This window comes from Telmatospirillum sp. J64-1, from assembly GCF_006980715.1.
Lineage (GTDB): Bacteria > Pseudomonadota > Alphaproteobacteria > Rhodospirillales > Magnetospirillaceae > Oleiliquidispirillum > Oleiliquidispirillum nitrogeniifigens.
In genome coordinates, this window is sequence record NZ_SBHN01000001.1 from 112,427 (window position 1) to 224,738 (window position 112,312).

Consider the following 112,312-nt stretch of genomic DNA (forward strand, 5'->3'; position numbering starts at 1 on the left):
CGACGGCGGCCATCCTCGGCCATCCCCTGCGCTCGCTGGTCGCCGCCGCGCGCCTGGTCTCGCGCTGGGGCGAGCGTCTCAATCCCGGCGACATCGTGCTCGCCGGCGGGGCGACGGCCGCCCATGCCCTGGCACCGGGCATGCATGTCCGGGCCGTCTACCAGAATCTGGGCGCGGTGTCGCTCAACGTCACGGAGTAGCGATCATGCCTGTCGTCGACATCACCCTGATCGAGGGGCGGACGCCCGAGAAGAAGCTGGCCCTGATCCGCAAGGTCACCGAGGCCGTGGTCGAAGCCATCGACGCGCCGCGCGACTCGGTCCGCGTCATCCTGCGCGAGGTGCCCGGCGAGCATTTCGCCGCAGGCGGAAACCCCAAGAAAATGCCTCCCGGCCTGGAATAGTGGGAGACGGACAGGGATTTCCGTAAAATCGATACATGGCATAATTATCGATAAAGTCTGTAGACTCCGATCAAGGCCGGATATATCGTTTAAAAATAATAAAAAACGCTACAGGAGGAAAAGGTCATGGCTGGCGGGATCGTCGCAAGTCTGGTTGCCCCTCATACCCCGCGCATCGGCGTCGAGGCCAATGTGCCGGAATTCCAGAAGGGCCTGGTAGCAGGGTTGCGCGAGATGGGGGAGCGGGTCAGGGCATTGCAGCCCGACCTCTTCATCCTGCATTCCTCGCATTGGGTCTGTACCTTCAACTGGTATGTCACGGCCCATGCCCTTCATGAGGGCGTCTGCATCGCCGACGAGGCGGTGGATCTGATCCCCGGCATTCCCTATCGCCGCAACGGCGACCCGATTTTCGCCCAGGCCCTGTGCGCGGCGATGAAGAAGGATGGCATTCCTGCAGCCATCAATGACGTGCAGCCCTTCAAATGGGATTACGCCTCCTTCGTGCCGCTGCAATACATGGACCCGGACAGCACGGTTCCGGTCGTGCTGCTGCCTTCGGTCATTTGCTCCAGCCTCGAGGAGAACCGGCGGGTCGGTGAACTCGCCCATGCGGTGGCCGCAAGCCTGGGGCGGCGGGCGGTCTTCATCTCGAGCTGCGCCCTGTCCCATGCGGTGCTGCGCGGCCCCGATCTATGGCCGACGCCCGAACGCATCGAGCTGGACCGCCGCTTCATCGAGCTGATGGTCCGGGGCGATGTGGCGGAGCTGATCCGCTGGTCCCCCGATTACTGCCGCGCCGCCGTGGCCGAGATGGGCGGGCGCCCGCTGGCCGGAATGTTGGGCGCGGCCGGGGCCATGGCGGCCGCGCACGGGCATTTGCAGGGCCGCCAATACGGCACCTATGCCCAGAGTTCCGGCAGCGGCAATGCCAGTCTTTGCCTGATGCCCCGGGCGGCGGAAGAGCGTTCCGCCCTCTAACATCCACGTTTCTCACGAAAAGGAGGCTGTCTTGGCCACCAAGGAAGAGTATGAAGAAATCTATAACGAACTGATCGGTTTCGTTCCGCCGCGTATCCAGCATCGCATCAACGTGGGTCTCGAATGCGATCCGCAATTGCTCGACATGGTCGAGAAGATCCGCGAACACGCGATGTATCCCACCAGCATGGATACCAAGACCGCCCAGATGATCCTGTTCGGCATTCTGCTTTCGCATGTGGCGCCGGCCTCGGAATATCACGGGCGCGCGGCCATGCGGGCGGGGGCGACGAAGAAGGAACTGCACGACGTCGCCGGCCTGGCCTTCCTATTCCGGGGCCTGCCGGCCTTCAACTTGGCCGCCGAAATCCTGAACAAGATCTTCGACGAGAAGGATCCAAAGAAGGCCACGGAAGCCGCGTAATCTGACATATGATCTGGCCGGGGCGGTGGAGGAATGATCCTGCGCTCCGGCGGGCTCCTTGTTCTTGCAAATGATAACAATGACGAAATCGTCGATCGGGAGGAGACTATGAACAGGAACTGGTTCTCGAAATCCGTTGCCGCCCTGGCGGTGACCGCCGCCCTGTCCGTGGGCGGCACCGCCCAGGCCGCCGAATATACCTTGAAGTTCAGCCATTTCTGGCCAGCCACGTCGCCTCTGCATACCGATATCTTCCAGCGCTGGGCCGATACCATCGAGCAGGAATCGCAGGGGCGCATCAAGGTCCAGGTCTTTCCCGCCCAGACCCTGACCAGGGCGGCGGCCAGCTATGAAGGCGTGACCAAGCGCATCTCCGAAGTCGCCGCCACGGCGCAAGGCTATACCGCCAACCGCTTTCCTTTGTCGCAGGTGGTCGAACTGCCGGGCGTCAGCCAGAATGCCCTGCAGGGATCATGCATTCTCCAGACTCTCTATGACGAGGGCCTGATCCGCTCGGAATATGAAGACACGCATCCCCTGTTCATGTTCACCCATGGTCCGGGGCTGCTGCATACAAAGGGGATGGCCGTCCACAGCCCTGCCGATCTGGCAGGCAAGCGGCTGCGCCGTCCGACGGCGGTGGTCGGGATGCTGCTGGAGGAAGCCGGTGCCCAGCCGGTGGGCATGCCTGCGCCGGAAACCTATCCCTCGATCCAGCGCGGCGTCATCGATGGGCAAGTGATGCCCTGGGAAGGGAATTACGTCTTCCGCATCAACGAGCTGACCGAACATCACACCAAGGTCAATCTCTATACCCTGGCCTTCGTCGCCACCATGAACAAGGGCGTCTATGACGGGATGCCGGAAGACCTGAAGAAGGTGATCGACGACAATTCCGGCCAGAAATGGGCCCGGATCGCCGCCGAGGTCTTCGAGGACCTGGACAAGAAGGGCCTGGAGGACGCCGTCAGCCGCGGCCACCAGATCATCGAACTGACGGAGGACCAGCAGGCCCTTTGGCAGCCGGTGCTGGAACGCACCCGCCAGCGCTATGTCGAGGAACAGGAATCCGCAGGCCGTCCGGCGCGCCAGGTCTTCGAACGCGCCATGGCCCTGTCGTCCGGCGACTGCGCCCTGTAGCGCCATGAAAATAGTGGTGGAGGCCGCTCATCTGGTCGCACGGATCATGCACTGGATCAGCGGCGCCATCCTCATCGCAATGATGGGGACGGTAGTCGCCGACATCCTTGTCCGGTCGCTGTTCGCGGCGACCGGCGGGGCGGTCAAACTCTTCTTTCCCGGTGCCGTCGAGCTGGTCAGCTACGGCCTGTTGCTGATGGTGCTGTTCGCGCTGCCTTATTCCGTGACACGCGGCCAAGTGATCGTGGACATGTTCACCGAAGGCATGTCCCCGCGCCTGAAGAATGTCATCGACGGGGCCTATGTCCTGTGCTTCGGTCTGCTGGGGGCGATGATGTGCAGGCATTATCTGGTGGAATTCTCCAATGCCGGTTCCTTCAGCACCACCCAGGACCTGCATATCCCGATGACCGTCTTCTATGGCCTTGCCGCCCTAGCAACCGGCCTGTTGGCGCTGCGTGGGGTGCTCGGCGGGCTGCAGCAGGTCTTCCATGTGGAGGAAGTGCGATGAGCGGCGAGATCATCGGGCTTGTCTGCATCGCCGGGATGCTCGGCCTGATCGCCCTGCGCTGTCCCGTCGCCCTGGCGATGGCCGCGATGGGTTTCCTCGGCTTCGGCCTGATCGTCTCCTTCGAGCCCGCGATCTCGATCCTGGGCAGCGGTCCTTTCGAAGCCTTGAGCAATTACAGCTTCAGCCCTATTCCGCTGTTCATCCTGATGGGCGTCTTTGCGACTAAGGCGCGGATGTCGAGCGAGATGTTCTCGGCCGCAAGGACGTTATTCGGCGGCTGGCGCGGCGGCTCGGCCCTGGCCGCGGTGACCTCATGCGGTCTGTTCTCGGCCATTTCCGGCTCGTCTTTGGCGACGGCGGCGAGTATGAGCCGGGTTGCCATGCCCGAAATGCTCAAGAACGGCTATTCGCCGCAATTGGCCAGCGGCGCGCTGGCCGCCGGGGGCACATTGGGCATCATCATTCCGCCGAGCATCGCCCTGCTGCTTTACGCCCTGATCACCGAGCAATCGGTGGGCGACATGTTCATGGCCGGGCTAATTCCTGGCATTCTGGGTTTGGCCCTTTATTGCGCCGCGATTGCCGTGCAGGTCTGGCTGAAGCCCGACCTTGCCAGCCCGAGCGAGCCCACGAGCTGGGGACAGAAGATCCGGGGGCTGGCCGGGCTCGGCCCCTTCGCCGGGGTCTTCGCCTTCATCATCGGCGGCATCTATTGGGGCATCTTCACTCCAACCGAGGCGGCGGCGGTCGGGGCGGCGTTGACCATGGTGATCGCTTTTGCCCGCGGCATGAGTCTGCGCGACTTCTTCGCCTCGATCGAAGAGACGATCTTCACCAGCGCCATGATCTTCTTCATGATCATCGGCGCGGAAATCTTCGGCTATTTCCTGTCCGTCTCGATGCTTTCGCAAAGTCTGGCGGGTTTTGTCGTGGATATGGGCCTGCCACCTTTCGCGGTTCTGCTGTCGGTTCTGCTGCTTTACGTGCTGCTGGGCTGCGTCATGGACGGCATGGCGATGATGCTGCTGACCGTGCCGATTGTCTATCCGCTGATCGTCCAGGCCGGCTTCGACCCCGTCTGGTTCGGCGTGGTGACCGTGATTGCCGTCGAAATGGGCCTGATCACGCCGCCGGTCGGGATGAATGTCTTCGTGCTCAAGGCAATGTCGCCGGAGATCAATATCCGCGACATGTTCCGTGGCGTCATGCCTTTCGTGATGTCGGACGTGCTGCGCCTCGGATTGCTGATCGGCTTCCCAAGCCTTGCGCTAGCCTTGATCTGAAGGCACGGAACAGGCAGGCGGATCTCGTCAGCCTGTTCCGCTTTCTATGATGTGCCGATGCGCCGGTATTCGGCCGGGGTGAGGCCGGTATGCTTCTTGAAGAAGCGGGAGAAATAAGCAGGGTCCTCGAAGCCCAGCTCATAAGCCAGCAGCGAGACGGGGGCGGCGATATAGGTCAGCTTCCGCCGTGCCTCCAGCAACAGCCGGTCCTGGATCACTTTGAAGGCGGAGCGTCCGGCAAGGGCCTTGCATAGCCGGTTCAAACGGCTTTCCGTTACCCCCAATTCCCGGGCATAGCGGGCGACAGGCCAGTGATGCTGGTAATGCGCCTCGACGAGGATCTTGAAGCGCGAGAACAGGTCGGCCTGAAGCCGTTCCGGCAGGCTGTGTTCCGTCTGGAGCGCGACCTGCCGGACCAATAGCAGCAGGAAGGCCTGAAGCAGCCATTCCACCATCAGGCTGCGCCCTGTCATCGGCCATTGGAATTCGGTCATGATATGTTCCAGCGTCGAGACGACGCGCCGTGCATTCTGTGGCGTCTTCGACAGGTCGATGACCTGCGGCGCCTGGAACAATGGCTGGAACAGCGCTTGCGTGCGGGCATCGCGGAACAGGATGCTTTCCGCCATGGTGAGGACATACCCTTCCGTCTCCGGCCGGAAGCGGAAAGCGTGGACGGTGCTGGACGGGATGCCCACAAGCGAAAGCGGTCCCAGCGTGATGTTCTGATCGTCCAATCTCGTTTCCGCCTCGCCCTCGACGATCAGCACCGTCTGAAACAGGCCCTTATGGGTGTGCGGGTTGATGGCCCAGTCGTAGAGGCGGCTGCGGCTGCGGACATCCTCGACATGGAAGAAGTCGGCATCATCCTGGGTCGAGGGCTCGCCGTAGAGGGCGAAATGCGGCACTTGCCCCGGGATGGATGCTCCGACTGTCATGCCTTCCTCCGATAAAATGAAGAATTATCGATTTTGTAAGGATCGTACAATTTTTTGCTGCCTTCGTCCATTCAGGCAGGGCCCCGTCGCCCGTAAGCTCGGTACGACAACGAAGAGCAGGCAATGTCGCTGCCGAACAGGAGGAGGCTCCATGCTGGATACCGCTTTCCGCTTCGATCCCTATTCCCCCGAGATCGATGCCGACCCCTTTCCCGCCTACAAGATCCTGCGCGACCACCATCCTTGCTTCTGGAGCGAGGAGGCCAGGATGTGGGTGCTGTCGCGCCATGCCGATATCGTCGAGGCGCTGAACGACTGGCAGACCTATTCCTCGACCAAGGGGAACCTGATGGACGAGGTGCCCAACCGCGCCGGGGCGACTTTGGGTACCACCGACCCGCCGCGCCATGACCGTATGCGGGCGATCATCCAGTCGGCTTTCACCAAGCGCAATGTCGGCGCCCTGGCCGAGCCGCTGCGCCAGACCGCCCGTCATGCCTTGGCCGGGATCGGCGAAGCACGGGAGTTCGACTTCATCACCGGCTTTTCGGCCAAGGTCACGGTCGGGCTTCTGTTCAATATGTTGGGCATGCCGCTGGAGGACGAGGCGGAGATCCGCCGGAATGTCGTGCTGATGGTGCAGACCGACCCGGTGACGCGGGCCAAGGGGCCGGAGAATATCGCCGCCTTCGAATGGATGTCGGCTTATGCCGCCCGGCTGATGGAATTGCGCCGCCGCGATCCGGGCGAGGATCTGGTCAGCAGGCTGGTCCAGGCGGAAATCGACGGCGAGCGCCTGAGCGAGCGCGAGATCCAGATGACGGTGACGACGTTGATCATGGCCGGTGTCGAATCCTTGTCCAGCTTCCTGACCATGTTCGCCCTGAACCTGGCCGACCATCCCCAAGCGCGCGAGATGGTGGTGGCCGATCCGTCGCGCCTGCCCGATGCGGTCGAGGAAAGCCTGCGCTTCAACACCTCGGCCCAGCGCTTCCGCCGTGTGCTGATGCGCGATGTGGACCTGCACGGACAGGTGATGAAGAAGGGTGATTTCGTCTGCCTGGCCTATGGGTCGGGCAATCGCGACGAGCGCCAGTTCCCCAATCCCGACCTCTATGACATCGACCGGCGGCCCAAGAACCATCTGGGCTTCGGCGGCGGGGTCCATGTCTGCCTCGGCTCTTCCATCGCCCGCATGGCGACGGTCACCGTCTTCGAGGAATTTCACAAGGCTGTTCCGGTCTATCGACGCGTCGAGTCCGTGCTGCCCTGGCTGGCCTCGACCACCTTCCGGGCGCCGCGCCGCCTGCTGCTGGCTCGGGATTAAGCTGGATTAGACGGGAAAGGACGCGGACATGGTCAAGGTCATCTATGTGGAACAGGACGGCGCCCGCCACGACATCGACGTTCCCGAAGGCTGGACGGTGATGCAGGGGGCGCAACGTAACGGTTTGGACGGCATCGAGGCGGAATGCGGCGGGTCCTGCTGCTGCGCCACCTGTCATGTCTATGTGGCGGAAGACATGCTGGGCCTGATCCCGCCGCCGGGCGAGATGGAAGACGGGATGCTGGACAATGTGGTGGCGGAACGGCGGCCCAATAGCCGCCTGTCCTGCCAGATCACGCTGACAGCCGCCTTGGACGGGCTGGTGGTGCATCTGCCCGAGGCGCAAAGCTGATGGCCGCGCCCATCGTCATCGTCGGGGCGGGGCAGGCCGGGTTGCAGATCGCCGAAAGCCTGCGCGGCGGGAAATACGAGGGGGAAATCCTGCTGATCGGTGACGAGCCGGTGCCGCCTTATCACCGTCCGCCCTTGTCCAAGGATGTCCTGCTGGGCTTGGCTTTGGGCGAGCAGATCGAGATCCGCAGCCGCGAGACGCTGGCGCGCAAGAACATCACCTTGCTGACGGGGGTTCCGGTCCAGGCCATCAACCGCGAGCGGCGCCAAATAGCGATGGCCGATGGCACGCGCTACGACTATCGGGGCTTGGCCTTGGCCACCGGGGCGCGGCTGCGCCGCCTGACCGTGCCGGGAAGCGAGCTGCAAGGGGTGGTGGGGCTGCGCAGTCTTGCCGACAGCCATGTCATCCTGGCCGCGCTGAAGACTGCCCGTCATGTGGCGGTCGTCGGCGGGGGCTTCATCGGCCTGGAAGTGGCGGCGGCCGCACGCAAGGCCGGGGCGCAGGTGACGGTGTTCGAAGCCGGCGACCGCCTGATGGCGCGAGCTGTTGCCCCTGTTCTTTCCGATTTCTTCCTGGCTTTGCATGAAGCCCAGGGGGTGGAGGTGAGGCTGGGACGGACAGTGATGGAAATCGTTGGGAAAGAGGGCAGGGTAACCGGCCTTTACGGTGATGACGGAGGCTTCCGTCGGGCTGACCTAGTGGTCGTCGGCATCGGCATCGAGGCCAACGACCGCCTTGCCGCCGCTGCCGGACTGGATTGTGATCGGGGAATCGTGGTGGATGCGTGTTCCCGCACTTCCGATCCGCTGATCGTCGCTGCCGGCGATTGCACCGTTCTCCGCGATGCCGTCCACGGTGGAATGCGGCGGCTGGAATCGGTGCAGAATGCCGTCGAACAGGGCAAGAGCGCGGCGGCGGCCCTGCTGGGGCAGGAACGGCCCTTCTCACAGACGCCCTGGTTCTGGTCCACGCAATATGACGTCACGCTTCAGATGGCCGGGCTGAGCACGGGCTATGACAGCCTAGTGCTGCGTGGGAACCCGGCTACGGGTGCTTTCTCGGTTTTCTACTACCGGCAGGATCGACTGATCGCGGTGGAATCCGTCAACCGTCCGCAGGACCATATGTTGGCACGTAAACTGCTTGATGCCGGACAGTCGCCGTCTCCCGAGGTGGTGGCGGATGAGGGAAGCAAACTGGCCCTGGCCTAGAACACGTTTCGTTCTGACGAAACGTAGTGACTAAAGCCAGTTCCGTTTGAATGGAAACGGCTTTAGGAGAGCGTTCGCGCCGCCTGCTCCAGTTGCTCCCGCAGCCAGGAATGGCGGGGATCGTGCTGATTGCGGCCATGCCACACCATGAAGAAGGGAAGTTCGTAATCCTCCATCGGCATGGGGGCCATGGCGAAGCCCTGCATGATTCCCGAGGCCAGCAGTGAAGGCAGCGTGGCAAGGCGGGGGCTGCCGCGCAGGAAGGGCGGCACGCCGGCGAAGTTGGGGACGGTGATCGCCACGTCCCGGCGGATGCCGCGTTCCGTCAGCATCTGGTCGAATTCCAGCCCATGATCATTGTCATGGACAACGGTGACGTGGCGGGCGTGCAAGTAATCGGCGAGTGTTTCCGGCGGCGGGCGCATCTGTGCGTCATAGAAACAGACATAGCGGTCGGTCAGCAGGCGCTTCTGCATGATGTCCAGGCCGGCGGGCGGACGGGGCGTGATGACGAGGTCGCAGCGGTCATGGCGCAGCAGGTCCGCCCCCGGCATTCCCGAGGGAACGACGCGCAAGGATACCTCGGCACCCGCATCTTCCAACTGCCGCAAGAAAGGCGGCAGCATCAGGTCCCGTTGCAGGTCGTTGGCAGCAATCACCAAGCGCAGATGGGAGCCGGTGGGGTGGAAGTCCGCCCCGGTGGTGAAAGTCTTCATGCCGTCCAGGATTTTCCGCGCCCGGTCGGCCAGGGCCAAAGCATGAGCGGTGGCGGCGATGCCCCGGCCGGAGCGGACGAACAGCGCTTCGCCCGTGATCTCGCGCAGCTTCTCCAAGCTGTGACTGACGGCGGATTGGGTCAGGTTCAGGCGTTCGGCGGCGGCCGTCACCGAGCCCTCCTCTATGACCGTCAGAAACAGCCGCAGGGTCCGGCCGTTAAGGTCCAAATAATCGAAATTGCTCATGAATCACATGATAAAACATTACTAAAAATATGGGAATGTTTGTGTCACCATCTCCTTCCCCGCCGCCACGGAAGAGGGCAGGCCGGACAATCATCAAGGGAGACGGACGATGACGGTGAAGGAACCGATCCAGGATATCGCGCATCTGGGGGCGGTCGAGCTTTTCACGCCCAAGCCGGCGGAGAGCCTGTGGTATTTTCGGGATGTATTGGGGATGGAAGTGGTCCATCAGGCGGGCCAGTCCGTCTATCTGCGGGCCTATGGCGATTATGCGCTGAGCACGCTGAAACTGACCGAAGCCTCCCAGCCTGGCGTCGGCTGCATTTCCTGGCGCGCCTACAGCCCGCAGGCCATGGAGCGCCGTGTCGCCGCGCTGGAACAGGCCGGGCTGGGCTTGGGTTGGACCAATGGCGATTTCGGGCGGGGCCGGTCCTTCCGCTTCAATGACCCCGATGGCCATGTGATGGAAATCTATTACGAGGAGCAGGCTTATGAGGCAGGGGATGAGCAACGTTCGACGCTGAAGAACCTGCCGTCGAAATATCCCGGGCGCGGCGTCGGCGTGCGCCGCATCGACCATCTGGCGCTGCTTAGCCAGGATGTGCCGCGGAACCGTAAATTCGCCGAGGATATCCTGGGCTTCCGTCTGCGCGAACAGATCCTGTTCGAGAACGGTACCAAGGAAATCGGCTCATGGCTGAGCAATACCCCGGTGCATCACGAACTGGCCTATGTGGTCGATATCAAGGGCGCCCGGGGACGGCTGCATCATTTTTCGATGTGGGTGGATAATCGTGAGGATGTGCTGCGCGCGGCCGATATCCTGACCGAGAACGGCATCTTCATCGAAGCAGGACCGTCCAAGCACAACAATTCTCAGGCCTTCTATCTCTATTCCTATGAACCGGGCGGCAACCGTATCGAGATCTATTCCGGCAGCTTCCTGATCTTCGCTCCGGACTTCAAGCCCGTCACCTGGAACGAGGAAGAGCGAGCGGGCGGCGTCTATTGGGGTGGGGCCCTGCCGGAGAGCTTCATTCAATATGCGACACCGCCGGTCGAAACCGAAAAGGCCGATACCGTCGTTCCCGCTTTTGATCCCGCGTGATCGCGCAGGCAGCGAAGGGGCAGGGATGATGCGGGGATCCTCGCTGAAACGAGGTCGTCCGCCGCGTCATCTCGCCCCGGATCTTCCGCCCCCTTACTCTTTTGCCTCGATATGGGGAAGGACGGTGCTGACGATTGAGGAATCGAGGGCTTCGTAATCCGCCAGGCCGATCAGGTCGTAGAGTTCGGCCCGGCTTTGCATGCGGTCGAGCAGCGGTTCGGTCGTTCCGGTCTTCGCCAGCACCTCGTAAAGCTCGGCCTGGGCTTTGTTGGCGACGCGGAGGGAGGAAACCGGCCAGATCACCATCTTATAGCCGAACTCCTCGAACTGCTTGGCGGTGAAGAAGGGCGTGCGGCCGAATTCGGTCATGTTGGCGAGCAACGGCACGCCCGGCATGCGCCGCGCGAATTCGCGGAACATCTCTTCATTGGTCAGGGCTTCGGGAAAAATCGCATCGGCCCCGGCTTCCATGTAGAGCTTGGCGCGGGCCACGGCGCCGTCGATGCCTTCGCTGGCCGCCGCGTCGGTCCGGGCGATGATGTAGAGATGGCGGCGGGCCTTGCGGGCGGCCGACACCTTGGCCGCCATGTCCTGCGGCGTCGCCAGCTTCTTGTCGTTGAGATGGCCGCATTTCTTCGGCAGCAGCTGGTCCTCGATATGCACCGCCGCGGCGCCGGCATCCTCGAAGCTGCGCACCATATGCATGACGTTGAGCGCCTCTCCATAGCCGGTATCGCCGTCGACCAGGACCGGCAGACCGCTCGCCCGTGCCACCTGACGGATGTAGAAGGCGACCTCGTCGACCGTGATGATGCCCAGATCGGGAATGCCCATCTGGGCGGTCATCGCCGCCCCGCCGACATAGCAGGCCTTGAAGCCGGCCCGGTTGGCCTGGAGGCCGGCCATGCCGTTATGGGCGCTGGGAATACCCAGGATGCCGGGCTGTTCCAGCAGGGCACGGAAGCGCTCCCCGGCGGGAATGTCGGAGCAGGAGGCGGATTCGAGATATGGCATGATGTTTCTCCTGGGGGTGCCGTTTCTCTTGGGCTTGGTCGGAGACTTGTCCCTTAAAGGAAGAAAACGTTTTTCGGATTGACGCAGAGAATGATGGTCCGTGCGATTTCATCGGCGACCCAGCGAGAGAGGTCGTCGATACATTTCTGATAGCTCATTCCCTCTTCATGGGAGACCCACGGCCAGTCGCTCGCCCAGAGCAATTGCCCCGGCCCGCCTGTTGCCATCAAGGCATCGACATAAGGCTGGGGATCGCGCCCGCCCAGACGGTAGGGGGCCGAGAGCTTCACGAAGGCCTGGCCGAATCCGGCATATTTCAGGACTTGCTGGAAACCCGCGCATTCCACCCCTTGTTCGGGCTCGGGCGAGCCGAAATGGTCGATCACCAGGCGCACGCCGCTTTGGGCGAAAAGGGGCAGGATGCCGGCCATGCGCGCGCCTTCGAGATAGAGTTCCGCATGCAGGCCGGCGTCGCGGATGCGCCCGAGAAAAGCCTGGAAATCGGCAGCGCCGACATCGGGCAGGCTTTTCTTCTTGAACCAGTTGAAGCGGATGCCGGCGATACCGGCCTCCCGCAGCCTGGAAAGTTCTTCGGTGCCGGTTTCCGGCGAAACGATGGCCGTGCCGCGAAGACGCTCGGGATATTTCGCCAGCGCCGCCAGGATCAGCGAATTGTCCGTACCATAGAAGCTCGGCTGGGTCAGGACCCCGTGCGAGAGACCGTGCCGGTCGAGAAGGGCGATGTATTCCTCGGCATGAATGTCGCGCTGCGGCGCAGAATGGCGCTCGGCGGCAAGGGGCGCATCGACCAGCATGACATGCGCATGGCAGTCCACGCCGGTCACCGGCAAGGACTTCGCCTTCCTTTGGGTCGTTTCGTTCCGCGTTTCTGCCGTCATGCCGTGCGTCGCCCCTTCTTCATTGGTGATTTTTATATGAATTGAAATTACAGGCTGGGATGGGATAGGTCTAATGAGGATTCATCAGTGATGGCGATAGGAAAAACTTATGAGGCGTTATTCCCTCGCACAGCTGGAGGCCTTCGTCGCCATTGCCAAGACGGGTTCCTTCCGCTCGGCCGCCGACAAGCTCGGCCTGACCCAGCCGACGGTTTCCCTGCGGATCCGCGAATTGGAAGCGACGATCGGGAAGACCCTTTTCGAACGGCACGGCACCGGCGCCCGGCTCACCTCCGAAGGCCTGGTCGTCCTGACCTATGTCGAGCGCGGGCTCGGGCTTTTCGACGAGATGGAATACCGTCTCAAGACGGGCGACCCCTTGCGCGGCATCCTGCGGCTGGGGTCTTCCAACACCTTCGCCTTGAGCCCCCTGGCTTCCATCCTGGCGACGCTCGAACAATCCTATCCCCAGCTTCAGGTCGAGGTGACGATCGCCGACAGCAACTCGCTCGGCGCCATGCTCAATGACAACCTTCTCGACATCGCCTTCATGATGGCGACCAATGTGAAGCCGAGTGTCAGGGTCGAGCCCCTGGCCAGCTGCGAGATTGCCTGGCTGAGCGCCACGACGGCAAACGGCCGTCCGGCGACCCTTTCTCATGATCTCGCCGGCAAGAGGATCATGACGCTGCCGTCGACCTCGCCCCTTTACGCGATGATCACGGAATGGTTCCAGGCCACCGGGCTGCCCCAGCCGGCCTTCAGCACCTGCAACGACATGGCGACCATCCTGCGTCTGGTCAAAGCCGGTGTGGCGACGAGCGTCCTGCCGGTCTGCGTGGCCGAGATCGAACTGCAAGCCGGCCTGATCGTCGGCAGCAACCCAGGCGGGCTGCTCAAGCCGTTGCCCCTGTGCGCCGCTTATCAGGCCAATGCCCAGGGGCCGGGCATCGACGTGATCTTGCAGGTGGCCCGGCACACCATTTCCCGCATGGGCAGCAGCGTCAGGCTTCTGGAGCGCCCCTGAACGCGCGGGGCGCCCAGGGGCAGGAGCATGGAGAAGACCGGTCACGACAGGATCCTCCGATCCCTAGGCGGTCAGGCCCGTCAGTTGCGTGCCAGGCCGAGAGATCGCAGGACTTCCCCGAAGGCATCGAATTCGGCGCGGATGCGCTGGTCGAGTTCGTCACCTTTCAGGATTCGCGGCGATTCGCCGATCTTGGCGAGGAACTCCTGATGTTCCGGGGCCAGGGCCGCCTGTTCGATGGCATCGGCCAGGAAGGCACGCCGTTCTTCCGGCAGGTCCTTCGGGGCCATGATGAAGCGCCAGAGGACGGTTTCCAACTCGGGGTAGCCAAGCTGGCCGAAGCTGCTGGCATTGGGCAGGACGTCATTGGGCTCGGCCGAGGTGACGATCAGGCATTTGGCCTCGCCGCTTTCCACATAGGGCACGATGGGAGAAATGGTGCCGCCATAGATATCGACATGGCCGCCCAGGAAGTTCTGCAAGGTCTCGCCCGCGCCCCGGAAGGGAATGGGATGCAGGTCGATTCCGGTCGGACCGGCAAGGCGTTCCACGGCCAGCTGCATGACCCCGCCGACGCCGTCATTGCCGTAGGAATAATGGCCGGGCCTCTTCAGCACTTCCTCGATGAAGCCCTGGCCGTCATCGGCGGGGAAATCCGGCTTGACGCAAAGCGTATAGGGCGTCTGCGACGTACTGATGATGGGCGTGAAACTGTCCATGTCGTATTGCACCGGCTGGACATGCGGCACGCTGGTGATGGCGCCGTTCCAGGTCGCGAGCAGGGTATAGCCGTCGGGCTTGCTGCGCAGGAATTGCGTCACCCCGACGCCGCCGCCGCTGCCCGCGACATTGATCACGGCCACGGGCTTGTCGATGACCTGCGAAACTTGGGTCGCCAGCATGCGCGCCGCCGTGTCCGTGCCGCCACCGGCCGGGGCGGGGACGATCATCTCGATCGGGCGGGTGGGAAAGTCCTGTGCCATGGCAGGGGCGATGCCGGCCGCAGTACACAGGCTGGCCGCGAGAAGCGCTTTCTTCATTGTCTGTCCTCCCAGTACAGTACTTTTCAGGGAACCCTCGGACCTTCTCGTGATGGTCTTGAGGTTTCGGAAAAGAGGACGGCCAGTATTTCCTGGGCCTGTCTTGCCTGAAGCAGAGACGTCTCGGCTGAACCGTGCTAACCAGGCAGCCGCCATCAATGAAAAAGAACCGGGGAGGGAACGGGGTGGGACACAAAGCCCGCTTATCTGGCTCCTGGATGCCAGGCCTGCCCGAGACCATGCTGACCGGGCGGCACTTCCCTGCTAGGTCTTCCCACGACCACGATCCATCCCAGCGATAAGTTTTTTCTTAATTACGGAGAGTTTATCCCTGTCCCGTCCAGGCGTCTAATGAGGATTTCTCGCCATAGGCGATAGGATTCTCCTATGTCATAAGGGGGGTGAAGGGGCGTAAAAGAAGCTGCCATGTCCGGAAAACATGGCAGCCGCCTTGATGAACGCTACCTGATAACCCCTTTGTATGGGCGAAGGTGTTATTCCTTCTTCATTAAAGCGAAACGGTCTCTACATTGCCGTTTCTTGTCTGTTTTGGCGGATCTTCTTCATGAAATAGGGCACCACGGGCCAGACGAGGGCGAGGATGGCGAACCCGATCAGGCTGACGCTCAAGGCGCGCTCGAAGAAGATCCCGTGCGAACCCTGCGACATGATCAAGGCGCGGGCGTAGTTGGATTCGACGATGGCGCCCAGGACCATGGCCAGCACCAGCGGGGCCATGGGGAAGCGCAGTTTCTTCAGGAAATAGCCGCCGATGCCGAACCCGATCGCCAGCCAGACGTCGAACATCAGGTTGCGGAAGGAATAGGTGCCGACAAGAGACAGCAGGATGATGCCGACCGCCAGATAGGAATTCGGCAAGGCAAGGACCCGCCGCCACAGCGGCATCGCGGCAATCGCCAGGACGAAGAGCATCGGGAAGGCGACCAGCATGCCGACGAACAGTCCATAGACCACATCCGGATTCTGGCTGAACAGCCTGGGGCCGGGTTGCAGGCCATGGATGATGAGGGCGCCGATCAGGACCGCCGTCGTCGGGCTGCCGGGTAGGCCGAGGGTGAGAAGCGGCATCAGGGAGCCGCCGACTGAGGCGCTGTTCGCGGCTTCCGGCGCGGCTACCCCCCGGATCTGCCCTTGGCCGAAGGTCTCGGGTTCCTTGGACCAGCGGCGTTCCTGGACATAGGCGAGCCAGCCGGCGATATTCGCGCCCGCCCCCGGAATCGCGCCGACCACCGTGCCGATCACCGAACCCCGCAGGAAGGTCGGGAACATGGCAAGCGCGGGGCCGATCCCCAGCGATCCGGAAGACATGCTTTTTTCGGCCTTGTCGGAGGTGTTGTTGCCGCGTTCCGCGAGGGTGAAGGCCTCGGCAAGGGCGAAGACGCCGATCAGCACCACCAGGAACGGAATGCCTTCATAGAGCTCGAAGAACGGTCCCGTGAAGCGCGGCGATCCCGAGACGGGATCGACACCGACGACGGCCAGCAACAGGCCGATGAGGCCCGCGATCAGTCCCTTCAGGATCGTATCGCCGCTCAGGCTGGCGATCAGCGTCAATCCCAGCAGCCCGAGCGCGAAATATTCCGGGGCGCCGAATTTGAGGACGAAGGCGATGAGCGGTTGGGAAAACACGATCAGGGAGATCGCGCCGATGATGCCGCCGATGGTCGATGCCGTCAGCGAGGCCTGCAGGGCCATCGCGCCCTGGCCCTTGCGGTTCATGGGATAGCCGTCGACGACGGTGGCCGTCGCGGCGGCCGTGCCCGGCGTGCCGATGAGAATCGCCGAGATCGAGCCCCCGTATTCCGCCGCGATATAGAGGGAAACGAGAAGGTTGAAGCTGACGGACGGGGGCAGACTGAAGGTCGCCGGAATGAGCAGGGCGACCCCCAGCGAAGGTCCGAGGCCAGGCAGGGCGCCGACGAGAATGCCAAGAGCCGTGCCCACGAAGATTGCCAAGATCCCCTGCCAGGTGAAGACGGTCTCGATGCCAAGGAGAAGTTCTTGCATGGTTACGGGAACCTCTGGTCGTTAGGGGAAGGGGACGTCGAGCAAGAGGTGGAAGAGCCCGTAGACCGCGGCAGGCATGAGGGCGGCGGCGATGAAGGCACCGATCCATCCGGCTCCGAGCAGACGCACGCCGATCAGCGTCGCCGGAATGAACAGGACCAGAAAGTCGAGCATGCTCCACAGATAGACGCAGACGGCCGTGCCTGCCGTCAGCGCCATCGCGCGCCCGGACCCTTTGAGAGAGAGTCCCGGCTCCGGGGCGCCGAAGAGGCTCCGCAGGATCAACGCCCCTGCCAGGACGGCGAGCAGGGTGGCATAGATCGTGGGAAGCCGCGCCGGGCCCGGAGCGCCCAGCGTGCTCGGCGCGGGAAATCCCCCCGCGACGACGATCATGACGATTGCCACGATCCCCATGACCAGCGCGGCCAGGATGGTGCCGTATCGCATGAGCGCCATGGCACGGCGCTCATGCAATGTCGGGGTTGGCGTACTCAATTGAGGTTTCCGCTGTTCTCGAGGAAGGTGCGGCGGGACTCAACCTCCCGGCGGACCAGTTCCTGCATCTCGTCCTTGGTCAGGTCCAGGGAGGACTGCATGTTGTTTCGCATGAATTCCTGCCAGGATTCCGTCTGTTCGACCGCGGCGATCGCCTCGAGCAGCCGGTCGGTCGCTTCGTCGGGCGTGCCGCTACGCACCATGACGCCGCGCCAGATGGATTCCACGACGTCATAGCCCTGTTCCTTGAAGGTCGGGGTGTCGGGGAAGTATTCGTCGCGGCCATCGGTCGAGATGCCGAGCAGCCGGAACTCGCCGCTTTCGATCTGGGCCAGGGCGGAGCTGGGGGTCAGGACGGCCGCGTCGAGATGCCCGCCGAGCAGCGCCATTGCCGCCTCGTTCCCGCCATCGAAGGGAATCCAGGCCGCCTCGAAATCGGCTTCTTCCTGCAGGCGGTAGAAGACGAATTGATGGAAGCCGGCCGAGGCATAGCCGCCAACCCGCAATCCATTGGGGTTCTGCTGCAGGTATTCGACGAAGTCTTCCATGGTCTGGAAGTCGCTGTCCCCGCGCACAGCGACGGCGGAGGGTTCGGCCTGCAGGGCGCGCAGCACGGTGAAGTTGTCGGGGCTGAACGGAACCTGACCCTTGGCCATGGTGAAGGTCATGCTGGCGGTCGTCGAGAGGACGGTATAGCCGTCCGCCGGCTGCGTCATGACATAGGACATGGCGACGGCCCCGGAGCCGCCGGTACGGTTCTCGACCGGAACCTGAACGCCGAGTTCCGCACTGAGCTGGCGTGCAAGCTGGCGCATCATGCTATCGAGCGGAGAACCCGCCGCCGACCAGACCACGAAGCGGATGTCTTTTTCGGGATAGTCCGCCGCCTGTACGGGCGCTGTCAGGGTGAAGGCCAGGAGCGACAGCGATGCCGCAGCGGCCAAGGTCTTCAGAGTTTTCATGTCTTTCCTCCCTGGAGGCCGTTATCGGTCGGCCTCTTCGTCGGTTATCGAGGGATAGGGTTTTCGAGGGATAAGGGGCCTGGACTCAGAAGGAGTGTTTCGGCGCGTCCGAACGGGGGCCTTCGTTTTCCGGCAGCGGCAGGACGCGCTGGGGGAAGGGCTTGCCCGGCATGGAGCGGAGCACGTCTTCATTCACCTCGATCCCCAGGCCCGGCCCTTCCGGCAGTGTGATGTAGCCATCGACCGGCTTGAGGGGATTGCGGCAGAGCTTCGCGCCCAATTCCTCGAAGGGAATGAAGTATTCGGTGATGATGAAGTTCGGCATGCAGGCGGAAGCATGGACGGTCGCCGACAAGGCCAGGGTCGTGGAATTGTAGTTATGCGGCGAGCAGGCGATCATCTCGGCTTCGGCGGCGGCGGCGATATACATCAATTCGAGGATGCCGCCGCAATTCGCCACGTCCGGATTGATGATATCCACGGCGCGTTCACGCAGCACCGGGCGGAAACCGGCCCGGCCATAGAGCGCTTCACCGGTGACGGTCGGAATGGGGGACTTGGCGCGCACATCGGCAAGGGCCTGGACATTTTCCGACTGGCAGGGCTCCTCGAACCAGTAGGGCTCGAATTCGGCGAGGGCATTGGCCAGGTCGATGGCATGCATCGGGGCCAGTCTGCGGTGGATGTCGAGCAGGATGTCGACATCCGGGCCGATGGCGTCGCGGATGGCGCGGACGGTTTTCACTGCCTGGCGGATATGCTGCTTGGGAATATAGGTCCGCCAGGGGCGGGGAAGGGGATCGAGCTTGAGCGCCGTGAAGCCGTTTCGGACCACTTTCTCGGCGGCGCGGGCGTAATCCTCCGCGTCCTGCATCTTGTAGCTCCAGCCATTGGCATAGACGCGGATGCGCTCCCGGGTTTTGCCGCCCAGCAGATTGTAGACCGGCTGGTCCGTCGCCTTGCCCACGATATCCCACAGGGCTTGTTCGATCCCCGAAACGGCGCAGTGGAATTCGAGGGAGGCGCGGCGCTGGGCGTAATCGTCGAAGGCGACCTGGCAGATATGGCGGATCTGGAAGGGGTCGCGGCCGATGACATAGCGCCCCAATTCCTCGACCTGGGCCGCTATGGCGCGGTCGCGGTCATACTGGCTGTAGGCTTCCCCCCAGCCGACGATCCCGGCGTCGGTCTCGATCCTGACGAAGATCAGATTTTTGCGCCATCCCGGATGGACTGTCAGACATTCGAGTTTGGTTATCTTCATCTATCTCAGGCTTTCTTCTTTGTTTTCGATAAGTCGGAATAGAGCGCGTCGGACTGAAGCACGAGCTTGCCGGTCGCCGACATCGCATTGAGGAAGCGTTCCTTGCCGTTGCGGATGTGATTTTCGAGATGGACGCCGGCCATCTCGCAATCGCCACGGCCGATGGCATCGAGGATTTCCCGGTGTTCCTGGTTGGAGACGGCAAGGCCGCCCCCGAAGGCCAGGCCGTGTCGGCGATAGATGCGCAATTCCTTGCCCATCGCGCGGTCCAGTTCGGCTAGGCGTTCGTTGCGGCTGGCCCGGTAGAGCGTGTCGTGGAAATCGAGGTTCAGGGCGACATAGCGTTCCGAGTCGCGCTCGGCGGCCACTTGGTCCATTTCGCGGATGAGCATGCGCAGATGGTCCAGGATTTCCCCGTCGATCAGAAGCGCGGCCTGCCGCCCGGCGAGACGGCCCAGGCTCGCCCGGATATCGAAGAGCTGCGTGATTTCCGGCAAAGAGAGGTTCTTCACGAAGGCGCCCTGGTTGGGAACGATTTCCACCAACCCCACGCGGACCAGCGCATGAAGGGCTTCCCGGATCACCGCCCGGCTCAGGCCGAGACGCGCCGAAAGCGCGCTTTCGTTGATCCGTGATCCCAGCGAGAACTCACCGCTCATGATGAGTTCCTCGATCTTTTCTGCGGCGAGTTCGGATTGAACCGACAAGCTGAACCTCCTTGAATGCCGACAATCTCTGGCGCCGTTTCGCCAAATGTCGTCAGGAAGGCTATCTTGATTGGATAATTGTCGTCAATCTTTTATATTTGCCGAGTAATTGCCGGCAATCTTAGCGCCGAGTCACGCTTCCCCGGCCCGCGCTCACCACCAGCAGCACGCCCAGGCTGACGGGGATCACTCCCAGCATTTCGTTCCAGGCGGGAATTTCGCCGAGCACCAGCCAGGCGAGCAACAGGCCGAAGACGGGATTCAGGAAATGGATGGAACTCGCCTTGCCGGCGCCGACGAAACGGATCAACCAGAACCACAGCAGCATCGCGCCCACCGAGACGGCAAGGACGAGATGGCCGAGCGCCGCCGCCAGGGTCAGGTCCCAGGTCACGGCCGACAGGTCTTCCCATGCCAGTGTCAGGGGAAGCAGCACCAAGCCGCCGGCCAGGGTCGACCAGGCATTGACCCAGAGCAAAGGCAGGCCGGTGGCATAGCGCTTGTAGGCGATCGTGCCGAAGGCAAGCGACAGGGCGCTCAGCCCGACCAGCACGAGTCCCGGGATTTCCGGCGCTCCCCCGTCCCCGAGCCGGGTCTGCACGATCATCCAGACGCCGATGATGCCGAGGGCAAGGCCGGTGATCCTGCGCGCGTTCAGGGTCTCGCCGAGAAGGAAATGAGCGAGGATGGCGGTAAGGATGGGCGCGGTGCTGACGATGACGACGACGAAGCCCGCCGGCAGGCTCTGCAAGGCGGTGAAGCTCATCCCCAGATAGAGCGCGTTGTTGAGCAGGCCGAGAAGAAGAACGATCGCCCAGGCGTTCCTTCCGGCATTGCCCTGGGGTGGGCGTAGGCCCAGGAGGGAAACCGCCAGCACCATTAGCAGCCCCGCGATCAGGAAGCGCGCGGCCAGCAGCAAGAGCGGCGGTGCCGAGGCCAGGCCCGCCTTGCCGGCGATGAAGGCGGAACTCCACAACAGGCAGAAGAGCAAAGCGGGCGCAAGGAAGGCACGGAGAGATGTCGATGGACCGGCGGGAGAGGCCCGGAGGATGTGGTCGCGCTGCATCATTCTGCCTTTCCGGCCAAGGATGGGGGCTTGCCGGGGCTCACTCTAGGCGCGTGCACATCATGTCCAAAATGAGTTATGGTGGCGGCTATCATTGCTTTTGGAAATGATAGCCATGCGGAACCTGGACATCGACCTGCTGCGGGTCTTCGTGGCGATCGTGGAAGAGAACAGCCTGACCGGAGCCGGGCGCCGTCTCTTTCGCACCCAGTCTACGGTCAGCCTCCAGCTCAAGCGGCTGGAAAGCATGGTCAACGAACGCTTGGTGGAACGAAAACAGGGGCGCGTTCTCGGCCTGACGGCGGCGGGCGAGAGGCTGCTCGGCCATGCCCGGCGGATCGTGCGCGCCAATGACGATGCCACCGCCGAATTGGGCGCGCCCAAGCTGGAAGGCATTGTCCGCCTGGGCGTCCCGGATGAAACGGCGCATACGAGGCTGTCTCGGGGGCTGGCCGCGTTCCGGGCGCGTTATCCGAGGGTGCGGCTGGAAGTCATCTGCCGCCTGTCCGGTGAACTCGACGGGCTGCTCGATGCCGGGCAGATCGACCTCGCCCTCATCAACCGGCTGGGCCCCGACCCGAGAACCGAGCCGTTGCGGTCGGAACGCCTGACCTGGGTGGCGAGCACCACTTTGTCCTGGTCACCGGGCGAGCCGGTTCCCCTGGTCGGCTTCCCCCATGGCTGTGCCTTCCGGGCGCGCGCCTTGGAGAGCCTTGAGAAAGCCGGGCTGGAATGGTTCGAAGTCTATTCCAGCACCAGCTATTACGGCGTCTGGTCTGCCGTCTCCGCCGGTCTGGGACTGGCGGCGCTGGGTCCGGCACAGCCTTTCGCGTCTTCCACCGATAGCTTCTATACGCCCGCGCTTCCGGCGCCGGGGCGCATCGAGGTGGGACTCGTCACCGGGCCGAAAGGGGACACGGAGACGGTCGCCAGCCTGCGCGATCACATCCGCACTTGGTTCCAGGAACCGGCGGCCATGGGTCAGGGCATCCTCGCGCACTGAGGCTCTGCCTCTTTGAGGGCTAACGGCCCTTCCTGTCAATCCCGGGACAAGGCGCCGCGCAACCGCTCTGCGCTTTCCTGCAAGGCATCGAGCGCCCGCTTCTCCGCAGCTGAATCGAAGCGGTTGAGGAGGGCGGAGACGGAAAGGGCGCCGCGAAGGCGGCCCCGGTTATCCAGGACGGGAACGGCGGCGGCGGCGATTTCGGGGTCGCGGTCGCCCCGGGTAATGCCAAATCCTTGCCCCCTGATCGTCTGGCTGATCTCGTCCTGCGCGCCGTCGAAGGCGAGCAGCACCCGGCCGGCGGCGCCGGAATGGAGGGGCAGGCGGGCCCCTTCGTCGAGATGGTGGCGGACGGCTCGGGGAGAATTCAGGCGGTAGAGGCAGATGCGCTCCTCGCCTTCCCGGACATAGAAGGAGGCGGTTTCCTGCGTCGCCTCGACAAGGCGCCGAAGTTCGGGGCGGATCTGCTCTCCCAGGTCGAAGCTGCGGCGGTAGAGCGACCCCAGCCGCCATAAGGTCGGGCCCAGCCGGAAGCTGCCATTCTCGCCGCGACGAAGATAGCCGAAGCGTTCGAGCGAGGCGCAAAGACGCAGGATCGTGCTTTTGTAAAGGCCGGTCTTGAGGGCCAGGGTGGACAAGGGAAGCTCTTCTTCGCCTTCCTGGAAGGCCTCCAGAATCAGCAAGGCCCGTTCGACGGCCTCGACCTTTTGCTCAGTCATCCGATTATTCCATCAAAAAATATATGGCTATCCTGGCATCGCCCTATCGTTCTGTCAAGCAGAACGATGTTCTGTTTAATGAAATTCCTATGGACACATTTTGAATGTGCTGTTAAGCAGAATGCCATTCCGTCGGACAGAACAAGAAGCGGCGGCCTATATACCTGGAGGAGTTTCCAATGGGGCATTCAAAGATCGTTGCTGCCGCCTTCGCGGGCATACTTTTCGCGTCGGGCCAGGCGGCCGCCGAGAATCTCGTCTATAGCGGTGTCGCCACCACGTCCGACGATTATGCGCTGGGCGTGCTGTGGTCCAATGCGCTGGCCGAAGCCGGCAGCAAGACCCGCATGACCGTGGTCGAGAACGGCACGGTTTCCGGTATCCGCAAGGTCGCGCAGGGTGAAGTGGACATCGTTGGCATCGGCGCCCCCAATTACCTCGATGCGGTCGAGGGAACGGCGCAGTTCGAGAAGGATCCGCCGCGTTTGAGGGAAGCCTATAAGGACATGCGGGTGATTCTCTCGATTCCCACCGGCATGGCCCAATATGTCGCCCGCGCCGACAGCGGCATCCATACCTTCCGCGACCTGGACGGCAAGAGCGTCGGCATCGGCCGCCCCGGCGGCAATGCCGGCCGCGTTTCGGAAATCCTCTTCGACCTTCACGGCCTGGGCAAGGTGAACGCCCAGCGGCTGGAATATGGCGCCGCGCTCGATCAGATGGCGGCAGGGTCGATGGATGCGACGCTGGTCTGGGGCGGTATTCCCATGCCGGCCATCGACAACGCTTCGCGCGGCACGGCCCTGCGTTTCATTTCTCCCGATCCGAAGACCCAGCAAGCCTTCCGCGAGACGGTGACCAACGGCCAATACTACGTCTATCAGGAAGTCAGTGCGGATGTCCTGAAACAAGCCTATGACGGCCGCATCGCCGTGGATGGGCCGGTCTATTTCTGGACTTTCCCGTTCCAGATCATGGTGCGCGGCGATGTGGACGAGCAGACCGTCTATGACCTGACCAAGGCGCTGTGGACCAATATCGACCGCATCCGCGAACAGAGCATCGCCCTGTCCCTGATCAGCCTGGACACCGCGCTCGAAGGCCTCTCGGGGCAGATCCATCCCGGCGCCGAACGCTATTACCGCGAGATCGGCAAGCTCGACTGACCGTCACGCCCACCGTAATCCATGAATAACAGCGAGGGTCCGGTGCGGTGCATCGGATCCTCGGAGGAAACCCGCCCCATGAACTGGCTGATTGCGACAGCGCTCGGCGCCGATGCCGTTGAGCGCAGGCTGTTCCCGCGCCTGATGCAGGCATTGGGACTCCTGGCCGCCGGTGCCATTCCGCTTTTCATCGTTGCCACGGAATTCTTCGGCCGCTTCCCTTCGCCGGTTCAATACGGGGCCGTGCTGATGTTGGGCCTGGTGGCCGTCTTCGCCCTTCGGCCCGGAGCTCTGGGGCGGAGCCTGCCGGGCGTGCTGCTCGACCTGGCGCTGATCGCGGGCGCGATCTATGCCGGCAGCTATCTCATCCTCGAATACGATGATATCGCCAATTTCCGCGAAGGTCTGCCGTCCACGGCGGATCTGGTGGCCTATGCCATCGGCACCGTCATCGTCATCATGGGCGCCCATCGGGCGGAAGGTTGGCTGCTGACGACCGTGATACTGCTGGCCGTCGTCTACATGTTCTTCGGCCATGCGATGCCCGGCCTGCTGCAGCATCGTCCGATGTCGCTGGAGCGGATTCTGGAAATCTCCTACAGCTATCGCGGCATCTTCGGCGTCGCCTTGGCTTCGGTCATCGACATCGTGCTGGCCTTCGTCATCCTGGGGACCGTCCTGCGGGTCACCGGCGCGGGCGAGCTGTTCAATGACATCGCGGTGATGATGGCGCGCGGCCGGCGCTCCGGCCCGGCGCAATGCGCGATCATCGCCTCGGCCATGTTCGGCTCGATCAACGGCTCGGCACCGGCCAATGTGGCCTCGACCGGCGTTTTGACCATTCCCATGATGCGGCGGGCCGGTTTTTCGGGGCGTTTCGCTGGGGGTGTCGAATCCACGGCATCCTGTGTCGGCCAGATCATGCCGCCGGTGATGGGCGTCGGCGCCTTCATCATGGCCGACATCACCGGCATCCCCTATATCCAGATCATGCTGGCCGCCCTGGTGCCGGCGCTACTCTACCTGTTTTCCCTGTCCGTGACGGTGGCCTTGGAGGCCGGACGCCTGAACCTGGCGCCGCTTGACGAGGAAGCGCCGGCCTGGAACCGCTCGCGCCTGTCCCGGGCGGCCCTCCTGGTCATCGGCTTCGGCCTGCTGCTGACCCTGCTCTTTTCCGGCTATCCCGCCACCTTCTCGGGACTGGTCGCGACGGGCGTCATCCTGGCCTTGGCGATGATCCTGCCCGATACGCGCATCAATCTGGGCCAATGGCTGCGGCTGACGGTCGATAGCGGGCGGGACGGCCTGTCCGTTCTGCTGTCCTGCGCCGCCATCGGCATCGTCATCGCGGCGATCACCGCCACGGGCTTCGGTATCAAGCTGAACCAGGAGATCACCGCCCTGGGCAGCCATCACCTGTTCCTGGCCCTGATGCTGGCGGCGTTGTGCGCCGTCGTGCTCGGCATGGGGCTGCCGACCGCGGCTTCCTATTTGATGGTCATTTTCGTGGCCGGACCGGCGATCATGGAATTGGGCGTCGATCGCCTCAGCGCGCATATGTTCGTCTTCTACTACGCGGTACTGTCGGCCATCACTCCGCCCGTTGCCCTGGCCGTCTTCGCGGCGGCGGCCATCGCCAAGCAGAATCCGCTCGCCTTGGCCCTGACTTCGCTGCGCCTGGCCGTGGTCGGCTTCATCCTTCCGATTGCCTGGATCTACCATCCCGAAATCATGATCGGGACGGACGGCACCGGCATCATGGATGCGCTGGCCTATGGTCCCTTCCTGCTGGCCGGCATCGTCGCCTTCGCGGCCAGCCATGTCGGCTTCTTCCTTGTTCCGCTTTCGGTGGTCCAGCGTCTGGCCATGTTCAGCGGGGCAGCTCTTGTTCTCATGCCCGGCATGATCATGCCGGCCGCCGGCGCGGCCCTCGTGCTTGCTGTCGCCGCGAATTGTTTCTGGAGAAAGCGCAATGTCGCAGTTGCTTGAGGGCGTGCGCGTCCTTGATCTGACGAATGTGCTCGCCGGGCCGTTTTGCTGTTATCAACTCGCGCAGCTTGGCGCCGACGTCATCAAAGTGGAAACCCCCGGCTCGGGCGACCTGGCGCGCCAGTTGGGGGCGGATCGGGAGCTCAACCAGCAGCGCATGGGCGCGTCCTTCCTGGCCCAGAATGCCGGAAAGCGCTCGGTGACGCTGAACCTGAAGCATCCCAGCGGCAAGGAGGCCTTCCGGCGCCTTGTCGCCACTGCCGACGTGGTGGTGGAGAATTTCCGTCCCGGCGTCATGGACCGGCTGGGCCTGGGATACCAGGTCCTGCGCGAAGTGAAGCCCGATCTGATCTATTGCGCCATTTCCGGCTTCGGCCAGGACGGTCCGCTGCGGGGCAATCCCGCCTACGACCAGATCATCCAGGGCCTGTCCGGGGTGATGAGCGTGACCGGGGACCGGGACAGCGCGCCGATGCGGGTCGGCTATCCGATCTGCGATACCTTCGGCGGCATCACCGCTGCCTTCGCCATTTCGGCGGCCATGTTCCGCCGGACCAAGAGCGGCGAAGGCGAGTTCATCGACGTCTCCATGCTCGAGGCCACCCTGGTTTCCATGGGCTGGGCGGTGTCGAACTGGCTGATCGCCGGTGTCCGCCCCAAGCCGATGGGCAACGAGAACATGACGGCGGCCCCGTCCGGCACCTTCAAGACCGGCGACGGACTGCTCAATATCGCCGCCAACAAGCAGGAGCAATTCGAGGCCCTGTGCATGCTGCTGGGCCGCGAAGACCTGATCCAGGATCCGCGCTTCGCCGACCGCGAGGACCGCAAGGCCAACCGCTATGAATTGAAGGGCGAGATCGAGGCGGCGCTTGCTGCCCGCTCGGCGGCGGAATGGGCCCATCTGCTGAACCAGCGGGCCGTCCCGGCCGGCGAGGTGCTGAGCGTGCCCGAGGTCCTGGAACACGAACAGGTGGTCTCGCGCGAGATGATCAAGCATTTCCCCAAGGTCGCGGGCGAACGGGACGTGTCGGTCGTCCGTGCAGGCTTCCGCCTCGGCAAAGGCGATCCGGCCCCGAAGATGCCGCCGCCGCTTCTGGGGGCGGATACGGACGAGATCCTGGCTTCCATCGGATATTCCACCGCTGAAATCGCGGAATTGCGGCAGGAGCAAGCGGTATGAGTTGGTTCCCACCCCCAAAGCCCATCGAAACGAAGGTCTTCACCAGCATGCCCGAACACTTCCGGCGACCCCGCCGGAGTGCCTGGGCCGATGCCAACAAGGGCGGCGCGCCGATCGATTCCTTCCTTGAAGGTCCCGCCTTCGATCGTGACGGCAATCTCTACGTCACCGACATTCCCCATGGCCGCGTCTTCCGCATCGACCAGGGCGGGGAATGGTCTTTGGTTGCGGAATATGACGGCTGGCCCAACGGCCTGAAGATCGGCCGCGACGGGCGCATCCTGATCACCGATTACCGCAAGGGACTGATGGCCCTGGACCCTGCCACCGGCACCGTCACGCCGCATCTCGAAACGGTCGGCAGCGAGGGCTTCCGGGGGGTCAACGACCTGGCCTTTGCCGCCAATGGCGACATCTATTTCACCGATCAGGGCCAGACCGGCATGCAGGACCCCACCGGCCGGGTCTATCGCCTGACGGCGGATGGGCGGCTGGACCGCCTGCTCTCGACCTGCCCCAGCCCCAACGGCCTCGTGCTCAACAAGGCCGGAACCCATCTCTATGTGGCGCTGACCCGGTCCTGCCAGATCTGGCGCATGGCCGTCGGCCGCGACAGCATCGTGGGCAAGGCCAATGTCTTCGCGCAACTGCCTGGCGGCGTGAGCGGGCCGGACGGTCTGGCCATGGATGAAGAGGATGGCTTGGCGATCTGCGATCCCGGCCATGGCTGCGTCTGGATTCTCGACCGCTGGGGCGTGCCGACGCATATCGTTCAAAGCTGTGCGGGGCGGACCTTGACCAATCTCGCCTATGGCGGCCCCGGCCGCAGCCAGTTGTTCATCACAGATTCCGAAACCGGCCAGGTTCTGGTCGCCGAGGCTCCGGTTCCCGGGCGGGCCTTGGTCTCGCATGAGGAGACAGGCGCATGATCCCCAAGGATGCCGGCCGCCAATTGAGCGAGGATTGGTGGTCGACCGAGATCATCGAGATGAAACCCGGCATGATCCGCTATCGCGGCTATGCCATTGAAGATCTGATCGGGCGGATCAGCTTTCCGGCCATGATCTGGCTGATGCTGCGCGGTGAATTGCCCAGCGAGGCCCAGGCGGAATTGCTGGGTACGGCACTGGCCTCGGCGGTTGATCATGGTCCGCAAGCCCCGTCCATCGCCATCGCCCGCATGGCGGTGACCTGTGGCGTCGGCATCAACAATGCCATGGCCTCGGCGATCAATGTCCTGGGGGATGTCCATGGCGGTGCCGGCGAGCAATGCGTCGCCTTTTATAACGCTATTGCGGCCAGAATGGATGAGGGGCTGCCGCTCGAAGACGCGGTCGCCGCGCAGGCAAAGGAACTGGCGGCCAGCGGCGTGCGCTATGTGCCGGGTTTCGGGCATCGTTTCCATCCCATCGATCCGCGCGCCCCGCGCCTGCTCGAGATCGTCGATCAGGCGGCTGCGAAGGGCACCGTATCGGGGCGTTATGCGGCCATCGGGCGGGCGGTGGAGAAGCACATCGCCACGGCCAAGGGCAAAGTCGTGCCGATGAATATCGATGGCGCGACCGCCGTGATCTATGCCGAACTCGGCTTCCCACCGCCCCTATGCCGGGGCTTGTTCGTCTTGTCCCGCTCGGTCGGCGCCCTGGCCCATGCCTGGGAACAGATGGAGCAGGGCGGGCGGAACAAGGGGCCGATCCCGCGTCAATATCTGTGGACCTATACGGGAGAGGCCGCGCGGGCCTATGACGGAGAGGGCGAAGGGGGCTGATCCGAGGCCTCTCTTTTCCCTTCCTGCTGTCCGGCCCCTTCAGGCTATGATCCATTGTCACCATGGATCATAGCCTTTGCTGAAGTCTCGCCCGGGCATGCCCAATCCTCTCCAGCCGCCGGAACTGACGCCGCGCCATTTGCGCTATTTCGTGGCGACAGCGGAATGTGGCAGCACGGCCGCCGCCGGGCGTGCGCTCAATGTGTCGCAGCCTTCCGTCTCGGCGGGCATCCTTGCCCTGGAAGCCGCCTGGGGCCGCCCGCTATTCGCGCGTCATGCGGGGAGGGGGCTGCAATTGACGGCTTTTGGCCGGGATATGCTGGCCGAGGCACGGGCCGCCTTGGCGGCTTTTGCGGCATTGGGCATGCCCGACGGGGGACAATCGGGGGCGGGACGTCTGACGGCGGGCTTCTTCACGACCCTGGCTCCGGCCCATATGCCGGGGGTGCTGCGGCATCTTCGGCTTGCCCATCCCGCGCTGCAGGTGGAGGCCGCGGAGGCCGATCTCGAGGAGCTGGAAACCCGGCTGCTGGACGGCATCCTGGAAATCGCGCTGCTCTACGATGTCGGCCTTCGAGGCGGACTCGTCCTCACACCTGTCGCGGAACTGCGGCCTTATGCCTTGGTCGCCGCAGACAATCCTTTGGCCGATTGTGCCAAGGTCTCTCTCGCCGAGCTGGCGCAATTTCCCCTTGTCACGCTGGACCTGCCTCTCAGCCGCGACACGCTTCTTGGCCCCTTCCTGTCGAGAGGCCTGTCGCCGAGCATCGCCTATGTCAGCCGGTCCCTGGATGTGGTGCGCGGCATGGTGGCCCATGGACATGGGGTGACCCTGCTCTACACGCGCGCGGCTGCCGATTGCAGTTATGACGGCCGTCCCTTGCGTGCCTTGGCCCTTGCGGACGATGTGGCCCCGCAGCGCCTCGTCGTGGCCCATCCGCGCCGCAGCCCCGAGACGCCCCTGATGCAGGCTTTCACCGAAGCGGTGCGGGCCCATTTGAAGGAGGCTGGGCTATAGGTTCATCCTATAGCTTTTATCGGGATGTATTTTTTCTTCCTGTGGCCGGGCCTCTGTAGGCTGGGGATATCTGCAGTGAAGAGGATGCCCCGATGCCTGTCGCCGCGCCGCTTTCCGATATCCGGATTCTCGATTTTTCACGGGTCCTCGCCGGACCGTATTGCACTGCTCTTCTGGCCGATCTGGGGGCGGAAGTCATCAAGGTGGAACCCCCGGGCGGGGACGATTACCGCCATGTCGGCCCCTTCAAGGAGGGGGAAAGTGCGCTCTTCCTGCTGGTCAACCGGGGAAAGCGCAGCATCCGGTTGGACCTGAAGACTCCGGATGGTTTGCGGATCGCGCAGGACCTTGCCGCGAAGGCCGATGTGGTCGTGGAAAATTTCCGGCCCGGCGTCGCGCAACGGCTGGGCATCGATTATCCCACCCTGGCCGCGCGGAACCCTTCCCTCGTCTATGCCAGCATCTCGGGCTTCGGCCAGGACGGCCCCATGAGCCGCGCGCCGGCCTATGACATCATCGCCCAGGCCCTGTCCGGCATCATGTCGGTCACGGGTGACCCGGAGGGACCGCCGACCTTGATCGGCGAGCCGGTGGCGGATCTGGCCGCTGGGCTTTTTGCCAGTTGGGGCATTCTTGCCGCCTTGGTGGAGCGGGGGAAGACCGGGCGCGGCCGTCATCTGGACATCGCCTTGCTGGACAGCCTGTTCAGCCTGCTGCCGACTGCTTTGTGCCAAAGCCTCTACACGGACCGCGCGCCGCAACGTGTCGGAAACCGCCATCCCTTGTCGGCGCCTTTCGGCGTTTTCGCGACGGCGGACGGCCATGTCGCGATCGCCGTGCTGAATGACCGTCTCTTCGCAGCCTTGGCCCATGTGGTAGAGCAGCCGGATCTGGTGACGGATCCGCGTTACGGCAGCGATAGCGACCGCGTCGCTCATGAAGCCGATTTGCGGGCTTCCATTGAGACATGGACGCGCCGGCGCAGCAGTGAAGCGGTGGTGGATGCATTAGGGAAGGCGGGCGTTCCCGTGGCACCCCTTTGGACCGTTCCGCAAGCCTTGGATTCCCAGCATGTCCGGCATCGGGGCCTGATCCATCCTGTCCAGCATCATGGCTTGGGCGAGATACCGGTTCCCCGGCAGCCGGTGCGGTTCGACGATGCCCCGACCGCCTGCGTCACCACCGGTGCTCCGGGCCTGGGAGCCGATACCCGGGACATTCTTCACCGCGATCTCGGCCTGGACGAGAAGACGCTGGACGATCTCGCGGCCCGCGACGTGATCTGATCGAGCTTCAGGAGGATGAGCATGGACTTCAGTTTCAGCGAGGACGACGTCCTTCTTCATGATTCGGTTCGCCGTTTCGCCCAGGCGGAACTCAAGCCCGTGGCGGCGGAGATCGATGCCTCGGGACGGTCGGCGACACGGCATCGTGCGGGTTTGGCGGAACTCGGCATTTTCGGACTGAACATTCCTGAAGAGGAAGGCGGCCCGGGCGTGTCGGCCATCGGCCTGTTCCGCGCCGTCGAGGCCATTGCCGAGGCCTGTGCCTCGACGGCGTCAATGGTGACGGCCCATTACCTTGCGACCGACAGCATTCTGCTCGGTGCCGATCCTGATCTCAGACGGACGATCCTGCCCCGGGCAATCACGGGTGAAGCCCTCGGCGCCTTTGCCCTGACCGAGCCTCGCGCAGGTTCCAATCCCGCCGATATGCGTACACGCGCGATCCGTGAAGGAGACGGATACCGGCTGACCGGGGTGAAGCATTTCATCTCGAATGCCGGAGAAGCCGATTTCATCGTCGTCTATGCCATCACCGATCCGAGCGCCGGTCATCGGGGGATCAGCGCCTTCGTCCTCGACAAGTCGACGCCGGGCATCGAAGTCGGTCCTCCGGAAAACACCATGGGCATTCGGGGCGGCCATGTCTTCGAAGTGGCTTTGGATTGCTTCGTGCCCGCCGCCCGGCGCATCGGTGCAGAAGGGACGGGCTTTCGCACGGCCATGAAGGTGCTCGACAATGGCCGTGTCGAAGTGGCGGCACAATGCATCGGCATTGCACAGGCCGCCCTTGACGCCGCCGTGGACTGGGCCAAACAGCGCGAGGTCGGGGGGCATCCCATCGCTGAATTCCAGGGGCTGCAATGGATGATCGCGGATATGGCGACCGAGCTGGATGCGGCGCGTCTCCTCGGCTACCGCGCCGCCTGGAAGCGCCATAAGGGGGAAAGGTTCAGCCGGGATTCCTCGATGGCCAAGCTGTTCGCTTCCGAGGCGGCCTCGCGTATCGCCGATGCGGCGCTGCAAATCCATGGCGGCTATGGATATACGAGAGACATGCCGCTGGAACGCTATGTCCGCGATGCCCGCATCATGCGCATCTACGAAGGCTCCTCGGAAATCCAGCGGAACATCATTGCGAGAATGGTTCTCGAGGAGAGATAACGCGAGGGGTAAAGAGGCTAAACCTCGGGGATGTTTTCCTTGAAGACCGCCTGGACGCGGATTGAAGCGGCCCGCCAACCCTCGCCCTTCACGCTTCGGATCAGTTGCGCGAGAACCTCCCGGGCCTGGACCCGGGGGTTCTGGTCGATGACCACGTCCATCGTGCCATTCAGCAGATAGGCCTTGGTGTATTCGGTCAGGTCGTGACCGACGAAAACGATCGTTTCCGCTTTTCCGGATTCTTCGAGGGCGCGGGCAATGCCGCGATTGCCCGCGCCGATATTGTAGATGGCGCCGATATCGTCGTGGCGTTCGAGCATCGCCTTGGCCGCCGCATAGGCGCGGCTCTCTTCGTCGCGGACTTCCGTCGATTCGAGGATCCTGATCTCGGGGAATTCTTCCGTCAGCACATGGCGGAAGCCCATTTCCCGTTCTTCGTGGCCGCGATAGGAGAACGACCCCGCGAACATCGCCACGTGATGGCGTCCGGGGCCGAGCAGGCGGCCCACCAGATAGCCCGCCAGCCGTCCGGCCGAACGGTTGTCGATCCCGATATAGCCGACACGGGGGACATGGTGGATATCCGACACCAGGGTCAGAACGGGGCTGCCGCGCTGGCTGAGCGCGCGCACCGCCTCGCGCACCGTCGGATGATCGATGGCGACGATAGCCACGCCTTGATCCGGGGCCCCGAATTCGGCCAGCTTGGCGGCCAGGGAATCGGGATTGAAGCCTTCGATGGAATGCACCCGGACCGTTGCTCCGGAAAGAAGGGCCGCGCTCGTTTCGATATGGTGGCGCAATTCGCGGATGAAGCTGTTGGTTCCGGCAGGCAGGACGATCTCGATCCGCACCTCCGCGCGGACGGGCAGGGCCGGTTCCGTTTCACCGAAATAGCCCAGCCGCGCCGCGGCGGCACGGACCGCGGCCTGGGTCTTGGCACGCACGCCGGGGCGGTTGTTGAGAACCCGGTCCACCGTCGCACTCGAAACGCCTGCTTCCCGCGCGATATCGGTCAGTCGTGCCCGCACCATATGCCTTCTGCCCCTGATGTAAATTGATGTCTTCTTAGCATCCTTTTTGCGATGCGGGAAGGCCGCAATGGCAGAGGCAGCAGGAGGTGGGAAAGGGGTGATGAGAAGGCTATCCGCCTGAATTTTCCGGAAAGATGGGGCGCAAGCCAAGGGTGTAAGCCGATTCTTCTTTCGCTTGTGGCTGTGAAAATCGGAAAGGTCCTGGAATCGGGCGTCCCCGCAGTCTTTCCGGCCGAGCCAGATCTCGGAATGATGTGTTTTGACGTCTTTATGCCCTTTTATCTGCCGATAGTGATGTTGATTGACGTATTTTGATGATGTATAAGGAGGAAAATGATGAGGCCGGGGAATGGAGCCATTGGCATCCGCAAAAACAAAGCCGGCCCTCTCACGGAGGAGGAAACATGGCAACCGGACGTTTTGCGCCCGATGTGGAGATAAGGTGCCGCGATTACGCCATCGGCTGCATCGGCGCGGGCATGATCATGGCCGAGGTTCACCTGGAGGCTTACCGCCAGGCCGGGTTCCCGGTCGCCGCGATCGCCTCGCGGACCCGGTCCAAGGCTGCGGAAGTCGCCCGCCGCTATGATATCGGGACCGTCCACGTGACGCCCGAAGACCTCTTGCAAGACCCCGCCATCGCCATTGTCGATATCGCCTATCCGCCGGATCTGCAGCCGGACCTCATTCGCAAGGCCCTGGCGCAGCCGCATGTCAAGGCGGTCCTGGCCCAGAAGCCCCTGGCCCTGACGCTGGATGAAGCGATCGCCTTGCGGGAGGAGGCGAAACGGGCGGGCAAGCTTCTCTCGGTCAACCAGAACATGCGCTACGACCAATCTATGCGCGTGCTCAAGCAGATCATCGAGGGCGGTGAGTTGGGCGAGATCGTGGTTGCCCAGATCGACATGCATGCCATCCCGCACTGGCAGAGCTTCCTCGAGAAATATGACCGCCTCACGCTCGCCAATATGAGCGTCCATCACCTCGACATCCTGCGCTTCCTGTTCGGCGACCCGACCGAGATCACGACGGTGGCCCGGCCCGATCCGCGCACGAAATTCCCGCATACCGACGGCATCACCGTTTCCACGCTGTCCTTTCCATCCGGCGTGATGGCGCTGTCCTTCGAGGACGTCTGGAGCGGCCCCCGCGAAGAGGGCTACGACGATGACATCCACATCCGCTGGCGCGTCGAAGGCACCAAGGGCGTGGCGAAGGGAACCATCGGCTGGCCCCACGGTGCGCCCTCGACCCTCACCTATGCCTCGACCCTTTCGACCAACGGCAAATGGGTGACGCCGGAATGGCAGACGATGTGGTTTCCCCATGCCTTCGTCGGTGTGATGGAGCAGCTGCAATACGCGCTGAAAACAGGCACCCCGCCGGTGCTGTCGGTCGAGGACAATATCAAGACGATGGCCCTGGTCGAGGCCGGATACAAATCGATGGCCGAGAAAAGAACGGTCACCCTTTCCGAGATATCGATAAATAAAAACTGATATCTCTTCACAATAAAAACGAGGAGGATAACGCGCCATGATGCAGGTCGGCATCTTTTCGGGATACTTTCCCTATGCGCTGGAAGAGACGGCGCAGAAGATCCGGGGGCTGGGATTCAACACGGTGCAGCTGGACCTGCACTTCAAGGACATCGATCTTTCCGCCGGACAAATCACCAAGGAGAAAGCCAAAAGGGTCCGCGAGACATTCCGCGACCACGACCTGCCGATCTCCTGCATCTCGGGCTATACCAACATCATCCATCCCGATCCCGGCGAGCGTGCGCGCCGCGTCGGCTATCTCAAGGAAATCATCCGGAATGCCCGGGATTTCGGCTCGCCTTACGTGATCTCGGAAACCGGAACCTACAACACCGAAAGCGATTGGATGCACGACCATCGCAACAAGACCGAGGAAGGCTTCGAGGAATGCCGCAAGGTCATCGCCGATCTTGCGCAGGAAGCGTATGACCATGGCGCGGTGTTCCTGATCGAGACCTATGTCAACAACGTGGTCGGTTCCGTCGAGGAGACGGTCAAGATGTTTGCCCAGGTCGACCATCCCGGCCTCGGTCTTCTGATGGACCCCACCAATTACTTCGAAGCCCATAACATCGATGCGATGGACAAGGTACTGAACCAGGTCTTCGATACCTTGTCCGACAAGATCAAGATCGCGCACGCCAAGGACGTCAAACGTTCCGGCGAGGACAAGAGCGAGAAGCACGCCGATATCGGCGATGACAGCGCCAGCGAATCCCATACCTTCCGGGGCGTTGGCGAGATCGAATTGCCGGCGCCGGGCCTGGGCGAGCTCAACTACGACCTTTACCTGCGGCGGCTTGCCGAGAAGCACCCGAACATTCCCATCATCATCGAGCATCTCGACGAGAGCGATGTGCCGCGGGCCAAGAAGTTCCTCGACGGCAAGCTGCGCGCGCAGGGCCTGTGATGCGCCCGGGCTGCCGCCGCCTGCGGCAGCCCCTGGAAAGGCAAAGGGATAAAGCATGCCTCAGCTTTATGGAAAGATGATGTCCCGCCGCGCGCTGGCGGAACGGTCGGGGGCGCTCAGCCAATTCGCCGGTGTGAGGCTGATGGAATTGTCGGATGGGGTCGAACGCGGCATCCGCATGCTCGAATTCCGTTCCGGCACCGGCCTGCGCTTTACCCTGCTGGTCGACCGCGCCATGGATATCGCCGATTGCGACTATCGCGGACAGGCCATCGGTTGGCATTCCCCGGCCGGGTTCCGCCATCCCGGATTGCATGAATATGAAGGCGAGGGCGGCCTGGCCTGGGCCCGTTCCTTCTCGGGCCTCATGGTGACCTGCGGACTGGATCACATCCTCTTCATGAATGATGTGCCGGCCGACAATTATGTCTACTCGCCGAAGAAAAGCGTCAGTCATTCCCTGCATGGGCGGATCGGCACCATACCCGCGAAACTGACCGGCTATGGCGAGCGCTGGGACGGCGACCGGTGCTTCCTCTGGGCCGAAGGAATCGTGCAGCAGGCAGCGGTTTTCGGCGAGGATCTGCATCTCATCCGCCGCGTCGAGATCGAGGTCGGGACCAACGACATCCGTCTCAGCGACAGGGTGGTCAATCACGGCTTCTACAGAACCCCCCATATGTTCTGTTACCACATCAACCTGTCCTACCCGGTGCTCGACGAGGGTGCGCGTTATCTTGCGCCCATCCGGGATGTCGTCTGGGCCGCGCATGCGGGTGAGGCCTACACGGCCCAAGGCGTCGGTTATCGCACCATGCCGCCGCCCCGCCTCGATTTCCACGAACAGGTCTGGCAGCACGAACTCGCCGCCACCGACGCGGGCGAGGTGCCCGTGGCCCTGGTCAATGACCGGATCGGCCTGGGTTTCGAGGTCGTGACCCGGAAAGACCAGTTCCCCTGCCAGTTCCAATGGCAGAACTTCCAGGCCGGGCATTACGCCTTCGGCATCGAACCCGCGACCCATCACGTGCTGGGCAATCTTGCCGCACGGGAACGTGGGGAAATGATCTGGCTCGACCATGGGGAAGAGCGCAGATACGACACGGTCCTGCGCGTCCTGCCGGATGCCGGGGCCATCGCCGAGGCCGAGGCGCGCATCCGCGCGGTCTCGGACCAGCCCCGCGAGGATTATCCCGCGCCGTCCGGCAATCATCTGCCGATCAAGGGACGGGGATAGGCCATGCAAGACAGTTTCGCTTCCCTCTCGGGAAAGACCATCCTCTATACCGGCGCTGCGGGCGGGCTTGGGCGGCCGACCGTGCTGAAGATGCTTGCCCAAGGCAGCAAGGTCGTCGTGCTGGATAACGATCCGGACAAGATCGCCGCCCTCACGGCCGCCGCCGAGGAAAGAGGGCTGGAAGGCTTGGTCATCGAGAAGCGGGATCTTTCCGATCTCTCCGGCCTTGTCGAGGCGCTGGGGGAGCTTTCGGGGCGGGTCGGCGGCTTCGATGTCGTCATCAACAATGCCGCTATCTACCCGGCCAAGCCCTTCGAGGATTTCACCCTCGAGGAAATACAGCATGTCCAGCGCGTGAATGTCGATGCCGGTATCCTGTGCGTCAAGGCGGCGCTTCCGCACATGAAGCAGAAGCGCTGGGGACGGATCATCAATATTTCCTCGATCACCTTTTCCGGCGGATGGTCCAACCTGACACCCTATGTGCAGTCGAAGGGTGCGCTGATCGCACTGGCCCGGTCCTGGGCGCGGGAATTCGGCCCCCATGGCATCACGGCCAATGCCGTTTCCCCCGGCGCCTTTCCGACCGATGCCGAAAAGATCCATCCCGATCCCGAGGGCTATACGCGCTTCGTCCTCGAACACCAATCCATCAAGCGCCGTGGCACGCCCGACGATATCGCCGGCGTCCTGATGTTCCTCGCATCCGATGCGGCAGCCTTCGTCACCGGCCAGACGATCAATGTCGATGGCGGCTGGGTGATGACCTGAGCGTGACCTGAATATTTTGTACCGTGCCGACTGGAGGCATTAGAAAAATGGGCATCTTGTCCGGATACCGCGTTCTCGATTGTTCGATCGCCATGGCCGGGCCCTTCGCGGCCCAGCGCCTGGGCGACCTGGGGGCGGACGTCATCAAGGTCGAACCCACCACCGGCGAGTGGCAGCGCCACAACTCCGCCGGTGGGGCGGAAGGAAACAGGATCAACGTCTCCTTCCTTTCCCTCAACCGCAACAAGCGGTCCTTGGCCGTCGACCTCAAAGCCGAAGAGGGCAAGAAGGTCCTGTTCGATCTGGTCAAATCCGCCGACATCTTCCTGCAGAACTACCGGCCCGGCGTGGCGAAGCGCCTGGGCGTCGATTACGAGGCTTTGGCGGCCATCAACCCCAAGCTCATCTATGTTTCGATGTCGGGATATGGCGAGGACGGGCCTTATGCCCTGCGGCCCGGCCAGGATCTTCTGCTCCAGGCGATGTCGGGCGCCATGCTGTCGACCGGCCGGGCAGGGGAGCCGCCCACCGCCGCCGGGCAGTATCTCGTCGATGCCGTGGCCGCCTATACCGCCTTCGAAGGCGCCCTGGCCGCCTTGCTGCATCGCGAGCGGACGGGGGAAGGGCAGTTGGTCAAGGTCAACATGCTGGATGCGATCACGACCCTGCAGATGCAGGAATTGTCGATCTTCACGGTCGGCAAGAAGCCCCAGCAGCGTTCCGCCGAGCCCCATGCGCATGTCTATATCCGCGCGCCCTATGGCGCCTTCGCCACCAGCGACGGCTTCATCGCCATCGCCATGCCCAGCCTGAAGACCTTCGGCGAGGTGATCGGAGAGGAAAGCTTCCTCGGCATGAACGACACCACCGATCCCTGGATCCATCGCGATGCGATCTATGCACGCACGGCCGAACGGCTGAAGACCAGGAGTTCGGCCGAATGGCTCGAACGGCTGGAGGCGGCGGGCATCTGGTGCGGCCCGGTCTACGGCTATGAGGAGTTGGTGGCCGATCCGCAGATCGCCAATAACGGCACCTTCGTAGAATATGAGCACCCGACCGAAGGCAGGATCAAGACCCCCGGCTTTCCCATCTCCTTTTCCAAAAGCCCTGCCCAGATCCGCTTCGGTGCGCCGGTTACCGGCCAGCACAGCCGCGAGGTCCTGAAGGAACTGGGCTATGGCGAAGACCAGATTGCCGCGCTCGAAGCATCGGGCACCGTCGTGGCCGGGGAAGTCTGAGAATGGAGAGGCTCAAGGGACTGACCTGGGATCATCCCCGTGGCCGCAACGCCCTGATGGCCGCCGCCCGCCGCCCCGAATTGGCGGAATCCGGTCTTGAGATCACCTGGGACACGCAGCCGCTCGAAGGTTTCGAATCCCATCCGATCGCCGATCTCTGTGCCCGCTATGATCTGGTGGTCCTGGACCATCCCCATGTCGGCGAGGCGGTGGCCGCAGGCTGCCTTCTTCCGCTGGAAGAGATCTTCGCTGCCGAAACGCTTGCCGCCCTGGGGGATGCGGCGATCGGGCCGTCCATGTCCAGCTATGCCTATGCGGGCCGTCATTGGGCCTTGCCGCTCGATGCCGCGACGCAGGTGCTCGCCTGCCGGGCGGACCTCCTCGGGGCGCCACCGCCGCAAAACTGGAATGACGTGGTCACCCTGTCGCGGGAAACCGGGAGCGTCGCCATGTCGCTGGCGGGGCCCCATGCGGTGCTGAGCTTCTTTTCGATCTGTGCGGCCCTGGGCGAGCCTCCGGCGCAGGAGGACCCTGGAAGGCTGGTCTCCCGTCCGGTTGGCGAGGCGGCCTTTGATCTTCTCGCGCAGCTCGGGCGTCTCAGCCCCGCCTCGGTCGCCGGCAAGAATCCCATCGGCATCCTGGACCATATGTCCATTCAGGACGATGTCCTGCTCTGCCCGCTGGTCTACGGCTATGTCAATTACGCCGCGCCCAAGGACGGCAAGGCCGTGTCCTTCTTCGATGCGCCGCGATGGCGGCCAGAGGGACGGCCGGGATCGACGCTCGGGGGAACCGGCATCGGCGTGTCGAAACGCTGCCCGCTCAGCCCTCAGCTCAAGGCGCATCTCTTGTGGCTCATGGACGCGGAAACGCAGTCGCGCTTCATCCCTGCTCATGACGGACAGCCTTCGCGCCGCGATGCCTGGGCGGATGCCGAGGTCAACCGCGCCTGGGGTAATTTCTACCGCAATACGACGGCGACGCTCGAGGCGGCTTATGTGCGCCCTCGCTTCGACGGCTACATCGCCTTCCAGACGAAAGCCTCGGCGCTTTTGCGCGAAGCCATCGCCGAAAATCGCAGCGCAGCGGCCGCCGTCGAGGACCTGGCCGTACTCTACGCCGCCCATCACGCAACGGGCGCCGCCATTTAGGAGCGGATGATGACTGAAGATATTCTGTTCGAGGTCGAGGGCGCGATTGCCACCATCACGCTCAACCGGCCGCAAAAGCTCAACGCCGTCACGCCGGAGATGGCCGAGGCCATAGAAGCGGCCATCGCTGAATGTAACCGCAGCGACACCATCCGTTGCGTCATCCTGACCGGGGCGGGCGAGCGGGCTTTCTGCGCGGGCTCCGACATCAAGGAACTCGACAGCTACGACACGCCCTGGCAGTTCCGCAATCGCGGGGATTACTGCGACGCCGTGCGCGCCCTGTCCAAGCCCTCGATCGCGGCGGTCAACGGCTACGCTTTCGGCGGCGGGCTGGAAACGGCGATGTCCTGCGACATCCGCATCGCCTCGGAGAACGCGCAATTCGCTGCGCCGGAAATCAAGCTCGGCTGGATCGGCGGCGGCGGGATGGCCGCCCATCTGCAGCATTCCATCGGCGCGTCGAATGCGGCGCTGATGCTGATGACGGGAGACCCGATTTCCGCGCAGCAGGCCGAACGCTGGGGGCTGGTGAGCGAGGTGGTGGAACAGGGGCGGCTATTGGCGCGGGCCCGCGAGATCGCCTCGGCGATTGCCGCGCGTGCGCCGATCGCGGCGGAAACCGCCAAGACCAATCTCAAGGCCGCCGTCTCGATGCCCTTCGAGAAGGCCGTACAATACGAGCGCGATCTGCAAACGATCTGCTTCGCCACGGAAGACGCCGCCGAAGGCCGTGCGGCCTTCAAGGAAAAACGCCAGCCTTGCTTCAAGCGGCGCTGACCCCGGATGCTCAGGGACAAGACGATGACCGACAACTTCTCCTTCCAGCAGGGCCTCTTCCTTGGCCGCGTCCAGTTGCCGGACGTCGGATATCCGCGGGTGGTGACGATCCGCGACGGTGTCCTTTTCGACATCACCTCCCGCCAGGCGCCGACCGTCCGCGACATCTGCGAGATGGCCGATCCCGCCGCCTTCGTCCGTTCGGCGGAGGGGAGGAAAATCGGCGCCCTGGCGGAGGTCATGGACAATAGCCATGCCGGGCGGCGGGACCCGCGAAAGCCCTGGCTGCTTTCGCCCGTGGACCTGCAGGCGGTCAAGGCATCGGGCGTGACCTTCGTCGTCAGCCTGCTCGAACGTGTGATCGAGGAACAGGCCAAGGGCGATCCGTCCATGGCCGATGCGCTGCGCAGCGAGATCCTGGACCTGATCGGAGCGGACCTGTCGCAGTTGGTTCCCGGTTCGGAAGCGGCGATGGCGGTCAAGGCCAAGCTGATCGAGAAAGGGGTCTGGTCGCAATATCTCGAGGTGGGCATCGGGCCCGATGCCGAGATTTTCACGAAATGCCAGCCGATGGGCAGTGTCGGTTATGGTGCGCAGATCGGCCTGCATCCCATCTCGACCTGGAACAATCCGGAACCCGAAGTCGCCCTGATCGTCAGTTCCGAGGGCAGGATCGTCGGCGCGACGCTGGGGAACGACGTCAATCTGCGCGATGTCGAGGGGCGGTCGGCGTTGCTGCTGGGCAAGGCGAAGGACAACAACGCTTCCGCCGCTCTGGGGCCGTTCATCCGTCTGTTCGACGAGACGTTCACCCTGGAGACCGTCAAGACCCTGGACGTGACGCTGACGGTCACGGGCGAGGACGGCTTCCTGCTGGAAGGCAGCAGTTCGATGAGCCAGATTTCCCGAAGCCCGGAAACCTTGGTCGAGGCGGCCATCGGCCCCCATCATCAATATCCCGACGGGCTGGTCCTCTATCTCGGGACGATGTTCGCGCCGGTGCAGGACCGCGACGGGAAAGGCAAGGGCTTCACCCACAAGCTTGGGGATGTGGTGAAGATTTCCACTCCGGCCCTGGGCGTGCTCGAGAATAGTGTGCAGCTTTCGACCCATTGCCCGCCCTGGACCTATGGCGCCAGCCACCTCCTGCGCGATCTGGCAAAGGCCGGCTTGCTCTAGCCGAAGGCCCTGCTTTCGGCAGGGCCAGACTGCTGACGAAACATTTTTCTCGTCACTCCCGCGGAAGCGGGAGTCCAAGGGGCCGCTTCATCCACATCTGGCGGCTCACATCTTCATGAGACCCGCCATGGACCCCCGCTTTCGCGGGGGTGACGATGTGTTGCGGGTGGAACCGGCTGTGTCAGCAGCCCAGCCCTCAATGAAGGATGGAGAGCGGGTAGAGGACGATCTGCGGAAACAGGATCAGCAACAGAAGCAGGAAGAGTTGGGAAAGAAGGAAGGGCCAGATACCGGCGAATGCCGCCGGAATGGAGATCTTCCCGACACTGCTGATGGCGGCCAGGACGGTGCCGACGGGTGGGGTCAGCAGGCCGATGCTCAGGTTGAGGACGAAGACGATTCCGAAATAGACCGGGTCGATGCCCGCTTTCTGGATGACCGGCAGCAAGACCGGGGTGAGGATCAGGATCACCGGCGCCAGGTCCATCACCATCCCGATGACCAGGACCAGCAGGCTGACGATCAGCAGCAGCAGGGTCGGGTTGCTGGTCAGTGTCGACAGCAGGCCGGACACGGCACCCGGAATGTCGGCCATGACGATCATCCAGGCCGTGACGGACGAAGCCGCGACCAGGAACATGATGATGCTGGTCATCTTCGCCGAGGACACCAGCACCTCGTAAAGCGCCGCCAGGGTCAATTCACGATAGACCACCACGCTGACGAACAAGGCATAGAACGCGGCGACGACACCGGCTTCGGTGGCGGTGAAGATGCCGAAGCGCAGGCCGAAGACGATGATCACGGGCAGGAACAAAGCCCAGACGGAGTCGCGCAGGGCCTTCAAGACCGCGTGGCGGTCCTGTTTCGGCAGCAGTTCCACATGCTCGTTGCGCGAAACCAGCCACCATGTGAGGGCGAGAAGCACCCCCATGATGATGCCGGGAACGATCCCGGCCATGAACAGCTTGGAAATCGAGACGCCGCTGGTGACGCCGAAGAGGATCAGGGGAATGCTCGGCGGCAGGATGGGGGCGATGATGCCGCCGGTGGCGATCAGCCCGCTGGAGCGGTTCAGGTCGTATCCCGCCTTGACCATCATCGGGATCATCACCAGCCCCAGCGCCACGGTATCGGCCACCGCCGAACCGGAAAGCGATGCGAAGAGAACGGCGGCGGTGATGGCGACATAGCCCATTCCGCCTTGCTTGTGGCCGAGCAGCGACAGGCCGAGATTGATGATCCGCCGGGTTATCCCGCCCGCATTCATCAATTCCCCCGCCAGGATGAAGAAGGGAATTGCCATCAGCGAGAAGTTGTTGGCGCCGCTGACAAGGTTCTCGGCCACCAGCTGGCTTTCGAACATGTCGAGTTGCAGCATCAAGGCGATGCCGGTGATCAGCAGGGCGAAGGCGATCGGCATGCCCAGCGCGATAGCGCCGAACAGAACCAGCACGAAGAGGAAGAGTTCCATGCCCCTATTCCTCGCGCGCGGGGCGGCTGCGCCATTGACGCAGCAGCTCGGCCAGCAGATAGGCGGTCATCACCCCGGCCATGGCGATGCAGCCCGCATAGAGCGCCCAGAGCGGAAAGCCGGTGGCGGGGCCTTTACTGTTCTGGTTGATCCACATCAGCTGCCACGAGCCGTCGATCATCAGGCCCAGGGCAAGCAGCATCAGCAAGGAACAGAGCGTGACGAAAAGCCTTCGCAGCCAAGGCGGCAGAAGCTCCGACAAAAGGTCCGCCGCCAGATGCTGCTTCTCGATGAAGGCCAGTGCGGCGCCGAAGAAGATCATGAAGACGAAGACGTAGCGCGACATCTCCTCCGACCAGGTGATGCCGGAATCGAAAAGGTAGCGCAGGACGACGTTGAGAAAGACCAGAACGGCCATGACCGACAGGCTCAATGCCATGCACAGGCCCAATACACGTTTGATCGAAGTAGTCACAGCTTCATGCATGGCGATTACCCGGCTGCAAGATGGCAATCATCGCCGGTCCGGCAGGAAACCGGACCGGCGATACCCGTTCAGCGCTCAGCGCTGTTCGGCGCGGATCTGCTCGACGATCTCGCGCGCGCTGGGGCGCTTGCTGTAGAAGCTCTCGTAGGATGCGCTGACGGCGTCCACCAATTGCTGCTTGAAGGCGTCGTCGGGAACGACGATCTCGACTCCGGCATCGGCCAGGACCTTCTTGTCGCGTGCCTCGGACTCGATCAGCAGCTTCCATTCGTGGTCGCTGGCGTTCCGGGCCGCGGTGCGGACGATTTCCTGTTGTTCCGGTGTCAGGCTGTTCCAGAACTTGTCGCTGACGAGATACATGTTGGGCGTGAAGACGTGATTGCTTTCCAGCACATGCTTCACGACTTCGTACCATTTCGACGCGACGATGTTCGGATAGGGATTTTCCACGCCATCGACCACTTTCTGCTCCAATGCGCCGAAGACCTCGGTGATGGGCAAGGGCGTGACATTGGCACCCAGGGACTGGCCGATGGCGACCATGTTCTCGATGCCGGGGAAGCGTAGGCGCAGGCCCTTGAAATCCTCCATCGAGGCGATGGTGCGATTGCTGGCGATGACGCGGAAGCCCTGGACCCCATAAGCAAGCGGCTGCAAACCGGTCTTGGTGCTCATGTCGGCGACCAGCTTTTCCCCGATCGGGCCATTCAGGATCGCCTGGGCATGCGCATAATCCTTGAACAGGAAGGGCAGCTGGATGATGCCGACGTGATCGACCTCATTCTCCATGATATTGCCGAGGATGGCCATCTCGATGGTGCCGCCGCGCACGGCGTTGTACAGCTTCTCCTCGCCGCCCAGCATGCTGTTGGGGAACAGGCGCACCTTGATTTCGCCGTTGGACCGCTCCTCGACTTCCTTCTTGAAGGTGTCGCGAAGGGCGATGTTGACGGGGTGGTTATCGGGAAAGAAGTTGCCGATCTTCATCGTCTTGCTGTTTGCAAGGGCATCGCCATGCGCAGCAAGCGAACAAAGAGCAGCCAGGCCGAGAGCAGCAAACCATTTGGATCCGAACATTTTTTGTCCTCCCAACGGACGTTTATTCTTGGGTTTCATGAAGGTCAAAGAGACAGGGAACAGTGATCGACCATACCGGCGCGCATGACCTCCGGGTCGGGCTGGAAGCCCAGGCCGGACCGGTCCGGCAGGGTCATGCGCGGCTTGAAATCGAGCCAGTCATGCAGCTTGCGCTCGAAATGGATGAAAGGAACCTCCAGCGGGACTTTCCCGGGCAGGGTTGCCGCCAGATGCCCGGCGGCCAGCAGACCCGGGCCGTAATAGAAGCAATGCGGCACGACCTGGACGTCATGATCGCGCGCCATCTCGAAGATTTCGAGCATGCCGCTGATGCCGCCGATCTTGGCGACGCTGGGCTGGGCGACATCGACGGCACCGGCGGCGAGGAGCTGGCGGAAGCCCTCGACCCCCGATGCGTTCTCTCCGGCGGCGAGAGGCACGCCGACCTTGCGCACCGCCGCCAGGCCAGCGAAATCGTCCGGCGGCCAGACCGGTTCTTCCAGCCAGGCCAACCCCAGGTCACGCAGACCCTTGGCAATTCGGACGGCTTCTTCCGCTGACCACGGGCAGTTGGTATCGACCATCAGCTGCGCGCCTTCGGGCAGGGCGTGACGCGCCGCCGCGATCGCCGAGGGAGCGGTTTCATGCAGTTTGATGCGGCGGAAGCCGAGCCCGCCGACGCGGCGGACCTGACACGCGACTTCTTCAGGGTCATTGCCGTAGCTGACGAGGCTGGCATAGACCTCCAGCTCCGGCGAGGGCGCGCCGAGAAAGGCATGGAGCGGCTGGCCCGCTTGCTGGGCGGCGAGATCCCAAAGGGCAATGTCGATGGCCGACAGGGCATAGAGAACGGCGCCGGTCCGGCCGAAGCCGTGGAAGGCGCGCTGGGCACTGGCAAGCGTTTCCTTATGATCCTCAAGGGCGGTACCCAGGAAGAAGGGGCCGACCAGTTCCTTCAGCGCGGTGAAGGTTACGGGATTGAGGCCATGGCCGAAGGCTTCCCCCCAGCCGCAGAGTCCGGTGTCGGTTTCGACGCGCACCAGCAGGCTTTCCATCTGGCTGATATTCGGCGAAGCGGCGTTGAACGCATCCTCGTCCGCAACCTGGGCGGAGGCGCGCTCGCCGGCGCTGAAGGGCAGGCGGACGCGGATCACGTCAATCTTGGCAATTCTCATTGCTTCTTCTCGAACCCTGCTTGACGAAGCCCAATAGGATGAAGGTCAACCGATGTATGCGGTCTTTACGGTCGTGTAGAATTCCTGGGCGTAGCGTCCCTGTTCGCGGGGCCCATAGGACGAGCCTTTGCGGCCGCCAAAGGGAACGTGATAATCGACGCCCGCCGTCGGCAGGTTGACCATCACCATGCCGGCCTGCGCGTGGCGCTTGAAATGATTGGCGTATTTCAGCGACGTTGTGGCGATGCCTGCGGACAAGCCGAAATCCGTGTCATTGGCCACGGCCAGCGCCGCCTCGTAATTCGGCACGCGGATGATCGAGGCCACGGGGCCGAAGATTTCCTCGCGGTTGATGCGCATGTCGGGCGTGCTTTCCGCGAACAATGCCGGGGCCAGGAAATAGCCCTCGGTGTCGCCTTTCACCACATCGCCCCCGGTCACCAGCTGCGCGCCTTCGTTGCGGCCGATCTCGATATATCGCAGGTCCTGCTCCAGCTGCGCCTGCGACACGACCGGACCGATATCGACGCCCTCCCCGAGCGCGGGGCCAACTTTCAGCGACTTCATGCGTTCGGCCAGGGCGGTGACGAAGCGGTCATGGATGCCGTCGGTGACGATCAGGCGCGACGAGGCGGTGCAGCGCTGGCCGGTGGAGAAGAAGGCGCTCTGCGCCGCCAGTTCGACGGCGACCCTGAGGTCCGCGTCGTCGAGGATGACTTGCGGATTCTTTCCGCCCATCTCCAACTGGACCTTGGCGCCCCGGGCGATGCAATCGGCGGCGATACGGCGGCCGACGCCGACCGAGCCGGTGAAGCTGATGCCGTCGACCTGTTCATGCCGGACCATGGCCGCGCCGACGACGCTGCCGCTGCCCATGACGAGGTTGAAGACGCCCGGGGGGAAGCCCGCGCGCGAGATGATCTCGGCCAGGGCCCAGGCGCTGCCCGGAACCAGGTCCGCCGGCTTGAACACCACGCAATTGCCATAGGCCAAAGCCGGGGCGATCTTCCAGGCGGGGATGGCGATGGGGAAATTCCACGGGGTGATCAGGCCGATCACGCCAAGCGGCTCGCGGGTCACTTCGACGGAGATGCCGGGCCGCACGGAGGGAAGGACCTCGCCGGCCAGGCGCAGGCATTCGCCGGCGAAGAACTTGAAGATGTTTCCGGCGCGGGTCACTTCGCCGATGGCTTCGGGCAGGACCTTGCCTTCCTCCCGGGCCAGCAATCGGCCCAGTTCCTGGCGGCGGGCCAGGATTTCGTTGCCGACCTTGTCCAGGGCATCGCTGCGCGCCTGGATGCCCGACACCGACCAGGCCGGAAAAGCGGCGCGGGCCGCCGCGATGGCTTCGGCGACCTGGGCGGGCTCGGCCTGGGCGTATTCGCCCAGGCAGTCGGAGAGATCCGAGGGATTGATGTTGCGCGTATATTGTGCGCCAGCCACCCATTGGCCGTTTATGAAGTTGTCGTAACGCTGCATGGGGCGGCTCTCTTTCTAGGAACGCTGCGCTTCGATCAAGGCGGCGAGCTGATCGTATTCCTCGGGCAGCAGGTCGGTCAGCGGCGTACGGACGGGACCGGCGTCATGTCCGACGATCTTCGCCCCGGCCTTGATGATGCTGACCGCATAGCCGGGACGGCGGTTGCGGATATCGAGGAAGGGCAGGAAGAACTCGTCGATCAGGCGGTTGACGGTGGCGCTGTCATCGGACGAGACGGCGCGATAGAAGGCCATGGCCGTCTGCGGGATGAAGTTGAAGACGGCGGAGGAATAGACGGGCACGCCCAACGCCTTGTAGGCGGCGGCATAGACTTCCGCCGTCGGCAGGCCGCCGAGATAGCTGAACCGGTCGCCGAGGCGGCGGCGGATCGACACCATCAATTCGATATCGCCCAGGCCGTCCTTGTAGCCGATCAGGTTCGGGCAGCGTTCGGCCAGTTGCTCGAGCAGGGGCGCGGTCAGGCGGCAGACGTTGCGGTTATAGACCACCACGCCGATCTTCACCGACTTGCACACGGCCTCGACATGGGCGGCGACGCCGTCCTGGCTGGCTTCCGTGAGGTAATGCGGCAGCAGCAGCAGCCCCTTAGCGCCCAGGCGTTCCGCCTCTTGGGCATATTGGATGGCTAGGCGGGTCGGCCCGCCGACGCCGGCGAGAATCGGCACGCTGCCGGCGCAGGTATCGACGGCGGTCTTGACCACCGCGCTGTAATCATCGGGGGCGAGGGAGAAGAATTCGCCCGTGCCGCCGGCGGCAAACAGCGCCGAGGCGCCATAGGGCGCCAGCCATTCCAGGCGCCGCGCATAGGTGTCGGCGCGGAAATTGCCCTCAGCATCGAAATCCGTCACGGGGAAGGACAGCAGGCCGGAGGAGAGGAGGGACTTCAAGTCTTGAGGAGTCATCGTGCAGGTATCCTGCGGAACAAGTTGCGGTGGGGGTGAGGGGCCGGGCTACAGAGGTACGTTATCGTACAACTTAATGTGCCGCTACCCCCTTTTTTCTTCCGACGACGCTTTTTGTGACGCTCCGGTGACGGAGGCCGGGAGGGAGGGCAATTCCTTGGAGCAAGAGGCGCAGAGCGTCACTTGACAGCCGCAGGGATATGTAACATATGAAGTTACATGAAACGTGATAGCCGCCTTTCCTCCGTCTTGCATGCTCTGCTGCACATGGCCGAGCATGATGGTCCCATGACGTCCGAAGCCTTGAGCAAATGCCTCGGCACCAACCCGGTTGTCGTGCGGCGAACCATGGGGCTTCTCCGGGAAGCGGGGCTCGTTGCCTCGGATCGCGGTCATGCGGGCGGATGGCGCATCGCTGTTGATCTTGCGAACGTGACTCTCCGCCAGCTTCATGACGCGCTTGGCGAACCCGCCGTCTTCGCCATCGGCAATCGCCACGAGACTCCCGATTGCCTGGTCGAGCAAGCCGTGAACGCGGCGCTCGACACCGCTTTCGCCGAGGCCGAGGCATTGCTGCTGGAGCGTTTCGCCGAAATCACCCTCGCCGATCTGGCCGCCGATTTTGCGCGGCGGCACGCAGCACGGCGAGCGCAGAGGGGATAGAGACATGCAGCATGACGTCATCGTCGTCGGGGGCAGTTACGCAGGGATGGCGGCCGCCCTCCAGCTTCTGCGCGCGCGCAAGAAGGTATTGGTGATCGATGCAGGGATGCGGCGCAATCGCTTCGCCAGCCATTCGCACGGTTTTCTAGGGCAGGACGGTGTCGACCCCGCCGAGATCGCGCGGACGGCCCGGAAGCAGCTGGAGGCTTATCCGGCCCTGACCTGGGTTGAGGGAACGGCCTCCACGGCATCCGGCAGGAAGGACGATTTCTCCGTGACCGTGGAGACTGGCGGGACGTATCGCGGGCGCCGTCTGCTGTTTGCGACCGGTGTCTCGGACCAGCTTCCTCCAATCGACGGCTTGGCCGAGCGCTGGGGAAAGTCCGTCTTTCATTGTCCTTATTGCCATGGCTACGAGCTGGATCAGGGCCGCGTCGGAGTGATCGCGACGGGGGCAATGTCGGTCCACCAAGCGCAATTGTTGCCGGAATGGGGTGAGGTGACATTCCTGACGAACGGCGCCGTTGCCCTCGATCCGGAAGCCAGGCAGGACTTGATGCAGCGCGGCGTGTCAATCGAGGAGACGACCATCGAACGGCTTGTGAACAATGCGGATGTGCTGCTGAGCGATGGACGGCAATTGTCCTTTGCCGGTCTGTTTACCGCCTCGCGCTGCATCCCTGCGACGCCACTTGCCGAAGCGATGGGATGCGCGTTGATGGAGACTCCGATGGGCCTGCATATCCGCACGAACGAGGCCAAGGAGACCACTATCCCCGGCGTTTTCGCCTGCGGCGATGCGGCGCGCGTTCCGCATTCCGTCTCTCTCGCCGTCGGTGATGGGGCATGGGCTGGCGCCCAGCTGCACCGCTCGCTCGTCTTTCCCGAGGGCTGAAGCCGCGCACGGGATGGAAAGTTCATCCTGCGACGGCATGCCGTTCACGCCGGATGATCCCTCCGACAGATTTTCGTCGCAGGATGAGGCCGGGATTCCTGCGTCCTCAGCCTTCCAGGGCCTTGGCCTCGGCGGCTTCGCAGGCTTGGCGAAGGCGTTCGCGGCTGTTGGTAAGATGCAGGCGCATCGCGGCACGGGCGGCATCCGCATCCTGGCGGGCGATGGCTTCATAGATCTGTTCGTGTTCCCGTTCCAGCCGCGCCGTGTATTGCTGCTGGTCGTCATGGGCCAGACTGGCCGAATTGAGACGGGTCCGCGGAATGATGCTGGTGCCCAGATGGCTTAGGATATCGGTGAAATAGCGGTTGTTGGTGGCTTCGCCAATCCTCTGATGGAACTGGAAATCCGCCGCCACGCTGTCGCCGGTGCCGCCATTGGCGGTGTCCAGCGCCTCCCGGATGCCTGCCAATTGCGCCGGATTGCGGCGCTGCGCGGCAAGACCGGCGGCTTCCACCTCCAGCGTGATCCGCAATTCGAGAATGGCCAGCACATCCCGCAGGGTGACGATGGTTGCCGGATCGATGCGGAAGCCGCTGGGGCCGGGATTATCCAGCACGAAGGTACCAATGCCGTGGCGGGTTTCCACCAGTCCCGCGGCTTGCAGCCGTGACAAGGCCTCGCGCACGACCGTCCGGCTGACGCCTTGTTCCTCCATGATCGCCGATTCGGTCGGCAGTTTCTCGCCCGGCTTGATTTCCCCGTCGCGGATCTGACGCGAAAGCTCGGTGACCAGTTCCTGCGTAAGGCTGCGATGCCTGCGGCGGGGGCGGGGCTGGGCGTTCTGAATGTCCATGTCGGCGGATGGCCTCGGCTGGCGGCGTATGTGTCACGATAAGAGAGGTGTTGTACGACGACATGACGATTCAGCGCAAGTCTCGTTCGGCATCGCGCCGTACTCCTCTTTCCCGCCCGGAAGAGGAGGATCCGTACACGGACCGTCCCTGCCGTCCTCTGCCGAAAGTCCTGCTCGAAAGATGGACTTGAGATAGACCTTATAATCACACGCATGAGTTTACAAAAATCATATAGTATGATTTTTTCGAAGCCAGGGTTCAAAACCTGCATAAATAAAAACCGGGAGGAAATAGAATGCAGTGCAGCAAGACATGGATCGGGCTGGGAGCGTTGCTCATGGCGGCGCTGGCCGCGCCCGCGGCGATGGCGCAGACGGTCGGCTTCTCGCAGATCGGGTCCGAATCCGGCTGGCGTGCCGCTGAGACGACCCTGACCCGCATGCAGGCGGAAGAGCGGGGAATCACCCTGAAATTCGCCGATGCCCAGCAGAAGCAGGAAAACCAGATCAAGGCTCTCCGCTCCTTCATTGCCCAGGACGTTGATGCGATCCTGCTCGCCCCGGTCGTCGCGACGGGATGGGACAGCGTGCTGAGAGAGGCCAAGGAGGCCGATATTCCGGTCATCCTGCTCGACCGCATGGTCGACGCGCCGGAAGACCTCTACCTGACCGCCGTCGGCTCTGACCTCGTGCATGAAGGTCGGGTGGCCGGACAATGGCTGGTCGAGACCGTGGGCGACAAGCCCTGCAATATCGTCGAGCTTCAGGGCACCACCGGTTCTTCACCCGCCATCGACCGCAAGGCCGGTTTCGAACAGGCCATCGCCGGTCACGAGAACCTGAAGATCATCCGCAGCCAGACCGGCGACTTCACCCGTGCCAAGGGCAAGGAAGTGATGGAAAGCTTCCTCAAGGCCGAGAATGGCGGGCGGAATATCTGCGCCCTCTATGCGCATAACGACGACATGGCCGTGGGGGCCATCCAGGCCATCAAGGAAGCCGGTCTGAAGCCCGGTCAGGACATCCTGATCGTTTCCATCGACGCAGTGCCGGATATCTTCCTGGCGATGGCCGCCGGCGAAGCCAACGCCACGGTGGAACTGACGCCGAACATGGCCGGCCCGGCCTTCGACGCGCTGGAAGCCTATCTCAAGAATGGCACGGTTCCGCCCAAGTTCATCCAGACGGAGTCCAAGCTCTATACTCAGAACGACGACCCGGCGGCCGTCTACGAGCAGAAAAAGAACCTGGGTTATTAAGCCCCTTGCCCGACCCGCTCCGGTTTTTCCCGTCGGGAAGGTCCGGAGCGGGAAGGCGGAGCGCCGAACGCGGCGCTCCCGAAGTCCTTGAATGAAATGCAAGGGAGCTTCCCGTGCTGGAATCCCAACCCCTGCTTTGCGCCCGGGCCGTCACGAAGGTGTTTCCGGGAACCGTCGCCCTTGATGGCGTGGACTTCACCCTGCGCGCAGGAGAGGTCCATGCGCTTCTGGGCGAGAATGGCGCCGGCAAATCGACCTTGATCAAATGCCTCAGCGGCGCCCTGCGCCGGGATGATGGCGACATTCTCCTGGAAGGGAAAGCCATCGATCCCAGAAGCACCCTGGAAGCCCAGGATCTGGGCATCGGGTGCGTCTATCAGGAAGTCAATCTCCTGCCCAACCTGACGGTGGCGGAAAACCTGTTCCTGGGCCACCAGCCAACCCGTTTCGGCATGGTCCGGACGCGCGTCATGAACGAGAAGGCGCGGGCTTGCCTTGCCCAATACGACCTGGACATCGACGTGACGCGCAACCTGGACAGCTATTCGGTGGCCATCCGCCAGGTCATCGCCATCGCCCGGGCCGTTTCCCTGTCCGGCAAGGTTCTGATCCTCGACGAACCGACGGCCAGCCTCGACGCCCATGAAGTGGCGATGCTGTTCAAGGTGGTGCGGTCGCTGCGCGATCGTGGTCTGGGCATCGTCTTCATCTCGCATTTCCTGGACCAGGTCTTCGAAATTTCGGACAGCCTGACGATCCTGCGCAACGGGCAACTGGTCGGAAGCGAGCGGGCGGCGAATATCGACCGCGTCCAGCTCGTCAACATGATGCTGGGGCGCGAACTTCAGCAGGAAACCCGCAGCACGGGCCGCACTGATGTCCGCACGGGTTCCCCTGCCATCCGTTTCCGCTCTTTCGGCCGGGCCAGACGGGTCGCGCCCTTCGATCTCGACATCAGGGAGGGAGAGGTGATCGGCATGGCCGGGTTGCTGGGATCTGGCCGCACGGAAACAGCCGAGCTGCTGTTCGGCATCGCCCCCCATGATTCCGGAAGCGCCGAAGACGGGGAGGGGCGGCTGCGCCTCGATTCTCCCCGTGCGGCCATCGCCCATGGCTTCGGCTTCTGCCCCGAGGACCGCAAGAGCGACGGCATCATCGGCGACCTGTCGGTCAGGGAAAACATCATCCTGGCCTTGCAGGCCCGCCTGGGCTGGATGCGCGCCCTTCCGGCACGGGAGCAGGCGGCCATGGTCAAGGATTTCATCCGCAAGCTCGATATCCGAACCTCGGACATGGAAAAGCCGGTCGGGCAATTGTCGGGTGGCAACCAGCAGAAGGTCATCCTGGCCCGCTGGCTGGCGACGAATCCGCGCTTCCTCATTCTCGACGAGCCGACGCGCGGCATCGATGTCGGGGCGCATGCCGAGATCATCCGTCTGATCGAGGACCTTTGCGAGAAGGGCATGTCGCTTCTGGTCATTTCTTCGGAATTCGACGAGTTGGTGACCTATAGCCACCGGGTGATCGTCGTGCGTGACCGCAGGCATGTCGCCGAACTGACCGGCGCGGAGATCACCACAGAAAGCATGGTCGCGTCGATCGCCGCGACCGGCAGCCAGGGAGACGCGGCATGAACGCCGGTATCCGGGCCCTCGGGCGGATCGCGCCGCAGCTTGCGACCCTGGCCGCCATACTGATCCTCGTCGCCGCCGTCTTTCCCGGCTTCTTCGACATCAGCCTCGCCAACGGCCGTCTCTACGGCAGCCCCATCGACATTCTCAATCGCGGCGCCCCGGTTGCCCTTCTCGCCATCGGCATGACCCTGGTCATCGCGACGCGCGGCATCGACCTGTCGGTCGGTGCGGTCATGGCCATATCCGGGGCGGTCGCGGCCTCGGCCATCGCCCAGGGGCTGGGACTCGCGGCCACGCTGGCCCTCGCGCTCGGGGCCGGTCTTCTCTGCGGCATATGGAATGGCATCCTGGTGGCCGTCCTGGGTATCCAGCCCATCGTCGCCACCCTGATCCTGATGGTGGCGGGGCGGGGAATCGCCCAGCTGATCACCGAAGGGGCGATCCTCACCTTCAGCCATCCGGGCCTGCTTTTCATTGGGGGCGGGACCATCGCCGGCCTGCCCATGCCGGTCTTTATCTGGATCATCACCGGCCTGCTCGTCGGCCTGATCGTGCGGCGCACGGCGCTCGGCTTGCTGATAGAATCCATCGGCGTCAACCTTCGGGCCAGCAGGCTGGCCGGGATCAACACCAAGATATTGCTCGTGGCCGTCTACATGGCCTCGGGCCTCTGCGCCGCCATGGCGGGCGTCATCGCGGCGGCGGACATCCGCGGCGCGGATGCCAACAATGCCGGTCTGTGGCTGGAACTGGACGCCATCCTCGCAGTGGTGATCGGCGGCACGTCCTTGCTCGGCGGGCGCTTCTCCATCCTCGCCTCGCTCATCGGCGCCATGATCATTCAGTCGGTCAATACGGGCATCCTGCTGTCCGGCTTCCCGCCGGAATTCAACCTGCTGATCAAGGCGACGATCATCCTGATCATTCTCGTTCTGCAATCGCCCCGTATGGTCGCCGCCTTCCGTGCCGGGCGGCGCGTCCGGAAGACAGCGGAAGCGAAAGAGGAGTCAGCTTTCTCATGAATGCGCGCTTGCTTCCCCTGCTGGCGACCGTCGCCATCTTCCTTGCCGCCTATGCGATCTGCTATGCGCAATTCCCGGCCATGCTGTCCACGCGGGTGATCGGCAACCTGCTGACCGACAATGCCTTTCTCGGCATCGTCGCGGTCGGCATGACCTTCGTCATCCTGTCGGGCGGCATCGACCTTTCCGTCGGCGCGGTCATCGCCTTTTCAGGCGTCTTCATCGCCGTCGTCCTGCGCGAGACCAACCTACCGCCGCCGCTGGTCTTCCTTCTGCTCCTGGCCATCACCACGTCCTTCGGGGCCTTCATGGGGGCGGTGATCCATTATCTCGAAATGCCGCCCTTCATCGTGACCCTGGCGGGCATGTTCCTGGCGCGTGGCGCGGCCTATCTGCTGACGCTCGATTCCGTGCCCATCACCCATCCCGTCTTCAGCCAGATCCAGGACCTCTACTACCTGATGCCGGGAGGAGGGCGGCTCACGCTGATCGGCGGCCTGATGCTGGCGGTCGTTCTTGGGGGCATGCTGCTGGCGCACCGCACCCGTTTCGGAACCAATGTCTATGCCCTCGGCGGCGGCGTCCAGGCCGCCCGCCTGATGGGGGTGCCCGTTGGCCGCACCACGATAGCCATTTATGCGCTTTCCGGCATGCTGGCGGGATTGTCGGGGATCGTCTTCGCCATTTACACCTCGGCAGGCTATCCTTTGGCGACCGTGGGGGTCGAACTGGACGCCATCGCCGCCGTGGTCATCGGCGGGACGCTGCTCACGGGGGGCAGCGGCTATATCTTCGGCACCTTTATCGGTGTCATGATCATGGGGCTGATCCAGACCTACATCATCTTCGATGGTACCTTGTCGAGCTGGTGGACCAAGATCGTGATCGGCATCCTTCTCTTTTCCTTTATTGTCCTGCAGAAGGGGCTGGTCTGGATTTCCAGCCGCGAAAGGGTCCGACCGGCAGGGGCGAAATAGTCATGGCATTGCTGAAATCCGCGATCTCCGGCCCGGTTACCCGGAACAGCCACGCCTTCGTGGTCAACGAATTGGGAACGGCCATCGTCGGCGGGGAATTTCCCCCCGGCAGCCTGCTGCCCGCCGATGCCGAATTCGAAGAAAGGTTCGGCGTCTCCCGCACGGTCCTGCGCGAGGCGATGAAGACGCTGGCGGCCAAAGGATTGATCTTCCCCCGCGCCCGGATCGGCACGCGGGTCAATGACAGCACCAAGTGGAACCTCTTCGATGCCGATGTGCTGGGCTGGTATTTCGCCGCCGGTATCACGGACGACTTCCTGCGCCATCTCTGCGAAATGCGCCTGTCCTTCGAGCCCTTCGCGGCGCGGCTGGCCGCCGCCAATGCCAAGAGCGAGGAAATCGTCCGCCTCAAGGAGCTTGCCCACCAGATGGGCGAATCCCGCTCCAACGAAGCCTTCGCCCTGGCCGACCTCGATTTTCACCTGACGCTTCTCGCCGCTTCGGGAAATCCTTTCATGTATTCCGTCGGCAATCTGATCGAGGCGGCCCTGGCCCTTGCCTTCAAGCTGAGTTCCCCGGCCGAGGACCCGGACCGCCGGGCCGAAGTGGCGCATTCCCATCACCTGGTGGTCGAGGCGCTCGAGGCGCGGGACGGAGACGCCGCAACCAAGGCCATGGAAGCGGTCATCATGAAGGGCAGCGAGCGCGTGACCGCCAGCATCGATGCCAAGGGAGAGGGGAAGAAGTAAGAGGAATTCTATTCCTTCTCCTGGTCCAGCACGAGGTCGAGCCTTTCGTTGATCATACCGTACAGCGTTTGCGCCGCCGGGGACAAAGGCTGGTCGCGCAGCCGGATCAGGGAATAGGCGGTGACCCGCAGATCGGGGGCCACCGGCAGCGTGACCACCCGGCCGCCGAGACGGGAGGGGTCCGAATAGAAGCGTGCCGCCGCCGTGGAGATGGCGGCGATGGAATTGGTGCTGCCCACCAGCGCCAGGGTTAGCAGCAGTGAGGACGTGCTGAGGACGCGGTCGGGCAGAGGATAGCCCTTCTGCACCAGATAGGATTCCACCGTACTGCGCAGCAAGCCGCCGATGGCCTGCAGGATCCAATCATAGCCGATGCAATCCTCGAGCGTGATCGAGGCGCGGCGGGTCAGGGGATGGTCTTCCCGCACCACCAGGCTCAGCGGTTCCTCGCCCACCACTCGGGCGGTGAAGGAGCGGGGATCGATGGCGGCGGGAATGCGGCCCAGATAGAAATCCAGCTTGCCTGCCAGTAATTCGTCCGTCAGCCGGTCGGTGACATCCACGGTGACGTTGATCTGGATGTCGGGATGGGCGATGCGCGATTGCCGGATCACCGGCAGGACGATTTCCAGGGCCGGGCCGGATACCGAGCCGATGGCCACCGTCCCGCGCTGTCCCGCCCCCATTTCCTCGATTTCCCGTCCGACCTGGTCGAGGTCGCGCAGCATCCGCGCGGCGCGCTCGGCCAGGACGCGGCCATAGGCATTGAGCCGGATACCCCGGGGATGACGGTCGTAGAGCTTGACGCGGATGATCGTCTCCAGCTCGGCCAGCAGGCGGGAGGCTGCGGGCTGGGTCATGTTCAGGCGTGCCGCCGCGGAACTGACGCTTCCCGTCTCCTCCAACGCCACGATCAGGCTGAGGTGGCGCAGCTTTATCCCTCGGCCCAGCAGGCGCCCGAATGCGACCTGGACGGGTGTGTTCTGGCTCATCGGCTTCTCCTGCCCCTCTCCGATATATCAATAATAGCATATCAATCATCAATCTAGTTATTTGACTGACATAACGGCTGGATCTACCAAGGATAGGTCCGGTCATTCGTCAACAGAACGCTTAAGCGAGAACCGGCAGAAACGGTCCGTGCCGGAGAGCGCGGCCGTATTCCAAACGAAAAGCAAGGGTGGCGGGCGGCGGAACAGGCCGCAGGTCACGGGAGGAACACATGAAGGGTTTCATGAAAGCCGCCTTGGCGGCTTCGGTTTCGGCCGTCATCGTCGGGTCTTCGGGCTTTGCCCTGGCCGCGGAAGGTTTCGTCGGAATCTCCATGCCGACCAAGTCCTCGGCCCGCTGGATCTCCGATGGCGAATCCATGGTCCAGCAATTCAATGCCGCCGGCTACAGGACCGACCTGCAATATGCCGAGGACGACATCCCCAACCAGTTGGCCCAGATCGAGAACATGATCACCAAGGGCGTGGACGTGCTGGTCATCGCCGCCATCGACGGCACCACCCTGTCCACCGCGCTGGCCAATGCCGATGCCGCCGGGATCAAGATCATCGCCTATGACCGGCTGATCCGCGATAGCGATGCCGTCGACTATTACGCCACCTTCGACAATTTCCAGGTGGGGGTCCAGCAGGCGAATACCCTGGTCGAGGGCCTGAAGGAGCGTTTTCCCGACACTAAGCCCTGGAATGTCGAATTGTTCGGCGGCTCGCCGGACGACAACAACGCCTATTTCTTCTACAACGGCGCCATGTCGGTGCTGCAGCCCTTGATCGATTCCGGTGATATCCGGATCGTCTCCGGCCAGATGGGCATGGATACCGTCGGCACCCTGCGCTGGGACGGCGCCGTGGCCCAGGCGCGCATGGACAACCTGCTGTCTGCGCATTACACGAACGAGCGCGTCCATGGTGTGCTCGCCCCTTATGACGGCCTGTCCATCGGCATCATCTCGTCGCTGAAGGGCGTGGGCTATGGTTCCGGCGACCTGAAAATGCCGATCATCACCGGCCAGGATGCCGAAATTCCCTCCATCAAGGCCATCCTGCGCGGCGAGCAATATTCGACGATTTTCAAGGATACCCGCGAGCTTGCCCGCGTGACCGTGGGGATGGTCGATGCCGTGCTCGGCGGCGGCGAGCCCGAGATCAACGACACCGAGACCTACGACAACGGCGTCATGGTCGTCCCGGCCTACCTGCTGGAACCCGTCCCGGTTACGGAAGCCAACTGGGAAGAGATCCTCGTCAATTCCGGCTACTACCAGAAGTCGGCGATCCAGTGACGAAGCGGCGCCGGGCGCACGAGGTCGCGCCCGGCCCGACGGGAGGACCATCATGGACAACATCCTCGAGATGCGGGGCATCACGAAGGAGTTCCCCGGCGTCAAGGCGCTCGACAATGTCAACATGACCGTCCGCCGTGGCGAGATCCGCGCGCTGGTGGGCGAGAACGGAGCCGGAAAATCGACCCTGATGAAGGTGCTGAGCGGTGTCTACCCGCACGGTTCCTATGACGGCGAAATCATCTATGAAGGCCGCCCGATGGCCTTCAGGACCATCGCCGACAGCGAGCGGGAAGGCATCATCATCATCCATCAGGAACTCGCCCTGGTGCCCGGTCTTTCCATCGCCGAGAACATCTTTCTCGGCAACGAGATCGCCCGGCGCGGCATCATCGACTGGCGCGAGACTCATCAGCGGACCGCCGCCCTGCTGGAAAAAGTGGGCCTGCGCGAAAATCCGGAAACGCGGGTCGACGAATTGGGCCTGGGCAAGCAGCAGCTTGTGGAGATCGCCAAGGCCCTGTCGAAGGAGGTGAAGCTCCTCATCCTCGACGAGCCGACCTCTTCCCTGAACGAGAAGGACAGCGACGCGCTTCTCGAACTGCTGCACGATTTCCGCGCCCAAGGCATCTCGGCCATCCTGATCTCCCACAAGCTCAATGAAGTCTCGAAGGTCGCCGACAGCATCACCGTCCTGCGCGACGGCGCGACGGTTTCACACAAGGATTGCGCCGGGGGCAGCTATAGCGAGGCCGACATCATCCGCGACATGGTAGGGCGGTCGCTGTCGAACCGCTATCCGCCCCGGCATCCGAAGATCGGCGAGACGGTGATGGAGGTCCGCAACTGGACCGTCCGGCATCCCACCCATTCCGAGCGCCTGGCCGTCGACAATGTGAGCTTCCATGTGCGCAGGGGCGAGGTCCTGGGCATCGCCGGTCTGATGGGCGCGGGGCGCACCGAACTGGCCATGAGCCTGTTCGGCGGCAGCTACGGGACGGTGGTCGGCGGCGAGGTCCTGCTGCACGGCAAGCCGGTGGACGTCTCCTCGATCCCCAAGGCGATCAAGGCCGGGCTGGCCTATGTGACCGAGGACCGCAAGGGCTGCGGCCTGGTTCTCGGTGATACCATCCGCCGCAACGTGCCGCTCGCCAATCTGGAGGCCATCGCCGTCAACACCGTCATTGATTCCAGCCGCGAGGCGGGCGTGGCGGTCGATTACCGCGGCATGCTCAACATCAAATGCGCCTCCATCGAGCAGGAGACGGTGAACCTGTCCGGCGGCAACCAGCAGAAGGTGGTGCTGGCGAAGTGGCTGTTCTCAGACCCCGAGATCCTGATCCTCGACGAACCGACCCGCGGCATCGATGTCGGCGCAAAGTTCGAGATCTACGTCATCATCGACAAGCTGGCGGCGCAGGGGAAATCCGTCATCGTCATCTCGTCGGAAATGCCGGAATTGCTGGGGATCACCGACCGCCTCTACGTGATGAACGAAGGCCGTTTCGTGGGCGAGATGCCGACGCCGGAGGCCACGCAAGAAAAGATCATGTCCATGATCATCAATTCCGGGGAGTGACAAATGGACCAGGCTCAAATCTTGGCTCCGCCGGCGGCCGAACGGCCCAAGGCGTCGAAGGGCTTCATACGGAAGCATCTGCGCGAATATGGCATCCTTTTCGCGCTGATCGTGATCATGGCGTTCTTCCAGATTGCCACCGGCGGCATCCTGCTGCGCCCGGTGAACCTGACCAATCTCGTGCTGCAGAACAGCTATATCGTGATCATGGCCATCGGCATGCTGCTGGTCATCGTCTCGGGCCATATCGATCTCTCGGTGGGATCGGTGCTGGGCTTCATCGGCGCCCTGGCGGCGGTCATGATCGTCCACTGGAACATGCATTATGTCCTCGTCGCCATTCTCTGCCTGGGCATGGGGGCGCTGATCGGGGCGGTGCAGGGCTTCTGGGTGGCCTATTACAAGATCCCGTCCTTCATCGTGACATTGGCCGGCATGCTGGTCTTCAAGGGCCTGACCCTGTGGCTTCTGGCTGGCCAGTCCATCGGCCCGTTCCCGCAGGATTTCCGGCTGATCGCTTCGGGCTTCGTGCCCGACATCTTCGGGATGGAAGGTTTCAATCTCTTGTCGCTGGTCGCCGGGCTGACGGTGTCGGCGGTGCTGCTGGGCTTTGCCGTCCATAACCGGCGGCGCCAGGCGAAAAGCGGGCTGGTGGACGAGCCGCTGGCCTTCTTCATCGGCAAATATGCCCTGATCATCTTCGCCCTGATCGGCGGTTCCTATCTGTTGGCGACCTTCCGGGGCCTGCCCAACGTCCTGATCATCATGGCGCTGTTGATCGCCATCTATTCCTTCATCGCCAACCGCACCACCATCGGCCGCCGCATCTATGCCGTGGGCGGGAACGAGAAGGCGGCCAAGCTTTCGGGCATCCGGTCAGAGCGGCTGGTCTTCCTGACCTTCGCCAATATGGGGATGCTCGCCGCCCTGGCCGGGCTGGTTTTCGCCGCGCGCCTCAACACCGCCACCCCCAAGGCCGGCCTGGCCTTCGAACTGGACGTCATCGCCGCCGTCTTCATCGGCGGGGCCTCGATGTCGGGCGGTGTGGGCACCATCATCGGCGCGGTCGTCGGCGCCTTCATCATGGGGGTGATGAACAACGGCATGTCGATCCTGGGCGTGGGCATCGACTGGCAGCAGGTCATCAAGGGCCTGGTGCTGCTCGCCGCCGTCGTCTTCGACATCTACAACAAGAACAAAGGATGACATCCATGCTGCTCTCTCAGATCAAACGGCCGGACGGATCGGTTGCCGTGGTCGTGCGTGACGGTACCGAGGCCCATGAGCTGGACGGCGTGGAAAGCACCTACGCCCTGGCCATGGAATGCATCGCCACGGGAACCCGTTTCGCCGACCGCCTCGCCCAGGCCACGCCCGGCCGTGCGGTGGACCTGGAACAGGCCTATCAGGAAGGACGGATCCTGCCGCCCCTGACCCATCCCGATCCCGCGCATCTCTATGTCACTGGGACCGGCCTGACGCATCTGGGCTCGGCCGCCACCCGCGACGCCATGCATGTCTCGGCGGAGGTCGAGGCCAAGCAGACGGATTCCATGAAGATGTTCCGCATGGGCCTGGAAGGCGGCAAGCCCGCGAACGGCGCGGCGGGCGTCCAGCCCGAATGGTTCTACAAGGGCAGCGGTGCGGCGCTCACGGCACCCGGCGGCGATCTGGTCTCGCCCGATTTCGCCGAGGATGCGGGCGAGGAACCGGAGATCGCGGGCCTCTACGTGATCGGCCCGGACGGCACGCCCTTCCGCCTCGGCTTCGTGCTCGCGAACGAATTGTCCGACCATGTCACGGAACGCACCAATTATCTGTATCTGGCGCATTCGAAGCTGAGGCCGACTTCTTTCGGTCCCGAACTGCGCGTCGGCGAGCTGCCTGACAGCATTCGCGGAACTTCGCGCATCCTGCGGGACGGCAGGGTCATCTTCGAGGCGTCCTTCCTGTCGGGCGAGGCGAACATGTCGCATTCCATCGCCAATCTCGAACACCACCACTTCAAATACGACATCTTCCGCGTTCCCGGCGACGTTCATGTGCACATGTTCGGCACCGCCACCCTGTCCTTCGCGCAAGGGATCCGGACGCAGCCGGGCGATGTTTTCGAAATCGAGGCCGCGGAATTCGGCCTGCCCCTGCGCAACCGGCTTGCCGTCGCGGCCCGGCCGGAAGGGCAGGCCCTGCGGCGCGTCGCCGCGCTCTGATCCGGAAGGGGAACCGACATGACTTTCAAGAAGGCGGAATGGCCCCGGAAACTGCGCTCGCAGGCGTGGTATGGCGGCGACAGCCGCGACACCATCTATCATCGCGGCTGGATGCGGAACCAGGGGCTTCCGGCCGATCTCTTCGACGGCCGCCCGGTGATCGGCATCTGCAACACCTGGTCGGAACTGACGCCCTGCAACGCCCATCTGCGCGACTTGGCGGAACGGGTGAAGCACGGCATCTACGAGGCGGGCGGCCTGCCGGTCGAATTCCCGGTCTTCTCGGCGGGCGAGAGCAGCCTGCGGCCGACGGCGATGATGTACCGCAACCTCGCCTCCATGGATGTGGAAGAGGCGCTACGCGCCCAGCCCATCGACGGTGTGGTGCTGATGGTCGGCTGCGACAAGACCACGCCGTCGCTTCTGATGGGGGCGTGCAGCGTCGATATTCCGGCCATCGTGGTCAGCGGTGGCCCCATGCTCAACGGCTGGTTCCGGGGCGAGCGTGTCGGCTCGGGCACCGCGCTGTGGCAGATGTCGGAGGATGTGAAGGCGGGCAAACTGACCCGTGAGGATTTCCTGGAGGCGGAACAATCCATGTCCCGCAGCCCCGGATCGTGCAACACCATGGGCACGGCCAGTTCGATGGCCAGCATGGCCGAGGCGCTGGGGATGGCGCTGTCCGGCAATGCGGCGATTCCCGCCGTGGACAGCCGCCGCCGCGTCATGGCGCAGCTGACCGGACGGCGCATCGTCCAGATGGTGAAGGACGACCTCAAGCCGTCGGATGTGCTGACCCGTAAGGCCTTCGAGAACGCCATCCGCGTCAATGGCGCCATCGGCGGCTCGACCAATGCCGTCATCCACCTGCTGGCGATAGCGGGACGGGTCGGCGTCGACCTGACGCTGGACGATTGGGACCGGCTGGGGCGCGAGGTTCCCACCATCGTCAACCTGATGCCGTCGGGCAAATATCTGATGGAGGAATTCTTCTATGCCGGTGGCCTGCCCGTGGTCATCAAGAGCCTGGGCGAGGCCGCCTTGCTCCACAAGGATGCGCTCACGGTTTCCGGGCGGGAGATCTGGGAAGAGGTCAAGAATGTCCGTAACTGGAACAGCGATGTCATCCGCCCGATCAGCGATCCGCTGACGCCCCAGGGCGGCATCGCCGTCCTGCGCGGCAATCTCGCCCCCAAGGGCGCGGTGCTGAAGCCTTCGGCGGCCAGCCCGCATCTGATGCGGCACCGGGGCGGGCGGTGGTCTTCGAGGATATCGACGATTACAAGGCGCGCATCAACGACGAGGCTTTGGATATCGACGAGACCTGCGTGATGGTTCTCAAGAATTGCGGTCCGCGCGGCTATCCCGGCATGTCCGAGGTGGGCAATATGGGCCTGCCGCCCAAGATATTGCGTAAGGGCATCACCGACATGGTCCGCATTTCCGACGCCCGCATGTCGGGGACGGCCTATGGAACCGTGGTCCTGCACACCTCGCCGGAAGCGGCGGTCGGCGGGCCGCTGGCCATCGTCCGCGACGGCGACATGATCGAACTCGACGTCGAGGCGCGCCGTCTCCATCTGGACGTTCCGGAAGACGAGATCGCCCGCCGCCTGGCGGCCTGGACCCCGTCCGTCAAACCGCCCGAGGGTGGATATGCCTGGCTGTTCCACACCCATGTCCAAGGGGCCGATACCGGGGCCGATTTCGATTTCCTGAAGGGTGCGCGCGGCAAGGAGATTCCCCGTGACAGCCACTGATATCCCCATTGCCATCGTCGGCCTGGGCAAGATCGGCCGTGACCAGCATGTGCCCTCCATCGCGGCCCATCCGCGATTCCGCTTGGCCGCCACGGTTAGCCGTCATGCAACGATGGAGGAGGTGCCGGCCTATACCGATCTCTCGGCCATGCAGGCGGCCCATCCGGAAATTACCGCCGTCGCCCTCTGCACGCCGCCCCAGGTCCGTTACGATCTGGCGCGGGAAGCCCTGGAGGCGGGATTGGACGTGCTCCTGGAAAAGCCGCCCGGCGCCACCGTGGCCGAAGTCGAAGCCCTGGCCCGCTTGGCCCGGGAACGGGGGCGGGTGCTGTTCGCCACCTGGCATTCCCGCTTCGCCCAAGGGGTTCCGGCGGCCAGGGACTGGCTTGCGGGCCGGGAAATCCTGAGCGGCAGGATCACCTGGCGCGAGGATGTGCGCCGCTGGCATCCCGGCCAGACCTGGATCTGGCAGCCCGGCGGGCTGGGCGTCTTCGATCCCGGCATCAATGCTTTGTCCATCCTCACCGAAATCCTGCCCTTGCCGGTGCGCCTGACGGGGGCGGAGCTGGAATTCCCTGAAAACCAGCAGGCGCCCATCGCCGCGCGTCTGTCCCTGCGGGCGGGGGCGGCGGCCATCGAGGCGGATTTCGATTTCCGCCAGACCGGGCCGCAGACCTGGGACATCCTGCTGGAGACCGATGAAGGCCGTCTGCACCTGTCCGGCGGCGGCGCGACGGTCACGGCGGCGGGCCGCGACCTGGCGAAAGGGGATGCGCTGGACTCGGAATATGACGGGGTCTATGCGCGCTTTGCGGACCTCCTTGCGCGCCGGGAAAGCGAGGTCGATGTCACGCCCCTTATGCATGTGGCCGATGCCTTCATGCTCGGGCGGCGGCTGACCACCGATCCCTTCGTCGAATAGGACGCGGCCGGGTGCGGCAGGAGACGATCATGACCGTAGAGGTTTTCGACCATCGGGTCTGCATTCTGGGGGAGGGGGCACTTTGGCATCCCCAGCGCAATCAGCTTTTCTGGTTCGACATCCTGGGGCGGCGTCTTCTGACCCGGGACGGGCAGGGCGTGCCTCATGCCTGGGACTTCGCCGAGCATGTCTCGGCGGCGGGCTGGGTCGATCCGGACCGGCTGCTCGTCGCCTCGGAAAGCGCCCTGCTGCTGTTCGACCTGCGCGAGGGATCGTCGGAGATCGTGGCCGCGCTGGAGGCCGACCGTCCGCATACCCGCTCCAACGACGGCAGGGCGGACCCCTGGGGCGGCTTCTGGATCGGCACCATGGGCAAGTCCGCCGAACCGGGGGAGGGGGCCCTCTATCGCTGGTACAAGGGCAGGCTGCGCCGCTTGCGGGCAGGCCTGACCATTCCCAACGCCATTTCCTTCAGTCCCGACGGCCATGTCTATTTCGCCGATACGGCGACGGGCAGTCTCTACCGTCAAGCCCTGAATGCCGAAGGCTGGCCGGAGGGCGAGGCCGCTCTTTTCCTCGATCTCGCCGCCGAAGGCATCAATCCCGACGGTGCGGTGGTCGATGCGGAGGGCTGCCTGTGGAATGCGCAATGGGGGGCCGGGCGCGTTGCCCGTTATGCCCCTGACGGGACCTTCCTGGCGGCTTACGAGGTTCCGGCGGCGCAGACCTCCTGTCCGGCCTTCGGCGGGGCTTCCTGCGACACCCTCTTCGTCACCTCGGCGGCGGAAAACGACGAGACGGAGGGTGCCGGCCGTACCTGGCGGATCGACGGCCTGACTGTGTGCGGGCGGCCCGAGCCACGAGTCGTTCTGGCAGGTGATGCGTGACCGACCTGTTCGGAAGACTGCCGGGCGGCGAAGGCGTGGAAGCCGTGAAGATCGCGGGGCACGGACTGTCGGCGCGCTTTCTCACCTATGGCGCAACGCTCCAGGACTTGCGGTTGGACGGTTTCGACCATTCCCTGGTGCTGGGCTTCGACGATCTGGAGGGCTATCTGGCCCATCCCGATCTTTACTTCGGCGCCATGGTCGGCCGCTACGCCAACCGGATCGGCGAGGGTAGGGCGGCCATCGGCGGGCGGGAGTGCCAGCTCGACCGCAATTTCCTTGAGCGGCATCTGCTTCATGGCGGAAGCGAGGGTAGCTCGCGCCGCAATTGGCGAATCGCCGCGCATTCGGGGGAAGAGGTGACCTTCATCGACACGCTGCCGGACGGACATATGGGATTTCCGGGACGGTTAAATGTGCGTGTGACCTTCGCCGTCCAGCCCGGCCCCGCGCTTTCCATTCGGGTCGAGGCCGAGACGGATGCGGAAACCCTCTGCAATTTCGCCCATCATTCTTATTTCAACCTGGGTGGCGGCCCCACGGTCGAAGGCCACCTGTTGCAGATTGCCGCCGACCATTACCTGCCCGTGACCGATACCCTCATCCCCACGGGGGAAGTCGCCCCGGTGGACGGCATGCCCTTCGACTTCCGCATTCCCGTCCGCTTGACTGCCGATCGGCTGGCAACCGGATACGACCACAATTTCTGCCTTTCCCCCCGGCGTTCGGACCTGCGGGCCGTCGCCTGGCTGGCATCGCCCGACGGCGCTCTCTCCATGACCATCAAGACCTCGGAGCCCGGCCTGCAATTCTATGGTGGCGCGGCCATCTCCACCCGCCATCACGGCCCCCATGCCGGGCTGGCCCTGGAGCCCCAGATCTGGCCGGATGCCCCGAACCATCCCCACTTCCCCTCCGCCCTTCTCCGACCAGGTGAAATCTACGCGCAGCACACGCTTTTCGCCTTCGCGGGTGAAAGGAAACAGGATTGGTGACAGCGCATATCCTCTATGCCTTCTTTTCATGAGGGAAGAGATTGATACCGACAAGGAAAGCAGTTTATAGCCATCTTCCTTGAGACGGCGGCAGAACCGCATGCCGCATCGTGCTCTACCGGAGAAAGTGGATGGCGCAAGATTTGAAACCGGTGACGGCCCCTGTCGGAATAGTGCTTTTTGCTCTGGCGATGGGTGGTTTCGCGATCGGAACTACTGAATTCGCGGCAATGAGTCTTTTACCTTATTTTTCCGAGGGACTTGGCATCGATGCGCCGACCGCCGGTCATGTGATCAGCGCCTATGCCCTGGGCGTCGTCGTTGGGGCCCCGGCCATTGCCGTTCTGGCCGCCAAGCTGCCTCGGCGCGCCTTGCTGATCGGTCTGATGGCCGTTTTCGCCATCGGCAACGCCCTGAGCGCGCTCGCTCCGTCCTATGGCTGGATGCTGGCCTTCCGTTTCCTCAGCGGCTTGCCGCACGGCGCCTATTTCGGCGTTGCCGCACTGGTGGCCGTCTCCATGGTGCCGGCGACGCGCCGCGCCCAGGCCGTGGCCGGGGTGATGACCGGGTTGACCGTCGCCACCATCATCGGTGTTCCGCTGGCCAGCATGATCGGCCAGATGATCGGTTGGCGCTGGGGCTTCGGCCTGGTGGCCGCCCTGGCGGTCCTGACCATGGCGCTGATCTGGATATTCGCGCCCCAGGGCGGCGTCCATCCCGGGGCCAGCCCGTGGCGGGAGCTGGGGGCGCTGAAGCGCCGTCAGGTCTGGCTGACCCTGGGCACCGGGGCCATCGGTTTCGGCGGCATGTTCGCGGTCTACAGCTATCTGACCTCCACCCTGCTTGCCGTGACCAAGGCGCCCGAGCACCTGATCCCCATCGTGCTGGCGGTGTTCGGGATCGGCATGACGCTGGGCAACATCATCGGGGCGAAGGCCGCCGACAAGGCCTTGATGCCGTCGATCGGCGGCATCCTGTTGTGGAGCTGCATCGCCCTGGTGCTATTCGTGTTCAGTGTCGGCAATATCTGGACGATAACCATCGCCGTCTTCCTGATCGGGTGCGGCGGGGGGCTCGGTACCATGCTCCAGACGCGCCTGATGGATGTGGCGGGCGATGCCCAGATGCTGGCGGCCGCCCTCAACCACAGCGCCTTCAACACGGCGAATGCCCTGGGTCCCTTCCTCGGTGGCCTGGCGATCGCCGGGGGCTATGGCTGGGCGTCCACCGGCCTGGTGGGCAGCATGCTGGCCCTGGGCGGCCTCATGTTCTGGGGTTTGTCGGTGATGAGCGACAGAAACAAGCCCCTCTGCGAGGGTCAGGCCTCCTGACCCTGACACTTTTTCCCTGAAAAGGCGGTGACGGCAGGAGCTTGCTGTTGCCGCCTTTTTTGTATCCGCTCCGTTTTCTCTCCCACGCTGGTCATACTGCCGAAGAATTTCGCCCGGGCTGCCAGCCCCATTGACAAAGGCCGACGCCGCAGAAATATTAATCTATCTAGTCTATAGATTAATAGGAGTATGTGATGTCCCAATGGCTTTCCGGCCCCAGAACCCTCGCGGCGGCGGTGGGGGTCGCCTCCGTCCTGATGTCCGGCACGGCTTCGGCGGAAGTCTCGGAAGTGCGTTTGGCGCAGCAATTCGGTCTCAGCTATCTGCCCCTGATCATCGCCAAGCACGAGAACCTGATCGAGAAGCATGCGCGGGAAGCCGGCCTGGGCGAGATCAAGGTCACCTGGGCGCAGCTCAGCGGCGGGGCCGCGACCAATGATGCCTTGCTTTCGGGCGGGATCGACTTCGCGGCTGCGGGCATCGGCCCCGTTCTGACGATCTGGGACAAGACGCGCGGGAATTACGATGTCCGGGGCGTGGTCGCCCTGGATGCGACTCCGCTCTTCCTCAACACCAACAATCCCAATGTCCAGTCCCTGGCCGATTTCACCGACCGGGACCGCATCGCGGTGCCTGCGGTCAAGGTCTCGATCCAGTCGGTGGTCTTGCAGATCGCCGCCGAGCAGGCCTTCGGGGAAGGCAGGCACGAACAGCTCGACAACCTGACCGTCTCGCTGCGCCATCCCGACGCCACGGCGGCCCTGCTGTCGGGCGGCACCGAGATTACGGCGCATTTCGCGACGCCGCCCTTCAGCTTCCAGCAATTGGAGGACCCGAACATCCACCGGGTGCTGTCGAGCTACGACGTCCTGGGCGGCCCGGCGACGCTGAACGTGCTCTACACCACCGCCAAGTTCCGCAACGACAATCCCGGGGTCTACCGGGCGGTCATCGCCGCCATAGAGGAGGCCAACGAGATCATCGCTTCCGACAAGGCGAGGGCGGCGGAAATCTATGTGACGGCGGAACAGTCCAACCTGACGCCCGAATTCGTCCGGCGAATTATCAGCGACGAGGACATCTCCTACCGCACGACGCCGCTCAACACCCAGGTCATCGCCGATTTCCTGTATCGCACGGGCAGCATCAAGACCAAGCCGGAGTCGTGGAAAGACTACTTCTTTCCGGAGGTACACGGCGATGCAGGGAGCTGAACGCATGGCGGCACCCGCCGTCCATCCCGCCGAGACGCTTCTCGACGTGCGCAACGTCACCCTGACCTACCGGACCGGCAGGCAGATCGTGACCGCGGTGCGGGGGCTCGACCTCGGCGTGGCACAAGGCGAGCGCCTGGTGGTGATCGGCCCTTCGGGCTGCGGCAAGTCCAGCCTGCTGAAGGCCGTGGGCGGGTTCATCCGCCCGACGGCGGGGACGATCCTGCTGGAGGACCGCAAGGTGGAGCGGCCCGGCCCGGACCGGATGATGGTCTTCCAGGAATTCGACCAGTTGCTGCCGTGGAAGACGGTGCTGGGCAATGTGGTGTTTCCGCTTGTCGCCAGCCGACGTTTTCCCCGCGCGGCGGCCAAGGAACAGGCTCTGCGGGTCCTCACCCTGGTGGGGCTGGAGAAATTCATGCACGCCTTCCCGCACACGCTGTCGGGCGGCATGAAGCAGCGTGTCGCCATCGCCCGCGCCTTGGCGATGGAGCCGCGCCTTCTGCTGATGGACGAGCCTTTCGCCGCCCTGGACGCGCTGAACCGGCGGCGCATGCAGGACGAGGTGCTGCGCCTGTGGCAGGAACTGCACTTCACCTTGCTGTTCATCACCCATTCCATCGAGGAAGCGATCCTGCTGGGCAGCCGCATCGTGGTGATGTCGCCTCATCCCGGCCGGATCATTGCCGATATCAGCCATGACGGCAGTCCTTCCCCGGCCCTGACGCGCCGGCTGCACCATCTGCTGACGGAAGGAGGCGAGGATGCTCGCGCCACAGCCTCTTGATCCCACGGCCGAGCTTCGTCCTGCCCCGGTGCGGGACGACCCGGATGCCCAGGATTTGCCGCTTTGGCGGCGTGTGCTGGAGGTGCCGCTGGTCCGCCGGCTGGCCATCCTGGCCGTGCTGGCCTCGCTCTGGCAGGCCTATGCGATGTTCAAGGGCAACGCGCTGATCCTGCCCAGTTTCCTGGATGTCGCCGACGCCTTCTTCACGGCCCTGGGCGACGGGCGCATCCCGGCGGCGGTCGCGACCTCCTTGCAGGTCCTGGTGATCGGCTATGCGCTGGGCGTCGCCGCGGCGCTGGTGCTGACGACCCTTGCCATCACCACCCGCCTGGGACGCGACTTGCTGGCGACGCTGACGGCGATGTTCAATCCCCTGCCGGCCGTGGCCCTGCTGCCGCTGGCCTTCCTGTGGTTCGGCCTGGGCCAGCCCAGCCTGATCTTCGTCATCATCCATTCCGTCCTCTGGCCCGTCGCCCTGTCCACCCTGACCGGCTTCACCACGGTCGGCGAGACCATGCGCATGGCGGCGGTCAATGTGGACCTGCGCGGCCCCCGCCTCGTGGTGCTGGTCCTGATCCCGGCGGCTTTCCCGCAGATCCTGAGCGGCCTGCGCATCGGCTGGGCCTTTGCCTGGCGGACCCTGATCGCGGCGGAACTGGTCTTCGGCGTCACCTCCTCATCCGGCGGGTTGGGCTGGTTCATCTTCGAGAACCGCAACCGGCTGGAGACCGATCTGGTCTTCGCCGGGCTGGTGACGGTGATCCTGATCGGCCTCGTGGTGGACGCGATCCTGTTCCGCCTGATCGAACGTGCCACCGTCCAGAAATGGGGAATGCAGCGATGACCTCTTCCTCCTTTGCCTCCCGAGACAATGACAGCAACAGAAGGAATTACGAGATGACCGCGATCGCCAATGCCGTGGCCGAGCAATTCGGCCTGACCACCCGCCAGCTCGGTCCGGGGTTCTTCGCCGAGATCGGCGGGGTGGACCTGTCGCAGCATCTTTCCGCTGCGACCATCAGCGAGATCCGCGAAGCCTTGAACCGGCACGGCGTGCTGCTGTTCCGTGGCCAGCGCCTGTCCGAGGCCGATCAGGTCCGCTTTTCCCGCCAGTTCGGCGAACTGATGGGGCATGTCCTGACGCAATACCTCCATCCCCGGCATCCGGAAATCCTGGTGGTTTCCAACATCCAGGAGAATGGACGGAATATCGGCCTCGCCGATGCCGGTCATCACTGGCATGCCGACCTCACCTATCTGGCGGAGCCGAGCCTGGGCTCGCTGCTCTATGCGCGCGAGGTGCCGGAGACGGGTGGCGATACCCTTTTCGCCGATTTGGCGGGCGCTTACGATGCCTTGCCGCAAGAGGTGAAGGACCGGATCGAATCCTTGCAGGCGGTGCATCTCTATCTCGACACCTACGAGCGCCTGCGCAAGGAAAACAGCCAGCGGCCCGAACTGACCGAGGAGCAATGGGCCAGCCTGCCCGACGTGCTCCATCCGGTGGTCGCCATCCATCCCGAAAGCGGACGCCGGACCCTCTATGTCTCCGAAGGCTTCACCTCCCACATCCCGGGCATCCCGCGGGAGGAAAGCGACGAATTGCTGAGCTATCTTTTCGCCCATTCCACCAGCGACGCCTTCCTCTACCGTCACCGCTGGGAGAAGGGGGACCTGCTGTTCTGGGACAATCGCCGGACCGTGCATAAGGCCGCCGGGGGCTATGCCCTGCCGCAACGGCGCCTGATGCACCGGACCACCATCAAGGGAACGAGGCCCACCGGTCCGTAAAAACCACCTGCCGCGCCGGCTGGTCCCGGCGCGGCAGGCCCCTATCAGGCCGGAGCCTCTTCGCGGCCTTCCGGTATCTCGATATCCAGGATCATCGGCCCCAGGCATTTGCCATGGGCATCCAGGGCCAGGGAACGGGTAACGCCGCCCGCCAGGGCCCCGCGCAGGACGAAGTTCAGCGCGCCCAGCTTGGGTAGCTCGTAGCGCAGGACCTCTCCCTTCGTCAGATCGGCGAAATGTTCGCGCACCCGGTCTGCGGTCAGCCAGCGTTCCAGACAGGGATAATCTGCCATGTCGTAGACGATGACGGAGATATTGGAGGTGTCGCCCTTATCGCCGGCACGGGAATGTGCGATCTCTCTCAGCCGCATCTCAGCTCTCCATCATTTCGACGGAAGTCCGCGCCACGTCTTCCGGGATCAGGGTGGAAACGATGCCGATGATTTCCCGGGCCGACTTGCTCACGCCGCCACCGCCGGCCGGGCCGTTGAGATAGAGGGCATCCACTTCCTGTGCGATCCTTTGCGCGTCTTCCAGGCTTTCCGTCCGTCCGGCGATGCGCGCGCGCACTTCGGCTGGCATCGGGGCGGCGGAGGACAGGTGCCCGCCCAGGATGGAATCCACGCCGATCAACTCGCTGCGCATCTCCTTGCAGCGCAGGCCGGTCAGGCGCAGGCGCTCCTCGATGATCCTCAGGGCCAGCTTGCCCCGTTCGACGGCCCCGGGACCGGCATAGCTGATCTGCCCCTCGCCGACATAGCTGTCCACATATCCCAGAGAGACCTTGAGAAGCTTGGTCTTGGGGGAACCGTCGGCGCCGCTGATCCGCACCCGGTCCGGCCCAATCTCTTCCATGGTCACATTCGAGAAATCGGCCACCACATCGGGCTGGAAATAGCGCCGGGGGTCGTGGATCTCGTAGAGCAGCTGCTCCTTGCAGGTTGCCGCCGAAACCTTGCCGCCCGATCCCGGGGTCTTGGTGATGACCACGGTGCCGTCTTCGGAAACCTCGCCGATGGGCATGCCGAGACGGGCGAGGTCCGGTACGTCCTTGTAGTGAGGATCGGCGAAATAGCCGCCGGTGATCTGGCCCGCGCATTCCAACAGATGCCCGACCAGGATGCCGCGCCCCAGCCGGGTCCAGTCTTCCTTTCCCCAGCCGAATTCATGGATCAGGGGGGCGAGGAACAGCGCGGGGTCTGACGCCCGCCCGGTGATCACCACATCAGCCCCTTCCTGCAAGGCCCGCAGGATCGGTCCTGCTCCCAGATAGGCATTGGCCGAAATCAGCCTGTCGCGGAAAGCCTGGACCGGCTCGTCCGTTTCCATCACCGAATAATCGCCGGCCATGACCTGATCCAGGACATCGTCGCCCATCACGGCGGCGATCTTCAGCCCGGCAAGGCCCAACTGGCGAGCCACCGCGCGCACCTTCTGCGCGGCGGCTAGGGGATTGGCCGCTCCCATATTGGTGATGATGCGGATGCCCTTGCGGCGGCAGTCGGGCAGGACGGCCAGCATGCGTTCCGCCAACAGGGGGTCGTATCCCTGGGAAGGGTCCCGCATTTTCGCCTGCTGGGCCAGGGCGATGGTGCGCTCGGCCAGGCATTCGAAGATCAGGTAATCGATCTCCCCATTCCTCGCCAGATCGACGGCAGGATCGATGCGGTCACCGGAAAAACCGGCACCGGCGCCCAGGCGGATCGTCCTCATGCCTTTTCTCCCTGCTCGTTGCGGAGAGCGGTCAGGCCGGCGGACTGGGAACGGCGCCAGGCCATGCCGCCGCCCAGGACGGCGAAAGCGAGGAACGGTCCCACCCAATGGGGGAAGATCGCCAGGCCGATCGCCAGGCAATAGACGGCGATATCGATGGCCCTGTTGCCGAAGAGCGGCTGACCGCTGAGCAAGGACGGGATCGCGAAGACGAGGACGAGGCCGGACAGGGCCGCTTCCGTCACCGCCCAAACGCCGCCCTGGCCGATCATGCCGGGATAGAGAAGCAGCAGGAAGGGAACCAGATAGGTGATCGCGCCCAGGCGCACGGCCTCGCCGGCCGTCGGCAGCCAATGGGTCTGGGCGATGCCCGCCGCCACGAAGACCGCGATGCAGACGGGTGGGGTGATTACGGAAATCGTGGCGAAGTAGAAGACGAAGAGATGGGCCGCCAGCGGTTCCACCCCGACTGCCGTCATGGCCGGGGCCAGAACGGCGGCGACCAGCACATAAGCTGCCGTGGTGGGCAGGCCCATGCCCATGATCAGGCAGACGAGGCCGACGATCAGGGAGACGAGGAAGAGGGAATCCCCGGCCAGGCCGACGATCATCGATGACAGGACCACGCCGATGCCGGTCAGGTTGATCATCGCGACCAGGATCTGGGCTCCGGCCAGCATCACGCCGATGATCACCAGGCCTTTCCCGGCATCGATCAGGCCGTCGAGGATACGCTTGGCCATGTCCAGGGGCGGCATCCGGCCTGCCTGGGTCACCACGAAGGCGATCAGCAGGCCCACCAGCCCGTAGAAGGCTGCCGTCGCGACGGACCGGCCGAGGAAGATGCCTATCGCCAGCCCGCCCAGCGCGGCAAGGATCGGCAGGATGCGGCCCGGGGACAGAATATCCCGCCACAGCGGAAGCTCGTCCTCCGGTACCGTTCCCAGTCCCCGGCGCAGGGCCACCACATGCACGGTGACCATGACCGAAAGGTAGAAGAGGACCGCCGGAAGGATGGCCGCAACCATGACGGTGACATAGCTGATGCCCAGGATCTCAGCCATCACGAAGGCGGCCGCCCCCATGATCGGCGGGGCGATCTGGCCGCCGGTGGAGGCGACGGCTTCTACCCCTCCGGCAAAGGGGGCGGGATATTTGAGCCGCTTCATCATCGGGATGGTCAGGTTGCCGGTGGTGGCCACATTGGCGACCGCGCTGCCGCTGACCATGCCGAACAGACCCGAGGCGATGGTCGCGATCTTGGCCGCGCCACCGGGGCTTTTGCCCCCCAGGCGCATGGCGAGATCCATGAAGGCCTGGCCGCCTCCGGTATGCAGCAGCATTGCCCCGAACAGGACGAAGGCGGCGATTACGGTAGAGGCCACGCCAAGCAGCATGCCCCAGACGCCCAGGTCGCCCAGGAACAGGGTTTCGGTGACGAAATCCACATCGAAACCCCGATGCCCCAGCGCGCCGGGAAGAAGATGGCCGAACAGGGCATAGGCCAGGCCCAAGGCGACCAGCAGCGGAAAGAAGAAGCCGACCGCACGGCGGCCCAGTTCCAGGATGACCAGGATCAGCCCGGCCGTCAGCGCCATGTCCAGCCCGGTCGCCCAGGGCAGGCTGGTCATGATGGCTTCGTAATTGACGACGATATAGCCGCAGGCGGCGAGCGTCACCGCCGCCGCGGCAAGATCGAGGATGATCCCGAGGGGGCGCCAGCTTTTCCCTTGTCCCAGCGGATAAAGCGTCAGGCCGAGACAGACGACCAGGGCGAGAAAGATGGCCCGCTGGATCAGGCTTTCAAAGGGGCCGGTGGCGGTGGTGTAGAACACGAAGCCGCCGACGACCAGTGCCAAGCAGGTTGACAAGGATTTCAGCATTGGACGGACCTCCCTCGGGGAACGGCTGCGGGCTTACTGGGACGGCGGCAGCAGGCGTTCGGGGATGTCCACACCCTGTTCACGGAAGTAGCGGACGGCACCGGGATGGAGCGGAATGGTGCCATAGGTCATGGTATGCTCGGTCAGGCTGATCTCGCCGATGCTGGCCATGGCGGCGGCCTGGACGCTTTTGTCTTCCATCGCCGCCTTCACGATCTGATAGGCCGTTTCTTCGCTCAGCGCCGAGGTGGTGCCGACGCCGACCCCGAAGCTCCAGGTCGCATAGGCGGGAATGCCCGCGCTCGCCGCCCCTTCGGGAACTTGGACGATGGAGATGTCGGGCATCTCGGCCTTCAGCTTTTCCTGCTGCTCGGGCGTCAGCGACAGCACCTTGATATTGGTGAAGGTGGCGATATCGATGGTCGAGGAATCCAGGCGGGTTTCAGCCCCCGACTTCGCATAGCCGATCACCCGGTTGTCCTTGATCATGTCCACGACATCCGAGGTCGAGCCGCGGACGTAATTAGGCTCGATGCCCAGGACCGAGAAGACGGCTTCCGTGGTGTTTTCCGTGGCCGATCCACGGATGCCGGGATTGAAGCGCTTGCCCTCCAGCTCGGACAGGGCCGAGACATTGGCATCGGCGCGCACGACGACATTCTGCGGCGCGCCGGAATAGACCCAGAGCAGGCGCACATCAATGGGACGGCCGTCGAAGTCGCCGGTGCCGGCATAGGCATGATGGGCGACATTGGTGGTCACGAGGCCGAGATCGATCTGGTCGCGTTGCAGGCGGCGCAGATTGTCGAGCGTGGCGCCGGTCTCGACGACCGAGGCCTCGACGCCGGGGACCGTGTCGTTAATCAGTTTGCCGACGGCGACGAAATAGCCGTAATGGCTGGAAGAGGCTGAGGTCGAGCCGACCAGCAGCTTTTCAGAAGCCGCGGCAGGGGCGGCCAGGGCCATGGCGATGGCGCCGCTCATCAGGACGGTACGGAGAGACATTGGACATTCCTTTCCCTGTTCGTGGACCTTGCGCCGCTTTTACGGCATGGGCCGGGAAGGAATGAGCCATCATTCCGATCATGCTGTTCCTCCCAGGCCGGTCTTGTTTTGTTTTTTCAGGCTTGTCGCCCTTATAGGACATCATGGCGCGCCGTGACTTGTGCATGAAGTGCATTTATTGCATTATTTGATGCATGAAGCGCATCAATCTCGACCTGTTCGAGCTTCAGGTCTTCACCCGTCTCGCCGAACTCCAGAGTTTCAGCGCGGCAGCGAAGGAGGTGGGACTGTCCGGTCCGGCGCTCAGCCGGATGATCGGCAGGGTGGAGACCCGTGTGGGCGCCCGCCTTTTCGACCGCGATACCCGCAATGTCCGGCTGACCCCGCAAGGGGAAGCCCTGCGCGATCTGGCAATCCGCATCCTGGGGGAAACCGAGAATGCCTTGAACGAATTCAACGGCTATCTGGCGGCGCGGCGTGGACGGGTGATCCTGGCGGGACTGCCTTCCGTCACGGCGGGCCTGCTGCCGCCGGTCGTTGCCCGCTTCATGGCCCAGCGTCCGGATGTGGAGATCCGCATCAATGACGCCTTGTCCGACGATGTCATCGCGGCGGTGCTGGACGGCCGTGCCGATATCGGCTTCACCGCCGGCCTGATTGAAAGCACCGACCGGCTGCGCTTCCGCCCATTGCTGGAAGACAGATTCGTCGCCATCGGCACGCCCGGCTATCTGGCCGAGGACCGTGCCTATACATGGGCGGAAATGGTCGAGCAGCCGTTTATCGCCATGGCGCGCGGCACCAGCGTCAGGGCTTTGTCCGAAGCGGCCATCGTACAATCCGGGCTGCTGCTCCGCCCGTGCTTCGAGGTCTCGCACCTTGCCACTTGCGGTGCCCTGGTCGCGGAGGGGCTGGGAGTCAGCGCTCTTCCCAGCCTGACCCTGCCGGTGCTGGGCCGTCACGCGCTGATCGTCCGTCCCCTCGTCGAGCCCAGCATGATCCGCCTGATCGGCCTCGTCACCGCCGCCGATCGCACCTTGTCACCGGCGGCCCAGGCCTTTCACGACCTGATTTGCGACCTGAACCTGCAACAGGCTTCCGGCTGAAGCCGGGAAGTCTGTCAGGCGGGGGTCAGGGCCGCCAGGCGCGATGCCAGGAACTCGCATTGGCGGCGGATATCGGGGACGGCGGTAATTTCCCAGAAACGTCCCTTGGTGACCGGCCCCACCGCATAGAGACGTTCGGCCGCCAGCCCGTCCCGCCCGATCAGGCGCAGGTCCGCCGTCACCTCCAGCCCCAGCCGCGCGGTATCGGCACGGGCCACCCCTTGTTCAAGCAGACCGCGGATCAGCGGCTGGCGGATGCGGTTGAAGTCGCAGGCCGGGCCGGAGCAATTGACGACATGGCCGACCTCCAGCCTGCGGAGCCCCTGTCCGCCCCGGGGCGTGAATTCGATCTGCACAGCGGTTTCCGTCTCGGTCATCGTCCGCAGGCGCCCGGCATGGAGGCAGAGCTTTTCCTCGCGCAGGGCGTTCTCGATGCGGTCGGCGACACGCGGCGCCAGGCGGTGGCGGTGGATGTCCCACCAGGGGCGCAGATGGCGCAGGAATTTCCGCCGTTCGCGCGTATCGAGGCTCTGCCAGATCTGCTGGGTGAAGGGACGCAGGGCATCGATGACCGCCCGCCAGTCCTGGTCCGTCCGCTCCACCGTCTGCCGGATCAGGCGTAGCAGGCCCAGGGCCGAGGGCGGGAAATCCTCGGCCTTGAACGGCGTGATCGCGGGCAGGGGCAGGACATGCCGGTGCGGGCGCAGCCCCCGGCGCGAAATGGCGTGAATCCGTCCGGCATGGCCGCGATCCCACAGCGAGATCGCCGTATCCACCATGGTCAGGCCGGTGCCGATCAGCAGCACCGGATCCAGCGGGTCGATCGTATCGAGCGTGCCGAGGCGCCAGGGATCGCCATGATAGCGCGGCGACGTCTCGATGAAGGTCCTATCCGCCAGGGGCGGCGCCTCGGGCGGGAAATTGCCGATGGCCAAAACGGCGATATCGGTCCGGATCGGGCGGCCGCAGGCCAGGGTGATGGTCAGGCCGTTATCCTCGGACCGGATGTCCGCCGCTTCGTCGGGCACCAGGTAAAGCCGCTGCGGCCCCTCGTGCTGCCACATATGCTGGCCGAGCAGGTCCTGGATGTAAGAGCCGAAGGTGCCCCGGGGAACGAAGTCGCTGGCCCCGGCGGGGCGGCGGCTGGGGCCCTGTGCGTCGCCATGGCTGGCGAGCCAGTCCAAGAAATGATCCGGCTGGTCCTGAAAGGCGCTCATCTTGCCGGCGGGAACGTTCAGGAGATGAGCGGGATTGCCGGTGGAATAGGCGAGCCCCCGGCCGAAGCGCTCGTTGCGCTCGATCAGATAGATGCGCGTCGACGGGTGCGTGCTGTGCAAGAGATGAACGGCCAGCAACGAGCCCGAGAATCCGCCGCCGATGACCGCAATGGCCGAGGTCATGTTTTGCATGGCGTTCCCCCTGCTTTTCATTTTCTGACGTGGGAGGTGCCAGAAAATCGTCAAGTATTACCCTGACGAAGATCGGGCCTCCGTGGTGTTTTTAGTTGAGGAGCGGAGGAGTTTTCATGAAATCCCGCCGATCATGTCCTGCATCGCCTCCGCCGCCTCGCGCAGTCCCTGGCGGGCGCGGGGGACGAGGCGGGAGAATTGCAGGAAGGAATGGGGCAGGGCGGAATAAACGCTCAGCTTCACTTCGACCCCGGCGGCCCGCAGGCGCTTTTCCAGCAGGACGGTGTCGTCGCGCAGGCAGTCGAATTCCGCCGCCAACAGGAAGCAGGGCGGCAGCTTGCGCAGATCGGCGATCAGCGGGGCGGCCAGCGGATTGAAGCGGTCATGCGCATCGGGCAGGAACTGGTCCCAGAACCATTCCATGCGCTTGGTCGTCAGCCCGCAGGCGCCATCCCCGAAGAGCTTGTGGGAAGCCGTCTCGAATTCGGCCCAGTACATGCCATAGAAGAGCAGCAGGCCGGCGGGCATCGGCCCCGGCTGGTCCCGCATCTTGAGGGCCGTGGACAAAGCGATGTTGGCGCCCGCCGAATCGCCCGCAAGCACGAGCTTTCCGGGATGGAGGCCAAGTTCGTCGGCCTGGGACAGCAGCCAGGAAATGGCCAGTTCGGCCTCGATCAACTGCCCCGGAAAGGGCGTTTCCGGGGCCAGGGAATACTCCACCGCGCAGAGTGTCGCACCGGCATAGATGGCCAGGGTCCGGCATAGCCTGTCATGGGTTTCCAGGTCGTTCATGACGAAGCCGCCGCCATGGAAATAGACGATGACCGGGCAGGGCTTTCGCAGATGGTCCGGGCGGTAGAGGCGCAGCCGCAGCGTAACGCCCGGGGTGGAGACGGTTTCGTCGCGGCTGGTGCAGCCCTGCACCACGGGGCCATTGACGGCGGCATAGAAGCGTTGATTGGTCAGCCGGGCGAGATCCAGCGGCATGTCCTCGGGCCGGGCCGGGCGGATGCCTTGCTGACGCAACCGCGCAAGTGCCGCGGCATAATCCCGGTCGAGGATGGGCAGGGGGCGGTCATTCGACATCACGATCACCTGCTATGCTGTCTCAAGGACTGTGGAGCGGAGCGGCTGTCAGCGAAATGGAAAGGACCTCCGCCTGACCGGCCGCGCTTCCGCCATGGGCGAAAGGGGCAACGATGGCGGCGACCAGGCCGACAAGCAGGACGAGGGCGAAGGCGTCGATCTTCATATCCGCCTCTTTCTTCTGTCAGGGGATTCTGGGGGAGAGACCGGCCTTGCGCTCGAGGTAAGCCTTAATTGACCTCGAAGCGCGGGAAACGGCTGGCGATGTCATCGCCGGTGAAGCTGGCAATCCATCCGTCGGGATTGCTGAAGAAACGCAAGGCGGCGAAGAACGGGTCCGGCCCCATGTCGAACCAATGGGGAATGCCTGCCGGAATGCTGATCATGTCGCCGCGTTCGCAGACCAGTTGGAAGACCCGGTCGTCCACATGGACGGAGAAGGCCCCGGCACCGTCGATGATCAGCCGGGCCTCGTCTTCGACATGGGTATGTTCCTCCAGGTATTTGGCCCGCAGGATTTCGGCATTGGGCACGCCCTTGGGGACGCGGGCGACATCGGCGGACTGATAGCCGTAGAGGTCGCACTGCCGGGCGATGAAGCCGTCCATCCGCCGCAGGATGGCCGGAACCGACAGCTCCGCCGTCAGGTCGTAGGGCAAGGGCAGGCGCTCGTAGCGGAGACCCGCCTCAGCCAGATATCGGGCCACCAGCGCAGGCTCGCGGCTTTCCAAGATGGCGGCTGCGGGATTGGCGGCGTCGTAAATGGCAAGCCATGTCATGGCGCCTGATCCTCCCTGTCGTCATCAAATCTATTTATCTATCGTATTTGCAGATTAAATGAATGCAACACAAAAATTTAGTGTAATAAATGGGCGCGCCAAAAGGGAAAGGGCTATCCAAGCGGATTAGATATCGTAGATCAGAAGAGGTTCCACCTGATGACGGCGATGACGCAAGTCATCCACCGAGGTATGGTCCAAGACTGCGGCGATGGCGTCTCGTACTTCCAGCATCACCGCGCGGACTTCGCAGAGATCGACACTGGTGCAATCGTCGCAGGGACGAAAGGCGTTGCGGCTGGCACAGGCGATCGGCGCAAGAGGCCCGTCCAGCGCCCGCACGATCTGACCGATCGTGATTTTTCGGGCGGGCAAGGCCAAGGTGTAACCGCCGCCCTTGCCCTTTTTGCTGCGCAAGATACCGGCATTGCGCAGCTCCAGAAGAATGGCGTCGAGAAACTTCTTCGGCATGTTTTGGGTTTCGGCGATTGCCGCGATTTGGACCGGTTCCCCTTCAAACTGTGCAAGGTAGAGGACTGCCTTGATGCCGTATTTCGCCTTATTGGAGAGCATTACACCACTGCCTAGATCGATTAAGGGGATGTAGGCCGGAAGTCCTTGTAAGTCAAGGATTTCCCTTAGCGGTGAAGGCTCTCTTATGGGGATTGCGCAGCCGATGGCCTGCGGAGGGGGAAATTTTGTCTACCAAATCTATAGATTATATGGTGAAATCTTCCGGATAACCAGTGGGAGGTCCCTTATGAAACGGTATCTGTCGTTGATTTCCGCCGCCCTGGCCGTTGCCCTGACCAACGCGGCCCCTGCCGCCGCCAATCAGACCCTGCTGAACGTTTCCTACGACCCCACGCGGGAGTTCTACCAGGAATTCAACCGCGCCTTCGCCGAACACTGGCAGGCCGAGAACGGGGAGACGGTGTCCTTTCAGATGTCGCATGGCGGGTCGGGGCGCCAGGCCCGTTCCGTTATCGACGGGTTGGAGGCCGATGTGGTGACGCTGGCCCTGGGCTATGACGTGGACGTCATCGCCGAGCGGGCCGGTCTGTTTCCCACCGACTGGCAGGCTCGCCTGCCGCATAATTCCTCGCCCTATACCTCGACCATCGTCTTCCTGGTACGCAAGGGCAATCCCAAGAACATCCAGGACTGGGACGATCTGGTGAAGCCGGGCGTCTCCATCATCACCCCCAATCCCAAGACGTCCGGCGGCGCGCGCTGGAACTATCTGGCGGCCTGGGCCTATGTCACGGCCAATGGTGGCGATCAGGCCGCGGCCGAGGCCTTCGTCGGCGACCTGTTCCGCAATGTGGCGGTCATGGACACGGGCGCGCGCGGTTCCACCACTACCTTCGCCCAGCGCGGCATCGGCGACGTTCTGCTGGCCTGGGAGAACGAGGCCTTCCTGTCCATGGCCGAAATCGGCGATGCCTTCGAGATCGTCGTGCCCTCGATTTCCATCCTGGCCGAACCGCCGGTGACGGTTGTGGACAGGGTGGTCGAGAAGAAAGGCACGCGCGAAGTCGCCGAGGCCTATCTGAACTATCTTTACTCGCCGGTCGGCCAGGAACTGGCGGCCAAGCATTACTACCGTCCCCGTGATCCGGAGATTCTGGCCAAGTATTCCGATCGCTTCCCCGAGCTGAGGCTCGTCACCATCGCCGATTTCGGTGGCTGGCAGCAGGCCCAGAAGGAGCATTTCGACGACGGCGGCATCTTCGACCGCATCTATACCGTGCGCTGAGGACAAGCCCATGGCCGCTTCCGGATTGCTTCTGACCCGTCCCACGGTCTTGCCTGGTTTCGGGCCGGCCTTGGGCTTCACCATCTTCTATCTGTCGCTGATCGTGCTGATCCCGCTTTCGGCGGTCTTCCTGATGACCGCAGGCATGGGATGGGACGCCTTCGTCGCGGCGGCCTTCAGCCCCCGCGTCCTGGCGTCCTATCGCCTCAGTTTCGGCGGGTCGCTGATTGCCGCGCTGATCAATGCGGTCTTCGGCCTGCTGGTGGCCTGGGTGCTGGTGCGCTACCGCTTTCCCGGCCGCAAGATCGTCGATGCCATGGTCGATCTGCCCTTTGCCTTGCCCACCGCCGTTGCAGGCATCGCCCTGACCGCAATCTATGCCCGCAACGGTCTGCTCGGCCAGTATCTGGAACCGATGGGACTCAAGGTCGCCTTCTCGCCCGTCGGCGTCATCGTCGCCATGGTCTTCATCGGCCTGCCCTTCGTCGTGCGCACCGTCCAGCCGGTACTGCAGGACCTGGACAAGGAGGTCGAGGAAGCGGCCACCAGCCTGGGGGCGACGCGGGTGCAGACCTTCCTGCGGGTCATTCTGCCGACCATCCTGCCCGCCTTGCTGACGGGCTTCGCCCTGGCCTTTGCCCGTGCCGTCGGCGAATACGGCTCGATCATCTTCATCGCCGGCAATATCCCGATGGTGAGCGAGATCGCGCCGCTGCTGATTGTCGTGAAGCTCGAGCAATACGATTACGCCGGGGCCACGGCCATCGCCACGGTCATGCTTGCGGTGTCCTTCCTGATGCTGCTCGCCATCAATCTGCTCCAGCGCTGGAACCGCCGGCGCCTGTCGGGCGAGTGACGGAGACAAGCCCATGACGTCTTACGCATCCTCCGCCGCAGTTCCGTTGCAGTCGGCCGTTACCCGGCTTCCCTGGCTGCGCTGGACCCTCATCGCCATCGCCCTGGCTTTCCTGTCCCTGTTCTTGGCCTTGCCGCTTTTCGCGGTCTTCGCGGAAGCCTTGCGCCATGGCTTTACCGCCTATCTTCAGGCCCTGACCGAACCGGACGCGCAGGCGGCCATTCGCTTGACCTTGCTGGTGGCGGCCATCGCCGTGCCCTGCAACCTGGTCTTCGGCGTCATCGCCGCCTGGGCCATCGCCAAGTTCGAATTCCGCGGGCGGTCCCTGCTGGTCACCTTGATCGATTTGCCGTTCTCCGTCTCGCCGGTTATCGCGGGCCTGATCTACATCATGGTCTTCGGGTTGCAGGGCTGGCTCGGCCCCTGGTTGGCGAGCCATGACATCAAGATCATCTTCGCCGTGCCGGGCATCGTGTTGGCGACGATCTTCGTCACCTTTCCCTTCGTCGCCCGCGAATTGATCCCGCTGATGGAGGAACAGGGCACCGAGGAAGAGGAAGCCGCCCTGGTGCTGGGCGCCAACGGTTTCCAGACCTTCTGGCGCGTGACCCTGCCCAATGTCAAATGGGGCCTGCTCTACGGCGTGCTGCTCTGCAATGCCCGGGCGATGGGGGAATTCGGCGCCGTCGCCGTGGTGTCAGGCCATATCCGCGGCATGACCAACACCATGCCCCTGCATGTGGAGATTCTCTACAACGAGTACATGTTCGTCGCGGCCTTCGCCGTCGCCTCGCTGCTGGCCTTGCTGGCCCTTGTCACCCTGGTGGCCAAGAGCCTGCTGGAATGGCATTTCCGTGCCGAACTCGCCGCCACGGGCGGACATTAGGAGCCTGTCATGATCGATATTCGTAACATCACCAAGGCTTATGGCGATTTCGTCGCCCTGCGCGACGTCTCGCTGGATATCCATGACGGCGAACTGGTCGCCCTGCTGGGGCCGTCGGGTTCGGGCAAGACGACGCTGCTGCGCATTATCGCCGGGCTCGATTTCGCCAATGCCGGCACCATCCGGCTGGCGGGCGAGAACGCCGCCGGCCTGTCGGTGGGCGAGCGGCGCGTCGGCTTCGTCTTCCAGCATTTCGCCCTGTTCCGCCACATGACGGTCTTCGACAATGTCGCCTTCGGCCTGACCGTGCGCAGCCGCGATACCCGTCCGCCCAAGGCGGAAATCCGCGAGAAGGTCGAGCATCTGCTGCGCATGGTGCAGCTGGAGGGATTGGCGAAGCGCTATCCCTCGCAGCTTTCCGGCGGCCAGCGCCAGCGCGTCGCCTTGGCCCGGGCGCTCGCCATCGAGCCGCGCGTGCTGCTGCTCGACGAACCCTTCGGGGCACTGGACGCCAAGGTGCGCAAGGAATTGCGCCGTTGGCTGCGCCATCTGCACGACGAGCTGAAGATCACCGGCGTCTTCGTCACCCACGACCAGGAGGAAGCCCTGGAAGTGGCCGATCGTGTGGTGGTGATGGACAAGGGGAAGATCGAACAGGTGGGAACGCCGACGGAAATCTATGACAATCCGGCATCGCCCTTCGTCTACCGCTTCCTCGGCAACGTCAATTCGCTGGCCTGCAACATCGATGCGGGCCATGTCTGGATCGGCGGGCAGAAGCTGTCGCTGCCCCAGGCCGACCGCCATGTCAGTGGTGCGGGGACGGCCTTCGTCCGGCCCCATGAACTGGACGTGGTGCGGCCCGGCCAGGGCCAGGGTCTGAGCGCACTCGTACGGCATATGGTGGTGCTGGGGCCGGTGGTCCGCGTCGAGTTGGAGGTCAATCCCGGCGAGATGATCGAAGCGGAACTGACTCGCCAGCGCCATGCCGAACTGGCCTTGCAGAGCGGCGAGCGCGTGGTCCTGGTTCCCCGCCAGGCGCAGGTCTTCCTGACCGACGACCGCCAGTACCGCGCCATCGACCCCAACCTCAACCGCCCGCATGTCATCCGCGAGACCGGGGCCAACGGGGGATGAGCCGGGTTTCCTGATCACGCTTCGACCTGCGCAATCCGGCGGAGCAGCCGTCCCAGCAGGTCGGAGCCGGTGATGATGCGGCGTTCGTCATCGCTCCAGACCAGCATGACGTCCGAGTCGATCACGTCGTCCTCGTGGCTTTCCGGCCTTACGGTCAGGCGGGTCAGAAGGCGTTCCAGGGGGATGGCGGGATCGCGGACGATCAGCGGATAGTGGCAGAGCGCCCCCGGTGTCCAGTCCGCGCCGCCGAACAGGGCGCCGGACAGGAAGGCCGGGGCGCTGAACACGCAGCGGGGCTGCCCTGCTTGATCGATGACGATGATCCATTTCTTGCCGGATCGGACGACGCGCTGCAGGAACGGGTCCTCTGGTTTCCGCGAGAAATCGGGAAAGATCGGTTCCCCTTTTACAAAGGGAAGCTGCAGGATGCTGTCCGGCGCGATGGGCTCGCCCTCCTGGGCGACGGCGATGTCGTCGAGGGCCAGGAAATTCATCGCTCCCTCGGCTTCCACGGGACCGACCTCACTTTCTCCCTTGGCGTGATGGGCGATCAGCGCGGCCAGTTCCTCTTCGCGGAACCAGGTGATGGCTTCCCGCCCGATCATCCTGTCGAGCAGGACGCCGACCGGCTTGGCCACCGGCCAGAAAAGGATGCGATAGACCTTCAGAAGGGGGGCGAACAAGGCGGCGACGCGTAGCGCGTGCTGCGAGAAATAGGCCTGGGGCAGGATTTCCGCCAGCAGGGTGATCCCGACGGTGGAAAAGAAGAAGGCGCCGATCCCGGCCAGAACGGTTTCCGTCAATAGGGTCAGCAGGACATTGACCGAGACATTGCCCCAAAGGATGGTGGCAAGCGTGTAATTGGCATCCTGCCGCAAGGCCAGGACGGTTCGCGCCTCGGCATGTCCTCTCTCGGCATCGGTTTCCAGTTGCAGGCGGCTCAGCCTGAAGATCGCCAGGTTCAGCCCCGACAGCATCGCCGACTGGCTGAGACAGAAGGCGATCCCTACCCATATCCAGATATCCGCCATGCCCGAACCCGTGTTGCTGCATTTCCTCTTCGAGGAACATCGGCAGGACGGCCCTGTTCACGGGAAAGGGACACCCTCCCGGCCTGCCCACCAACACTTTCGGAGGCACCGATGGCGCAAGAGAATGCTCGGCGCGGCTCATTCTGGGATGTCGGGACGGTTCCGGCAGTCTATCCCCGTCTGGACGGCGACCGGACCGCCGATGTGGTGGTCGTCGGCGGCGGCATCGCCGGCCTGACGGCGGCTTGGCATCTGGCCGAGGCCGGGCAGCGCGTATTGCTGCTCGAGGCGCAGCGGATCGGGCGGCAGGTCACCGGCCATTCCACCGCCAAGGTCACCACGCAGCACGGCTTGATCTATACCGACCTGATCGAGAGATTCGGAACGGAAGGGGCCTATGCCTATGCCGAGGCCAATCGTTGGGCGCTGGAGGAAATCGCCGAGACGGTCGCCCAACTCGGCATCGATTGCGCTTTCGAAAGAAAGGATGCCTATCTCTACACGGACGACGAAAGCCGCCGTCCGGAACTGGAGGCGGAAGTCGTGGCGGCCCAGCGGTTCAGGCTGCCGGCCTGCCTGGTCGAGGACCTGCCGGTTCCGGTGCCGCACAAGCTGGGCATCCGCTTTTCCGACCAAGCGCAGTTCAATCCCGTGGCCTATGCCGACGGCCTGGCGCGGGCGGTTGTCCAGGCAGGCGGGAACATCTTCGAACAGACCCGAGTGACTTCGGTCGAGGAGGGGAATCCATGCGGCGTCGTCACGGAAGGAGGCAGGATCGAGGCCGGGGCAGTGGTGCTTGCCACCAACATTCCCTTCGGTAAGACGGGCGAATTCCACAAGAAGGCGCGGCCGCGCTGCCATGTCGGCCTCGCCGCCCGCATCGCGGAGCCCTTTCCCGAAGGGATGTTCCTCAGCCTGGATTCGCCGACCCATTCCCTGCGCATGGCGCCCACCGACCAGGGGCCGGTGCTGGTCGCCATTGGCGACGGCTTCAAGCCGGGCAGCGCCGATCCTGGCGCGAAGCTACGCGCGCTGGAAACGTTCGTGAGGGAGGCCTTTTCCCTTCAGGACATCACTCATGTCTGGTGGAACGAGGATTTCGACAGCATCGACCGCGTGCCCTTCATCGGCCGCGCCTCTCGCGAGTCGGAGAATCTCTATGTCTGTACCGGCTTCTCGTCCTGGGGCTTCACCAACGGCACAGCGGCCGGCCGGATCATCTGCGACCTGATCCTGGGGCGGGAGAATGCCTGGTCCTTCCTTTTCGACGCCACCCGCGAACCCCATGGCGAGCGCCAGCGCGGCCATGACGAACCGGCGGTCCAGAAGGACCGGGACCCGAATACGCTGGCCAAAGAAGAAGCGGCCCTGATCGAGAAAGGAGAGCAGATTCTGGCCGCCTACCGGGACGAGGCGGGCGAACTGCATATCCGATCTGCTGCTTGCACCCATCTGGGCTGCACATTGGCCTGGAACGGCGTGAACAGGACCTGGAATTGTCCCTGCCACGGTTCGGCCTTTGATTATCGCGGCAAATTGGTTCACGGACCGGCGGTCAAGGACCTGGAACCGGTCGATGCTGGTCAAGGTCGTGGCGGCGCATGATTTTCATCTGGCCGTCGGAAGGCGCCGGAAATCCGGGCCGCCTTAGGAAACACTCACCTTTGACCGGCTTGTCATCTGCCGGAGAGTCATCCGGAGATGACTCCCTTAGGCAGCGATGTCCGTGCGGGTGGACGGCTTGTCGTCATTGGCGGTGGCGTAGCCGGCCTTGTCGTCTTCGCGCTTGCTGCCGTTGAAGTGGCTGTTGACCACCGAACCGATGTCATCGCGGCTCAGGCCCATATCGGCCAGTTCGCGGTCGGACAGGCTCATGAGGCGGTTGGTCATGGCGCGCATTTCGAGGGCTTCGTTGATCACGCCGAAAATGGCGGCGAAGAAAGCCCCGGTCTTGACGACGCCGGTCTTGACCATCTTGGCGAAAAAGGCAGCCCGCATGTGATGGGCTTTCCGCAAGGTGGCTTCGATTTCCTCGTAGGAGGGATGAACGAAAGTCGACATAAGTGGAACTCCATGAATTGTCTTTGCACAGAAGAAATAGTCATTTCGTGCAGAATGAGCAGCTGCATTGCTGCAACGCAGCAATGCATATCCTTCATGCCCCCGCCTCCGGGTGCTTCTGATGCCCGATGACCGGCCCTCCGCGCCCCTGGTCCCGTCTCTTGACCGAACCGCCCCGGGACGGGCAAGCCTTCTGGATCTGCCCGATGCCGCTCTTGCCGTGGTGCTGGCCGATTGGGCGCGGAAATCCTCGAAAGGCCTGTGTTTCGTCACTGCGTCGGAAGAGCGGAGCGAGCAGCTTGCCCGCATGATTAGGGGCCTTGTTCCCTCGCTGAAGACCTTGTTCCTGCCCGGCTGGGATTCCCTGCCTTACGACCGCGTGCGACCGTCGCCCGCAATCATCGGGCAGCGCATGGTCACGCTGGCGGAACTGGCCGAGGCTCCCGCCTCCGGCGGATGGCTGCTGACGACCACCATCGGCGGATTGCTGCGCAGGGTCCCGGCGAGGGCGGTCCTGGCGCAGCAGCAGATAAGGCTGCAGGTGGGGGAGAAGCTGGAGCAGGAGGCATTGCGGGGCGCGTTTGAAGCCTTCGGATATGTCCTGGATGACCGGGTCGATCTTTGCGGCGAGGCGGCCTTTCGCGGGAATGTCATCGACATCTTTCCCGCCGGTTCCGGACAGCCCTTTCGCATCGATGTGGCGGAGGACAGGATTGCCGCCTTACGCCGATATGACGCGCTCAGCCAAAGAACGGAGCGGGAGGTGGCGGAGGTGACCATCCGGCCCGTCAAGGAAAGGCTGGAACAGGACGGAGAGGCCGCCTCGCCCGAGACAGTGTTCGATTACATCCCAGAGGCGGTCTTCGTCTGCGACAGGGATATGGAAGAGCATCTGGCCGTTTTCCGGGGGCTCGTCCAGGACGCCTATCAGACGCGGCTGACGCTGCGCGCGGCGGGGCAGGCGCGTCGGGCACCCAAGAAACCCGAGACGGTTTTCCTGACGGAAGACGAAATCGCGGATGCCTTATCCGGGACGGTCAGGATCGACGTGCTGGAAGAAGGTGAGGCCGAGCATCGCGTCGCGACGGAGCCGCTTCCGTCTTTCCGGTCCCAGCCACGCCCGCTCGCGGCGGCCTTCGAGCATATCCGCCAGGTTCTGGATGCGGGGGACAAGGTCGTGCTGGCGGCGGCAAATCGCCGGGGCCTGGAGCAATTGGCGCGGCAGGCGGAGCGTTCCCTCGATAGGGAGGTGGTCCGTCCGGAAGATATCTTCGCCGTCCTCGAAATGCCGGGGCCGGTCGTGGCGGCCCTGCGGGCCGACATGCCGCAAGGCGTGAAGCTGCCGGGGGTGTGCCTCGTTTCGTCGGTGGACATCGTCCCCCGTACCGGCCGCAGACCCCAACATGTCTTCCATCCCGATGTTCTGGAGACCGGGGATATCGTGGTTCACACCGAACACGGCCTGGGACGGCTGACTGGATTGCAGACCGTCGAGGGAGGAATGGTCGCTGAAGATGCGTTCGAGCTGGAATTCGCCGGGGAGGACAAGCTTCTTGTGCCGATCCAGGAGATCCATAAGCTGTGGCGTTATGGCTCCGCGCTGACGGATGTCCCGCTCGACCGTCTGGGCAGTTCCCGTTGGCAGGAACGGAAAGCGCAGGTGGAGGCGGAACTGGCGCAATCCGCCAAGGCCCTGGCCGAGCTTGTGCGCGAGCGCCAGTCGAAGAAGGTCGCACCCATCGCCGTGCCGCAGCAAGCCTATGCGCGCTTCGCCGGGCGGTTCCGCTATCCCCTGACCGCCGATCAGGCAAACGCCATCGAGGCGGTGCTGGACGACCTGCGTTCCGGCCACCTGATGAACCGCCTGGTCTGCGGCGATGTGGGCTTCGGCAAGACGGAAGTGGCCCTGCGGGCGGCGGCGGCCGTCGCCCTGAGCGGCCAGCAGGTGGCGCTGATTGCCCCCACCACGTTGCTGGCCCGCCAGCATTTCGAGACCTTCCGTCGGCGCTTTTCAGGTCTGGGCATTCGTGTCGGCCTGTTGTCCGGCACGGTTTCCGCAGCGGAGGCGAGCGAGGTGCGGGCGGGGCTGAAGGACGGTACCATCCAGGTGGCGGTGGGGACCCATGCCCTGCTCTCGCGGCAGGTCGCCTTCAAGTCCCTGGGTTTGCTGGTCATCGACGAGGAACAGCGCTTCGGGACGCAGCAGAAGGAAAAGCTGAAGCAGCATGGCCAGAAGCTGCATGTGCTGACCCTGACGGCAACGCCCATCCCCAGAACCTTGCAGGGGGCGCTGTCGGGCCTGCAGGATCTGAGCGTGATCGCGACCCCGCCCGTCCGCCGCCTTCCCGTACGGACGGTGGTGATGCCGTTCGACCCCTTGGTCTTGCGTCAGGCTTTGATGCGCGAACACAGCCGGGGCGGACAGAGCTTCGTCGTCTGTCCGCGCATCGCGGATATCCCGGCGCTCGAAGCGCGGCTACACGAACTGGTCCCGGAACTGGACCTGGGGATCGTCCATGGCAGGATGGCGGCCGTCGCGCTCGAAGAGGTGATGATCGCCTTTGCCGAGGGGGCGCTCGACATCCTGCTCTCGACGAATGTGGTCGAAACGGGACTCGACGTTCCTTGCGCGAATACCATGATCATCTGGCGACCGGACCATTTCGGCCTGGCGCAGTTGCACCAGTTGCGCGGCCGTGTCGGGCGCGGCCACGTCCGGGCATCGGTCTATCTTTTCCATGATCCGGAGCATCCACCCCCCGAGGCCAGCCTCAAGCGGCTGCATATGCTGGAGGAGATGGAGGCTCTCGGTTCCGGTTTCGCCATCAGTGCCCAGGACCTCGACCAGCGGGGAGCGGGCGAGCTTCTGGGCGCCGAGCAGGCGGGGCATGTCTCCGTCCTGGGGACGGAATTGTACCAGCATCTGCTGCGGCAGGCGTTGCGCAGCGTCAAGGGGGAGAGCGGGCACCCACCGGCGGATGCCGTCCTGCATGTCCCGGTCGAGGCGAGGTTGCCGCAGGACTATGTCCCCGACGACGTGGTGCGGCTGCGGCTCTACCGGCGCCTGATGCGCCTTGAGCATGAGGAGGAGGTTGCGGATTTCCTGGAAGAGATGGAGGACCGCTTCGGTCCCGTTCCGCCGCAACTGGAAGCCCTGGGCCGGTTGAAACGCCTGAAGCTGCGCTGCGGCAGGGCAGGGATCGCGCGGGTGGAAATCGGCCCCCAGGCCATCGCCGTGACGCTGGACGAAAACAGTCCGGCGGCCCGCCGCTTCGAAACACGGGCCGCCGGAGAGGATTTCGCGAAGAAGAATGGCCGCCTGATCAAGCCTTTGGAAGGCCGGGACGGCCTGGAGGTGCTGGAAGAAATGGTGGGGCGGCTGCCGGAATAGCGGCCGCCCCTTCTTCCCCTACTCTTCAGGCTGCCCTGTCAGTCATAGGTCAGGTCGCGCGCCTTCCCCCGGAAGACCCAATAGGAGAAGGCGGTGTAACCGGCGATGACCGGGAAGACGATCATGGCGCCGACGAACAGGATCATCAGGCTTTCGGGGGCGCTTGCTGCCTCATAGAGCGTCAGCTGGTTGGGCACGACATAGGGATAGAAGGAATAGGCCAGCCCGATGAATGCCAGGGTGAACAAGCCCATTCCGGCGACAAAGGGAATCCACTGCGGAATCTGCGAATCGTGGGGCATCCGCCGCAGAAGATAGACCAGGGCGCCGAACACCAGCCCGGCGAGCAGGGGCAGCGGTGCCAGCAGGATGATCTGCGGCATGGCGAACCACTTCTCGTAGATGCGCGCGCTGACCAGCGGCGAGGCGATGGAGATGGCGATGAAGCCGATCGCCAGCATGATGACCGCGCCCTTGGCGAGATGCAGGGCCCTTTGCTGCAACGCCCCTTCCGTCTTGATGATCAGCCAGCAGGCGCCGATGAATGCATAGCCGCCGACGACGCAGACGGAAATCAGCGCGGCGAAGGCCATGGTCGCCGGGCTTTGTTCCAGCCCCATGACGTAGAGGCCCAGCATGTAGCCCTGGGTCAGGGCGGTCAGCAGTGAACCGGCGAAGAAGGCCCGGTTCCAGTACTGCTTGTGGGCGCTCTTGACCTTGGCCCGGAATTCGAAGGCGACCCCTCTGAGGATCAGGCCGACCAGCATCAGGGCGACCGGCAGGTAGAGGGCCGAGAGGATCACGCCATGGGCCAGGGGGAAGGCGACGAGCAGCAATCCGGCGGCCATCACCAGCCAGGTTTCGTTGGCATCCCAGAAGGGGCCGATGGAGGCGATCATGCGGTCCTTGTCCTGGTCGGACGCACCGGCGAACAGGATGCCGATCCCCAGGTCGTAGCCGTCAAGGATGACATAGACGAGGATCGACAGGCCCATCAGGATCGCGAAGGCCAAAGGCAGCCATTGGGCGGAATCAGCAAAGATGGTCATGATCAACGCTCCGCCTGCAATGCAACGACACCGGCTGCCGGTTCCGCCGCCTGGGGTGTCTCGGTCCCCGACGAGGTTCCCTTCCTGGCGAGATAGAAGATCACGCTGATATAGGCCAGGAGCAGCAGCGCATAGGTCACGAGATAAAGCGTCAGGGTGGTGGAAATCATCGAGGCCGGGACCGCGCTTGCGGCATCGGCGGTCTTCAGGACACCGCTGACCAGCCAGGGCTGGCGGCCGATCTCGGTGACATACCAGCCTGCCAGGGTGGCGATCCAGCCCGAGAAGGTCATGGCGACGAAGCCGCGCGCCATCCAGGGCGTGATCTCCTTCTTGCGCCACAGCGTCAGCGTCGCCAGCCAGGACAGGCACAACATCGCCATGCCGACGCCCACCATGATGCGGAAGGCGAAGAAGACCGGCGCGACGGGCGGATGGGCACCCTCGAAATCGTTCAGGCCCGGCACCACGCCGTCGGCGCTGTGACGCAGGATCAGGCTGGCGCCATTGGGCACGGCCAGTTCGAAGCGGTTCTCCCGCGCCGTCTCGTCGGGCAGGGCGAACAGGACCAGGGGGACATGGCCGCCCGTCTCCCAATTGGCCTCGATGGCCGCGACCTTCTGCGGCTGGTGTTCCAGGGTGTTCAGCCCGTGCAGGTCTCCGACCACGACTTGGACCGGCGTCAGCACCGCCGCCGTCAGGATGCCGCTCACCAGGGCGGCGCGGACCGCCGGGCTGCGGTCGCCGCGCAGCCAGCGATAGGCCGACACGCCCGCGATCAGGAAAGCCGCGGTCAGGCCCGAGGCGATTAGCATATGGGTGAAGCGGTAGGGGAAGGAGGGGTTGAAGATGATCGCCAGCCAATCCATGGCATGGGCGACGCCGTCGCGCATTTCAAATCCGGCTGGCGTGTGCATCCAGGAACTCAGCACCAGGATCCAGAAGGCGGACATCAAAGTGCCGATGGCGACCAGGAAGGTGGCCAGGGTATGGATCCGGTTCGAGACCCGGCGGAAGCCGAACAGCATGATCCCCAGGAAGGATGCCTCCAGGAAGAAGGCCGTCATGATCTCGTAGCCGAGCAGGGGACCGGCGATGTTGCCGACCGTCTTCATGAAGCCGGGCCAGTTCGTGCCGAACTGGAAGCTCATGACGATCCCCGACACCACCCCCATCGCGAAGGACAGGGCGAAGATCTTCACCCAGAACCGGTAGACATCCATCCATTTCATGTCGCCGGTGCGGTTGTAGAGCAGCTTGAAGCCCAACAACATCCAGCTGAGCGCGATGGTGATGGTGGGGAAAAGGATGTGGAACGAAATATTCGCAGCGAACTGGCTGCGGGCGAGCATGAGAGCGTCCATGACTAGCCATTCTCCTCCGCGTCCTTGCGGGCGCGGCCGCCCGGCAAGGTGAACAGGCGGTCCTTGACCTCGAGGACCTTCTGGACCTTCGACCCCAGGGTCAGCAATTGGATCAGGCGCTCAGTTTCGAGACGGCGCACATCCGCATACCAGTTGTCCAAGGTCTCGATCAGGTCATGCATCTCGCGCATGCGCTCTTGCGCGTGGCGCTCCTCCTCGCTTCCCGGCGATTGCATGAGGAGCTCGCGCAGCATGGACAAGGTGGGGTCGATCTCGCGCTTCTTCCGCTCTTCGGCGAGGATGCGGACGATCGCCCAGACGTCGCCGGGAGTGGTGAAGTGGTCCCGGCGGTCGCCGGGCATGTGTTTCATCAGGGCGAGGTTCCAGGACTGAAGCTCCTTCAGCCCCATGCTGACATTGGAGCGGGAGAAGCCAAGCGTCTCGGAGATTTCTTCCGCATTCAGCGGGCGCGGGGCCACGAAGAGCAGCGCGTAAATCTGCCCCACTGTCCGATTGATACCCCATCGGCTGCCCATTTCACCGAAATGCAGGACAAAAGACTGGATGAGCGGCGGCATATCCATAAGTTTATTCCGGTTATTTCAGTATTTTCTGAAATATACGAACTTGCAGAACAAGGCGCAAGCTCTCCTCCGGACAACTCGTTCCGGAGGAAATGACACCGGCAACTTATGCGTTTCTTTCGGCGACCTTCGGAAACGAGAGGGGGATGGCGCCGCGACGGCATGGGGAGGAGGGAATACTGTCAGACATTGCCGCAGCGCCGCAGGAATTACCTTTGTAAAAGTAGGGCCTTCTGGCTGTTCAGGATCCGCAGGGCGGCGCAGGCGGCTCCATAGCCGTTGTCGATATTCACCACGACGACGCCTGGGGCGCAGCTGGACAAGGCGGCGTCCAGGGCTGCGCGGCCGCCCTCGGCGACGCCATAGCCCACCGATGTCGGCACGGCGATGACGGACCCGGGCACCAATCCCGCCACGACGCTGGGCAGGGCGGCATCCATGCCCGCGAAGACCAGCAGCACCGACATCTTCCGCAGCCCCTCCACTTCCTCCAGCAGGCGCCATAGGCCGGCCACGCCGACATCCGCCACGACCGCCGCCGGAATGCCGGAATAGGCCAATGTCCGCCGGGCCTCGGCGGCGACGCGGGCATCGGAGGTGCCGGCGGTGACGAGCGCGATTTCCGGAGGCGAGTCGGGAAGGCTCAGCTCGCCCAGGATGGCGGTTTGGGACAGCGGATCGTAATCCAGCAGGGCGCGGACATGTTCCGGCTGTTCGGCCATCATCTGCGGCGTCAGCCTTGTAAGCAGAAGGCGCCGTCCCTCCGCCGCCGCGTCCTCGACGATGGCCGCGACGCGCTCGGCGGTCTTGGATTGCGCGAAGACGGCCTCTTCGAGACCGATACGGCCGATGCGTGCCTTGTCGAAGCGTACTCCTTGCTCATCCAGCATGATTGAACGCGCTCCCTTGTTGATAGGCTTCCAGGCGTAGCGATGCGGCATGGGCGCCATGAGTTTCCGCGAGACGGCGGGCTTCCGTTTCCAGCGCCCGCCTCTGTTCGTCCGACATGCGCGCCAGCAGGGTGCTGTCCACTTCCAGCGCGAGGCCCCCAGCGCGGACGCGGCAACGCAGGGTCACGGGGCCGAGGCGGTCCCGCATCCTCCGTTCGACGGCTTCGATCATCCGCAGGATTTGCGGATCGATCCGCAGCCCGGTCTCGACGCGGCTGGCGAGGCAGGGGCTGGAGGGCAGTTCGGCGATATCCGGCAGGCCGAGTTGCCGGGCCAGACTGCGCACGGCGGCCTTGTCCATTCCGGCCTCGACATAGGGATGGACCACGCCATGGTCCTTCGCCGCCGCCAGGCCCGGCCGGAAATCGCCGAGGTCGTCCCGATTGGTTCCGGACATGATGACGGCACCCCTGCCGTCCAGTTGGCGGGCGATCGCACCATAAAGATTGGTCTTGCAGTGAAAGCAGCGGTGCAGGGGATTGCGCAGGTAGTCGGGATCGGAGAATTCTCCGGCATCGATGATGTGCAGCATTATGCCTTCCTTGTCGGCATGGTGCTGCACGCGCTCGGTCGCCTCGCGGGGCACGGCGGGGGAAACGGCGTGGTAGGCCGCCACGCCGCCTTTTCCCGCCCGCAGCCTTTGGGCGGTGACGGCGAGGGTGAGGCTGTCGACGCCGCCGCTGACGGCGATGGCCAGCCGGTCGGGACGGGTGAGGATCGAAGCAAGAGTCTCCATCATTCCGCCCCCTCCCTTTCGGCCTGGGCGCGGACCCGCTGGCGCGTCCGATGGGTGGTCGCCAGGGCGGCCAGATCATCCGCCTCGGCCTTGACGGTTTCGCCCTGGGGGCGCTGCGCCGTCTTGATCCTCACCGTTCCGGCCTCCGTCTCCGCCGATCCGTGACGGCGGGGAAGGGTGGAGCGCAGCACTTCGTGGCAGCGCACCCCCAGAGTCGTCGTCTGGGCGAAGAAAGCCGACAGCAGGTTCTCATAGGCGCCGGGCCGGCTCAGGACCTCGACCCGGATCACGAAGCGCCCCTTCTTGCCCTGGACGGTGGAGGTCGTGACATCGACCACGCCCGGCAGGCCGCGCAGGACATCGACGGCGATGGCGATGTCTTCAGGAGTCTGGTCGTCGAGGTCGACCGCCGCGCATAGCAGCCTTTCCCATTGTGCTTCCGGCGCCGGGGCAGGGGCCTCCAGCACCGTCAGGCGCAGGGCGTTGAGGGTACGGGGCAGGTTCCGCATGCCAAGGCCGGTGCCGGTTCCCTTCAAACGCCCGGCCAGGCCGCCGCCGAAGGTGCAACCGAGATGCCGCAGGATCGCCGCCCCGGTGGGCGTCACCCGCTCGCCGCTCAGGCCGTCGTCATGGACGGGCATCCCGCGCAGGAGGAGGGCGGTCGCCGGGGCTGGAACCGGGACGATGCCATGATCCGTCCGCACGCTGCCGCTTCCCATGGGCAAGGACCCGCAGAACCAGGAGACCTCGCCCAGGCTGTCGATGAGGACGGCCGCCGCCACGACATCGATCAGGGAATCCCAGGCGCCGACCTCATGGAAGACGACATGTTCGGTGCTGGTGCCATGCACCTCCGCCTCGGCCTCGGCCAGCAGGCGGTAGATGTCCAATGCCCGCCGCCGCGCGCCTTCGCCGATGGTAGACTCTTCGATGCGGCCGCAGATCTCGCGATAGGAAGAATGGGAATGATGGCCGTGCCCGGGCGTTTCGACGTGGAAGCGTTTGCCCTGGAAGCCGGACACCACTGTCTGCTCGATGCGCCACGAAACATGCGGCGGCAGGGCGAGGGAGGCGAGGGCGCGAGTCAGTGCTTCCTCGCGTTCGGGGAAGGCGTCGAGCAATGCCGCCACCATCATGTCTCCCGCGACTCCACCCAGCGGGTCGAGTCGAATGGCCAGATTATCCTTCATAAGCGGACTCCTGCAAAGCGATGAACCGCCGGGCAGTGCTGCCTCGGCTACAGCCGGAGAGGAGCGCGGGATGCTGCGGCCTGGACCCTGCCGCATGGACCCGAAGCGACGTTCCCTGTTAGGTCGAGATGGCTTGCTTGTCTGCTTTTGTTGCCATATTGTCAGATTAACATACAAATTCACGCCACGCGCGTTCTTTCTGTCGGAGGTGGCGGAAAATTAATGCAGCGATCAAGCTGCGGGAGGGAACAAGATGGCCATAAGCACGACATTCCCAGTTGTTAATTTTCCTCACCTCTCCGAGGTGCAGCTTCCCCTGGTGGCGCCGGTCAGGCTGTATCACCGGGAAGGACAGCCCATCACCGATATCGCCGGGCGCACCCGGCAGATCGTCCGCTCGGCGGCCCGGCTCCAGGCTCTCGCCCCCGGCGCCAGTGTGGCGATCGGCGTGGGCAGCCGCGGCATTTCCGCCGTTTCCGAGATCGTCGCGGCCGTCGTGGCCGAATTGAAGGCTATGGGGCTTCAGCCTTTCATCGTCCCGGCGATGGGCAGCCATGGGGGCGGAACGGCGGAAGGCCAGGAAGCCGTACTGGCGAAGCTGGGCGTGCGGGAGGAAACCGTCGGGGCGCCGGTGCGGGCCACCATGGAGGTGGTGGATTACGGCAAGACGCGCGACGGCATCGACTGCAAGTTCGACGGCAATGCCGCCGGGGCCGATGGCATCATCGTCATCAACCGCGTGAAATCGCACACTACCTTCGACCGCCCGATCGAAAGCGGCCTGACCAAGATGGTCGCCGTCGGTTTCGGCAAGGCGGAAGGCGCGCGGCGGGTCCACAAGCTGGGGCCGCGCGGCCTGCGCGACGTCCTGCCGGAACTGGCGTCGATCGCCCTGCGCAATGCGCCGATCGCACTCGGCATCGCCCTGGTCGAGGATTCCCACAAGCGCATCGTCTGCCTGGAAGGGGCGGCGCCGGAGGAGTTCCATACCACAGACGAACGCCTTCTCGTCGAGGCCAAATCCTATCTTGCCCGCTTGCCCTTCGAGCAGCTGGATGTCCTGATCGTCGAGCGGATCGGCAAGGAGATCAGCGGAACGGGGATGGATTATGCCGTTTCGGGACGCACCGATATCCGGGGCGTGCCCAATCCGCCCGCACCCTTCATCCACAAGATCGGCGTCCTGAACCTGACAAAGGAGACGGGCGGGAATTCCATCGGCCTGGGCGTGGCGGATTTCACCACGAAGGCCGCCGCCGATGCCGTCGACTTCCGTTCCACCTATATGAACGCCCTGACGGCGGCGCTGGTCGAGAAGTCGCGGATTCCCGTCGTCCTGCCCACCGAGCGCGACGTCATCGCCGCCGCCGTGACGACCTCCTGGGTACTCAACGACAGCGATGCCAGGTTCTGCCTGATCGCCTCGACCATGCATCTGGACGAGATCCTGGTTTCCCCCGCGGTGCTTCGGGACCTGCCGATCGCCGGAAAGGCCGAACAGATCGGGGATCTTCGCCCCCTGGCCTTCGACGATGCGGGCCGGCTGCGCGACTCCTTGTGGGCGAGGTTCACGGGAAAAGAGTGAGGGCTGCCGCTGCAGCCTTGCCGTCCTCTCGCCTCTGTGGGCCGAAGCTGCCATACTCCGGCACGGATGCAGCTTCGGCCCGTTGGAAAGGATGCCGCCATGGAAACGCAGGAAATCTACCGGGGACGCCTGATCGATCACATCCAGCTCGTGGTGCGGGACCTGGCGGCCAGCCGCCGCTTCTACGAGGCGGTCCTGGCCGAACTCGGCATTCCCCTGGGCGGTGCCGCGGAGGATTACTTCTGGGTGGACGAGCTGTTCGTCTCGACCGCCGATAGCCCGGCGGCGCAAGGGGCACTGACCGGCCGCCACCATCTCGCCTTCCAGGCCAAGGACCGCGCGATGGTCGATGCCTTCTACAAGGCCGGTCTCCAGAATGGCGGCCGGGATAACGGCAAGCCGGGCCAGCGCCCCTATCATCCCGGCTATTACGGGGCCTTCCTGCTCGACCCGGATGGTAACAACATCGAGGCCGTCTATCATGGCGAGGCAAATCGCAGCGCCGAGGCGATAAAGGTCACCTTCTGAACCGCCCTTGGGCGGAGGGCGCCCAAGGGCGGCCGAACTTGTCAAACATATTTGGCATCCGGGAGGCCCCACAAGGCGCGCGGATTTTCGAGATGTATTCTCAAATCTCGCGCGCCCCTACCCGATGGCACCCTAGCCTATTGTAATGTTGCCTGACTTATATAAGACGTGTACCCTGCGCTTTCCCACTGGCGGTTGCAGGGAGGGCGTCCATGAAAAAAGAGAGCATTGCCCAAGCCGACCTCACCCGGTCGGTCATTTCAGTACCCCCGCTGGCTCTGAATGCCGATTTCAGCCTGAACGAGGCCGAGAACCGCCGCCTGATCGAATGGATGCATGCGGGCGGTGTCACCACCTATCTCTACGGCGGCAACGCCAATCTCTATAATTACGGCGCGGCGGATTTTCCGGCATTGCTGGACATGCTGGAACGCATCTGCCCCGAGGACGGGTGGATGATCCCATCCGTGGGGGCGGATTACGGCAAGGCCCTGGATCAACTCAGGCTTCTGCGCGACCGGGATTTCCCCACTGCGATGGTCCTGCCGCTGACCTTTCCGTCCACCAGCCAAGGATTGGCGACCGGCCTGCGGCGCTTGGCCGATGCCTATGGGCGCCAGTTGATTGCCTATATCAAGACCGAGGATTTCCTGGCTCCGAAAGACCTGGCCGCCCTTTTCGCGGACGGAGTGCTGTGCTCCGTCAAATATGCGGTCGTCCGCGAGCAGCCCTCCCATGACCCTTATCTCGCCGCCCTGGTCGATGCCGCCGGCAGCGACCGCATCGTCAGCGGCATCGGCGAACGCCCGGTGATCGACCATGTGCAGGGCTTCGGCCTGACCGGCTTCACCTCCGGTTCGGTCTGCCTGGCGCCGCGCCTGTCCACCGCAATCCTGCATGCCCTGCGGGACGGAGAGGTGGAGAAAGCTGCGCAGCTGCGCGAGATGTTCCTGCCGCTGGAAGACCTGCGCGACGCCCATTCGCCGATCCGCGTCCTGCATGCGGCGGTGCGTCTGGGCGGTGTCGCCGATACCGGGCCGATGATGCCCTTCCTGTCGGAATTGGACGATCCGGCGGTGCTGGACCGCATTGCGGCGGCGGCCACGGCACTGCGGCAGGCCGACCAATCCCCTGCCGGGGCCGCGCTGCCGGTATGACCCGGCCTCTCTTCGTCCTGCAAGCGGAGTTTCCGATCCCCGGTCCCTGAGAAGAACAATCGAACGATCCGGGGCGGGATGCCGCCGACCCCGGACAACGCGTCGGAGGAAGCCTGTATGTCCACAAGGAAGAGACTGGAAGAGTTGCGGAGCCAGCGTTGGTTCGCGGCCAACGATCTGCGGTCCTTCGGCCACCGCTCGCGCGCCTTGCAGATGGGCTACGGCCGCGAGGAATTTCTCGGCAAGCCCGTCGTCGCGATCATCAATACCTGGAGCGACATCAATCCCTGCCATGTCCATCTGCGCGACCGCACCGAGGCGGTGAAAAGGGGCGTCTGGCAGGCCGGGGGATTCCCCATCGAACTGCCCGCTTTGTCGCTCGCGGAAACCTATGTCAAGCCGACGACCATGCTGTATCGCAACTTCCTCGCCATGGAGGTCGAGGAACTCCTGCGCTCCCATCCGGTGGACGGGGTGGTGCTGCTGGGCGGATGCGACAAAACGACGCCCGGCCTGCTGATGGGGGCCATCAGCATGAATCTTCCGGCCATCTTCCTGCCGGCCGGTCCCATGCTGCGCGGCAATTACCGGGGCAGCTATCTGGGTTCGGGGACCGATGTCTGGAAATACTGGGCCGATCGTCAGGCCGGTGAAATCACGGAAGGCCAATGGCAGGAGATGGAGGAGGGGATCGCCCGCTCCTTCGGCACCTGCATGACCATGGGCACGGCCTCGACCATGACGGCCCTGGCCGAGACCCTGGGATTCTGCCTGCCGGGCGCGTCGTCGATTCCGGCCGCCGATTCCAATCACACGCGCATGGCCGCCGCCTGCGGCCGCCAGATCCTGCGCATGATCTGGGAGGATGTGAAGCCCTCGGACATTCTCAGCCGCGCGGCCTTCGAGAACGCCATGACGGTGCTTTTCGCCATGGCCGGGTCCACCAATGCCATGATCCATCTCATCGCGCTCGCCCGCCGCAGCGGCGTTCCGCTGACGCTGAGGGACCTCGACGAGACCGCCGCCCGGGTTCCGGTGCTGGTGAACTGCCGCCCCGCCGGGGCCTATCTGATGGAGGACTTCTACTATGCGGGCGGCCTTCCCGCCCTGTGGTCGGAGCTGAGGGAGCTGTTGCGCGGCGAGGCCAGGACGGTGGCCGGTCCCAGCATCGGCGAGATCGCCGCCGGGGCGCAGGTCTGCAACGCGGACGTCATCCGCAGCCTGGACAATCCGGTTTCCGGCGCGGACGGCCTGGCGGTGCTTTACGGCAATCTGGCCCCCGACGGCTGCGTCATGAAGCCCGCCGCCGCCGATCCGCGCCTGCGGCGCCATACCGGTCCGGCCCTGGTCTTCGACGACTACCAGCACATGAAGGACGAGATCGACCGCGAGGATCTGGAGGTCACCCCGGACCACGTCCTCGTCCTGCGCAATGTCGGACCCCTGGGCGGGCCGGGCATGCCGGAATGGGGCATGTTGCCGATTCCGAAGAAGCTGCTCAAGCGGGGGGTGCGGGACATGCTGCGCATCTCCGACGCGCGGATGTCGGGCACCAGCTATGGCGCCTGCATTCTGCATGTGGCCCCCGAAGCCTTCGTCGGCGGCCCGCTGGCGCTGGTGCGGACCGGCGACATCATCTCGGTCGATGTCGAGGCCCGGACGCTGTCGGTCGATCTGACCGAGGCCGAGTTGGAACGGCGGCGGGCCGAATGGACCTCGCCGAAGAAACGCTACCAGCGCGGCTATGGCTGGCTGGCCGCGCGGCACATGCTGCAGGCCGACCAGGGCTGCGACTTCGACTTCCTTGAAACCGCCTTCGGCGACCCGGTGGACGAGCCCGCGATCTTCTAGGATACGTACGGCCTGGCAAGGGACTGAGCCATGACATATCAGGAGAGACAGAAAACGGCGGAGGACGGTGCGGTCACGGACCGGCCACCGGTCCTTCTTTTCCAGCGCATCGCCGAGCCCGGCATGCTTCTGCTGGAGAAGCATTTCCACGTCCATCATTTGTGGAGCAGCGACGATCCCGACGGCCTTCTGCAGCAATGCGCCCCGGACATCCGGGCGGTGCTGACGGGGGCGCAACGGGGGATTTCCACCCCCTTGATCGACCGGCTGCCGAAGCTCGAGATCGTCTCGATTCATGGCGTCGGCCTGGACAAGATCGACCTCGACCATGCCCGCCGACGCGGGTTGCGGATCACCAATACGCCTTACGTCCTGACGGAAGATGTGGCCGACATGGCCTTGGCGCTGATGCTGGCGGTCTTCCGCCGGGTGGCGGAGGGCGACCGCTTCGTCCGGCAGGGTTCCTGGCAGGCCGGACAGGTTCTGCCCCTGGGGCGCCGCATGAGCGGGAAACGCCTGGGCATCCTCGGCATGGGGCGGATCGGCGGGGCGGCGGCGGCCCGTGCCGCGGCCTTCGGCATGGAAATCGCCTATACCAACCGGCGCCGCCGCGAGGACAGCCTCTATCGTTACGAGCCCAGCCTGCTGGCGTTGGCCGAATGGGCCGACGTGCTGCTGATCGCGGCCTCGGCCGAGGCCGGTGCTCCGCCCTTAGTGGATGCACGCATCCTGGATGCCCTGGGACCGGAAGGCTTCCTGATCAATGTGGGGCGCGGGGCGCTGGTGGACGAGACGGCTCTTGTCGCGGCCCTGCAGGACGGGCGCATCGCGGGCGCGGGTTTGGACGTCTTCGTCAATGAACCCCATCCGGCCGAGGCCCTGCTGACGCTGGACAATGTCGTCCTGGCACCGCACCAGGCCAGCTCGACCAGCGAAACACGGGCGGCCATGGCGGAGGAGGCCGTGGGCAACCTGATCGACCACTTTGCGGGAAGATCCCCAGCCCGTGTAGTTGTCTGACGGATTAGGGGAAGGCAAAAAGATATATGCGGCCAATTCTCTTGATTTACATAAGAGTCATAGTATCCGCCGACGCATTATTTTGTAAACTAAGTTGACAAGAAGCGCGAATCGGTTGTCATATGAATTCGCGAAAGAGCCCGGCAGGAAGACCGGGCCGCTAGCGAACAGGCAGGCTTAACAGCAGGGCCGGCTGGGCCATAGCGACGATAACCAGAACACCAGCCGACACGCGCCCTCTGACGTCATCAAACGGGAGGAACAAATCTATGCGCATCCGGACTCGTTTTCTCAGGACCACCCTTCTCGCGGCTGCGGCCTGCGTCGGCATTTCCGCCACCGCCCAGGCCGAACAATTCGTCTTCGCTACCGGCTCGCAAGGGGGCTCGTGGTATCCCTTGGCGGGTGCCATCAAGGCGATCGTCGAGAAGGAGCATCCGGACGTCACCATCACGGTGACGCCGGGCGGCGGCATGGCCAATATCGTCGGCGTCGCCACTGGCCGCTTCCCGCTGGCCTTCGCCAACTCGATTTCCACCGTCGACGGCCTGGAAGGACGCCCGCCCTTCCGCGAGCCCATCCAGAATGTCTGCAATCTGGGCGTCCTGTATCCGCAATGGTTCCAAATCCTCGCCCTGGACAGCGCCAATGTGAATTCGGTCGAGGACTTCCGGGGCAAGCGGCTGACCACCCAGCAGAACGGCCATACCGGCGAGATCCTGACCCGCTCTCTGCTTAGCGCGGCGGGCATGAGCTATTCCGATCTGCGCAGCGTCAGCCATGTCTCGTACCAGGATTCCGTCAACGAGATGAAGGACGGGCAGGCCGACATCTTCACCCTGGGCACCGCCCTGCCGGCCGGATCGGTGATGGACCTGGCGTCCAGCCGCGATATCGAATTCGTCCCGGTCAGCGAAGAGGTGTTCCAGAAGTTCAAGGAAGAAAACGCGGCCTTCCAGCTGCGCACCGCCCCCGCCGGCTCCTATCCGGGAGTCGACAAGGACGCCCCGGCCATCACCTATGACACCCATCTGATCGCCGCCTGCGACTTCAGCCCCCGCATCGTCAAGGCTGTCCTCAGCGCCATTCTCGACAATCTGGACACCATGGCCACCATCACCAACACGATGGCGGACCTGACGGCTGCGGAAATGGCCACCGATATCGGCGTTCCGATGCACCCCGCGGCCGAGGAATTCTACCGCGAACGCGGCGCCAGCTGACCTCCCGTCCCTGTCGGCGGAACGGCCCGGACTCGCCCAGGATCTGATTCCGGGCCGTTCCCCCTGTCCTGACAGGCTTTGGTTCCGCAGGAGATCATCCTCACGTGGGAGGTTCCGGTGCGCTTGATTACTCTACCCGCCGATCAATCGGTCTTTACCTTGCTGGTGCGCGCCGCCCTGATCGGCATGGCCGTTTATCACCTCCAGGTCGCCCTTTTCGGTTCCCCAGGGCCCTACATCCTTCGCGGCCTTCATGTCGGCATTACCCTCTGTCTGGTTTTCCTGACGGTGAATTGGAAGGGGAAGGCGGCGGAGCGCCCGGCTCTCCACGACATCGTCTTTGCCGTCGCCGTGCTGGCCACTGCGCTCTATCCGACGCTGAACCTGGAATACATCCAGACCCGGTTCATCTATGTCGATCCGCTCGACACGATGGATATCGTCGCCGGGTCGGTGCTCGTCCTGCTGGTGCTCGAGGGCACCCGGCGCCTGTTGGGACCGGCGCTACCGGTGACGGCCATCGGCTTCCTGATCTATGCCTTCTTCGCCACCAGCACCCTGCCGTCGGTCGTCCTCGAACAATTGTTCATGACGACGGAAGGCATCTTCGGCATCCCCATCGCCGTTTCGGCGACCTACATGGTGCTGTTCATCATCTTCGGTGCCCTGGTCGAGCGGATGGGCATCGGCCAGCTTTTCATGGATTTCGCCATCGCCCTGACCGGCCGCCAAGCGGGCGGGCCGGCCAAGGTCGCCTGCATCACCAGCGGGATGTTCGGGTCGGTCTCCGGTTCCGCCGTGGCGAATGTGATGACGACCGGCACCTTCTCCATTCCCTTGATGAAGCGCATGGGCTTCCGCGCGCCCTTCGCCGGGGCCGTCGAGGCGGTGGCCTCGACCGGCGGACAGATCATGCCGCCGGTGATGGGGGCGGCGGCTTTCGTCATGGCCGAATATCTGGGCGTCAGCTATCTGACGGTGGCCGTCTTCGCCATCATGCCGGCGCTGCTTTACTATCTCGCTTTGTTCGCGGCGGTGCATTTCGAGGCCAAGCGGCTGAATATCGGCAGCATCCCGAAGGACCAGCAGGTGCCCCTGCGCAAGGTCCTGCTGGAACGCGGCCATCTGTTCCTGCCGCTTGTGGCCATCGTCGGCGCCCTGCTGCTGGGCTATAGCGCACCCTTCGCCGCCCTGTGCGGCATCGCCTCGGTCATCCCGTCGGCATTGCTGCGCAAATCCACGCGGGGTTACGTCACGATTGGGAACATCCTCCGCGCCCTGGAGGACGGTGCGCGCAACGTGCTGTCCATCGCCGCCGCCTGCGCCTGCGCAGGCATCGTGGTCGGGGTAATCGACATCACCGGGATCGGCCTTTCCTTCTCGAATTTCGTCATCTCGGCCGCCCAGGATACGCTGGTCATCGCGCTGCTGCTGAGCATGGTCGCGGGCATCATTCTCGGCATGGGGATGCCCACCACGCCCGCCTATATCGTCCAGGTCGCGCTGCTCGTCCCGGCGCTGGTGAAGCTGGGCGTCCAGGTCCAGGCGGCCCATCTCTTCGTCTTCTACTTCGCCATTCTCTCGGCCATCACGCCGCCGGTGGCGATGGCGGTCTATGCCGCCAACACCTTGTCGAAGGCGCGGATCTGGCCGTCGAGCGTGGCCGCGATCAAGCTGGGCGCCACCGGCTTCATCGTGCCCTTCATGTTCGTCTACGAGCCGAGCATCCTGCTGCAGGGCGAACCCTTGCGGATCGTCTTCGTGATCCTCCAGGCGGCGGTGGGCGTGACCATCCTGGCGGCGTCCCTGCATGGATATCTGGCCGGGCCCATGACCCGCTGGCAACAGGTCCTGCTGTTCGCCGCCTCCCTGTGTTTCATCTATCCGGATTGGCGTGTCACCGCTGCCGGACTGACCGGCTTGGCCGTGGTCCTGGGGGCCCAGATGCTCGACCGGCGCAGCCGTCGGCGCCCGGTGATGGAGCAGCAGGCCGCCGTTCCGCCGTCGGAATAGGCCCCGGCGGTGCGGGCAGGGAAGGGACGCTCCTTGGCCTTCCCTGCCCATTTTCCCAATTGAACCGGTTGTGCGCGCCGATGCGCCAAGATGCAGCCCGAAGCGACTCTCAGCAGGAACAGCAGGAACAGCAGGACATGTCTCAACCCAGACTCAGTTCACGCAGCGGAGGCCGGATTCTCGTCGATCAGCTTCTGATCCATGGCGCGGAGATGGCCTTCTGCGTTCCCGGTGAAAGCTATCTCGAGGTGCTGGACGCCCTTCACGACTGCCAGGATTCGATCCGGCTGATAAACGCCCGGCACGAGGGTGGGGCGGCCAACATGGCCGAGGCCTATGGCAAGCTTACCGGCCGACCCGGCCTCTGCCTCGTCACCCGTGGGCCGGGGGCCTGCCATGCCGCCGTCGGCGTCCATACCGCCTTCCAGGATTCGACGCCGATGATCCTGCTGATCGGCCAGGTCGGGCGGCAGGCGCTCGACCGCGAGGCCTTCCAGGAGATCGACTACCGCAGCATGTTCGGCGGCATCGCGAAATGGGTGGCGCAGATCGAGCGGACGGACCGTATCCCCGAATACATGGCCCGCGCCTTCCGGGTCGCCACCTCCGGCCGCCCTGGTCCGGTCGTGCTGGCCCTGCCCGAGGACATGCTGAGCGAAAGTGCCGAAGTGCCCGATTCCGCACCCTATGCCGCCGCGCGGCCCTCGGCCTCCGCCGGGGATGTCGAGCGCATCGCCGCCATTCTCGCCCAGGCGGAAAGGCCGCTGATGATCGTCGGCGGCGGCGGATGGAGCGACCAGGCCTGCCGCGACATCCTGGCCTTCGCGGAAGCGAACGGCCTGCCGACGGCCTGCTCGTTCCGCCGTCAGGACGTCGTGGACAACCGTTCGGACATCTATGTCGGCGACCTCGGGACCTCGACCTCGCCCGCGCTGATCAAGCGCCTGGGCGAGGCCGATCTGCTGTTCGTCATCGGCGCCCGCCTCGGCGAGATGACCACCCGCAACTATACCACGCTGGACTCTCCCCGGCCGCGTCAGCGCCTCGTCCATGTGCATGCGGATGCCGACGAGATCGGGCGGGTCTATGGCCCCGATCTCGGCGTGGTGGCGGCACCCGAGCCGATGGCGGCGGCATTGGCGGGGCAGAGATGGGGCAGGGCGGATCGCTGGCGGGCATGGTGCGAGGAGGCGCGGCGGGACTATCTGGCCGATATCGAGCCGCCGCCTTATGACGGGCGGCTGGATTTGGGCCGCATCTTCGCCGAATTGCGCGAAAGCCTGCCCGAGGATGCCATCGTCACTCTGGATGCGGGCAACCATACCGGCTGGCCGCAGCGTTTCCTGTCCTACCGGCGTCCGCGGCGAGAATTGGGGCCGACCAATGGTTCCATGGGATATTCCGTTCCGGCCGCCGTCGCGGCTTCGCTGCTGCATCCCGACCGGCTGGTGATCGGTTGCGTGGGGGATGGCGGCTTCATGATGAGCGGTCAGGAACTGGCGACGGCCGCGCAATACGGCGCCAAGCCCATCATCCTGCTGTTCAACAACGGCACCTACGGCACCATCCGCATGCATCAGGAACGCGAGCATCCGGAACGGGTGATCGGCACGGATCTGGTGAACCCGGATTTCGCAGGCCTAGCGCGCGCCATGCAGGCCCATGCCGAGGTGGTCACCGATACCGAGTCCTTCCTTCCCGCCTTCGAGCGGGCCCGGAAATCGGGGCTGGCCGCCGTGATCGAATTGCGCACGGAGGCGGAGCAGATTTCCACCCGCACCACCATCACGTCGCTGCGCGAGGCCGCGCGGGCCCATCGCCATCAGGCCTCGCTTGCATGAGCGGCAGGCGGTTTGACCGAAAGGAGAGAGCCCGATGAACCCGCTCGATGCCCTTCCTTCCGTCATGACCGGGGAGGCCGATCCCGGAGACCTGCTCGAGACGCTGGCGGCGCGGCTGGGAGCCGGCCATGTGGTGACCGATCCGGACGACATGGCACCGCATCTGGTCGAGGACCGGGGGCTGTTCAAAGGTCAGGCCCTGGCGGTGGTCCGGCCCGCCACGGTCGAGGAGGTCGCCTTCGTCGTGAGCGAATGCCGTGCGCGGCAGGTTCCCATCGTTCCCCAGGGCGGGAATACCGGATTGGTCGGCGGCGGCGTCCCGCAAGGGGGCATCGTCCTGACCTTGGGCCGGCTCAACCGGATCCGCGCCGTGGATGCCATGAATTCGACGATGACCGTCGAAGCCGGATGCATCCTGAAGACGATCCAGGACAAGGCGGACGAGGTGGACCGGCTGTTCCCCCTGTCTCTTGCCTCGGAAGGCTCCTGCCAGATCGGCGGCAATCTTTCCACCAATGCCGGCGGTACCAATGTTCTCCGCTACGGCAATGCCCGCGATCTGGTGCTGGGGATCGAGGCGGTCCTGCCGGACGGGCGCGTCCTCGATGCCCTGTCCAGCCTGCGGAAGGACAATACCGGCTATGATTTGAAGAACCTGTTCATCGGCGCGGAAGGAACGCTGGGCATCATCACGGCGGCCGTGCTGAAGCTGTTTCCGAAGCCGCGCCGACGGGTCACGGCCTTTATCGGCTGCGCCTCGCCCCATGCGGCGCTGGAATTGTTCAGCCGCCTGCGCGGCACGGCCGGCGAGACTCTCTCGGCCTTCGAATACATGCCCCGCTTCGCACTGGAGATGGTCCTGAAGCATGCACCCGGCGCCCAGCGCCCCTTGCAGGGCGACCATCCGTCCTACGCACTTCTGGAGCTTTCCTCGCCCGATCCGGAGCTGGACCTTCAGGCGCGGCTCGTATCTGTGCTCGCCCGGGCGCTCGAGGAAGGCGTGATCGAGGACGCGGCGATCGGGGCCAGCGAAGCCCAGAACGGGGCCTTGTGGCTGCTGCGTGAAAGCATCTCGGAATGCCAGAAGCAGGAAGGCGGCTCGATCAAGCACGACGTGTCGGTGCCGGTCTCGCGCGTGGCCGACTTCATCCAGCGCGCGCAGCAGGCCTGCGAGAGGGAGATGCCGGACATCCGTGTCTGCGCCTTCGGCCATTTCGGCGACGGCAACATCCATTTCAACCTGAACCAACCCCTCGGTATGGACAAGGCGGCCTTCCTCGGCCATTGGAGCCGGTTCAACCGCATCGTGCACGACATTGTCGCCGAGATGGGCGGCTCGATCTCGGCCGAGCATGGGGTGGGGTTGGTCAAGCTCGCGGAATTGCCGCGCTACAAGGACCCGGTCGCCCTGGACCTGATGCGCATGATCAAGCGGAGTATCGACCCGTTGAACCTGATGAATCCGGGGAAAGTGGTGCCGCCGGCCCCGAAGCTGCCGGATGCCTAGGCTCTGGGCAGGCTGCGGAAGGCAGGGCGCCTTCCGCAAGGCCGCATTCTTCCGGCCAGGGTCAGCCCCGGCCCAGGAAGGGCATCTTCGTCGCCATGATGGTCATGAACTGGATATTGGCCTCCAGCGGCAGGTTGGCCATCTGGACCACCGCATCGGCCACATGCCGCACATCCATTCTCGGTTCCACCATCATCCTGCCGTCGGGCTGGGGAACGCCGCGTTCCATGCGCTCCGTCATCTCGGTCGCGGCATTGCCGATATCGATCTGGCCGCAGGCGATGTCGTAGCGCCGCCCATCCAGCGCCAACGAGCGGGTCAGGCCGGTGATGGCATGTTTGGTGGCGGTATAGGGCGCCGAGAAGAGGCGCGGCACATGGGCCGAGAGCGAGCCGTTGTTGATGATGCGTCCGCCCTTCGGCGACTGGCTTTTCATCACCCGGAAGGCCTGGCGCGCGCACAGGAAGGCGCCGGTCAGGTTCACCGCCACGACGGCATTCCAATCCTCGACGGAAAGCTCGTCGATGGGGACGGCGGGCGCACCGCGTCCGGCATTGTTGAACAGGACGTCCAGACGGCCGAAGACCGCCACCGTCCTGTCGAAGGCCGCTTCCACGGCCGCCGGATCGCTGATGTCCAGCGGCAGGACCAGGCATTCGGTCCCCTCCGCAGCGGCGGCGGTCCGTTCCAGTTCCTCTTTCCGCCGACCGACCAGGACAAGCCCGAAGCCTGCTTTCCCCAATGCCAGCGCGGCGGCACGGCCGATGCCGCTTCCCGCGCCCGTCACCATGGCAATTTTGGACATTTCTCTTTCTCCCTGTGAACTTAATTAATATTAAAATATAAGCATAGATTATCTAAGTAATGAATAAAATATTTACTTATTGTATAAA

General features: G+C 64.0%; 103 protein-coding genes and 1 pseudogene (1 of these 104 only partly in view). 65 read left to right on the forward strand and 39 right to left on the reverse strand.

What is annotated here, in order from left to right; all coding sequences use genetic code 11:
- The 7 genes from EPD66_RS00520 to EPD66_RS00550 all read left to right on the forward strand — a co-directional run.
- On the forward strand, positions 1–200 hold the 3' portion of the coding sequence (locus EPD66_RS00520) for a 2-keto-4-pentenoate hydratase (protein ID WP_255448311.1). 589 nt of this gene lie to the left of the window's left edge; only the last 200 of its 789 coding nucleotides appear in the window; the start codon falls outside the window, past its left edge; it ends in the stop codon at positions 198–200.
- A gap of 5 nt (positions 201–205) precedes the next feature.
- Entirely contained in the window at positions 206–403 is a 198-nt protein-coding gene (locus EPD66_RS00525) for a 2-hydroxymuconate tautomerase (RefSeq protein WP_142846222.1), read from the forward strand.
- Between the two features lie 126 nt (positions 404–529).
- On the forward strand, positions 530–1,384 hold the full coding sequence (locus EPD66_RS00530; RefSeq protein ID WP_142846224.1) for a hypothetical protein: 855 nt from the start codon (positions 530–532) through the stop codon (positions 1,382–1,384).
- 31 nt (positions 1,385–1,415) lie between these two features.
- Complete coding sequence (locus EPD66_RS00535) at positions 1,416–1,808, forward strand: carboxymuconolactone decarboxylase family protein (protein ID WP_221930819.1); 393 nt, start codon at positions 1,416–1,418, stop codon at positions 1,806–1,808.
- Positions 1,809–1,916: 108 nt separating this feature from the next.
- Positions 1,917–2,948: a TRAP transporter substrate-binding protein gene (locus tag EPD66_RS00540; protein ID WP_142846226.1), complete on the forward strand. Its 1,032-nt coding sequence runs from the start codon at positions 1,917–1,919 to the stop codon at positions 2,946–2,948.
- Between the two features lie 4 nt (positions 2,949–2,952).
- Entirely contained in the window at positions 2,953–3,459 is a 507-nt protein-coding gene (locus EPD66_RS00545) for a TRAP transporter small permease subunit (RefSeq protein WP_142846228.1), read from the forward strand.
- A complete protein-coding gene (locus EPD66_RS00550) occupies positions 3,456–4,742 on the forward strand; it encodes a TRAP transporter large permease (RefSeq protein WP_142846230.1) in 1,287 nt (428 codons plus the stop codon). Before EPD66_RS00545 ends, EPD66_RS00550 begins: the two co-directional genes overlap by 4 nt.
- A gap of 44 nt (positions 4,743–4,786) precedes the next feature.
- On the opposite strand, the gene EPD66_RS24745 is transcribed toward EPD66_RS00550, so the two are convergent.
- Positions 4,787–5,680 (reverse strand): helix-turn-helix domain-containing protein, encoded by an 894-nt coding sequence (locus tag EPD66_RS24745; RefSeq protein ID WP_142846232.1) that lies wholly within the window; start codon positions 5,678–5,680, stop codon positions 4,787–4,789.
- A gap of 151 nt (positions 5,681–5,831) precedes the next feature.
- Here EPD66_RS24745 and EPD66_RS00560 point away from each other — a divergent pair, with 151 nt between their 5' ends.
- The 3 genes from EPD66_RS00560 to EPD66_RS00570 are packed head-to-tail and all read left to right on the forward strand — an operon-like array spanning position 5,832 to position 8,573.
- A complete protein-coding gene (locus tag EPD66_RS00560) occupies positions 5,832–7,007 on the forward strand; it encodes a cytochrome P450 (RefSeq protein WP_142846233.1) in 1,176 nt (391 codons plus the stop codon).
- A gap of 28 nt (positions 7,008–7,035) precedes the next feature.
- Positions 7,036–7,359 (forward strand): 2Fe-2S iron-sulfur cluster-binding protein, encoded by a 324-nt coding sequence (locus EPD66_RS00565; protein WP_142846235.1) that lies wholly within the window; start codon positions 7,036–7,038, stop codon positions 7,357–7,359.
- Positions 7,359–8,573, forward strand: a complete 1,215-nt coding sequence (locus EPD66_RS00570) for an NAD(P)/FAD-dependent oxidoreductase (RefSeq protein WP_142846237.1) — start codon at positions 7,359–7,361, stop codon at positions 8,571–8,573. Before EPD66_RS00565 ends, EPD66_RS00570 begins: the two co-directional genes overlap by 1 nt.
- A gap of 62 nt (positions 8,574–8,635) precedes the next feature.
- Here the strand turns inward: EPD66_RS00570 and EPD66_RS00575 are convergent, their stop codons facing one another.
- Positions 8,636–9,535 carry a LysR family transcriptional regulator gene (locus EPD66_RS00575; protein WP_142846239.1) on the reverse strand — a complete coding sequence of 300 codons (900 nt, stop codon included), beginning with the start codon at positions 9,533–9,535 and terminating at the stop codon, positions 8,636–8,638.
- Positions 9,536–9,644: 109 nt separating this feature from the next.
- Here EPD66_RS00575 and EPD66_RS00580 point away from each other — a divergent pair, with 109 nt between their 5' ends.
- The gene (locus EPD66_RS00580; RefSeq protein WP_142846241.1) at positions 9,645–10,643 is read left to right on the forward strand and encodes a VOC family protein; all 999 of its coding nucleotides are present in this window, start codon (positions 9,645–9,647) and stop codon (positions 10,641–10,643) included.
- Positions 10,644–10,736: 93 nt separating this feature from the next.
- Here the strand turns inward: EPD66_RS00580 and prpB are convergent, their stop codons facing one another.
- The gene (prpB, locus tag EPD66_RS00585) at positions 10,737–11,657 is read right to left on the reverse strand and encodes a methylisocitrate lyase (protein ID WP_142846244.1); all 921 of its coding nucleotides are present in this window, start codon (positions 11,655–11,657) and stop codon (positions 10,737–10,739) included.
- 53 nt (positions 11,658–11,710) lie between these two features.
- Positions 11,711–12,556: an amidohydrolase gene (locus tag EPD66_RS00590; protein WP_142846246.1), complete on the reverse strand. Its 846-nt coding sequence runs from the start codon at positions 12,554–12,556 to the stop codon at positions 11,711–11,713.
- Between the two features lie 109 nt (positions 12,557–12,665).
- Between EPD66_RS00590 and EPD66_RS00595 the strand changes: the two genes are divergently transcribed.
- Positions 12,666–13,583 carry a LysR family transcriptional regulator gene (locus tag EPD66_RS00595; RefSeq protein ID WP_142846248.1) on the forward strand — a complete coding sequence of 306 codons (918 nt, stop codon included), beginning with the start codon at positions 12,666–12,668 and terminating at the stop codon, positions 13,581–13,583.
- An 80-nt stretch (positions 13,584–13,663) separates the two neighbouring features.
- Here EPD66_RS00595 and EPD66_RS00600 read toward each other — a convergent pair whose 3' ends face one another.
- The 7 genes from EPD66_RS00600 to EPD66_RS00630 all read right to left on the reverse strand — a co-directional run bounded on the left by EPD66_RS00600 (position 13,664) and on the right by EPD66_RS00630 (position 21,148).
- Positions 13,664–14,623: a tripartite tricarboxylate transporter substrate binding protein gene (locus EPD66_RS00600; RefSeq protein ID WP_142846250.1), complete on the reverse strand. Its 960-nt coding sequence runs from the start codon at positions 14,621–14,623 to the stop codon at positions 13,664–13,666.
- Between the two features lie 525 nt (positions 14,624–15,148).
- Positions 15,149–16,651 carry a tripartite tricarboxylate transporter permease gene (locus EPD66_RS00605; protein WP_142846252.1) on the reverse strand — a complete coding sequence of 501 codons (1,503 nt, stop codon included), beginning with the start codon at positions 16,649–16,651 and terminating at the stop codon, positions 15,149–15,151.
- A 21-nt stretch (positions 16,652–16,672) separates the two neighbouring features.
- Positions 16,673–17,107, reverse strand: coding sequence for a tripartite tricarboxylate transporter TctB family protein (locus tag EPD66_RS00610; protein ID WP_142846254.1), 435 nt, complete (start codon positions 17,105–17,107; stop codon positions 16,673–16,675).
- Positions 17,108–17,142: 35 nt separating this feature from the next.
- On the reverse strand, positions 17,143–18,108 hold the full coding sequence (locus tag EPD66_RS00615) for a tripartite tricarboxylate transporter substrate binding protein (protein WP_142846256.1): 966 nt from the start codon (positions 18,106–18,108) through the stop codon (positions 17,143–17,145).
- Positions 18,109–18,193: 85 nt separating this feature from the next.
- Positions 18,194–19,372 (reverse strand): mandelate racemase/muconate lactonizing enzyme family protein, encoded by a 1,179-nt coding sequence (locus EPD66_RS00620; RefSeq protein WP_142846258.1) that lies wholly within the window; start codon positions 19,370–19,372, stop codon positions 18,194–18,196.
- 5 nt (positions 19,373–19,377) lie between these two features.
- Positions 19,378–20,079 (reverse strand): GntR family transcriptional regulator, encoded by a 702-nt coding sequence (locus EPD66_RS00625; RefSeq protein WP_142846260.1) that lies wholly within the window; start codon positions 20,077–20,079, stop codon positions 19,378–19,380.
- Positions 20,080–20,200: 121 nt separating this feature from the next.
- Positions 20,201–21,148, reverse strand: coding sequence for a DMT family transporter (locus EPD66_RS00630; protein ID WP_142846262.1), 948 nt, complete (start codon positions 21,146–21,148; stop codon positions 20,201–20,203).
- 112 nt (positions 21,149–21,260) lie between these two features.
- Between EPD66_RS00630 and EPD66_RS00635 the strand changes: the two genes are divergently transcribed.
- Complete coding sequence (locus tag EPD66_RS00635) at positions 21,261–22,148, forward strand: LysR substrate-binding domain-containing protein (protein WP_185961182.1); 888 nt, start codon at positions 21,261–21,263, stop codon at positions 22,146–22,148.
- Between the two features lie 35 nt (positions 22,149–22,183).
- Here the strand turns inward: EPD66_RS00635 and EPD66_RS00640 are convergent, their stop codons facing one another.
- Positions 22,184–22,867, reverse strand: coding sequence for an IclR family transcriptional regulator (locus EPD66_RS00640; RefSeq protein ID WP_142846266.1), 684 nt, complete (start codon positions 22,865–22,867; stop codon positions 22,184–22,186).
- 179 nt (positions 22,868–23,046) lie between these two features.
- On the opposite strand from EPD66_RS00640, the gene EPD66_RS00645 reads away from it, so the two are divergent.
- From EPD66_RS00645 to EPD66_RS00680, 8 genes are all read left to right on the forward strand, one after another.
- Positions 23,047–24,033, forward strand: a complete 987-nt coding sequence (locus EPD66_RS00645; protein ID WP_142846268.1) for a TAXI family TRAP transporter solute-binding subunit — start codon at positions 23,047–23,049, stop codon at positions 24,031–24,033.
- Between the two features lie 78 nt (positions 24,034–24,111).
- Positions 24,112–26,022, forward strand: coding sequence for a TRAP transporter fused permease subunit (locus EPD66_RS00650; protein ID WP_185961183.1), 1,911 nt, complete (start codon positions 24,112–24,114; stop codon positions 26,020–26,022).
- The gene (locus tag EPD66_RS00655; RefSeq protein ID WP_142846272.1) at positions 26,006–27,205 is read left to right on the forward strand and encodes a CaiB/BaiF CoA-transferase family protein; all 1,200 of its coding nucleotides are present in this window, start codon (positions 26,006–26,008) and stop codon (positions 27,203–27,205) included. The genes EPD66_RS00650 and EPD66_RS00655 overlap by 17 nt, the downstream gene beginning before the upstream one ends.
- Positions 27,202–28,134: an SMP-30/gluconolactonase/LRE family protein gene (locus EPD66_RS00660; RefSeq protein ID WP_142846274.1), complete on the forward strand. Its 933-nt coding sequence runs from the start codon at positions 27,202–27,204 to the stop codon at positions 28,132–28,134. The genes EPD66_RS00655 and EPD66_RS00660 overlap by 4 nt, the downstream gene beginning before the upstream one ends.
- Positions 28,131–28,973 (forward strand): citryl-CoA lyase, encoded by an 843-nt coding sequence (locus tag EPD66_RS00665; protein WP_142846276.1) that lies wholly within the window; start codon positions 28,131–28,133, stop codon positions 28,971–28,973. Before EPD66_RS00660 ends, EPD66_RS00665 begins: the two co-directional genes overlap by 4 nt.
- A gap of 97 nt (positions 28,974–29,070) precedes the next feature.
- On the forward strand, positions 29,071–29,991 hold the full coding sequence (locus EPD66_RS00670) for a LysR family transcriptional regulator (protein WP_142846278.1): 921 nt from the start codon (positions 29,071–29,073) through the stop codon (positions 29,989–29,991).
- Positions 29,992–30,083: 92 nt separating this feature from the next.
- Positions 30,084–31,277, forward strand: coding sequence for a CaiB/BaiF CoA-transferase family protein (locus EPD66_RS00675; RefSeq protein ID WP_142846280.1), 1,194 nt, complete (start codon positions 30,084–30,086; stop codon positions 31,275–31,277).
- A 21-nt stretch (positions 31,278–31,298) separates the two neighbouring features.
- Entirely contained in the window at positions 31,299–32,438 is a 1,140-nt protein-coding gene (locus EPD66_RS00680) for an acyl-CoA dehydrogenase family protein (protein ID WP_221930820.1), read from the forward strand.
- A 17-nt stretch (positions 32,439–32,455) separates the two neighbouring features.
- Here EPD66_RS00680 and EPD66_RS00685 read toward each other — a convergent pair whose 3' ends face one another.
- On the reverse strand, positions 32,456–33,472 hold the full coding sequence (locus tag EPD66_RS00685) for a LacI family DNA-binding transcriptional regulator (protein WP_221930821.1): 1,017 nt from the start codon (positions 33,470–33,472) through the stop codon (positions 32,456–32,458).
- Between the two features lie 404 nt (positions 33,473–33,876).
- Here EPD66_RS00685 and EPD66_RS00690 point away from each other — a divergent pair, with 404 nt between their 5' ends.
- The 8 genes from EPD66_RS00690 to EPD66_RS00725 are packed head-to-tail and all read left to right on the forward strand — an operon-like array spanning position 33,877 to position 42,282.
- Entirely contained in the window at positions 33,877–34,971 is a 1,095-nt protein-coding gene (locus tag EPD66_RS00690; RefSeq protein ID WP_142846285.1) for a Gfo/Idh/MocA family protein, read from the forward strand.
- A gap of 37 nt (positions 34,972–35,008) precedes the next feature.
- Positions 35,009–35,923, forward strand: coding sequence for a sugar phosphate isomerase/epimerase (locus EPD66_RS00695; RefSeq protein WP_142846287.1), 915 nt, complete (start codon positions 35,009–35,011; stop codon positions 35,921–35,923).
- A gap of 55 nt (positions 35,924–35,978) precedes the next feature.
- Positions 35,979–37,160: an aldose 1-epimerase family protein gene (locus EPD66_RS00700; RefSeq protein ID WP_142846289.1), complete on the forward strand. Its 1,182-nt coding sequence runs from the start codon at positions 35,979–35,981 to the stop codon at positions 37,158–37,160.
- Positions 37,161–37,163: 3 nt separating this feature from the next.
- Entirely contained in the window at positions 37,164–37,931 is a 768-nt protein-coding gene (locus EPD66_RS00705; RefSeq protein ID WP_142846291.1) for an SDR family NAD(P)-dependent oxidoreductase, read from the forward strand.
- Between the two features lie 47 nt (positions 37,932–37,978).
- Positions 37,979–39,172, forward strand: a complete 1,194-nt coding sequence (locus EPD66_RS00710) for a CaiB/BaiF CoA-transferase family protein (RefSeq protein ID WP_142846293.1) — start codon at positions 37,979–37,981, stop codon at positions 39,170–39,172.
- 2 nt (positions 39,173–39,174) lie between these two features.
- Positions 39,175–40,323 carry an extracellular solute-binding protein gene (locus tag EPD66_RS00715; protein ID WP_142846295.1) on the forward strand — a complete coding sequence of 383 codons (1,149 nt, stop codon included), beginning with the start codon at positions 39,175–39,177 and terminating at the stop codon, positions 40,321–40,323.
- A 9-nt stretch (positions 40,324–40,332) separates the two neighbouring features.
- Entirely contained in the window at positions 40,333–41,103 is a 771-nt protein-coding gene (locus tag EPD66_RS00720) for an enoyl-CoA hydratase/isomerase family protein (RefSeq protein ID WP_142846297.1), read from the forward strand.
- Positions 41,104–41,127: 24 nt separating this feature from the next.
- Complete coding sequence (locus EPD66_RS00725; RefSeq protein ID WP_142846299.1) at positions 41,128–42,282, forward strand: fumarylacetoacetate hydrolase family protein; 1,155 nt, start codon at positions 41,128–41,130, stop codon at positions 42,280–42,282.
- A 196-nt stretch (positions 42,283–42,478) separates the two neighbouring features.
- Here EPD66_RS00725 and EPD66_RS00730 read toward each other — a convergent pair whose 3' ends face one another.
- The 6 genes from EPD66_RS00730 to kdgD form a co-directional block, all read right to left on the reverse strand.
- Entirely contained in the window at positions 42,479–43,756 is a 1,278-nt protein-coding gene (locus EPD66_RS00730; protein ID WP_142846301.1) for a TRAP transporter large permease subunit, read from the reverse strand.
- Positions 43,757–43,760: 4 nt separating this feature from the next.
- A complete protein-coding gene (locus tag EPD66_RS00735; RefSeq protein WP_142846303.1) occupies positions 43,761–44,243 on the reverse strand; it encodes a TRAP transporter small permease in 483 nt (160 codons plus the stop codon).
- A 75-nt stretch (positions 44,244–44,318) separates the two neighbouring features.
- On the reverse strand, positions 44,319–45,320 hold the full coding sequence (locus EPD66_RS00740) for a TRAP transporter substrate-binding protein (protein ID WP_221930824.1): 1,002 nt from the start codon (positions 45,318–45,320) through the stop codon (positions 44,319–44,321).
- A gap of 44 nt (positions 45,321–45,364) precedes the next feature.
- Positions 45,365–46,495, reverse strand: coding sequence for a mandelate racemase/muconate lactonizing enzyme family protein (locus EPD66_RS00745; RefSeq protein WP_142846307.1), 1,131 nt, complete (start codon positions 46,493–46,495; stop codon positions 45,365–45,367).
- Between the two features lie 45 nt (positions 46,496–46,540).
- Positions 46,541–47,974, reverse strand: a complete 1,434-nt coding sequence (locus EPD66_RS00750) for an aldehyde dehydrogenase family protein (RefSeq protein ID WP_142846309.1) — start codon at positions 47,972–47,974, stop codon at positions 46,541–46,543.
- A 15-nt stretch (positions 47,975–47,989) separates the two neighbouring features.
- Positions 47,990–48,898: a 5-dehydro-4-deoxyglucarate dehydratase gene (gene kdgD / locus EPD66_RS00755; protein WP_142846311.1), complete on the reverse strand. Its 909-nt coding sequence runs from the start codon at positions 48,896–48,898 to the stop codon at positions 47,990–47,992.
- A 219-nt stretch (positions 48,899–49,117) separates the two neighbouring features.
- Here kdgD and EPD66_RS00760 point away from each other — a divergent pair, with 219 nt between their 5' ends.
- Both EPD66_RS00760 and EPD66_RS00765 read left to right on the forward strand, forming a co-directional pair.
- Positions 49,118–49,561 (forward strand): Rrf2 family transcriptional regulator, encoded by a 444-nt coding sequence (locus tag EPD66_RS00760; protein ID WP_142846313.1) that lies wholly within the window; start codon positions 49,118–49,120, stop codon positions 49,559–49,561.
- 4 nt (positions 49,562–49,565) lie between these two features.
- Positions 49,566–50,456 (forward strand): NAD(P)/FAD-dependent oxidoreductase, encoded by an 891-nt coding sequence (locus EPD66_RS00765; protein ID WP_142846315.1) that lies wholly within the window; start codon positions 49,566–49,568, stop codon positions 50,454–50,456.
- A gap of 106 nt (positions 50,457–50,562) precedes the next feature.
- Here the strand turns inward: EPD66_RS00765 and EPD66_RS00770 are convergent, their stop codons facing one another.
- Complete coding sequence (locus EPD66_RS00770) at positions 50,563–51,309, reverse strand: FadR/GntR family transcriptional regulator (RefSeq protein WP_142846317.1); 747 nt, start codon at positions 51,307–51,309, stop codon at positions 50,563–50,565.
- Positions 51,310–51,605: 296 nt separating this feature from the next.
- Here EPD66_RS00770 and ytfQ point away from each other — a divergent pair, with 296 nt between their 5' ends.
- The 5 genes from ytfQ to EPD66_RS00795 all read left to right on the forward strand — a co-directional run bounded on the left by ytfQ (position 51,606) and on the right by EPD66_RS00795 (position 56,950).
- Positions 51,606–52,568 (forward strand): galactofuranose ABC transporter, galactofuranose-binding protein YtfQ, encoded by a 963-nt coding sequence (ytfQ, locus tag EPD66_RS00775; protein WP_142846319.1) that lies wholly within the window; start codon positions 51,606–51,608, stop codon positions 52,566–52,568.
- A 113-nt stretch (positions 52,569–52,681) separates the two neighbouring features.
- Entirely contained in the window at positions 52,682–54,202 is a 1,521-nt protein-coding gene (locus tag EPD66_RS00780; protein WP_142846321.1) for a sugar ABC transporter ATP-binding protein, read from the forward strand.
- Positions 54,199–55,224, forward strand: coding sequence for an ABC transporter permease (locus EPD66_RS00785; RefSeq protein ID WP_142846323.1), 1,026 nt, complete (start codon positions 54,199–54,201; stop codon positions 55,222–55,224). Before EPD66_RS00780 ends, EPD66_RS00785 begins: the two co-directional genes overlap by 4 nt.
- Positions 55,221–56,201 carry a galactofuranose ABC transporter, permease protein YjfF gene (gene yjfF, locus EPD66_RS00790; RefSeq protein WP_142846325.1) on the forward strand — a complete coding sequence of 327 codons (981 nt, stop codon included), beginning with the start codon at positions 55,221–55,223 and terminating at the stop codon, positions 56,199–56,201. Before EPD66_RS00785 ends, yjfF begins: the two co-directional genes overlap by 4 nt.
- 2 nt (positions 56,202–56,203) lie before the next feature.
- Entirely contained in the window at positions 56,204–56,950 is a 747-nt protein-coding gene (locus tag EPD66_RS00795) for a FadR/GntR family transcriptional regulator (protein ID WP_142846327.1), read from the forward strand.
- 8 nt (positions 56,951–56,958) lie between these two features.
- On the opposite strand, the gene EPD66_RS00800 is transcribed toward EPD66_RS00795, so the two are convergent.
- Positions 56,959–57,942, reverse strand: coding sequence for a LysR family transcriptional regulator (locus EPD66_RS00800; protein WP_142846329.1), 984 nt, complete (start codon positions 57,940–57,942; stop codon positions 56,959–56,961).
- Between the two features lie 230 nt (positions 57,943–58,172).
- Here EPD66_RS00800 and chvE point away from each other — a divergent pair, with 230 nt between their 5' ends.
- From chvE to EPD66_RS00865, 13 genes and pseudogenes are all read left to right on the forward strand, one after another.
- Positions 58,173–59,243, forward strand: a complete 1,071-nt coding sequence (chvE, locus tag EPD66_RS00805) for a multiple monosaccharide ABC transporter substrate-binding protein (protein ID WP_142846331.1) — start codon at positions 58,173–58,175, stop codon at positions 59,241–59,243.
- A 52-nt stretch (positions 59,244–59,295) separates the two neighbouring features.
- Positions 59,296–60,822, forward strand: a complete 1,527-nt coding sequence (gene mmsA, locus EPD66_RS00810) for a multiple monosaccharide ABC transporter ATP-binding protein (protein ID WP_142846333.1) — start codon at positions 59,296–59,298, stop codon at positions 60,820–60,822.
- A 3-nt stretch (positions 60,823–60,825) separates the two neighbouring features.
- Positions 60,826–62,028, forward strand: a complete 1,203-nt coding sequence (gene mmsB, locus EPD66_RS00815; protein WP_142846335.1) for a multiple monosaccharide ABC transporter permease — start codon at positions 60,826–60,828, stop codon at positions 62,026–62,028.
- 5 nt (positions 62,029–62,033) lie between these two features.
- Complete coding sequence (gene araD1 / locus EPD66_RS00820) at positions 62,034–63,032, forward strand: AraD1 family protein (protein ID WP_142846337.1); 999 nt, start codon at positions 62,034–62,036, stop codon at positions 63,030–63,032.
- Between the two features lie 18 nt (positions 63,033–63,050).
- Positions 63,051–64,792 (forward strand): annotated as a pseudogene (gene araD / locus EPD66_RS00825) (L-arabinonate dehydratase).
- Positions 64,779–65,714: a Gfo/Idh/MocA family protein gene (locus EPD66_RS00830; RefSeq protein ID WP_142846339.1), complete on the forward strand. Its 936-nt coding sequence runs from the start codon at positions 64,779–64,781 to the stop codon at positions 65,712–65,714. Before araD (EPD66_RS00825) ends, EPD66_RS00830 begins: the two are co-directional and overlap by 14 nt.
- A gap of 29 nt (positions 65,715–65,743) precedes the next feature.
- Positions 65,744–66,601: an SMP-30/gluconolactonase/LRE family protein gene (locus EPD66_RS00835; protein ID WP_142846341.1), complete on the forward strand. Its 858-nt coding sequence runs from the start codon at positions 65,744–65,746 to the stop codon at positions 66,599–66,601.
- Positions 66,598–67,596, forward strand: coding sequence for an aldose epimerase family protein (locus EPD66_RS00840; protein WP_142846343.1), 999 nt, complete (start codon positions 66,598–66,600; stop codon positions 67,594–67,596). Before EPD66_RS00835 ends, EPD66_RS00840 begins: the two co-directional genes overlap by 4 nt.
- A gap of 131 nt (positions 67,597–67,727) precedes the next feature.
- Positions 67,728–68,927 carry an MFS transporter gene (locus EPD66_RS00845; RefSeq protein ID WP_142846345.1) on the forward strand — a complete coding sequence of 400 codons (1,200 nt, stop codon included), beginning with the start codon at positions 67,728–67,730 and terminating at the stop codon, positions 68,925–68,927.
- Between the two features lie 194 nt (positions 68,928–69,121).
- On the forward strand, positions 69,122–70,141 hold the full coding sequence (locus EPD66_RS00850) for an ABC transporter substrate-binding protein (protein WP_142846347.1): 1,020 nt from the start codon (positions 69,122–69,124) through the stop codon (positions 70,139–70,141).
- Positions 70,128–70,928 (forward strand): ABC transporter ATP-binding protein, encoded by an 801-nt coding sequence (locus EPD66_RS00855; RefSeq protein ID WP_142846349.1) that lies wholly within the window; start codon positions 70,128–70,130, stop codon positions 70,926–70,928. Before EPD66_RS00850 ends, EPD66_RS00855 begins: the two co-directional genes overlap by 14 nt.
- Positions 70,906–71,772: an ABC transporter permease gene (locus tag EPD66_RS00860; protein WP_142846351.1), complete on the forward strand. Its 867-nt coding sequence runs from the start codon at positions 70,906–70,908 to the stop codon at positions 71,770–71,772. The genes EPD66_RS00855 and EPD66_RS00860 overlap by 23 nt, the downstream gene beginning before the upstream one ends.
- Before the next feature lie 53 nt (positions 71,773–71,825).
- A complete protein-coding gene (locus EPD66_RS00865; protein WP_142846353.1) occupies positions 71,826–72,719 on the forward strand; it encodes a TauD/TfdA family dioxygenase in 894 nt (297 codons plus the stop codon).
- Positions 72,720–72,763: 44 nt separating this feature from the next.
- Here EPD66_RS00865 and EPD66_RS00870 read toward each other — a convergent pair whose 3' ends face one another.
- The 4 genes from EPD66_RS00870 to EPD66_RS00885 are packed head-to-tail and all read right to left on the reverse strand — an operon-like array spanning position 72,764 to position 77,320.
- Positions 72,764–73,090, reverse strand: coding sequence for a hypothetical protein (locus tag EPD66_RS00870; protein ID WP_142846355.1), 327 nt, complete (start codon positions 73,088–73,090; stop codon positions 72,764–72,766).
- Position 73,091: 1 nt separating this feature from the next.
- Positions 73,092–74,432, reverse strand: coding sequence for an acyclic terpene utilization AtuA family protein (locus EPD66_RS00875; protein WP_142846357.1), 1,341 nt, complete (start codon positions 74,430–74,432; stop codon positions 73,092–73,094).
- Positions 74,429–76,315, reverse strand: coding sequence for a TRAP transporter fused permease subunit (locus EPD66_RS00880; protein ID WP_142846359.1), 1,887 nt, complete (start codon positions 76,313–76,315; stop codon positions 74,429–74,431). The genes EPD66_RS00875 and EPD66_RS00880 overlap by 4 nt, the downstream gene beginning before the upstream one ends.
- A 33-nt stretch (positions 76,316–76,348) precedes the next feature.
- Positions 76,349–77,320, reverse strand: a complete 972-nt coding sequence (locus tag EPD66_RS00885; protein ID WP_142846361.1) for a TAXI family TRAP transporter solute-binding subunit — start codon at positions 77,318–77,320, stop codon at positions 76,349–76,351.
- 194 nt (positions 77,321–77,514) lie between these two features.
- Between EPD66_RS00885 and EPD66_RS00890 the strand changes: the two genes are divergently transcribed.
- Positions 77,515–78,426 carry a LysR family transcriptional regulator gene (locus EPD66_RS00890; protein WP_142846363.1) on the forward strand — a complete coding sequence of 304 codons (912 nt, stop codon included), beginning with the start codon at positions 77,515–77,517 and terminating at the stop codon, positions 78,424–78,426.
- A gap of 14 nt (positions 78,427–78,440) precedes the next feature.
- Here EPD66_RS00890 and EPD66_RS00895 read toward each other — a convergent pair whose 3' ends face one another.
- The 5 genes from EPD66_RS00895 to EPD66_RS00910 all read right to left on the reverse strand — a co-directional run bounded on the left by EPD66_RS00895 (position 78,441) and on the right by EPD66_RS00910 (position 82,273).
- Entirely contained in the window at positions 78,441–79,835 is a 1,395-nt protein-coding gene (locus EPD66_RS00895) for an FAD/NAD(P)-binding protein (RefSeq protein WP_185961185.1), read from the reverse strand.
- A 114-nt stretch (positions 79,836–79,949) separates the two neighbouring features.
- Positions 79,950–80,921, reverse strand: a complete 972-nt coding sequence (locus tag EPD66_RS00900) for an alpha/beta hydrolase (protein WP_142846368.1) — start codon at positions 80,919–80,921, stop codon at positions 79,950–79,952.
- Between the two features lie 22 nt (positions 80,922–80,943).
- Positions 80,944–81,087, reverse strand: a complete 144-nt coding sequence (locus EPD66_RS23915; protein ID WP_185961186.1) for a hypothetical protein — start codon at positions 81,085–81,087, stop codon at positions 80,944–80,946.
- 64 nt (positions 81,088–81,151) lie between these two features.
- The gene (locus tag EPD66_RS00905) at positions 81,152–81,700 is read right to left on the reverse strand and encodes an acireductone dioxygenase (protein ID WP_142846370.1); all 549 of its coding nucleotides are present in this window, start codon (positions 81,698–81,700) and stop codon (positions 81,152–81,154) included.
- Positions 81,701–81,826: 126 nt separating this feature from the next.
- Complete coding sequence (locus EPD66_RS00910) at positions 81,827–82,273, reverse strand: Rrf2 family transcriptional regulator (protein ID WP_142846372.1); 447 nt, start codon at positions 82,271–82,273, stop codon at positions 81,827–81,829.
- A gap of 187 nt (positions 82,274–82,460) precedes the next feature.
- Between EPD66_RS00910 and EPD66_RS00915 the strand changes: the two genes are divergently transcribed.
- The 4 genes from EPD66_RS00915 to EPD66_RS00930 are packed head-to-tail and all read left to right on the forward strand — an operon-like array spanning position 82,461 to position 86,338.
- Positions 82,461–83,459 (forward strand): sulfate ABC transporter substrate-binding protein, encoded by a 999-nt coding sequence (locus EPD66_RS00915; protein ID WP_142846374.1) that lies wholly within the window; start codon positions 82,461–82,463, stop codon positions 83,457–83,459.
- A 10-nt stretch (positions 83,460–83,469) separates the two neighbouring features.
- Positions 83,470–84,315 carry a sulfate ABC transporter permease subunit CysT gene (gene cysT / locus EPD66_RS00920; RefSeq protein WP_142846377.1) on the forward strand — a complete coding sequence of 282 codons (846 nt, stop codon included), beginning with the start codon at positions 83,470–83,472 and terminating at the stop codon, positions 84,313–84,315.
- A gap of 13 nt (positions 84,316–84,328) precedes the next feature.
- Positions 84,329–85,201 carry a sulfate ABC transporter permease subunit CysW gene (gene cysW, locus EPD66_RS00925; protein ID WP_142846379.1) on the forward strand — a complete coding sequence of 291 codons (873 nt, stop codon included), beginning with the start codon at positions 84,329–84,331 and terminating at the stop codon, positions 85,199–85,201.
- A 9-nt stretch (positions 85,202–85,210) separates the two neighbouring features.
- Positions 85,211–86,338 carry a sulfate/molybdate ABC transporter ATP-binding protein gene (locus EPD66_RS00930; RefSeq protein WP_142846381.1) on the forward strand — a complete coding sequence of 376 codons (1,128 nt, stop codon included), beginning with the start codon at positions 85,211–85,213 and terminating at the stop codon, positions 86,336–86,338.
- A 14-nt stretch (positions 86,339–86,352) separates the two neighbouring features.
- Here the strand turns inward: EPD66_RS00930 and EPD66_RS00935 are convergent, their stop codons facing one another.
- Positions 86,353–87,369 carry a DUF21 domain-containing protein gene (locus tag EPD66_RS00935; protein ID WP_142846383.1) on the reverse strand — a complete coding sequence of 339 codons (1,017 nt, stop codon included), beginning with the start codon at positions 87,367–87,369 and terminating at the stop codon, positions 86,353–86,355.
- Positions 87,370–87,480: 111 nt separating this feature from the next.
- Here EPD66_RS00935 and EPD66_RS00940 point away from each other — a divergent pair, with 111 nt between their 5' ends.
- Entirely contained in the window at positions 87,481–88,974 is a 1,494-nt protein-coding gene (locus EPD66_RS00940; protein ID WP_142846385.1) for an FAD-dependent oxidoreductase, read from the forward strand.
- 105 nt (positions 88,975–89,079) lie between these two features.
- Here EPD66_RS00940 and EPD66_RS24310 read toward each other — a convergent pair whose 3' ends face one another.
- Positions 89,080–89,430: a DUF1127 domain-containing protein gene (locus EPD66_RS24310; RefSeq protein WP_221930825.1), complete on the reverse strand. Its 351-nt coding sequence runs from the start codon at positions 89,428–89,430 to the stop codon at positions 89,080–89,082.
- 121 nt (positions 89,431–89,551) lie between these two features.
- On the opposite strand from EPD66_RS24310, the gene EPD66_RS00950 reads away from it, so the two are divergent.
- Positions 89,552–92,821, forward strand: coding sequence for a DEAD/DEAH box helicase (locus tag EPD66_RS00950; RefSeq protein ID WP_142846387.1), 3,270 nt, complete (start codon positions 89,552–89,554; stop codon positions 92,819–92,821).
- A 38-nt stretch (positions 92,822–92,859) separates the two neighbouring features.
- Here the strand turns inward: EPD66_RS00950 and EPD66_RS00955 are convergent, their stop codons facing one another.
- The 6 genes from EPD66_RS00955 to EPD66_RS00980 all read right to left on the reverse strand — a co-directional run bounded on the left by EPD66_RS00955 (position 92,860) and on the right by EPD66_RS00980 (position 98,694).
- Positions 92,860–93,870 (reverse strand): cytochrome d ubiquinol oxidase subunit II, encoded by a 1,011-nt coding sequence (locus EPD66_RS00955; RefSeq protein ID WP_142846389.1) that lies wholly within the window; start codon positions 93,868–93,870, stop codon positions 92,860–92,862.
- Between the two features lie 2 nt (positions 93,871–93,872).
- Positions 93,873–95,234, reverse strand: coding sequence for a cytochrome ubiquinol oxidase subunit I (locus EPD66_RS00960; RefSeq protein WP_142846391.1), 1,362 nt, complete (start codon positions 95,232–95,234; stop codon positions 93,873–93,875).
- 2 nt (positions 95,235–95,236) lie between these two features.
- Complete coding sequence (locus tag EPD66_RS00965; RefSeq protein WP_142846393.1) at positions 95,237–95,818, reverse strand: GbsR/MarR family transcriptional regulator; 582 nt, start codon at positions 95,816–95,818, stop codon at positions 95,237–95,239.
- A gap of 209 nt (positions 95,819–96,027) precedes the next feature.
- The gene (larB, locus tag EPD66_RS00970; protein WP_142846395.1) at positions 96,028–96,708 is read right to left on the reverse strand and encodes a nickel pincer cofactor biosynthesis protein LarB; all 681 of its coding nucleotides are present in this window, start codon (positions 96,706–96,708) and stop codon (positions 96,028–96,030) included.
- The gene (locus EPD66_RS00975; protein ID WP_142846397.1) at positions 96,698–97,507 is read right to left on the reverse strand and encodes an adenine nucleotide alpha hydrolase; all 810 of its coding nucleotides are present in this window, start codon (positions 97,505–97,507) and stop codon (positions 96,698–96,700) included. Before EPD66_RS00975 ends, larB begins: the two co-directional genes overlap by 11 nt.
- Positions 97,504–98,694, reverse strand: coding sequence for a LarC family nickel insertion protein (locus EPD66_RS00980; RefSeq protein ID WP_185961187.1), 1,191 nt, complete (start codon positions 98,692–98,694; stop codon positions 97,504–97,506). The genes EPD66_RS00975 and EPD66_RS00980 overlap by 4 nt, the downstream gene beginning before the upstream one ends.
- Positions 98,695–98,947: 253 nt before the next feature.
- Between EPD66_RS00980 and EPD66_RS00985 the strand changes: the two genes are divergently transcribed.
- From EPD66_RS00985 to EPD66_RS01025, 9 genes are all read left to right on the forward strand, one after another.
- A complete protein-coding gene (locus tag EPD66_RS00985) occupies positions 98,948–100,279 on the forward strand; it encodes a lactate racemase domain-containing protein (RefSeq protein WP_142846401.1) in 1,332 nt (443 codons plus the stop codon).
- Positions 100,280–100,378: 99 nt separating this feature from the next.
- Positions 100,379–100,807, forward strand: a complete 429-nt coding sequence (locus EPD66_RS00990; RefSeq protein WP_142846403.1) for a VOC family protein — start codon at positions 100,379–100,381, stop codon at positions 100,805–100,807.
- 212 nt (positions 100,808–101,019) lie between these two features.
- Positions 101,020–101,964, forward strand: coding sequence for a dihydrodipicolinate synthase family protein (locus EPD66_RS00995; RefSeq protein ID WP_142846405.1), 945 nt, complete (start codon positions 101,020–101,022; stop codon positions 101,962–101,964).
- 117 nt (positions 101,965–102,081) lie between these two features.
- Positions 102,082–103,815 carry an L-arabinonate dehydratase gene (gene araD / locus EPD66_RS01000; protein WP_142846407.1) on the forward strand — a complete coding sequence of 578 codons (1,734 nt, stop codon included), beginning with the start codon at positions 102,082–102,084 and terminating at the stop codon, positions 103,813–103,815.
- A 30-nt stretch (positions 103,816–103,845) separates the two neighbouring features.
- Complete coding sequence (locus EPD66_RS01005; RefSeq protein ID WP_142846409.1) at positions 103,846–104,835, forward strand: 2-hydroxyacid dehydrogenase; 990 nt, start codon at positions 103,846–103,848, stop codon at positions 104,833–104,835.
- Positions 104,836–105,104: 269 nt separating this feature from the next.
- A complete protein-coding gene (locus EPD66_RS01010; RefSeq protein WP_142846411.1) occupies positions 105,105–106,058 on the forward strand; it encodes a TAXI family TRAP transporter solute-binding subunit in 954 nt (317 codons plus the stop codon).
- A 117-nt stretch (positions 106,059–106,175) separates the two neighbouring features.
- The gene (locus tag EPD66_RS01015) at positions 106,176–108,071 is read left to right on the forward strand and encodes a TRAP transporter permease (protein ID WP_255448312.1); all 1,896 of its coding nucleotides are present in this window, start codon (positions 106,176–106,178) and stop codon (positions 108,069–108,071) included.
- Positions 108,072–108,208: 137 nt separating this feature from the next.
- Positions 108,209–109,912: a thiamine pyrophosphate-binding protein gene (locus EPD66_RS01020; protein ID WP_142846413.1), complete on the forward strand. Its 1,704-nt coding sequence runs from the start codon at positions 108,209–108,211 to the stop codon at positions 109,910–109,912.
- 34 nt (positions 109,913–109,946) lie between these two features.
- Positions 109,947–111,419, forward strand: a complete 1,473-nt coding sequence (locus tag EPD66_RS01025) for an FAD-binding oxidoreductase (protein WP_255448313.1) — start codon at positions 109,947–109,949, stop codon at positions 111,417–111,419.
- 61 nt (positions 111,420–111,480) lie between these two features.
- On the opposite strand, the gene EPD66_RS01030 is transcribed toward EPD66_RS01025, so the two are convergent.
- On the reverse strand, positions 111,481–112,224 hold the full coding sequence (locus tag EPD66_RS01030; RefSeq protein WP_142846415.1) for an SDR family oxidoreductase: 744 nt from the start codon (positions 112,222–112,224) through the stop codon (positions 111,481–111,483).
- Between the last annotated feature and the right edge of the window lie 88 nt (positions 112,225–112,312).

Excerpts from the sequence above, each read along its gene's own strand:
- EPD66_RS00525 (WP_142846222.1), top strand. The coding sequence starts at position 206 with ATGCCTGTCGTCGACATCACCCTGATCGAGGGGCGGACGCCCGAGAAG.
- EPD66_RS00530 (WP_142846224.1), top strand. The coding sequence starts at position 530 with ATGGCTGGCGGGATCGTCGCAAGTCTGGTTGCCCCTCATACCCCGCGC.
- EPD66_RS00540 (WP_142846226.1), top strand. The coding sequence starts at position 1,917 with ATGAACAGGAACTGGTTCTCGAAATCCGTTGCCGCCCTGGCGGTGACC.
- EPD66_RS00545 (WP_142846228.1), top strand. The coding sequence starts at position 2,953 with ATGAAAATAGTGGTGGAGGCCGCTCATCTGGTCGCACGGATCATGCAC.
- EPD66_RS00550 (WP_142846230.1), top strand. The coding sequence starts at position 3,456 with ATGAGCGGCGAGATCATCGGGCTTGTCTGCATCGCCGGGATGCTCGGC.
- EPD66_RS24745 (WP_142846232.1), bottom strand. The coding sequence starts at position 5,680 with ATGACAGTCGGAGCATCCATCCCGGGGCAAGTGCCGCATTTCGCCCTC.
- EPD66_RS00560 (WP_142846233.1), top strand. The coding sequence starts at position 5,832 with ATGCTGGATACCGCTTTCCGCTTCGATCCCTATTCCCCCGAGATCGAT.
- EPD66_RS00565 (WP_142846235.1), top strand. The coding sequence starts at position 7,036 with ATGGTCAAGGTCATCTATGTGGAACAGGACGGCGCCCGCCACGACATC.
- EPD66_RS00570 (WP_142846237.1), top strand. The coding sequence starts at position 7,359 with ATGGCCGCGCCCATCGTCATCGTCGGGGCGGGGCAGGCCGGGTTGCAG.
- EPD66_RS00575 (WP_142846239.1), bottom strand. The coding sequence starts at position 9,535 with ATGAGCAATTTCGATTATTTGGACCTTAACGGCCGGACCCTGCGGCTG.
- EPD66_RS00580 (WP_142846241.1), top strand. The coding sequence starts at position 9,645 with ATGACGGTGAAGGAACCGATCCAGGATATCGCGCATCTGGGGGCGGTC.
- prpB (WP_142846244.1), bottom strand. The coding sequence starts at position 11,657 with ATGCCATATCTCGAATCCGCCTCCTGCTCCGACATTCCCGCCGGGGAG.
- EPD66_RS00590 (WP_142846246.1), bottom strand. The coding sequence starts at position 12,556 with ATGACGGCAGAAACGCGGAACGAAACGACCCAAAGGAAGGCGAAGTCC.
- EPD66_RS00595 (WP_142846248.1), top strand. The coding sequence starts at position 12,666 with ATGAGGCGTTATTCCCTCGCACAGCTGGAGGCCTTCGTCGCCATTGCC.
- EPD66_RS00600 (WP_142846250.1), bottom strand. The coding sequence starts at position 14,623 with ATGAAGAAAGCGCTTCTCGCGGCCAGCCTGTGTACTGCGGCCGGCATC.
- EPD66_RS00605 (WP_142846252.1), bottom strand. The coding sequence starts at position 16,651 with ATGCAAGAACTTCTCCTTGGCATCGAGACCGTCTTCACCTGGCAGGGG.
- EPD66_RS00610 (WP_142846254.1), bottom strand. The coding sequence starts at position 17,107 with ATGGCGCTCATGCGATACGGCACCATCCTGGCCGCGCTGGTCATGGGG.
- EPD66_RS00615 (WP_142846256.1), bottom strand. The coding sequence starts at position 18,108 with ATGAAAACTCTGAAGACCTTGGCCGCTGCGGCATCGCTGTCGCTCCTG.
- EPD66_RS00620 (WP_142846258.1), bottom strand. The coding sequence starts at position 19,372 with ATGAAGATAACCAAACTCGAATGTCTGACAGTCCATCCGGGATGGCGC.
- EPD66_RS00630 (WP_142846262.1), bottom strand. The coding sequence starts at position 21,148 with ATGATGCAGCGCGACCACATCCTCCGGGCCTCTCCCGCCGGTCCATCG.
- EPD66_RS00635 (WP_185961182.1), top strand. The coding sequence starts at position 21,261 with ATGCGGAACCTGGACATCGACCTGCTGCGGGTCTTCGTGGCGATCGTG.
- EPD66_RS00640 (WP_142846266.1), bottom strand. The coding sequence starts at position 22,867 with ATGACTGAGCAAAAGGTCGAGGCCGTCGAACGGGCCTTGCTGATTCTG.
- EPD66_RS00645 (WP_142846268.1), top strand. The coding sequence starts at position 23,047 with ATGGGGCATTCAAAGATCGTTGCTGCCGCCTTCGCGGGCATACTTTTC.
- EPD66_RS00650 (WP_185961183.1), top strand. The coding sequence starts at position 24,112 with ATGAACTGGCTGATTGCGACAGCGCTCGGCGCCGATGCCGTTGAGCGC.
- EPD66_RS00655 (WP_142846272.1), top strand. The coding sequence starts at position 26,006 with ATGTCGCAGTTGCTTGAGGGCGTGCGCGTCCTTGATCTGACGAATGTG.
- EPD66_RS00660 (WP_142846274.1), top strand. The coding sequence starts at position 27,202 with ATGAGTTGGTTCCCACCCCCAAAGCCCATCGAAACGAAGGTCTTCACC.
- EPD66_RS00665 (WP_142846276.1), top strand. The coding sequence starts at position 28,131 with ATGATCCCCAAGGATGCCGGCCGCCAATTGAGCGAGGATTGGTGGTCG.
- EPD66_RS00670 (WP_142846278.1), top strand. The coding sequence starts at position 29,071 with ATGCCCAATCCTCTCCAGCCGCCGGAACTGACGCCGCGCCATTTGCGC.
- EPD66_RS00675 (WP_142846280.1), top strand. The coding sequence starts at position 30,084 with ATGCCTGTCGCCGCGCCGCTTTCCGATATCCGGATTCTCGATTTTTCA.
- EPD66_RS00680 (WP_221930820.1), top strand. The coding sequence starts at position 31,299 with ATGGACTTCAGTTTCAGCGAGGACGACGTCCTTCTTCATGATTCGGTT.
- EPD66_RS00685 (WP_221930821.1), bottom strand. The coding sequence starts at position 33,472 with ATGGTGCGGGCACGACTGACCGATATCGCGCGGGAAGCAGGCGTTTCG.
- EPD66_RS00690 (WP_142846285.1), top strand. The coding sequence starts at position 33,877 with ATGGCAACCGGACGTTTTGCGCCCGATGTGGAGATAAGGTGCCGCGAT.
- EPD66_RS00695 (WP_142846287.1), top strand. The coding sequence starts at position 35,009 with ATGATGCAGGTCGGCATCTTTTCGGGATACTTTCCCTATGCGCTGGAA.
- EPD66_RS00700 (WP_142846289.1), top strand. The coding sequence starts at position 35,979 with ATGCCTCAGCTTTATGGAAAGATGATGTCCCGCCGCGCGCTGGCGGAA.
- EPD66_RS00705 (WP_142846291.1), top strand. The coding sequence starts at position 37,164 with ATGCAAGACAGTTTCGCTTCCCTCTCGGGAAAGACCATCCTCTATACC.
- EPD66_RS00710 (WP_142846293.1), top strand. The coding sequence starts at position 37,979 with ATGGGCATCTTGTCCGGATACCGCGTTCTCGATTGTTCGATCGCCATG.
- EPD66_RS00715 (WP_142846295.1), top strand. The coding sequence starts at position 39,175 with ATGGAGAGGCTCAAGGGACTGACCTGGGATCATCCCCGTGGCCGCAAC.
- EPD66_RS00720 (WP_142846297.1), top strand. The coding sequence starts at position 40,333 with ATGACTGAAGATATTCTGTTCGAGGTCGAGGGCGCGATTGCCACCATC.
- EPD66_RS00725 (WP_142846299.1), top strand. The coding sequence starts at position 41,128 with ATGACCGACAACTTCTCCTTCCAGCAGGGCCTCTTCCTTGGCCGCGTC.
- EPD66_RS00730 (WP_142846301.1), bottom strand. The coding sequence starts at position 43,756 with ATGGAACTCTTCCTCTTCGTGCTGGTTCTGTTCGGCGCTATCGCGCTG.
- EPD66_RS00735 (WP_142846303.1), bottom strand. The coding sequence starts at position 44,243 with ATGCATGAAGCTGTGACTACTTCGATCAAACGTGTATTGGGCCTGTGC.
- EPD66_RS00740 (WP_221930824.1), bottom strand. The coding sequence starts at position 45,320 with ATGTTCGGATCCAAATGGTTTGCTGCTCTCGGCCTGGCTGCTCTTTGT.
- EPD66_RS00745 (WP_142846307.1), bottom strand. The coding sequence starts at position 46,495 with ATGAGAATTGCCAAGATTGACGTGATCCGCGTCCGCCTGCCCTTCAGC.
- EPD66_RS00750 (WP_142846309.1), bottom strand. The coding sequence starts at position 47,974 with ATGCAGCGTTACGACAACTTCATAAACGGCCAATGGGTGGCTGGCGCA.
- kdgD (WP_142846311.1), bottom strand. The coding sequence starts at position 48,898 with ATGACTCCTCAAGACTTGAAGTCCCTCCTCTCCTCCGGCCTGCTGTCC.
- EPD66_RS00760 (WP_142846313.1), top strand. The coding sequence starts at position 49,118 with ATGAAACGTGATAGCCGCCTTTCCTCCGTCTTGCATGCTCTGCTGCAC.
- EPD66_RS00765 (WP_142846315.1), top strand. The coding sequence starts at position 49,566 with ATGCAGCATGACGTCATCGTCGTCGGGGGCAGTTACGCAGGGATGGCG.
- EPD66_RS00770 (WP_142846317.1), bottom strand. The coding sequence starts at position 51,309 with ATGGACATTCAGAACGCCCAGCCCCGCCCCCGCCGCAGGCATCGCAGC.
- ytfQ (WP_142846319.1), top strand. The coding sequence starts at position 51,606 with ATGCAGTGCAGCAAGACATGGATCGGGCTGGGAGCGTTGCTCATGGCG.
- EPD66_RS00785 (WP_142846323.1), top strand. The coding sequence starts at position 54,199 with ATGAACGCCGGTATCCGGGCCCTCGGGCGGATCGCGCCGCAGCTTGCG.
- yjfF (WP_142846325.1), top strand. The coding sequence starts at position 55,221 with ATGAATGCGCGCTTGCTTCCCCTGCTGGCGACCGTCGCCATCTTCCTT.
- EPD66_RS00795 (WP_142846327.1), top strand. The coding sequence starts at position 56,204 with ATGGCATTGCTGAAATCCGCGATCTCCGGCCCGGTTACCCGGAACAGC.
- EPD66_RS00800 (WP_142846329.1), bottom strand. The coding sequence starts at position 57,942 with ATGAGCCAGAACACACCCGTCCAGGTCGCATTCGGGCGCCTGCTGGGC.
- chvE (WP_142846331.1), top strand. The coding sequence starts at position 58,173 with ATGAAGGGTTTCATGAAAGCCGCCTTGGCGGCTTCGGTTTCGGCCGTC.
- mmsA (WP_142846333.1), top strand. The coding sequence starts at position 59,296 with ATGGACAACATCCTCGAGATGCGGGGCATCACGAAGGAGTTCCCCGGC.
- mmsB (WP_142846335.1), top strand. The coding sequence starts at position 60,826 with ATGGACCAGGCTCAAATCTTGGCTCCGCCGGCGGCCGAACGGCCCAAG.
- araD1 (WP_142846337.1), top strand. The coding sequence starts at position 62,034 with ATGCTGCTCTCTCAGATCAAACGGCCGGACGGATCGGTTGCCGTGGTC.
- EPD66_RS00835 (WP_142846341.1), top strand. The coding sequence starts at position 65,744 with ATGACCGTAGAGGTTTTCGACCATCGGGTCTGCATTCTGGGGGAGGGG.
- EPD66_RS00845 (WP_142846345.1), top strand. The coding sequence starts at position 67,728 with ATGGCGCAAGATTTGAAACCGGTGACGGCCCCTGTCGGAATAGTGCTT.
- EPD66_RS00850 (WP_142846347.1), top strand. The coding sequence starts at position 69,122 with ATGTCCCAATGGCTTTCCGGCCCCAGAACCCTCGCGGCGGCGGTGGGG.
- EPD66_RS00855 (WP_142846349.1), top strand. The coding sequence starts at position 70,128 with ATGCAGGGAGCTGAACGCATGGCGGCACCCGCCGTCCATCCCGCCGAG.
- EPD66_RS00860 (WP_142846351.1), top strand. The coding sequence starts at position 70,906 with ATGCTCGCGCCACAGCCTCTTGATCCCACGGCCGAGCTTCGTCCTGCC.
- EPD66_RS00865 (WP_142846353.1), top strand. The coding sequence starts at position 71,826 with ATGACCGCGATCGCCAATGCCGTGGCCGAGCAATTCGGCCTGACCACC.
- EPD66_RS00870 (WP_142846355.1), bottom strand. The coding sequence starts at position 73,090 with ATGCGGCTGAGAGAGATCGCACATTCCCGTGCCGGCGATAAGGGCGAC.
- EPD66_RS00875 (WP_142846357.1), bottom strand. The coding sequence starts at position 74,432 with ATGAGGACGATCCGCCTGGGCGCCGGTGCCGGTTTTTCCGGTGACCGC.
- EPD66_RS00880 (WP_142846359.1), bottom strand. The coding sequence starts at position 76,315 with ATGCTGAAATCCTTGTCAACCTGCTTGGCACTGGTCGTCGGCGGCTTC.
- EPD66_RS00885 (WP_142846361.1), bottom strand. The coding sequence starts at position 77,320 with ATGTCTCTCCGTACCGTCCTGATGAGCGGCGCCATCGCCATGGCCCTG.
- EPD66_RS00890 (WP_142846363.1), top strand. The coding sequence starts at position 77,515 with ATGAAGCGCATCAATCTCGACCTGTTCGAGCTTCAGGTCTTCACCCGT.
- EPD66_RS00895 (WP_185961185.1), bottom strand. The coding sequence starts at position 79,835 with ATGCAAAACATGACCTCGGCCATTGCGGTCATCGGCGGCGGATTCTCG.
- EPD66_RS00900 (WP_142846368.1), bottom strand. The coding sequence starts at position 80,921 with ATGTCGAATGACCGCCCCCTGCCCATCCTCGACCGGGATTATGCCGCG.
- EPD66_RS23915 (WP_185961186.1), bottom strand. The coding sequence starts at position 81,087 with ATGAAGATCGACGCCTTCGCCCTCGTCCTGCTTGTCGGCCTGGTCGCC.
- EPD66_RS00905 (WP_142846370.1), bottom strand. The coding sequence starts at position 81,700 with ATGACATGGCTTGCCATTTACGACGCCGCCAATCCCGCAGCCGCCATC.
- EPD66_RS00910 (WP_142846372.1), bottom strand. The coding sequence starts at position 82,273 with ATGCTCTCCAATAAGGCGAAATACGGCATCAAGGCAGTCCTCTACCTT.
- EPD66_RS00915 (WP_142846374.1), top strand. The coding sequence starts at position 82,461 with ATGAAACGGTATCTGTCGTTGATTTCCGCCGCCCTGGCCGTTGCCCTG.
- cysT (WP_142846377.1), top strand. The coding sequence starts at position 83,470 with ATGGCCGCTTCCGGATTGCTTCTGACCCGTCCCACGGTCTTGCCTGGT.
- cysW (WP_142846379.1), top strand. The coding sequence starts at position 84,329 with ATGACGTCTTACGCATCCTCCGCCGCAGTTCCGTTGCAGTCGGCCGTT.
- EPD66_RS00930 (WP_142846381.1), top strand. The coding sequence starts at position 85,211 with ATGATCGATATTCGTAACATCACCAAGGCTTATGGCGATTTCGTCGCC.
- EPD66_RS00935 (WP_142846383.1), bottom strand. The coding sequence starts at position 87,369 with ATGGCGGATATCTGGATATGGGTAGGGATCGCCTTCTGTCTCAGCCAG.
- EPD66_RS00940 (WP_142846385.1), top strand. The coding sequence starts at position 87,481 with ATGGCGCAAGAGAATGCTCGGCGCGGCTCATTCTGGGATGTCGGGACG.
- EPD66_RS24310 (WP_221930825.1), bottom strand. The coding sequence starts at position 89,430 with ATGTCGACTTTCGTTCATCCCTCCTACGAGGAAATCGAAGCCACCTTG.
- EPD66_RS00950 (WP_142846387.1), top strand. The coding sequence starts at position 89,552 with ATGCCCGATGACCGGCCCTCCGCGCCCCTGGTCCCGTCTCTTGACCGA.
- EPD66_RS00955 (WP_142846389.1), bottom strand. The coding sequence starts at position 93,870 with ATGACCATCTTTGCTGATTCCGCCCAATGGCTGCCTTTGGCCTTCGCG.
- EPD66_RS00960 (WP_142846391.1), bottom strand. The coding sequence starts at position 95,234 with ATGGACGCTCTCATGCTCGCCCGCAGCCAGTTCGCTGCGAATATTTCG.
- EPD66_RS00965 (WP_142846393.1), bottom strand. The coding sequence starts at position 95,818 with ATGGATATGCCGCCGCTCATCCAGTCTTTTGTCCTGCATTTCGGTGAA.
- larB (WP_142846395.1), bottom strand. The coding sequence starts at position 96,708 with ATGCTGGATGAGCAAGGAGTACGCTTCGACAAGGCACGCATCGGCCGT.
- EPD66_RS00975 (WP_142846397.1), bottom strand. The coding sequence starts at position 97,507 with ATGATGGAGACTCTTGCTTCGATCCTCACCCGTCCCGACCGGCTGGCC.
- EPD66_RS00980 (WP_185961187.1), bottom strand. The coding sequence starts at position 98,694 with ATGAAGGATAATCTGGCCATTCGACTCGACCCGCTGGGTGGAGTCGCG.
- EPD66_RS00985 (WP_142846401.1), top strand. The coding sequence starts at position 98,948 with ATGGCCATAAGCACGACATTCCCAGTTGTTAATTTTCCTCACCTCTCC.
- EPD66_RS00990 (WP_142846403.1), top strand. The coding sequence starts at position 100,379 with ATGGAAACGCAGGAAATCTACCGGGGACGCCTGATCGATCACATCCAG.
- EPD66_RS00995 (WP_142846405.1), top strand. The coding sequence starts at position 101,020 with ATGAAAAAAGAGAGCATTGCCCAAGCCGACCTCACCCGGTCGGTCATT.
- araD (WP_142846407.1), top strand. The coding sequence starts at position 102,082 with ATGTCCACAAGGAAGAGACTGGAAGAGTTGCGGAGCCAGCGTTGGTTC.
- EPD66_RS01005 (WP_142846409.1), top strand. The coding sequence starts at position 103,846 with ATGACATATCAGGAGAGACAGAAAACGGCGGAGGACGGTGCGGTCACG.
- EPD66_RS01010 (WP_142846411.1), top strand. The coding sequence starts at position 105,105 with ATGCGCATCCGGACTCGTTTTCTCAGGACCACCCTTCTCGCGGCTGCG.
- EPD66_RS01020 (WP_142846413.1), top strand. The coding sequence starts at position 108,209 with ATGTCTCAACCCAGACTCAGTTCACGCAGCGGAGGCCGGATTCTCGTC.
- EPD66_RS01025 (WP_255448313.1), top strand. The coding sequence starts at position 109,947 with ATGAACCCGCTCGATGCCCTTCCTTCCGTCATGACCGGGGAGGCCGAT.
- EPD66_RS01030 (WP_142846415.1), bottom strand. The coding sequence starts at position 112,224 with ATGTCCAAAATTGCCATGGTGACGGGCGCGGGAAGCGGCATCGGCCGT.